82 protein-coding genes and 1 pseudogene (1 of these 83 running past the window's edge) are annotated in these 115,343 nt (G+C 62.5%); 37 read left to right on the top strand and 46 right to left on the bottom strand.

Annotated elements, in window-relative coordinates; translation table 11 throughout:
- On the top strand, positions 1-182 hold a 182-nt coding region (locus KY459_03630), incomplete at its 5' end, for a hypothetical protein (protein MBW3563796.1).
- 246 nt (positions 183-428) lie between these two features.
- On the opposite strand, the gene KY459_03635 is transcribed toward KY459_03630, so the two are convergent.
- Positions 429-1,982, bottom strand: a complete 1,554-nt coding sequence (locus KY459_03635; GenBank protein MBW3563797.1) for a GAF domain-containing protein — start codon at positions 1,980-1,982, stop codon at positions 429-431.
- Between the two features lie 153 nt (positions 1,983-2,135).
- Positions 2,136-3,161, bottom strand: coding sequence for a cysteine hydrolase (locus tag KY459_03640; GenBank protein ID MBW3563798.1), 1,026 nt, complete (start codon positions 3,159-3,161; stop codon positions 2,136-2,138).
- 498 nt (positions 3,162-3,659) lie between these two features.
- Here KY459_03640 and KY459_03645 point away from each other — a divergent pair, with 498 nt between their 5' ends.
- Entirely contained in the window at positions 3,660-5,192 is a 1,533-nt protein-coding gene (locus KY459_03645) for an amidohydrolase family protein (protein ID MBW3563799.1), read from the top strand.
- 646 nt (positions 5,193-5,838) lie between these two features.
- Here the strand turns inward: KY459_03645 and KY459_03650 are convergent.
- The 8 genes from KY459_03650 to KY459_03685 all read right to left on the bottom strand — a co-directional run bounded on the left by KY459_03650 (position 5,839) and on the right by KY459_03685 (position 20,662).
- Entirely contained in the window at positions 5,839-6,708 is an 870-nt protein-coding gene (locus KY459_03650; protein ID MBW3563800.1) for an acyltransferase, read from the bottom strand.
- Positions 6,709-8,232 carry an NCS1 family nucleobase:cation symporter-1 gene (locus KY459_03655; protein ID MBW3563801.1) on the bottom strand — a complete coding sequence of 508 codons (1,524 nt, stop codon included), beginning with the start codon at positions 8,230-8,232 and terminating at the stop codon, positions 6,709-6,711. It lies immediately after the preceding gene.
- A gap of 37 nt (positions 8,233-8,269) precedes the next feature.
- Positions 8,270-9,655, bottom strand: coding sequence for a dihydropyrimidinase (gene hydA / locus KY459_03660; GenBank protein MBW3563802.1), 1,386 nt, complete (start codon positions 9,653-9,655; stop codon positions 8,270-8,272).
- An 87-nt stretch (positions 9,656-9,742) separates the two neighbouring features.
- Positions 9,743-11,077 (bottom strand): aspartate aminotransferase family protein, encoded by a 1,335-nt coding sequence (locus KY459_03665; GenBank protein MBW3563803.1) that lies wholly within the window; start codon positions 11,075-11,077, stop codon positions 9,743-9,745.
- Between the two features lie 3 nt (positions 11,078-11,080).
- Positions 11,081-12,223 (bottom strand): NAD-dependent dihydropyrimidine dehydrogenase subunit PreA, encoded by a 1,143-nt coding sequence (locus tag KY459_03670; GenBank protein MBW3563804.1) that lies wholly within the window; start codon positions 12,221-12,223, stop codon positions 11,081-11,083.
- 52 nt (positions 12,224-12,275) lie between these two features.
- Positions 12,276-13,760 (bottom strand): CoA-acylating methylmalonate-semialdehyde dehydrogenase, encoded by a 1,485-nt coding sequence (locus tag KY459_03675; GenBank protein MBW3563805.1) that lies wholly within the window; start codon positions 13,758-13,760, stop codon positions 12,276-12,278.
- 231 nt (positions 13,761-13,991) lie between these two features.
- Positions 13,992-17,114: a carboxypeptidase regulatory-like domain-containing protein gene (locus tag KY459_03680; GenBank protein ID MBW3563806.1), complete on the bottom strand. Its 3,123-nt coding sequence runs from the start codon at positions 17,112-17,114 to the stop codon at positions 13,992-13,994.
- 230 nt (positions 17,115-17,344) lie between these two features.
- Positions 17,345-20,662 carry a S8 family serine peptidase gene (locus KY459_03685; protein ID MBW3563807.1) on the bottom strand — a complete coding sequence of 1,106 codons (3,318 nt, stop codon included), beginning with the start codon at positions 20,660-20,662 and terminating at the stop codon, positions 17,345-17,347.
- A 451-nt stretch (positions 20,663-21,113) separates the two neighbouring features.
- Between KY459_03685 and KY459_03690 the strand changes: the two genes are divergently transcribed.
- The gene (locus tag KY459_03690; GenBank protein ID MBW3563808.1) at positions 21,114-22,970 is read left to right on the top strand and encodes a response regulator; all 1,857 of its coding nucleotides are present in this window, start codon (positions 21,114-21,116) and stop codon (positions 22,968-22,970) included.
- Positions 22,971-23,045: 75 nt separating this feature from the next.
- Positions 23,046-23,413 (top strand): annotated as a pseudogene (locus tag KY459_03695) (hypothetical protein).
- Positions 23,414-23,668: 255 nt separating this feature from the next.
- Here the strand turns inward: KY459_03695 and KY459_03700 are convergent.
- Positions 23,669-24,637 (bottom strand): GntR family transcriptional regulator, encoded by a 969-nt coding sequence (locus KY459_03700; protein MBW3563809.1) that lies wholly within the window; start codon positions 24,635-24,637, stop codon positions 23,669-23,671.
- 133 nt (positions 24,638-24,770) lie between these two features.
- Between KY459_03700 and KY459_03705 the strand changes: the two genes are divergently transcribed.
- The gene (locus KY459_03705; protein ID MBW3563810.1) at positions 24,771-25,406 is read left to right on the top strand and encodes a hypothetical protein; all 636 of its coding nucleotides are present in this window, start codon (positions 24,771-24,773) and stop codon (positions 25,404-25,406) included.
- Positions 25,407-25,554: 148 nt separating this feature from the next.
- Here KY459_03705 and KY459_03710 read toward each other — a convergent pair whose 3' ends face one another.
- The 10 genes from KY459_03710 to KY459_03755 all read right to left on the bottom strand — a co-directional run bounded on the left by KY459_03710 (position 25,555) and on the right by KY459_03755 (position 42,997).
- Positions 25,555-25,959, bottom strand: coding sequence for a hypothetical protein (locus KY459_03710; GenBank protein MBW3563811.1), 405 nt, complete (start codon positions 25,957-25,959; stop codon positions 25,555-25,557).
- Between the two features lie 103 nt (positions 25,960-26,062).
- The gene (locus KY459_03715; protein MBW3563812.1) at positions 26,063-26,428 is read right to left on the bottom strand and encodes a transposase; all 366 of its coding nucleotides are present in this window, start codon (positions 26,426-26,428) and stop codon (positions 26,063-26,065) included.
- A gap of 124 nt (positions 26,429-26,552) precedes the next feature.
- Positions 26,553-26,771, bottom strand: coding sequence for a hypothetical protein (locus KY459_03720; GenBank protein MBW3563813.1), 219 nt, complete (start codon positions 26,769-26,771; stop codon positions 26,553-26,555).
- Between the two features lie 152 nt (positions 26,772-26,923).
- On the bottom strand, positions 26,924-29,590 hold the full coding sequence (locus KY459_03725) for a serine/threonine-protein kinase (protein ID MBW3563814.1): 2,667 nt from the start codon (positions 29,588-29,590) through the stop codon (positions 26,924-26,926).
- 37 nt (positions 29,591-29,627) lie between these two features.
- Positions 29,628-32,345 (bottom strand): serine/threonine-protein kinase, encoded by a 2,718-nt coding sequence (locus KY459_03730; protein ID MBW3563815.1) that lies wholly within the window; start codon positions 32,343-32,345, stop codon positions 29,628-29,630.
- A gap of 219 nt (positions 32,346-32,564) precedes the next feature.
- The gene (locus KY459_03735; GenBank protein MBW3563816.1) at positions 32,565-35,267 is read right to left on the bottom strand and encodes a protein kinase; all 2,703 of its coding nucleotides are present in this window, start codon (positions 35,265-35,267) and stop codon (positions 32,565-32,567) included.
- An 8-nt stretch (positions 35,268-35,275) separates the two neighbouring features.
- Positions 35,276-38,002: a protein kinase gene (locus KY459_03740; protein MBW3563817.1), complete on the bottom strand. Its 2,727-nt coding sequence runs from the start codon at positions 38,000-38,002 to the stop codon at positions 35,276-35,278.
- A complete protein-coding gene (locus KY459_03745; GenBank protein ID MBW3563818.1) occupies positions 37,999-40,758 on the bottom strand; it encodes a protein kinase in 2,760 nt (919 codons plus the stop codon). The genes KY459_03740 and KY459_03745 overlap by 4 nt, the downstream gene beginning before the upstream one ends.
- A gap of 49 nt (positions 40,759-40,807) precedes the next feature.
- Positions 40,808-42,397: an amidase gene (locus tag KY459_03750; protein MBW3563819.1), complete on the bottom strand. Its 1,590-nt coding sequence runs from the start codon at positions 42,395-42,397 to the stop codon at positions 40,808-40,810.
- 99 nt (positions 42,398-42,496) lie between these two features.
- Positions 42,497-42,997: a protein kinase gene (locus tag KY459_03755; protein ID MBW3563820.1), complete on the bottom strand. Its 501-nt coding sequence runs from the start codon at positions 42,995-42,997 to the stop codon at positions 42,497-42,499.
- Between the two features lie 192 nt (positions 42,998-43,189).
- Here KY459_03755 and KY459_03760 point away from each other — a divergent pair, with 192 nt between their 5' ends.
- Entirely contained in the window at positions 43,190-45,142 is a 1,953-nt protein-coding gene (locus KY459_03760; GenBank protein MBW3563821.1) for a prolyl oligopeptidase family serine peptidase, read from the top strand.
- A gap of 834 nt (positions 45,143-45,976) precedes the next feature.
- Here the strand turns inward: KY459_03760 and KY459_03765 are convergent.
- From KY459_03765 to KY459_03785, 5 genes are all read right to left on the bottom strand, one after another.
- Positions 45,977-46,441, bottom strand: a complete 465-nt coding sequence (locus KY459_03765) for a cupin domain-containing protein (GenBank protein MBW3563822.1) — start codon at positions 46,439-46,441, stop codon at positions 45,977-45,979.
- Positions 46,442-46,678: 237 nt separating this feature from the next.
- On the bottom strand, positions 46,679-47,098 hold the full coding sequence (locus KY459_03770; protein MBW3563823.1) for a PIN domain-containing protein: 420 nt from the start codon (positions 47,096-47,098) through the stop codon (positions 46,679-46,681).
- The gene (locus tag KY459_03775) at positions 47,095-47,352 is read right to left on the bottom strand and encodes a type II toxin-antitoxin system Phd/YefM family antitoxin (GenBank protein ID MBW3563824.1); all 258 of its coding nucleotides are present in this window, start codon (positions 47,350-47,352) and stop codon (positions 47,095-47,097) included. Before KY459_03775 ends, KY459_03770 begins: the two co-directional genes overlap by 4 nt.
- 384 nt (positions 47,353-47,736) lie before the next feature.
- On the bottom strand, positions 47,737-48,033 hold the full coding sequence (locus tag KY459_03780) for a HigA family addiction module antidote protein (protein MBW3563825.1): 297 nt from the start codon (positions 48,031-48,033) through the stop codon (positions 47,737-47,739).
- A gap of 9 nt (positions 48,034-48,042) precedes the next feature.
- On the bottom strand, positions 48,043-48,327 hold the full coding sequence (locus tag KY459_03785) for a type II toxin-antitoxin system RelE/ParE family toxin (GenBank protein MBW3563826.1): 285 nt from the start codon (positions 48,325-48,327) through the stop codon (positions 48,043-48,045).
- A 162-nt stretch (positions 48,328-48,489) separates the two neighbouring features.
- Between KY459_03785 and KY459_03790 the strand changes: the two genes are divergently transcribed.
- The 3 genes from KY459_03790 (at position 48,490) to KY459_03800 (ending at position 53,102) form a co-directional block, all read left to right on the top strand.
- Positions 48,490-50,634, top strand: a complete 2,145-nt coding sequence (locus KY459_03790; GenBank protein ID MBW3563827.1) for a diguanylate cyclase — start codon at positions 48,490-48,492, stop codon at positions 50,632-50,634.
- Positions 50,635-50,737: 103 nt separating this feature from the next.
- A complete protein-coding gene (locus tag KY459_03795) occupies positions 50,738-51,553 on the top strand; it encodes a DUF2306 domain-containing protein (GenBank protein ID MBW3563828.1) in 816 nt (271 codons plus the stop codon).
- Between the two features lie 214 nt (positions 51,554-51,767).
- On the top strand, positions 51,768-53,102 hold the full coding sequence (locus KY459_03800; protein MBW3563829.1) for a hypothetical protein: 1,335 nt from the start codon (positions 51,768-51,770) through the stop codon (positions 53,100-53,102).
- A gap of 463 nt (positions 53,103-53,565) precedes the next feature.
- Here KY459_03800 and KY459_03805 read toward each other — a convergent pair whose 3' ends face one another.
- Positions 53,566-55,083, bottom strand: a complete 1,518-nt coding sequence (locus KY459_03805; GenBank protein ID MBW3563830.1) for a beta-lactamase family protein — start codon at positions 55,081-55,083, stop codon at positions 53,566-53,568.
- A 90-nt stretch (positions 55,084-55,173) separates the two neighbouring features.
- Positions 55,174-55,968 (bottom strand): AraC family transcriptional regulator, encoded by a 795-nt coding sequence (locus KY459_03810; GenBank protein MBW3563831.1) that lies wholly within the window; start codon positions 55,966-55,968, stop codon positions 55,174-55,176.
- A gap of 195 nt (positions 55,969-56,163) precedes the next feature.
- On the opposite strand from KY459_03810, the gene KY459_03815 reads away from it, so the two are divergent.
- The 3 genes from KY459_03815 to KY459_03825 all read left to right on the top strand — a co-directional run bounded on the left by KY459_03815 (position 56,164) and on the right by KY459_03825 (position 59,277).
- Positions 56,164-56,712: a DUF1440 domain-containing protein gene (locus KY459_03815; GenBank protein MBW3563832.1), complete on the top strand. Its 549-nt coding sequence runs from the start codon at positions 56,164-56,166 to the stop codon at positions 56,710-56,712.
- Positions 56,713-56,755: 43 nt separating this feature from the next.
- Positions 56,756-57,916 carry a hypothetical protein gene (locus KY459_03820; GenBank protein MBW3563833.1) on the top strand — a complete coding sequence of 387 codons (1,161 nt, stop codon included), beginning with the start codon at positions 56,756-56,758 and terminating at the stop codon, positions 57,914-57,916.
- 62 nt (positions 57,917-57,978) lie between these two features.
- The gene (locus KY459_03825; GenBank protein MBW3563834.1) at positions 57,979-59,277 is read left to right on the top strand and encodes an amidohydrolase; all 1,299 of its coding nucleotides are present in this window, start codon (positions 57,979-57,981) and stop codon (positions 59,275-59,277) included.
- A gap of 18 nt (positions 59,278-59,295) precedes the next feature.
- On the opposite strand, the gene KY459_03830 is transcribed toward KY459_03825, so the two are convergent.
- Positions 59,296-59,637, bottom strand: a complete 342-nt coding sequence (locus tag KY459_03830) for a type II toxin-antitoxin system PemK/MazF family toxin (GenBank protein MBW3563835.1) — start codon at positions 59,635-59,637, stop codon at positions 59,296-59,298.
- Positions 59,634-59,870, bottom strand: coding sequence for a hypothetical protein (locus tag KY459_03835; GenBank protein MBW3563836.1), 237 nt, complete (start codon positions 59,868-59,870; stop codon positions 59,634-59,636). The genes KY459_03830 and KY459_03835 overlap by 4 nt, the downstream gene beginning before the upstream one ends.
- Before the next feature lie 143 nt (positions 59,871-60,013).
- Here KY459_03835 and KY459_03840 point away from each other — a divergent pair, with 143 nt between their 5' ends.
- From KY459_03840 to KY459_03895, 12 genes are all read left to right on the top strand, one after another.
- Complete coding sequence (locus KY459_03840; GenBank protein ID MBW3563837.1) at positions 60,014-61,081, top strand: metal-dependent hydrolase; 1,068 nt, start codon at positions 60,014-60,016, stop codon at positions 61,079-61,081.
- Between the two features lie 70 nt (positions 61,082-61,151).
- The gene (locus KY459_03845; protein MBW3563838.1) at positions 61,152-62,666 is read left to right on the top strand and encodes a potassium/proton antiporter; all 1,515 of its coding nucleotides are present in this window, start codon (positions 61,152-61,154) and stop codon (positions 62,664-62,666) included.
- Between the two features lie 69 nt (positions 62,667-62,735).
- Positions 62,736-63,653, top strand: a complete 918-nt coding sequence (locus KY459_03850; GenBank protein ID MBW3563839.1) for a hypothetical protein — start codon at positions 62,736-62,738, stop codon at positions 63,651-63,653.
- Between the two features lie 88 nt (positions 63,654-63,741).
- Positions 63,742-66,144 (top strand): TonB-dependent receptor, encoded by a 2,403-nt coding sequence (locus KY459_03855; GenBank protein MBW3563840.1) that lies wholly within the window; start codon positions 63,742-63,744, stop codon positions 66,142-66,144.
- 230 nt (positions 66,145-66,374) lie between these two features.
- Positions 66,375-67,649, top strand: coding sequence for a class I SAM-dependent methyltransferase (locus KY459_03860; protein MBW3563841.1), 1,275 nt, complete (start codon positions 66,375-66,377; stop codon positions 67,647-67,649).
- Positions 67,650-67,697: 48 nt separating this feature from the next.
- On the top strand, positions 67,698-67,946 hold the full coding sequence (locus KY459_03865; GenBank protein ID MBW3563842.1) for an antitoxin VapB family protein: 249 nt from the start codon (positions 67,698-67,700) through the stop codon (positions 67,944-67,946).
- On the top strand, positions 67,931-68,332 hold the full coding sequence (locus tag KY459_03870; protein MBW3563843.1) for a type II toxin-antitoxin system VapC family toxin: 402 nt from the start codon (positions 67,931-67,933) through the stop codon (positions 68,330-68,332). The genes KY459_03865 and KY459_03870 overlap by 16 nt, the downstream gene beginning before the upstream one ends.
- Before the next feature lie 248 nt (positions 68,333-68,580).
- Positions 68,581-70,893, top strand: a complete 2,313-nt coding sequence (locus KY459_03875; protein MBW3563844.1) for a TonB-dependent receptor — start codon at positions 68,581-68,583, stop codon at positions 70,891-70,893.
- 82 nt (positions 70,894-70,975) lie between these two features.
- Positions 70,976-72,004, top strand: coding sequence for an iron ABC transporter substrate-binding protein (locus KY459_03880; GenBank protein ID MBW3563845.1), 1,029 nt, complete (start codon positions 70,976-70,978; stop codon positions 72,002-72,004).
- Complete coding sequence (locus tag KY459_03885; protein MBW3563846.1) at positions 72,004-73,677, top strand: iron ABC transporter permease; 1,674 nt, start codon at positions 72,004-72,006, stop codon at positions 73,675-73,677. The genes KY459_03880 and KY459_03885 overlap by 1 nt, the downstream gene beginning before the upstream one ends.
- A complete protein-coding gene (locus KY459_03890) occupies positions 73,674-74,723 on the top strand; it encodes an ABC transporter ATP-binding protein (protein MBW3563847.1) in 1,050 nt (349 codons plus the stop codon). Before KY459_03885 ends, KY459_03890 begins: the two co-directional genes overlap by 4 nt.
- Before the next feature lie 169 nt (positions 74,724-74,892).
- Positions 74,893-76,635 carry a hypothetical protein gene (locus tag KY459_03895; protein ID MBW3563848.1) on the top strand — a complete coding sequence of 581 codons (1,743 nt, stop codon included), beginning with the start codon at positions 74,893-74,895 and terminating at the stop codon, positions 76,633-76,635.
- Between the two features lie 98 nt (positions 76,636-76,733).
- On the opposite strand, the gene KY459_03900 is transcribed toward KY459_03895, so the two are convergent.
- Positions 76,734-76,913 carry a hypothetical protein gene (locus tag KY459_03900; GenBank protein MBW3563849.1) on the bottom strand — a complete coding sequence of 60 codons (180 nt, stop codon included), beginning with the start codon at positions 76,911-76,913 and terminating at the stop codon, positions 76,734-76,736.
- A gap of 161 nt (positions 76,914-77,074) precedes the next feature.
- Here KY459_03900 and KY459_03905 point away from each other — a divergent pair, with 161 nt between their 5' ends.
- A complete protein-coding gene (locus tag KY459_03905; protein MBW3563850.1) occupies positions 77,075-77,401 on the top strand; it encodes an antibiotic biosynthesis monooxygenase in 327 nt (108 codons plus the stop codon).
- A 33-nt stretch (positions 77,402-77,434) separates the two neighbouring features.
- On the opposite strand, the gene KY459_03910 is transcribed toward KY459_03905, so the two are convergent.
- Positions 77,435-78,829 (bottom strand): hypothetical protein, encoded by a 1,395-nt coding sequence (locus tag KY459_03910; protein MBW3563851.1) that lies wholly within the window; start codon positions 78,827-78,829, stop codon positions 77,435-77,437.
- A gap of 65 nt (positions 78,830-78,894) precedes the next feature.
- Entirely contained in the window at positions 78,895-80,118 is a 1,224-nt protein-coding gene (locus tag KY459_03915) for an RtcB family protein (protein MBW3563852.1), read from the bottom strand.
- A 92-nt stretch (positions 80,119-80,210) separates the two neighbouring features.
- Between KY459_03915 and KY459_03920 the strand changes: the two genes are divergently transcribed.
- From KY459_03920 to KY459_03930, 3 genes are all read left to right on the top strand, one after another.
- The gene (locus KY459_03920; GenBank protein ID MBW3563853.1) at positions 80,211-80,972 is read left to right on the top strand and encodes a glycosyltransferase; all 762 of its coding nucleotides are present in this window, start codon (positions 80,211-80,213) and stop codon (positions 80,970-80,972) included.
- A gap of 130 nt (positions 80,973-81,102) precedes the next feature.
- On the top strand, positions 81,103-82,452 hold the full coding sequence (locus tag KY459_03925; protein MBW3563854.1) for a radical SAM protein: 1,350 nt from the start codon (positions 81,103-81,105) through the stop codon (positions 82,450-82,452).
- A gap of 37 nt (positions 82,453-82,489) precedes the next feature.
- A complete protein-coding gene (locus KY459_03930) occupies positions 82,490-83,104 on the top strand; it encodes a hypothetical protein (GenBank protein MBW3563855.1) in 615 nt (204 codons plus the stop codon).
- A gap of 118 nt (positions 83,105-83,222) precedes the next feature.
- Here KY459_03930 and hslU read toward each other — a convergent pair whose 3' ends face one another.
- The 3 genes from hslU to KY459_03945 form a co-directional block, all read right to left on the bottom strand.
- Positions 83,223-84,617, bottom strand: coding sequence for an ATP-dependent protease ATPase subunit HslU (hslU, locus tag KY459_03935; protein MBW3563856.1), 1,395 nt, complete (start codon positions 84,615-84,617; stop codon positions 83,223-83,225).
- Positions 84,618-85,160 (bottom strand): ATP-dependent protease subunit HslV, encoded by a 543-nt coding sequence (hslV, locus tag KY459_03940; GenBank protein MBW3563857.1) that lies wholly within the window; start codon positions 85,158-85,160, stop codon positions 84,618-84,620.
- Positions 85,161-85,284: 124 nt separating this feature from the next.
- Entirely contained in the window at positions 85,285-87,276 is a 1,992-nt protein-coding gene (locus KY459_03945) for an oligopeptide transporter, OPT family (protein MBW3563858.1), read from the bottom strand.
- A gap of 212 nt (positions 87,277-87,488) precedes the next feature.
- On the opposite strand from KY459_03945, the gene KY459_03950 reads away from it, so the two are divergent.
- Both KY459_03950 and KY459_03955 read left to right on the top strand, forming a co-directional pair.
- Positions 87,489-88,418, top strand: a complete 930-nt coding sequence (locus KY459_03950; protein MBW3563859.1) for an ABC transporter ATP-binding protein — start codon at positions 87,489-87,491, stop codon at positions 88,416-88,418.
- Between the two features lie 253 nt (positions 88,419-88,671).
- Positions 88,672-91,317 (top strand): serine/threonine-protein kinase, encoded by a 2,646-nt coding sequence (locus tag KY459_03955; GenBank protein MBW3563860.1) that lies wholly within the window; start codon positions 88,672-88,674, stop codon positions 91,315-91,317.
- A 49-nt stretch (positions 91,318-91,366) separates the two neighbouring features.
- Here the strand turns inward: KY459_03955 and KY459_03960 are convergent, their stop codons facing one another.
- Both KY459_03960 and KY459_03965 read right to left on the bottom strand, forming a co-directional pair.
- The gene (locus KY459_03960) at positions 91,367-92,230 is read right to left on the bottom strand and encodes an NAD(+)/NADH kinase (GenBank protein MBW3563861.1); all 864 of its coding nucleotides are present in this window, start codon (positions 92,228-92,230) and stop codon (positions 91,367-91,369) included.
- Positions 92,227-92,859 (bottom strand): UbiX family flavin prenyltransferase, encoded by a 633-nt coding sequence (locus KY459_03965; protein ID MBW3563862.1) that lies wholly within the window; start codon positions 92,857-92,859, stop codon positions 92,227-92,229. Before KY459_03965 ends, KY459_03960 begins: the two co-directional genes overlap by 4 nt.
- A 352-nt stretch (positions 92,860-93,211) precedes the next feature.
- Between KY459_03965 and KY459_03970 the strand changes: the two genes are divergently transcribed.
- Positions 93,212-93,556, top strand: a complete 345-nt coding sequence (locus tag KY459_03970; GenBank protein MBW3563863.1) for a helix-hairpin-helix domain-containing protein — start codon at positions 93,212-93,214, stop codon at positions 93,554-93,556.
- A gap of 79 nt (positions 93,557-93,635) precedes the next feature.
- On the top strand, positions 93,636-94,217 hold the full coding sequence (locus KY459_03975; protein ID MBW3563864.1) for a prepilin-type N-terminal cleavage/methylation domain-containing protein: 582 nt from the start codon (positions 93,636-93,638) through the stop codon (positions 94,215-94,217).
- 14 nt (positions 94,218-94,231) lie between these two features.
- Here KY459_03975 and KY459_03980 read toward each other — a convergent pair whose 3' ends face one another.
- The gene (locus tag KY459_03980; protein MBW3563865.1) at positions 94,232-95,824 is read right to left on the bottom strand and encodes a hypothetical protein; all 1,593 of its coding nucleotides are present in this window, start codon (positions 95,822-95,824) and stop codon (positions 94,232-94,234) included.
- A 50-nt stretch (positions 95,825-95,874) separates the two neighbouring features.
- On the opposite strand from KY459_03980, the gene KY459_03985 reads away from it, so the two are divergent.
- Complete coding sequence (locus tag KY459_03985) at positions 95,875-98,889, top strand: N-6 DNA methylase (protein ID MBW3563866.1); 3,015 nt, start codon at positions 95,875-95,877, stop codon at positions 98,887-98,889.
- Entirely contained in the window at positions 98,855-100,720 is a 1,866-nt protein-coding gene (locus KY459_03990; protein ID MBW3563867.1) for a DEAD/DEAH box helicase, read from the top strand. Before KY459_03985 ends, KY459_03990 begins: the two co-directional genes overlap by 35 nt.
- Here the strand turns inward: KY459_03990 and KY459_03995 are convergent.
- Positions 100,679-101,365 (bottom strand): M23 family metallopeptidase, encoded by a 687-nt coding sequence (locus KY459_03995; GenBank protein ID MBW3563868.1) that lies wholly within the window; start codon positions 101,363-101,365, stop codon positions 100,679-100,681. The two genes, KY459_03990 and KY459_03995, sit on opposite strands and share 42 nt — an antisense overlap.
- A gap of 119 nt (positions 101,366-101,484) precedes the next feature.
- Positions 101,485-102,711: a DEAD/DEAH box helicase gene (locus KY459_04000; protein ID MBW3563869.1), complete on the bottom strand. Its 1,227-nt coding sequence runs from the start codon at positions 102,709-102,711 to the stop codon at positions 101,485-101,487.
- A gap of 292 nt (positions 102,712-103,003) precedes the next feature.
- On the opposite strand from KY459_04000, the gene KY459_04005 reads away from it, so the two are divergent.
- Positions 103,004-105,916, top strand: coding sequence for a carboxypeptidase regulatory-like domain-containing protein (locus KY459_04005; protein ID MBW3563870.1), 2,913 nt, complete (start codon positions 103,004-103,006; stop codon positions 105,914-105,916).
- A gap of 203 nt (positions 105,917-106,119) precedes the next feature.
- The gene (locus tag KY459_04010; GenBank protein MBW3563871.1) at positions 106,120-110,124 is read left to right on the top strand and encodes a sigma 54-interacting transcriptional regulator; all 4,005 of its coding nucleotides are present in this window, start codon (positions 106,120-106,122) and stop codon (positions 110,122-110,124) included.
- A gap of 30 nt (positions 110,125-110,154) precedes the next feature.
- On the opposite strand, the gene KY459_04015 is transcribed toward KY459_04010, so the two are convergent.
- Genes KY459_04015 through KY459_04035 form a run of 5 tightly spaced genes read right to left on the bottom strand, consistent with a single transcriptional unit; the run spans position 110,155 to position 114,821 of the window.
- The gene (locus KY459_04015) at positions 110,155-110,550 is read right to left on the bottom strand and encodes a nucleotidyltransferase domain-containing protein (GenBank protein MBW3563872.1); all 396 of its coding nucleotides are present in this window, start codon (positions 110,548-110,550) and stop codon (positions 110,155-110,157) included.
- Positions 110,480-110,872, bottom strand: coding sequence for a HEPN domain-containing protein (locus tag KY459_04020; protein MBW3563873.1), 393 nt, complete (start codon positions 110,870-110,872; stop codon positions 110,480-110,482). The genes KY459_04015 and KY459_04020 overlap by 71 nt, the downstream gene beginning before the upstream one ends.
- A gap of 50 nt (positions 110,873-110,922) precedes the next feature.
- Positions 110,923-112,077, bottom strand: coding sequence for a hypothetical protein (locus tag KY459_04025; GenBank protein ID MBW3563874.1), 1,155 nt, complete (start codon positions 112,075-112,077; stop codon positions 110,923-110,925).
- Complete coding sequence (locus tag KY459_04030; protein MBW3563875.1) at positions 112,074-113,741, bottom strand: protein kinase; 1,668 nt, start codon at positions 113,739-113,741, stop codon at positions 112,074-112,076. The genes KY459_04025 and KY459_04030 overlap by 4 nt, the downstream gene beginning before the upstream one ends.
- Positions 113,742-114,821 carry an FHA domain-containing protein gene (locus KY459_04035; protein ID MBW3563876.1) on the bottom strand — a complete coding sequence of 360 codons (1,080 nt, stop codon included), beginning with the start codon at positions 114,819-114,821 and terminating at the stop codon, positions 113,742-113,744.
- Positions 114,822-114,904: 83 nt separating this feature from the next.
- Between KY459_04035 and KY459_04040 the strand changes: the two genes are divergently transcribed.
- Positions 114,905-115,343, top strand: partial view of a hypothetical protein gene (locus KY459_04040; protein MBW3563877.1) — the 5' portion only. 707 nt of this gene lie beyond the right edge of the window; only the first 439 of its 1,146 coding nucleotides appear in the window; it begins with the start codon at positions 114,905-114,907; the stop codon falls past the right edge of the window.

A 115,343-nucleotide genomic window follows, 5' to 3' on the forward strand; every position in this document is an offset into this window, starting at 1 on the left:
AGATCGCCGCGATTCTCGGGCTGCGAAGCTACGGTCATGTCTCGACGCTCGTAAAGCGGGTGGAAACGGACAGAAATCGGATACCGGGCCTCGCGCATCTGATCGATTCATGCATCACGACCCTCCGCGCGCACGCGCCACCCCTTCCGCCACCCGAGGTTCTCATCCGACAGCTGTTCTGAATCGCCTCGCCACGGTCGAGGTGTGCCTAGTCAGGGCATTCGCGACGCAGTATTTAGTCGCCCAGCTGTCTCAACGCCACTTGTCGATCGCTCTCACGAGCAACAAGCGACGCTCCTGCATCTGGATCGGCTCCTCGTGGAAGACATCGACGGTCAGATTTGCGCGACTGAACCGAATAACGAAGGTGTGACCCTCTGTGCCGCTCTGTGCTCTCTGTGCGCCCTCTGTGCGCCTTGCGCAGGCTGTCAACCGGCTGCAATGTCCGAAATCAGCGGCAGTCGCAGATGAAACGTGGCGCCTTTTCCCAACTCGCTTGCCACTTCGAGACTACCTCCGTGGGACTCGATCATCTGACGGGCCACTGCGAGACCGAGGCCGGTACCGAGCCTTTTCGTGGTGAACAGTGGTTCGAAAATCTTCTGAACGTGTTCCGGCGGAATTCCGGCGCCGGAGTCGCTCACACTAAGTCGAGCCGCGGTCTGTTCGTCGTTCAGCCTCAGAACGACCTGGCCCGATCCGCCCATTGCATCGCGAGAGTTCGAGACCAGATTTGCGAGTATCTGATGGAGCTGATCATGATCGACCCTGACCATCATCTCTCGTTCCGGGACTTCGAGCTGGATATCGATCGTTGGTCCGGCCAGCGACTGCAGCAGGGGGACAGACTCAATGAGCCATTGACGCAGATCGATCTCGTGTAGCAAGGGTTCAGCGGGTCTTCCATAGCGCAGAATCTGCTGGATCAGTCCCTTTGTCTGCTTGACCGACGCAAGGATCGCAGTCGCCGCTTTTTTCTGCTTCGATCCTTCCTCTGCCATACGATGAAGCAGTTCCGCGTTTGGCGCGATACCCATCAAGGCATTATTGAACTCATGAGCTACCGTCGACGCAACCATCCCGATCGATTGGACCCGCGCGGCGTGCTCGAGGCGGCGCTCGGCTTCGCCAAGCCGTTCTTCCGCCCTGATCGTCTCTGTTACATCGACTCCCACGATTCCAATCCCCGGCTGACCCGACAGCATCGCGACAGGAAATCGGTTGACGATCCACTTGCGATTCTGCAGGCCGAATGCGTCTGACACGGTAGAGAGCTCCGCCCGCCCATTCCTCAACGTCTCCAGATCGATTCGATCGGCCTCCGCCGCAGATGGATCGTCGGAAACCCACTCGGCTGAAGTTTTTCCAATCGGATCTCCATGCGCCTCCAGAGCATTCCGCCAGGCGGCGTTCACGAACTCGTACCTGCCGGAGGATTCCTTCAGCGCGACGAACAGTGGTGAGTAGGCCAGGAACGTCTCCGCGACATAACTGAACTGTCGGTACTCCAGGACGCGGCGGACCTGCCGCCCAAGTGCTTCCAGCGCCAGTCGCTGCGAAGAGGAGAGATCCCGGGGCCGTGAATCGAGAACGCAGAGGGTACCGATATTCAAGCCGCTGCGAACGCTCAGTGGTACGCCCGCGTAGAACCGGACGTATGGGTCTCCCATGACCAGCGGGTTATCTCTGAAACGCGGATCCTCGTGAGTGTCGCTGACGACCATCATCGAGGAGTCATGGATCGCGTAAGCGCAGAATGCCTGGTCACGCGGCGTCTCGGTCAACTCTAATCCAACTCTGGATTTGAACCATTGTCGCTCCTCATCGACGAGAGATACCAACGCCACCGGAGTCTGGCAAATCTGAGAAGCCAGAAACGTCAGATCGTCAAACGCTTTCTCTGGCGTCGTGTCGAGGATCCCGAGACGGCGCAACTCTGCCAGACGTTCGTTTTCGTTTGGAGGTAGCTTCGCCTCGGACACGTAGCTGGTAAGAATGCCAGCCGAGTGCCAGTTCCGAATTCAACCGGTTGAAGAACTTCTGCTTCAGGAGGCATTGAGTGGTCCGTCACTAATACGACGACGGCGCATGCTCGGACCCCGACTTCCTGGACGTGAACCCCGATGGCGCTTCAGCTAAGGCCGGTCCTCACGTTGCGTGGAGGGGTCGGTCGATTTGTACAGGCGATCGACCGACGCTCTGCGGGGACCCAGCTTCTTCTTTTCTTCCGCGGAACGGGGCTCTTCGTCCCATCCCATCTTTCCGACTACCAGCTTCGGTACGTTGATGAAGATCCAGTCCTCGGTCCGCCGTACGATCGCATCGATCGGAATGTAGAGGTCTCGATCGCGAATGATGCCTCGCGGCACGACGATGTGATCGGCGAGCTCACCTTGCCCGCGCACGACCTTACCGACCTTGCCGATCTCCCCATGATCCGATCCGTAGACGGTGTCGCCCTCAGCGATGGCCCGCTCCCGATTCTGCCCATTGATGGCGGCCAGAATCTCGTCCACTTTCATTACCGCATTCGAGATCAGCGGGTAATTGATGCGGACCGAAGCCTCGTACGCCGGCATGTTCTCCGCGCCGATCGCATCGGTGACGAACGTGACGTCGTAGCCGTGCTCGACCGAATGACGTCCGGTGGATTCGCAGCAGAGATTCGCCGTCATCCCGGCGATGATCAGGTGCTCGATTCCGAGGCGGTCGAGATGTTGTGGCAGGTCGGTCTCGAAGACGTCGCTTCCCTTGTGGGGTTGCAGAATGACGTCGTCGTTCTGCGGCCGCAGCTCCGGATGGAAGTCGGCTCCCCATGACCCGGCGAGAAACATCTTCCGCTCGAACATGATGCGGTTGATGCCACTGCGGCGCTGCCACTTCGAGTCGAGGTAGTCCTCCTCAGTGTAGGCCATCGGGCCGAACAGGACGGGAATCCCTCGCTCCCTGGCCCCTGCGATCAGTCGCTTCAGATTCGGGACCACTTCATTCATCTCTACCGTTCCCTTCGTCAGCTCCCAGGCGGCTCCCCCGGGTGAAAGAAAGTCATTGACCGGGTCGATGACGAGCAGTGCGGTCATGCCGGAACGTTCCGGTAAGTCTCGTGCCTCGGTCGCGAAGATGGCACTCGTAGCGGCGTCGTTTCTGTCTGCTTGATTCATCGTGTCCTCCCATGTGGAGGACGTGCATCACCGATGCCGTTGAGCTCGTGTGTTGCGGGTGCGACAGCGGACCCCCGCCTGAAGACGGAGGCTACAGATCCTCCGACCGCTTCGCGGGCGGACCGCGCTGGGACTGCTTCTCTGTGCGCAGCTGTGCCGACTGGGAGGGTGGGGGAAGTTGGGGTCACAGCCAGAAACGCAACTTAACGAGTGGCGAGTGGCAGTCCGCCGGGTAAGATGATCTCCGGTTTCCACCGCCTGGGTCCCGCAGACAGAAGGTTCTTCGGCCGGCCGTTCGCGTGTCCCCTTCGGGATCCCGCCGCCCTCACCCCTCATGGCCGGCAGACAACTCCGCATCGATCCCTGGTGGGATCCACGTCACCCCATGGGCGATTTCCGACGTGCCGTGGCGGCGAGGTGTGACCCCAACTTTATTTTATCTTCACTCCAGCGCTGTATACTCCGCTGCTCTTTCGGTCTGACCGGGTCAGGATTCTGATGCTCAAACGCCGTTTGCTGCTCATCGCTTTCGCTCTGGTCGCGCTCCTGGGATCGGTGGTCGTGCTCTTTTTCGTGGGAGTTGTCTGGCCGCTCCGGACTCTGGAGCCGATCCGCACGAGCACCCCGCTGGCGATTGTCGATGTCACGGTGATCGATGTCCCGTCCGGCACGACCAGGCCTTCGCAGACCGTTGTGATCGACCGCGGCCGCATCGTCGAGACGGGCGGCCGCGATGACGTCGTTGTTCCTTCTGATGTAACGGTCATCGACGGAGCCGGCCTCTATCTCCTGCCCGCGCTATGGGACATGCATACCCACGTCTATGCGGTGAGCCCGATGCTTGACCTTCCACTGTACATCGCCTACGGCGTGACCAGCGTGCGCGACATGCAAGGGTGTCCCCAGCCGGATGATCCGTTCATAGCCTGCGCCTCCGACAAGCGCCGCTGGAGCAGTGAAGCGATTGCCGGTGAGCGCGTCGGGCCTCGCATCGTCTCCACGGCCAGCTGGATGGCCAATGGCCCCGGAATGGTCGACCGGCTCGGAGATGTCCCGCTGTACTTCGATACCGCGACCCCGAAGCAGGCGCGGCAATTCGTTCGCCACCATGCGGGGAGCGTCGACGCCATCAAGGTCTACGACCGGCTCCCACGCGACGCCTACCTCGCTCTGGTCGCCGAGGCGAAGAAGCTCGATCTCGAAGTGGTCGGGCATCGGCCGCACGCGGTCAGCGCGGTTGAGGCCGCGGCGCATCAGAAGAGCCTCGAGCACGCGCGTTTTCTCCTGCACGAGTCCTTTCCCGGAAGCGAAGAGCTCCGCTCCCGCGCCGGAACCTCCGGGTGGCGCGAGGATCGCCGCCGAATGCTCGACGAGCACGACCCCGTGATGGCGGCAGCGATATTCGAGGCGATGCGCGAGCATGGAACCTGGTATGTCCCGACTCATCTGACGCGATGGTCGGACGCCTGGGCCGATCATCCTTCCGTCCGTCGGGACCCGCTCCTCCGTTATCTCCATCCCCTGATGAAGCGTCAATGGCTGGAGGACGTCGACGAAGTTCTGGCCCGGGATCCGTCACCCGAGGCGAGAGAAACGTACCGTGAATTTCACCGAAAGGGGCTCGAGCTGACCGGCGCGGCTCACCGCGCGGGGGTCCGCATTCTGGCAGGGACCGACTACATCGTTGCCGGCGCGGATCTTCATCGCGAGCTCGAGCAGCTCGTCGCCGCCGGGCTCACTCCGCGGGACGCACTCTACGCGGCCACCGTTGCCCCGGCCGAATACTTCGGTGCCGAAATGAACTACGGGGCGGTCGCCCCGGGAAAGGTGGCCGATCTCCTCCTGCTGGACGCCAACCCGCTCGAGGACATCCGCAATACCCAACGCATTGCGGCGGTGGTGTTCCAGGGCAACCTGTACGATCGCGAAGCGCTGCAGACGATCTCGGATCACGTCGAGCGCCAGGCGCAGAGCTGGACGGTCGGATGCAAGATGATCTGGCGGTTCGTCCGCAATCCCGGTGGATATTGAGGAAGTCAGGGTCGCCAGAGTTCTAACTTAACGCCCCACGGATCCGCTCCATCGATCGGCGAAGACTGCGGTCACACTGGAGAAGAAAGTTGGGGTCACAGCCAGAAACGCAACTCGACGAACTGGTTCGCGCACCATCGTTCTGAATCCGGTTCGGTGTGGTGCGGTGACCTACGCCGGAGACTGGAAATGAGCATATACCGCGCAGCCTCGTCCTCGCGGAGTCAAGAAGCTCGAGGGAAGGCCGGTGCGGTGGAGGCTACGGACCGGCGACTTCCGGAGGCCCTCTTCACCTGCTGAAGCGGCTTCCTTCAAAGCGAAGATCTGAACGCGGCAGGCTTCTCGATGAAGAACTTCATGCGCATCTGCAGAGTCTCTCCGAATCCGACCGCTGCCTCGACCTCTTTCGGAGGGCTTCGAACCAAGAGCCATCGGACGGGACGGAAGGTCTTCGCAATGCTCGCCTATCGGGAGTGCGGCTTGACGATGCAGATGATCGCCGAGTATCTGGACGTCTCGGGTCAGGGAGTCTCTGAAATGATCCGCGCCGCAGAAGAGCTGGAACGCGGCAACGGCATGTGGAAGTCATGGTTTTACCGTACATTCGTGAGGTCGCGCAGCCACGTCTCTCGCCTGGCGCCTTCGCTTATAACTCACCGAGTGACTTGTAAGTCTCCGGCCTGCGGTCACGGTAGAACTGCCACACGTTCCGCACCTCGCGAATCTTGTCGAAGTCCAGGTCAGCAACCACGAGCTCGTCCTTGTCGCGTGATCCCTCCGCGAGGAACTGGCCGCGCGGATCGCAGAAGTAGCTCTGGCCATAGAACTCGCCGATGTTCCAGGGAGCCTCGATCCCGACCCGGTTGATCGCACCGATGAAATACGCATTCGCAACCGCGTGCGCCGGCTGCTCGAGCTTCCAGAGATACTCGGAGAGTCCGGCCACCGTAGCCGAGGGGTTGAACACGATCTCCGCTCCATTGAGCCCGAGCTCCCGCGCCCCCTCCGGAAAGTGTCGGTCGTAACAGATGTACACGCCGACTTTCGCGTACCGCGTATCGAAGACCGGGTACCCGAGGTTCCCGGGACGGAAGTAGAACTTCTCCCAGAAGCCGGGCGCGCAATGCGGGATGTGGTTTTTCCGGTACTTCCCCAGATACGTTCCATCCGCATCGATCACTGCCGCCGTGTTGTAATAAATGCCGGTCCCTTCTTCCTCGTAGATCGGGACGACGATGACCATCTGATGCTTCTTCGCGTACTCCTGCATCAGCTTCACGGTGGGACCGTCCGGGATTTTCTCGACCGCCTCGTACCACCGCGGGTTCTGCTCGGCGCAGAAATATGGTCCGGTGAAGATCTCCTGCATACAGAGGATCTGGACGCCTTGTTTCCCGGCCTCGTCGATGAGCTCGAGGTGCTTTTCGATATTCGCTTCCCGGATCGTCTCGATCGGGTCATCGACGCTTCCGGCGACCTTCGCCTGAATCAGTCCACATTTCACGATTCTGCTCATTCATGCCTCCTCAGAGAGAGTAGGGGTCGAGGGAGTCTCGCCGGTCCGGCCTTTCATCAGCACAGCATAGAGTATGAAGCTGATCGAAAAAGTCACGAACCATGCGTAGGTGTAGAGTGCATCGAAGAGATTCGGGTCGGCAACCTGCCCTCCCGCAGTCGTTGCCGCCCGCAGGAAACCGGGAACGACCGGTGCGATCGCAATCACCAGCGCGATCACGGCGCGCCCGTTGATCCCGTTCCCGTAGGAGTACCGGCCCCGCGGATCGAACAGGTCGCGCAACCCGAGGTTCCGCCGGCGCAAAAGCCAGTAGTCGGCGATGAGGATTCCACCGATCGCTCCCATCATCCCGGAATAGCCGATCAGCCAGGTGAAGATGTACGCCGCCGCGTCGGCATAGAGTTTCCACGGCATCATCAGAACGCCGATCACTGCGGTGATCAGCCCGCCCATGACGTAGCTGATCTTCTTCGGATTGAGATTCGAGAAATCGTTCGACGGCGACACGACGTTCGCGGCCATGTTCGTCGAGATCTGTGCGAGCAGAATGACGAAGGCCGCGGTGATGATCAGTCCCGGCCCGCCGATCCTCGAGATCAGAACCACGGGATCCCAGATGGCTTCGCCAAAGATCACGAGCGTCGCACTCGTGACCGCCACACCGATGAACGCGAACGCGGTCATCGTCGTTGGCAGCCCGAGCGCCTGTCCCAGCATCTGCGAGCGCTGGCTCTTCGCATAGCGCGTGAAGTCGGGAATGTTCAGGCTGAGGGTGGCCCAGTAGCCCACGCTCGCGGTCAGTGCCGCCGGGAAAAGCGTCCAGAACGGTGCCCCACCCCTCTGCAGCCGCTGCGACTCGCTCAGCACGTGTCCCAGACCGCCGCCATTCACGATCGCCCAGACCAGCAGAGCGATGCCTCCGACGAGAAGCAGTGGAGCGGCAAAGCTCTCGAGATGCCTGATCGCCTCGATTCCGCGGACGATGATCGCAACCTGAATGGCCCAGAAAACAAAAAACGCGATCGCTTTCGATCCGGGAAGCGTCGCCCATCCGCTCCACGCCGCTCCCATCAGCGCGTCGAGCGCGAGTCCGCCGATCCAGGTCTGGATCCCGAACCACCCGCAGGCGACGATCGCGCGCAGAATCGCCGGAATGTTCGCTCCCCTGACGCCGAAACTTGCGCGGCAGAGCACCGGAAACGAGATGCCGTACTTGGTTCCGGCGTGCGCATTGAGCACCATCGGGATCAGCACGATCGTGTTTCCGAGCAGGATCGTCACCATCGCCTGCCACCAGGCCATCCCCGCTCCGATGAGCCCCGATGCGAGCGTGTAGGTCGTGATCACGACGCTCATGCCGATCCAGAGCGCCGCGATGTTGTAGGTCGACCAGGTTCGCCGCGACGGCGGGGTCGGCGCGAGATCGGGGTTCCAGAGCGGACTGCCGGTGAGGTCCTCGCTCTCGTCGAGAAACTGCAGTTGTTCTCCGACGGGAAGGTCGTCAACGGTTCCGGCGATCGACATCGTTCGTTCTCTCCCTCTTCGTTTTCTTCAGCGGCAGTCAGCGCGGCGAGTTGAACAACCCTCGTTTCAGAAACGTGCCGTCTCCCTCCCTGCCGACGAATTTCCCATTCTCGACGACCACACGACCGCGCGAGAGCACGGTCCTGCTCACGCCCCGCACCTTCATTCCCTCGTAGGCCGAGTAGTCGACGTTCATGTGATGCGTCTCGGCGCTGATGGTCATCTCCTCATCGGGGTCGAAGATCACGATGTCCGCGTCCGACCCAACGGCGATCGTTCCCTTCTTCGGAAACAGCCCGAAAATCTTCGCCGGCGCGGTGGAGACGATCTCGACGAATCTGTTGAGACTGATCCGTCCCCCCAGGACACCACCGTTGTAGACGAGGCTGAGCCGGTGCTCGACACCCGGTCCCCCGTTCGGGATCTTCGAGAAGTCACCCCGGCCGAGGTCCTTCTGCTCCTTCATGCAGAAAGGACAATGGTCGGTCGAGATCACCTGCAGATCGTTGTACTGCAAGCCCCGCCATAACTCCTTCTGATTCTCCCTGCCGCGGAGAGGCGGAGTCATGACCCATTTCGCTCCCTCGAATCCTTCTTTCTCGTACAGCGAATCATCGAGGAACAGATACTGCGGGCACGTCTCGGCGTACGCTGGGATTCCGGCGTCGCGCGCCTCTACGACCTTCTGCAAGGCGTCATGGCAGCTGAGATGGACGATGTAGACTGGCGATCCCGCCATTTCGGCGATCGCGATCGCCCGGCCAGTCCCTTCCGCCTCCGCCTTGGTCGGCCGGGTCAGCGCGTGGTACTTCGGTGCCGTCCTCCCTTCCGCCAGCGCGCGTTGCACCATGACGTCGATGATCACGCCGTTCTCCGCGTGCATGCAGATCAATCCGCCCGCGTCTCCCGCCGTGGTCATCGCCTTGAAGATCGTCGCGTCGTCGACCAGGAAGACACCGGGGTAGGCCATGAAGAGCTTGAAGCTCGTCACCCCCTGATCGATCATCGATTTCATCTCACCGAGCCGCTTGTCCGGTAGATCGGTGCAGATCAGATGGAATCCGTAGTCGATCGATGCTTTCCCCTCGGCCTTTTCGAACCATACGTCGATCGCCTCGCTCAGGCCCTGTCCGTGGTACTGAACCGCGAAGTCGATGATCGTCGTCGTTCCACCGTGCGCCGCGGCGATCGTCCCTGTGCGGAAGTCATCCGACGACGAGGTCCCGCCGAACGGGAGATCCATGTGCGTGTGCGGATCGATGCCGCCGGGGATGACGTAGCAGCCACTCGCGTCGATCAGCTTGTCCGCTTCCACATCGATCGATCTGCCGATCATCTCGACCGTCTCACCATCGATCAGCACGTCGGCGAGGTAGTCGTCGACGGCAGTGATCACCCGCCCGTTTCGAATCAGCGTCTTCATACGCTCATCTCCTCCTCACTCATGGATGAACCGATCGGAGCGTGACCCTTCATAGAGCCCACGGCCACGCGTCGAGCTGCGCCCGCCTCACACCAACGACGAGAATGCGCCATCCAGCGCGTCGACGAGCTCATCGATGTCAGCCCGCGTCGCAATCAACGGCGGTCCGAGCCGGATGACGTTTCCGTAGAGCCCGCCTTTTCCGATCAGCACACCGCCCCGCCGCGTCTCTTCGAATACCTTCAGCACCGCTTCCGGAGCGGGCTCCTTCGTCGTTCGATCCTTCACACATTCGATCGCCTGCATCAATCCCATCCCGCGGACGTCACCGATCACGGGGTACTTCTCCTTCAATTCCTCGAGTCGCTGGCGGAGGTACCCACCGACGACCGCGGCGTTTCGCGGAAGCTCGTTCTCCTCAATGACACGGATCGTCGCCAGGGCCGCCGCCGAGCTCACCGGATTTCCGCCGAAAGTCGAGAACGTCAGCGACGGGTAGGCGTCGGCAATCTCCCCGGTTGCCACCGTCAGCCCGATGGGTGCTCCGTTCGCCATCCCCTTCGCGGAGGTGATCACGTCGGGCTCGACGTCCCAGTGCTCGATGCCGAACCACTTGTCACCCGTGCGCCCCCATCCGGTCTGGACCTCGTCGGCGATGAAGATGCCGCCGTATCGTCTGATGATCGAGGTGACCTCGGAAAAGTACTCCTTCGGCGGGGTGATGAAGCCGCCGACACCGAGAATCGGCTCGGCAATGAAGGCGGCGATCTGGCCGTCGGTCGTGGTCTGGATCAGCTCTTCCGCGTCTTTGGCACAGCGGATGTCGCATGAGGGGTAGCTCAGGCCAAACGGGCAACGGTAGCAGTACGGCGCCGCGAGATGCTTGATTCCCGCCACGTGCGTGCCGCCGTGCCGCCAGCTCGCATGACCCGCCGCGCTCATCGCGAGCATCGATCGGCCGCTGTAGGAGTGGCGGAGTGCGATGATCTCCTGGCGGCCGGTGTAGAGCCGGGCGAGCACGATCGCGGTCTCGTCCGCCTCGGTTCCGCTGTTGGTGAAGAAGCTCTTTTCGAGGCGGCCCGGCGTAATCTCCGCGATCTTCTCTGCGAGATCCGCCTGCGGCCGGTTCACGTAGAGGGTGGAGGTGTGTGCGATCTTCCGGGCCTGATCGATGATCGCTTCGGTCACGACGGGATTCGCGTGTCCCACCGAGACCGTCAGCACGCCCCCGAAACAATCGAGATAACGATTGCCGTCCTCGTCCCAGACGTGCATTCCCTCGCCTCGATCGAGAACGAGCGGCTCTTCGTAATAGGTCGTCGCACAGCGCCAGATATGCTCCCGATGCTTGCGAAGCGTCTCTGACGAGCGTGACGGCGAGGCCGTCTCGCGTCCAGCCGCGGCGGTTCCCGGCTCAGCCATCCATCACCCCTTGATCACCGCTTCGGCGGTCTCCTCGCTCGGTGCATACCCTTCCTCGTCGTAGCCGCCGTGATAGTCGCGGCCATCGGGTCTGCGAATCTTCGAATGCGTCACGATCCGGTCGCGGAGCAGACCGCGGAAGTCATCCAGCCTGCTCCAGCCGCGATCGCTGTTGCGCTCGATGAACGCCTCCATCCCGCCGGTCAACGTGCGGATCACGTTCGGCCCGATCGCGTGATCGAGCATCGCCGCGGTGCAGACCTGGACCGTTCCGCATCCGAGCAGAAAGTAGTTCAGTGCGTGGTCGAAATTCGAGACTCCGCCGATGCCGGAAAACTCCGCCTCCGGAAATCGCTTCGTCATCTGCGCCATCTTCGCCAGCGACAGCGGGAGGATCGCCGGTCCCCCGAGACCACCCGTCGAGACCAGGCCATCCACATTCATTTCGAATTCCAGCGTCTCCGGGTCGACCAGAGGGAGCGAAGTGAACGTGTTGGTCGATGCGATGGCATCCGCACCGCCCTTGAAGGCTGCCTCCGCTTCGATCGTGATGTCGGTCGTCGTGGGTGTCAGTTTGCACCACACCGGAACCGTCGCGACCTCCTTCACGACCTTGTTCACCAGCTCGCACAGTCGTGCGTTCCGTCCCACGTTGGAGCCCATGTCGTCGCGGTCCATGTGCGGACAGGAGAAGTTCAGCTCGATTCCGTCGACTCCTTCGTCCTGTACTGCTCTGGTCAGGGTCTGCCAGTGCTCGAGCTCACGATCATTCTCCGACCCTGCCATGATCGAGGCGATGAGCATGTGATCCGGATAGCTCTTCTTGATGTTGCTCAGCCGGCCGATCCACCATTCGAGCGGCTTGTCCGAGATCAATTCCCAATTCCAGGAGGAGTGAAGTACGGATCCGGGCCGCTTCTTCATCGACAGCCCCGGACTGGCTGCATCGGCGCGGAGAAACTTCGTCTTCGGACCGGCGACATTGACCACGGGATGCATTCCGATGGTCTTGGTGACCACTCCCCCCCAGCCCGCTTCGAAGGCGCGCATGATGTTGTTCTCCGACTCGGTTGGAGGCGCCGATGACAGAAGGAACGGATTTCTGAATCGAAGCCCGGTGAAAGTTACTGAAAGATCTGCTGCCATGATTGCCCCCTCATCATTACACCCGATCGCTGTACGCTGAGCGCGATCCGGGTTACGACATCCAGTTCACGCCCGCTTCCCGGTTCCACTTGGTCGTGAACTTCTTCGTCTGCGTCCAGAGCTCGATCGATCCTTTCCCGGTGATGTCGCCGACGCCGAATTTCGATTCGTTCCACCCGCCGAACGGAAACGGCTCGCGCGGAACCGGTACGCCGACGTTGATGCCGATCATGCCGGCGCTCGCACGCTCCATCACTGTCCGCGCGGTCCCGCCGCTCTCGGTGTAGACGGCCGCCGCGTTGCCATAGGTCGAGCGGTTCTCGATCGACAGCGCCTCGTCGAGGTCGGAGCTCCGGATGATCGCCAGAACCGGCCCGAAGACCTCCTCCTGTGCGATCGCCATTTCCGGGGTCACGTGATCGAGAATCGTAGGACCGACCCAGAAACCGTCCTCGCGGCCCACGGGGCTGTAGCCGCGACCGTCGACCAGTACTTTCGCTCCCGCCGCCTCCGCTTCGGTGATGTAACGCTCGATCCGCTCCTTCGCTTCGCGCGAGATCACCGGGCCCATCGTCTCACCCGGCACCACGCCGGTGACGACCGCCTTCATCCGTTCGATCACCGCATCCGTTTCGCCCACCGCGACCATCACCGAGGCTGCCATGCAACGCTGCCCGGCACACCCGGACATCGAGGCGATGACGTTCGACGCGGTCATCTCCACATCCGCGTCCGGCATGACAAGAAGATGATTCTTCGCTCCACCCAGCGCCAGCACGCGCTTCAGATTCGAAGTGCCCCGCTGGTAGACGATCTTCGCGACGCGCGTCGAGCCGACGAAACTGATCGCGCGGATCCCGGGATGGTCGCAGATTGCCTCGACGATCTCTCGATCCCCGTGGACGACGTTCAACACGCCTTTCGGCAAACCCGCCTCCGCGAGAAGCTCAGCGATCCGGCGCGCGCTCAGCGGAACGAGCTCCGACGGCTTCAGCACCATCGTGTTGCCGAGAACGAGCGCGTTCGGGATCGACCAGTTCGGAACCATGTTCGGGAAGTTGAACGGAGTGATCGACGCGACGACGCCGAGCGGAAACCGTTCGGTACGGCACTCCACGCCCCGGCTCACCTCGAGAACCTCGCCCGGCACCAGTTGCGGAAGCGAACAGGCGAACTCGCAAAGCTCGGCCGACTTCAGAACCTCCGCCCGCGCCTCGTCCGGCACTTTCCCGTTCTCCTCGTGGATGAGCGCAGCCAGCTCTTCGAGATTCGCCTCGAGCAGAGCTTTGTAGCGATAGAAGATCGCGGCGCGCTCCTTGATCGGCGTTGTGGACCACCCCGGGAAGGCTGCCTCCGCCGCGTCGACCGCTCGAGCCAGGTCCGCGGCGCTCGACCGCGGCACGCGAGAGATCACCCTTCCGGAGGTCGGATTCGTCACCTCGAGATGATCACGGTCGACGCGCTCGAACTCCCCGCCGACGTAGTTCTCGACGTCCGGGTACTTCGGCGACACTTTCGATTCGGCTGCGACACTCATCACGCCCTCCGATCTGGAGCCGGGCCTCAACGGCGAAAACAACGATTATACCCCTCGAATGTCCGGGTCGGGCCGCCGTTGGATGTCGCAGCGCTCGTTACGGCGAGATCGGATCTGGTGGATCGCGCAGAACGGCCGAGCCTCGCCCGCGCAAGTCGACGCGGCACCACCTCAAAAAGCTCCGGGAGGCCGATTTCGGCCTCCCGGAGCGTGATGCGTCGATGAAGTGAATCAGAATGAGACGCGAAGGCCCAGGCGGAGCTGCCACCGGGAGCGCGTGTCCTGGGTGGAAAACTGGCGGCCAGGGTTCAGCGCGCCGTTGAAGCTTTCCCGGTAGATCGACTTGCCGGTCGTGGGGTCTTCCCCGCGATAGGTGACGGGTGTGTACGTCTGGAAGCGGACGAACTCCATCACGCCCCAGTCGCTGTCGAGGAGGTTGGCGAAGTTCATGACGTCCAGGTAGATGTTGGTCAGGGTGCCTGCGAGCGGAACACCGAACTCGTAGTGGAGGTCGATCTGCTGGTTCCACGGTCCGGTCGACTCGTTGGCCGAAAGGATTCTGCCGGCGGTCGGGTCGATTCCCGCGCTCTCGAGAAAAGCGGCGAGCACGCTGTAGTCGACCACCTGTCCGGAGGAATTCTGGATGATGACCTCATCCGCGGAGCCCGGAACAAAGAGAAGATCGTTCGAGAACAGACGGTCCCTGTTCGGATCGCCGCCCATCAGAAGCGAATAAGGCTGCCCCGACGAAGCGTCGAAATAGAGACCGATCGTCTGGTTGAAGATTCCCGTCGTGAACGTGTAGCTCCCACTCGCCACGACGCGCTCACTGACCTCGAAGCTCGAACGATAGGTGTCCTGCTCGAAAAGGTCGCCTCGGGTCGGGTGGAACTGGAAATTCGAGATTGCGCGGCTCGACGTCGCTTCGAACGCCGTGGTGGCGTCCTGATTGGCGTAAGAGGCCGACAGAGTCACGCCATTGGTGAACGGACGCACGAATTGCACCGTGTACATCGTCGCGTCGCCCTCGTTCGTATTCGTCAGAAGAATCGCATCGCGAATGGCGGGGCTGACGTTCGAATAGGTCGGACGCCCGTCGAGAGGACTCGTGCCGGTCTGAACGCGATTCACGTTCTCGTAGAACACGTCCTTCTGCGTTTCCTCCAGGATCACCTCGGCCGAGCCGCGAATACCCCACGGGAGCTCGCGATCGTAGCCGAGGGTCGCGCGAAGAACGCGCGGCATCTCGAAGTCGGGATCGATCAGGTCGACCGAGAAGGCGCCCCCGGCGGCGGGAAGATCCTTGGGCTGGCTGTTCGGATCAGGATTGAACAGCGGCATGCACGAAGCGCTGAAGCAGCTCAGCGCCGTCTGCTCGACCCCTGTGTTCCCGTAGGCGTTCGAGATCCAGACGTACGGCGTGCGGCCGGCGAAGACGCCGACGCCGCCACGAAGCTGATGTTGAACGAACCCGGGGAGGGCCCAGTTGAATCCGACCCTCGGCGAGATGACGACGTCTTCACTCGGCGCAACGGCGGTCGAGAAACCGATCGCCGGTGGGACATCGGGATTGAACGATGGGGTGTCCGGAAAGTTCGGCTTGTCCGCGCGAAGCCCGAGATTCACGGTGAGGTTGTCACTCATCCGCCAGATGTCGTTCACATAGACGCCGAGCCGGGAGGCCTCGAACTGCGTCGGGCGCCGGGGATCGGCGCCGTTGGCGAATGTGATGCGATACTCATCGGCGATGCCCGACCGGAACGCGTCGAGGTCCGGGAAGTAGTAGTACCCCAGCGCCTCGGCCATGAAGAGATTCTTGAACTCGAAGAACTCGTTGTTGGTTCCAATCACGAGGGTGTGATCGCCTCGGACCCAGGTCAGGTCGTTGGTGAGCTCGAGGATGTCCTGATCGAGCGCGTTTGCGCCCGAGAAACGTTCGGTTCCGACCCGCGCTGCTCCTCTTCGAGGCCCGGTGCCGCCGATCTCGACGGACGGGAACTGAATGGGTACCGCACGCTGGTCGCGGATGGTCTGCAGACCGATTCGTGCTTCGTTGAACACTGAGGCGCCGAACACGCTGTTCAGCTGGGCCACGGTCGAATTCGTCTCCGATGTGAACGTATAGATCGCGGTGGGGAATGTGAAAACGCTCGTCCCACGCGAGCCCGTGTTGTCCCGTCCGCCTTTTACGTAGTTGTGCCGGAGGGTGAAGTTGTGGTTGTCGCCTGCGTTCCAGTCGAGACGACCGAAAAAGAGGTCGTTCTCGGTGATGCTGGCAATGTCCCCGAGCCCTCCCGGATCGTAGCCGTATGTATCGATCAGGAAATCCCGCAGAGCGACGAGGTCGACGTTGCCCTGATACTGGTTGCCGGTCGTTCCGTCGGCCGACACGCCGGTGGGTGCCTCGCGCTCGTTGATCTCGGCATTGAGAAAGAAAAAGGCGGTGTCGCTGACGATCGGTCCGCCCAGGCGGCCGCCGTACTGATCCGAGCTGAAGTTCGCAATCGGTCTGTCGAAGGGACCGTCTCCGACGAAGGACTCGTCCCTCTGGTTCCAGAACAGCGATCCCTCCAGCGAGTTCGAACCGGAGCGGGTAACCGCGTTGATGCCGCCGCCGGTGAAGCCGCTCTGTCGAACGTCATAAGGTGAGACCACGAGCTGCAGTTCCTGAATCGCGTCGAGGGAGATCGGCTGCGTGTCCGCCTGGCCTCCGGGCGTACCGGTGGCGGCGAGGCCGAAGAGGTCATTGTTGACCGAACCGTCGATCTGAATCGTGTTGTAGCGGTTGTTGCGTCCCGCAACGCTCATGCTCGTCGCGCTCGAATCGAACGGTGCGACGTTGAACAGCGGGTTGGTTCGCGCGAAGTCCTGAAGACTCCGGTTCACCGTCGGCAGTGACATGATCTCCTCGGTGGAGACCGACGAGGTCGAGCCGGTCTGGGCCGGATCGATCAGCTCCGCGGTCGCCGTGACCGACACAATCTCGGTGACGACCGCCAGCTGCAGCGCCATCGAAACCTCCGTGGCGGTACCCAGATTGACCATTACGCCCGTCAGCTCCGAAGTCTGGAAGCCACTCAGGCTCGCGCTGATCGTGTAGGGGCCACCGACGCGGACGTTCGGAATGAGATAGCGGCCATTCCCCCCGGTGACCGCCGAGTAACGGCTCGAGGTCGGGGTGTGAATCGCCTCGATCGTGACGCCCGGCAGCGCCGTACCGTCGGCAGCCGCCGTCACGGATCCCGTCAGCGTACCCGTTGTCGCCTGCGCGAACGCGGCTGACGGGACGAGAAGAATCAGAATCGCGAGAGCGGAAAAAAGTGTGAATCGTGAATGTGTTTTTCTAACCGACATCGAGTTGTCCTCCTGCTGAATTGAACTGTATCGAGCGTCACATCTTCGATTTGGGTTCGTGCGAATGGTCCGGCTCGTGGCCATTCTATCCTGCATGGACAAAATGGCCACGAAACTTTCCGCTCCGTTCTGCGGCCAAGGTGACCCTCGATGCGGGGACATGCGCGCGCCACGGCAAAACGGGCTGGCCCGAAGCCCAGCCCGTTTGATCATTGCCGCTGTCGTCCCGACTACCTGACCCTCACCGTGCGGGCGATGCTGATGTCGATCGCTCCCGTTCCGCCGAGTGCATCGATGATCTGGACCGTGTAGGTCCCGGGCTCGGAGACTGAGGTCACGACACCGGAGACACCTTCGAGAAGGCTCTCACCGGAGGCGAGGAGATCTCCGAGGGGTCCGAGGACGTTGACGGTGAGCGGATGGGACGCGCCCTCGACGATGACCGAGAGCGCCGTGTCGTACTCGCTCACCTCCACGGTACGGACGACGCTGCTGTTGAGCAGTCCGCCCATGTCGGCGGTGCTGTTCGACGTGGCGCTCCGCGACTCGACCGCCGAAGCGTCCGCGCCGCCACCCTCACAGCCGGCGATCCGGAAGCCGTCGACGAAGGCCGCGGCGTTCGTCGGGACGAGGACGACTTCGTGCACCCCCTCGCCGAGATCCGCGTATGTCCTGGAGGCGCCAAACAGCGGCTGCGTCCCCGTTCCAGCGTAGGAGATCTGATCGCGCAGGACTCCGTCGATGTAGAGATCGGCGCTGCCGCCATGCTTCGAGGTGGCGTAGAAGTACGTCACCTGGTCTCCCTCGAAGACGACTCGGACGCGCGAGCTCTGCCCGTCGCTCTGCCGCGCCATCAGCCGGTGGTAGCCGCCACTCGACGCGCCGCCGTCCTCCTTGAAGTGCCACCCGCGGCCGTACTCGACCGCCGGGTCGGAATCGTCAATATCTTCGGTGAACGTCGTGCATTCCGCCTCGCCGACCACGCTGAACGCTGCACTTCGGGTCCCGGAGATGCCGTCCATGTTCGTGACCGTCACGTCACGTGGTCCCGCCGCGGCGCCGTGGGAGACCGAGATTGTGGCGACGAGCCACGACCCGCTTCTGTACTCCACTCCGTTGACCTCGATTCCCTCGCCGAACGACGCTGTGGCACCGGGCGAGAAATCGGCGCCGAAGATGCTCACCTCGAGCTCCTGCCCCCGCTCGGCGGAGGAAGGATCGGTCTCGATGACCGTCGGTGTGTCGCCGGTGACCCAGAGGTCCGGGTTGTCCGGAATCCACAGTTTCGTCGTCGTCCCCTCGACCGTCTCCTGAGGTGTCGGATCGGCCGTCTCGTACGTGGCGGTCGGGTTGCCGTCCGCATCGAATGTAGTGAGCGAGAACGAGTTCACGCGTCCCGAGCGGTTGATGTACCCACCCTCCTTCACGGAGAGGAACCACGGGTTCGTCTTCGACGGCGGGAGATACGACTCGACCTCATGAGTCGTCGTGAGGTCGATCGTGAAGTCGTGCTGGCGATTGCCCGTGGTCGACTCGCCCGGAACGACCGTGACGGTATCCGCCTGAAGTGCGGACTTTCCGTCGATCACGAACCGCGCGCGCTCCACCTGCGGGCCGGTGCCGAGCAGCACGAGAAGATCGTTGTCAATCGCGTTGTGGGTGATGCTGTACGACAGACGCGCGACGGGGCGCGGTTGACCGAGCGTGACGGCGAGCGCGGGCTCTTCGATCGTTCCGACCGTCGAGTCGGTCGAGGTGTGCGCGATGCGATACCAGTACGTCTTCCCCGCCTCGACATCGGTATCACGGAAGCTGTAACCGTTCCGGTTGTGCGTCTGCTCGATGATCGCGCTGCCGATGCCCGGAATCGACGCTGCCGTCACTCTCTCGAAGACTCCCGGCGCACCGTTCACATCCTCGGCGCGATCGATGTCGTATCCCGCCAGATTGATCTCGCGCTGCGAGGCCCACGTCACGTCGATCGCCGCGGAACCGTCCGAGGCCGGCTCGGCATGGATGTAAACGACCTGCGTCTGCGAGGCAGGGTCGCCAGCGAGCCGGAGCGCTTCCTTCACCGCGGCATACGCGTCGATCTGGCCCCACCCCCCCGACGGATGGTAGTTCGGATCCCCCTGCGGGAAGGGATCCGCGCCGGCTGGTGTCTTGCCCCAGTCTCTCCGGTGCTCGCTCGTGTGTTTGAGGATCTCCCACACCTCTCGCGGTGCGAGTGACGGGTTCGCCTCGAGAATCAGCGCGACGATTCCTGCCGCATGCGGCGTGGCCATCGACGTGCCGCTGAGCGGCTTGTACTGCCTTCCGTCGGTGGTGAGCATGCCGTCCGCGGACACGATGCCCGATCCGGGCGCGGCGACGAGCGGCTTCATCTCGTCCTCGAAGTCCGCGTCTCCGTCGCTCATCCGCGGCCCCTCGTTCGAGTAGGAGGCGATGAGATCGTCCTGGCGCGTCAGCGAGTTCTGGTCCGCGATCGCGCCGATCGTGAACGCCTTGTCGGCGGCGGCAGGCGACGGCATGTAATTGGTCGCGCGGTCATTGCCTGCCGCGACGATCGGGAACAGGCCCGCGTCGAACGCGGCGTTGATCGCACGAGAGCTGGCATCGGTGCCGTCCGACTCAGTCAGAGTCCCGAGGCTGAGATTGAGGATCCGGATGCCGTACTTCTCCTTGTTGAGGATCGCCCATTCGACCCCGTCCGCCGAACCGAACCCGGCACCGGCGTCGGAGAGAACCTTCTGATCGACGAGCAGCGAGCCGGGCGCATTTCCGCCGAACACTGCCGTGGGACCGCCGGTCCCGATCGCCGTTCCTGCCACGTGCGTCCCGTGCTGGCTCCGGGGCCCGCGGTCGATCGGGTTGATACTCTGGTCGGGCGGTGTGTTCACTGCGGGCTGGCCCGCGTAGAAGTCGCCGCCGGCGATGAACTTGCCGGTAAACGCTTCGTGCCCGGGGAATCCCGTAAGAGAATCGGGCTGATCGTTGACGCCGGTATCGAGGATGCTGACGACGACGCCGCTTCCGGTAAACCCGAGGTTGCCCTGTACGGTCGGGAACCGCTGGAACCGGCTGTCGACCACGCCCGAGGTCTTCCCGGCGACGTTGTTGACCGGATACATCATCTCGATCGCTTCGACCCGCTCGACATTCGGCAGCGATGCGACGGTCTCGATCTCTCCGAACGTCAGATTCATCCGGACGTAGGGGATCGTCTGATATGGCCTGAAGACTGCGGTACTGACACCGCTCGAGCTGAGATTCTGGAGGTCGCTGTCGGTCGGCTGATGCTCATAGCCGACGTAGACGCCATACCGCAGCACCCCGTCGGCATCCCCCACGGCGATGATGAGGCGCCCGAGCTCCGTATCACCATTCTCGTAGGCGGCGGCGAGGCCGGAGGCATTCACCTCTTCGATCCGGTCGTCGATCCGATTTTCGTTCTTGTCCCAGACCCAGCCGAAGGCCGGGGTGGCGGCCATGATCGTGATGCAGATCGCCATGATGAGCCGCAGCGGTATCGTTGAATTTACTGTCACGGGATCCCCCTTCGTGAGCTCTCGATACGGAGAGAGCGGAGTATTTTGTGGTTCCGATTACCGTAATGGTAGTGATACTACCTCGGTCGAATGGTGGCGATGCTACCATACCTCGGTAGCCGCGAGAGCACCGGCGATGCCCCGAGTCGCTTCCGGTTTGACTCGTGCGATTTGGTTACGCGCTCCGAACGATTCAACAAAATAGAATCCTCGGGATCCGGCACCTTATGAATCGTACTGTGGAGCTATTGAAATGCGCATCGGAGACCTCCAGATGTTCCTTTTATGGAACTGATCGCTAAGAGGCTCCTGGGTGCGCCGGTTTCTCAACCGGCCCCGGCTCCGAAGGCGGCCCGGACCCTCTTTCCTCGTTTCCAGGATCGTCACCGCCCCTCCGGTGATAATCTCCCAGGCCCTGCCCCCTTCCAGGTTTCCACTATCATCCCGACAGATGAATTCTCCTCCCGCGGCCACTGACGATTCACCAGCCGGGCTTCCGTCAGAGTTCCAGCTCGAGCTCGATCCCGAAAAGCGAGAGCGGCAGCGGGACCTCCGGGGACGGGCGCTCCACGCGGTGTATGTTCCGCGACTCCGGCTGATCGGGAGCGTGATCATCTGCGCATGGCTCTACCTCCACATGCGCTTCATCTCCGGAGGGTCGTTCGGTGAGTGGGCTTTCGCCTCGGCGCTCCTCTTTGCCTGGGGTGCCGCCGCCTGGATCATCCTCTACCGGTTCTATCGACGTCGCGCCCGCTTCGATCTCGCTCATTTTTTTCTTGCCGGCGATCTCTTCCTCTGGACCTATCTGATCTACATCACCGGGGCCGAGCGAAGCTGGCTGTTCATCCTGCTTTCCGTCCGGGCCGCGGATCAGTCCCCGACCACCTTCCCCAAAACGCTTTACTACGCACACCTCGGCTTTTTTCTGTACCTCGCACTGCTCGGATTCATGTATCTGCGGGGAGAGCCGGTGGACTGGGGACTCGGCTGGACCAAGGCCGGGATCATCTACGGCTTCAACCTGTATCTCGCGCTGGCTGCTCGTACCATGGAGAGAATGAGAGGGAGGATGTCATCGGCCATACGATTTGCGATCGAGCTGATCGGCGACCTGAAACGAAGCGAGAATGAGCTTCAGGTGGCGCTCTCGAGGAGTGCAGAACTGGAGCGATCTCTCGCTCAGGCGCAGAAACTCGAGTCGCTCGGTCAGATGGCGGCAGGAATCGCACATGACTTCAACAACACGATGATGTCGGTCCTCCCGTGGGCGAATCTGATTTCGAAGAAATATCCGGACGATCCTGAGCTGAGCCGCGCGTCCTCCCAGATCAGCAACGCCGTCACGCGCGCACGCGAGGTGACATCCCACCTGCTTGGCTTCGCTCAGCCGAGGCCTCCCCAGATCGAACTGGTGGATCTCGAAGCGCTTCTCGAGCAGCAGCTCGACACATTGCGTCTCTCCGTACCGGAGAACGTACGGATCGAGATCGAGCGGACCGCCAGCCCGTGCATGGTCGCGGTCGATACTGCTCAGTTCGCGCATGCGATCACGAATCTCGTCCTGAACGCTCGCGACGCTCTTCCGGAAGGGGGCGTGATCACGTTCCGCATCAGGGATGCCGAGCCTCATGAGCAGGGAAGAGCGGAGATCCACCCAGGCTCCCACATCGCCCTGGACGTTGCCGATACCGGAACGGGAATGGACGAAGAAACGATGACGAAGGTCTTCGATCCGTTCTTCACGACGAAACCGTTTGGGCAGGGTTCCGGGCTCGGACTGGCGGTGGCACACCAGATGGTCACTCAGGCGGGAGGGATCCTGTCGGTTCGATCCGAGCCGGGCCGCGGATCTGCCTTTACGATCCTGCTTCCCTGTGCAGAACGTGCGCTGCCGCCCTCCGAGACCCGTCCGGTACAGGAAGAAGCTCCGCAAAACTATCGCGGTGTCGACGTCATGATCGTCGATGACGACCCGGCCGTCGGGGAAGGTATTCGAATCATGCTCGAGATGACGGAAGCGAATGTGACCCTGCGCAGCTCCGGACGCGAGGCGCTCGAGTTGCTCGACCGTGGCTTCCATCCCGAGCTGATCATTCTCGACATGGGAATGCCGGAGATGAGCGGTGCAGAGGTTCATGCCGCCATCCGAGCTCGCAATCTCCGCATTCCGATCCTGATTTCTTCGGGTTACGGGGACCCGAAGCGCCTCGATCAGATCCTCGGCGACGACGCGACCTTTTATCTGCAGAAGCCGTACGAGCTCAACGACCTCCTCGCCATGATGCAGCGCGCCCTCGGCTCGCGATAGGCGGCGCGCCTCCCCGATCCATCGAAGACCGGAATCCGGATCCCCGCACCGTCGCCCTGAAGTCTCGCGGAACACATCGACCCTGAGACCGCTCCCGAGGACTACCAGCACCGTTCGATCGGCCCGTTCCGCGGAACGCCGGAAGATGCCGTCGCGAAGATGGAGGAAGCTCTCGGGCGCATGCACGACCGAGATCGCCGCGTTCGACCCGCTTTGCGGCTCTCATTGGAGGAGGTGGCGAAGGAGACGGGCTCGATCACGTCATCTTCGACACGGCCCCGACCGGACACGCGCTCCGCCTCCTGAACCTCCCGGCGGCATGGGACGGCAGAGCGATTCCGAATTCTCGCCACGGTCGCTCGAACCGTCCCTCCGGCACGTCAGGCCACAGTCCCGGCAGAAGAGCGGTCGCCACCAGCCATCCGCCCGGCGAGATGAGATAGCGACGACCAGAGGTGCAAAGTGTTCGGTAAACATCTCACACGGTTTTCGTCAATCGATCCCAGAACGGCGATTCACATTCGCCGCGGTGTGGTTCGATGGAGATGAATCGGCCCGTCTGGCGAGAGTGCAGCCGACAATGGCCAGCACACACGCTGCTGAAGCGTAGCGAACCATCTCCCCGGGGTTCTCGGATCTGAGTGTTCCGAACGCGGACGATGCGCCGCGAATGCCTGAGAGCGGGACCGTATCCCGGTTCAGGATCGCTTCGGTAACGACCGCCGAAGTTTCTCCGTGGAAGGGCGCGATCTCCGCGACTCGCCCGCGAGAAACTCGAGATTCTTGTTCACGACGAATGAGAGAATTTCTCGGCTCGAGTGTTCGGAGAATACCCGCGGAGCCGGAACCAGACTCGTCTGCCGAGGAAGGTCCTTCAATGCTTTGCGCGCTTCCAGAGTGATGTAGGTAGGCTCTCCAGGCACGATCTGATCGAGATCATCACGACCGGCGATCAGAACGCGCGGTCGTGAAGTGGCCCGGATCGCGGAGAACATCGAATTGAACTTCGGCTCGAACCTCGGATCTCGTGCGATGAACCATACCGGACCTTTTTCCGTCAGCCGTCCCATCTCCCCGAGGAACTCCGGTCGGAGCGATACGACGATCTCAGGTCTCTTCAGCTCCTTCGCCGTTTCAGAAATCTGGGACGAGTGGAACGACGTCGTCACGAGCAGGTCGGCTGTTCGCAGATGCCGAAGTGACGCCGGCTTGTTCAGATCCTCGATGTTCAGAGGCCTGGTCTCGATGCCGTAATCTCTACGGAGCTCCTCGCAAAGACCGGTGAGTTGATCGTCATTGCACTCGATGCAGCAGGCCCGGATTCGAACTGTCTGTAGGCACCGTGCCAGTCGCTCGGGAAATTCCGTCGCCGGGATGCCACGCTCGAGCACCTCCGTGAGCAGATCGACCATCCAATTCGCGGGCTGCAGACTCGCGAGAGCTGCTCCGACAGCCGCGACGTACACGCCTGATCGAGGTCGCATCTCGACGAGCCCTTCGGAGGCAAGCTGCTGATAGCCGGCAAGCACCAGGCGTGGGTCGGTCCCGAGCTCGGCCGCCGTGCTTCGTACACCGGGTAAGCGGGTCCCAATCTCGAGAACTCCAAGGTGAAGTCCTGAAACAACCCGCTGCCGGAGAGCTCTCGTGATTTCGTGTTGTCGGGGCATTTTGTGGCGTGATCTGCATCAGCGGGAGTCCAATACAACAAAGTTCGCCTCTGCCTCGATTCTGTAGCACCAATAATACAACAGTTGGTGCCCTGATTGCACGCCACAGAAAAGGATTGGAAAGGAGATCTACATGAACAGACTTATCAGCACGGCGGCGTTTGTTGCCGCGTCAGTCGGCATGGCATCGTGTGCCACCGATACCACCATGGACAGACCTCGACCGACCACGGTCCAGGCGACTCACGAGCAGTCGGTCCGAGCGATGGTCAACACGTGGCCCGAAACGGCGAGAAAGGCAGCCTGGGAGGCGATGGGCAAATACGGCTCACCGGATGGCGTGACCGACACGATGCTGATCTGGCACGACAACGGTCCGTGGAAGCGAACCATCGTCTACAGGGAGGAAGTCGACCATCGGTTCCCGATGCCGCACAAGGACGTTTGGGAGCAGTTCGTCAACTACGACGTTCCGCCGGAAAAATTCGATGAGATTGCGGCATATGACGGTAGCGTGATGATCGAAAGGACAAAGGGCGAGATCTCCGCTCGGTGTGACAAGGAGGCAGCAAACTTTCTCGCACTGAATCTCGCCGACGACATCATCAACAACCGGCGCACGGTGGATGACGCAAGAAACTTTTACGCTCAGACGATCAAGACGATGAAGGAGGGCGGTTCTTCGCCGTATCTCGAGGGACTGCGGTTCACTCCGCCGGCACGTTCCGGATTCGCGGATCGGCCGTCTCCGATTCTTGCCAGTCGGTGATCTGGTGGAGCCGGAGCCCGCGCTCCGGCTCTGCAGTATGGAGCCTACGGTTAGGGGAGTTGGGGTCACGGCTATAAAATCAACTTAACGTCCGATCGAATACCCCTCAGAGATTCCCGCCATGTGCGGTCGTCTTCTGCGGCGCGGATCATTTTGAGACTCCCTGACCCGAGACTCCGAGATACTCCGCGATCATCTGCATCGTCAAGCCGCACTCCCGATAGCCGAGCATTGCGAAGGCCTTACGTCCCGGCCGATGGCTCTTGGTTCGAAGTGTCTCCGGCGTCTCATTGAATTCACTGAGAACCAGCTCGATGACGTGGTCCAGCGTCGGTCGCACGATCTCGAGCTGGGCGCGCGGGTGCGCACGGCTTCGCGGCTGCGACGAGATCATCGGCTGAATCATGTCGCAGAACGCCTCCCCGCCGAGGTAGATCTGACCGATCAGCGATTCCAACGGGTTGTACGAAGCTCCGCGGGCATCCGCAACGAACCCACGATAGCTTCCCGTGCCCGTCCCTTGTCCCGCAGATCGAACTTCGCCAGAGTCCACTCCGTCTCGAGCCAGTTCGGCGCGGGTGCCAGACCGGCGGTCGCGCGGTAGTTGCTCCATTTCCAGTCTCCGGCGTAGGTAACCGCACCACAATGAACCGGATTCAGAACGATGGTGCGCGTGAGCTCGAGCAGGTGCGACACGCGTTCGACCAGGATGTTCTTGAACCGGCCCTGGACAGGTGTCCCACCCTCCGGTGGCGTTCATTGAACCAGCGCGCGTAGGACTCGTTCAACTTCTTCATTCCGCGAGACAGCCCCACCTCCGGGGTCTCGATCAGCAGGTGGTAGTGATTCGACATCAGAACCCACGCGTGCAGGATCCAGCGGCGGAGAATCACCACCTCCTCGAGGATCTCGAGAAACCTCAACCGATCGCGATCATCGCGATAGATGATCCGCCTTTCGTTGCCGCGGGAGGTGATGTGATGGATCGCATCAGGGAAATCGATGCGGAGTTGTCTGGACACGCGAACGCCGGCCGAAGAACCTTCTGTCTGCGGGACCCAGGCGGTGGAAACCGGAGGTCATTCTACCTCGGCGGACTGGCACTCGCCACTCGTTAAGTTGCGTTTCTGGCTGTGACCCCAACTTCTACGAGTTGACGGATGCCGAGAGTGAGGCCGATCCTTCGTTGCACACGACACCTGCCCACGTGCACTCGGTGCCGGCTGGGCCTCTCCAGTTCGTGTCATCGATCCAGATCTCACCGTCGGTGGAATCGTAAAGGGCGAGGAGCGCCTGCCGCTCCGAGCTCGGAATCGCGGCGACCGCCGGGGACGCGATCGCGCACGAGAGCGAAATGACCGCCACGATGGTAGAAAGCCTGATGACACGCCTCCAGCCGCTTTGCGTATTCTGATGCTCCGGAGACTCGATTGTATCGCGTTCAGACCGTGTGGGCGATCTTGGGAACCGCTACCTCTGCTTTGTCGGACCTGTCAATGCCTGAGAGCCGAGCTGGATCAGTCTGCTGAGCCGAGCAGTGTCTGCCAGTTCCGAATCACCCGGATCGGCTCTTCGCTGTCTCGACCGTCCGTCGCGAGCGTGATGAAGCTGTCTCCGAGAGCTTTGAACTCCCCGATTATCGGAAGTGTCCCGAGCTCGATCAGTTCGGGTGTGCCTGGCTCGAGCCGGTCCCCATCCCGGGTGAGCCGCACTCTCACGAAGCCAGACCGAGAGCGATAGTAGAGCGCATCCCCCTCGAGGTTCCATCCTGCACTTCCGGTCGAATCGCCCTTACTGATCTGCCACTTCCGCTTCCCGTCGGGAAAGTCACTGAGATAAATTTCGTAACTGCCTGACTCGGCCGAACCGTAGGCGATCCAGCTCCCATCGGGAGACAGCCAGACTCCGTATTCATCGTAGGGGGAAGCGACGAATTTGAACAACTTCTCCGGCTCGTCAATGAGGAGATAGCCGATGTCGTGGCCGGTCTCGGTCTCCTGAATCCCTCCGACGAGATAACGTCCGTCTCCCGACCATTGACGTACGAAAAATCTCGCCGAGTCGAGCAGACGATTCTCTTCCCCACTTCCGGACGCGGACTGGATCCAGAGCGAGGAACCGGCCCAACCACGACTGCCGCCGGAGCTCGAGATCGCGATACGCTCGCCGTCTGGCGAAAATGATCCGGTGACCAGACGCCGGCTGGAAGTGAAGGTCGCTCGGGTCATCTGCTGTCGGTCGAGGTCCATGACCCATAGATCAGTTCCGCCTCGCGAGCCGTCCTCTCTCGAGAGAAGCACCTTTCGACCGTCTCGACTGAAGTCCCGGATCGACAGGAAGCCAGGCTCGCCGAAGGTCTCGACTTCACGACCATTCCAGTCGTATCGCGCAAGTCGAGCCGTCGTCCGATTCTCCCGCCTCCAGGCGATCAGACCGGCTCCTGATACCCCGTAATTGGCCATGTCTCGAGAGTTGTAGTACTCGATCCCTTCCGCGATCGGCTTTGGTGAGGCCGACAGTTCCAGTGAATCGGGATCGAAGGGCTGTGCAAGCAGATTCCCCTCCCGGACCCAGAAGAGAAAGCCGCTTGCATACTGAGGGTTCGATGCCCGCTCGACCAGAATCCGCGGCTGGGAGAGGTTGCCTGTAGACGCTACTGCGATGGAACCGTACTGGTCAGCCAGGTTGTCCCTGAGAATGAACAGGACGTTCCGCCCCCCGGGGAGGATGTGAGGATTGCGGTGGGTGACGCGCTCGCCGTCGATCCGGGTCACCGCTCGTGCCGTCCCCCCCGAGTCCGGCACTGCGTGCAGTGGACCGGCGATGTCGGGCGCAAAGATGATCGTTCCGTCACTGCTCCAGGTGCCGCCGCGGCCCTGCGGAGCGTCTGCGAGCGACTGGACTGCGCCGCCGCTGCTACCGACTTTTTTCAACCGGCCATCGGAGAAGAATCCGATCCATTGCCCGTCTGGAGACCAGAAGGGGAAAATCGCGCCGTTCGTCCCCTCGAGCGTCCTGACGGCACCTGACTCCAGATCTCTGACCGCCACCATGAAATCATCCCCGGCGTCCACGAGCATCAGAATGAGAGAGCCATCGTGTGAGATCGAAATGTTTCCAACGGCGACCGGGGCCACCCCCGCTTCGGGCGGCGCGACCAGTTCGGCCCGAAAAGGTCGGGAGGTCATTTCGACCTTCGACCGCTCCACGAGCGCCCATGAAATCGCAGCGATTGCGATGAGCCACCCGATCAGACCGGCAGCGCCGAGCAGTCTCCGCTTCGACTTCCGTGATTCCTGGATCGCCTTGCCGACACCCGCCTGTGATCCCGCTTCGCTGATCCACTGCAGCTCGCTCGCGATGTCGTGCGCCGACTGCCAGCGATCGTCCGGATCTTTTTCGAGGCATCTCCGAACGACGTGATCGAGTGCCGGTGGTGTCATCGGTGTTACGTCGGAGATCGGCTCCGGCTGCTGCGAGACGATCGCCGCGATCAGACTCGTCTTCGTCCCACCCTGAAACGCGCGACGGCCCGTCGCCATCTCGTACAGGACCGCACCGAGCGCGAAGATGTCGGTTCGCGCATCCGCCTCGGTTCCCTCGAGCTGCTCCGGCGCCATGTACTGGAACGTCCCGAGGATCGTGCCCTCCTGCGTCAGCGGTTTGTACTCCGTCGGAAGACTCGTCAGACCTTCGATGACGCCCTGCCCTCCGGACGATTTGGCGAGACCGAAATCGAGAAGCTTGGCACCCGACTTGGTCAGCATGATGTTGCCCGGCTTCAGATCGCGATGGATCACACCTCGCCGGTGGGCAGCGTCGAGCGCCGATGCGATCTGCCGGCCGTACCTGAGCACCTCGTGAAGCGGAAGCGGTCCCCTCTTCAGCCGGTCCGCGAGCGACTCCCCCTCCATCAGCTCCATCACGAGATAGTGCGTCCCGTCGGCCTGTCCGACGTCATGGAGCGTGCAAATGTGCGGATGGTTCAGCGAAGAAATGGCCTTCGCCTCCCGCTCGAAACGCTGGAGGAATGCAGTGTTCTCAGCAAAACCGGACGGCAGCACCTTGACCGCAACTTCGCGATCGAGTCGCGTATCCTTCGCACGCCACACCTCACCCATCCCACCCGCACCGAGCGAGTCGACGATCTCGTAAGGACCGAGCAGCTTACCGGAGGAAATCATCGTCACGTCCCAATATTGGCGGTGGTCTCATCCTGAATCATCGAGCCTGATCCTCGTAACGGACGTGCCAGTTTTCGACGAGCGTCAGCGGACTCGACGTCGCCGTACTACCGAAAGTACCGGCCAGGATCCGTCCACCGTCCGACGAGACCGTGTACGGACGCAACCTTCCATGCATGAAAGGGAGCTCCAGCAGCTTCGCTGGCGTACCAACCACCAGCCCGGCATTGGTGGAGACAGGAACCACCCACAATTCCGTCCTCGGAGGATTCATGAAGAAAATCTCGTCTCCGATCCAGAGAGGCCATACCCCCCCAATCGTTGAAAGCTGCCACTTCCCTCCCTTCTCCAGAGATTGCACGTAAACCTCCGGTACACCAGACTCCATCGATGTGTAGACGAGATATCTAGCATCGGGAGAGAGCCTCGCCTGAGACTCCTCGAACGGCGTTGCGATCAGAGGCTCCGTCTTCCCCGTTTCGATCGAAGCAATGGCGATATCCTCGGCTCCATTCTCCCGATCGAGCACCGTGATCAGGAGCTTATCCCCGTCCGGAAATATGTCCTGGGGCCAGGCCTCGGTGAGCAGCATCTCGTGGGAGCCGAGGCCGTTCGACCGTTTGCGATAGATATTATCGTGTCCCCCCTCGGAGCCACCGTAATAGATCCACTCATCATCTGTGCTCCAGAACGGCCGAAACTCGTCGCCCGCCTGAAACGTCAGACGGCTCTGCGTCTTCCTTTCCAGATCCCGGATCCAGAGATCGGCACCCGCGGAGCGGTCATTCACGATCATGAAGACGATCCTGCGGTCGTCACTCGAGAGCGCGAATCCAAAATCCGTTCCCTCCCGGAGCACGGTCTCGATGGGAGTCCCGCCCCGGTCGTACCACACCAGTTCCGATTGGCCGGCTCCGCTGGCGGTGTGGTACACGAGCGTTCCCGTGTCGGAGACGGCGGCAACTGGATACTCCCAATTCGTGTAATCGACACCCTCCGCAACCGGGAATGGCTGCCCCCGCAGCTCCAGCCGCTCGACGTCGAGCCTCTGCGCCAGAAGGTATCCTTCCTTCCAGAACAGAAGGTATCCGGCAGAGGACCATATGGGTGCGCTGTTGACCTCGATCAGCCGTTTCTCCTTACCCGACTCGACGTCCAGCACGTATATCGCGCTCTGGTCATTGGCTGCCCCTCGATCCGCAGCCTGCGCAAGGTAAAGCAGATGCCTTCCGTCCGACAGGAACACCGGCCACCGATGATTCGTCTCCCCCTCACGAAGCTTCGTCAGCGGTTTTGCTCCTCCACCTGACAGAGAAAGGGTATGGAGCTCGGCATAGGCAGGGCAGAAGACGATGGTGCCATCAGGCCCCCAGGTTCCACCCCGCGGCTGGAGGGCGTCCGCCAGAACCTGCGCAGGCCCTCCGTCGGCGTCGATCCGCTTGAGCTTTCCATCCGCAAAGAACGCGACGGAACGACTGTCGGGGGACCAGAATGGGGCCACAGCCCCCTCGGTTCCCTGCAGCCGACGGGGCTCCAGAGCATCGGATCTCCGAATCCAGATACGGGTGTTTGCGTCTTCAGAACGGCCGAGGAATGCGATGCGCTTTCCATCCGGAGATATCGTCAAGCCACCGAAGCCGTAGTCGTAGCGCAGCTCAGCAGGTGCAATGATCGACCAGACTGAAGTCTCCAACGGCTCCGGCTCTCTCCTGCCCCCGATCCAAAGTGCCACAAACACCAGCGCCACCACGGTTGTCAATCCGGCCAGAATCCAGGCGAGACGTTCCCGCGTCTTTCTCCGAATCGCCACGGAGCTGGCCACACCCGCTTGGGATCCCGCTTCGCTGATCCACTGCAGCTCGCTCGCGATGTCGTGCGCCGACTGCCAGCGATCGTCCGGATCTTTTTCGAGGCATCTCCGAACGACGTGATCGAGTGCCGGTGGTGTCATCGGTGTTACGTCGGAGATCGGCTCCGGCTGCTGCGAGACGATCGCCGCGATCAGACTCGTCTTCGTCCCACCCTGAAACGCGCGACGGCCCGTCGCCATCTCGTACAGGACCGCACCGAGCGCGAAGATGTCGGTTCGCGCATCCGCCTCGGTTCCCTCGAGCTGCTCCGGCGCCATGTACTGGAACGTCCCGAGGATCGTGCCCTCCTGCGTCAACGGCTTGTGCTCGGTCGGAAGACTCGTCAGACCTTCGATGACGCCCTGACCTCCCGCGGAAGACTTGGCGAGACCGAAATCGAGAAGCTTCGCACCCGACCTGGTCAGCATGATGTTGCCCGGCTTCAGATCGCGATGGATCACACCCCGCCGGTGGGCAGCATCGAGCGCCGACGCGATCTGCCGCCCGTACCTGAGCACCTCGTGAAGCGGAAGCGCTCCCTTCTTCAGCCGGTCCGCGAGCGACTCACCCTCGATCAGCTCCATCACGAGATAGTGGAGGCTCGGGGGTCGAGGCTCGAGGCTCGAATCTTCCGCGAGTCCCGATTCTCGAGTCTCGAGCCTCGCCTCACCTGCGTCATGCAACGTGCAGATGTGCGGATGATTCAGCGAAGAGATCGCCTTCGCTTCCCGCTCGAATCGCTGCAGGAATTCGGCGTTCTCAGCAAAACCGGACGGCAGCACCTTAATCGCGACCTGGCGGTCGAGGCGCGTATCCCGCGCACGCCACACCTGCCCCATCCCACCCGCGCCGAGCGAGTCGATGATCTCGTAAGGACCGAGGCGAGCACCAGTCGTGATGGACATTGGAAGAGAACTCAATGATAGAGGCAGAGAAGCGGTTCGTCATCCTAAATCTGGATGTAGACGAAAAGGTCAGCACGAATCGTCGTGACTACGTCGACTCTGGCCCCGTCTTGCTCCGGCTGACCTCGCGTCTCGCGAGCGCCACACTTCTCCCATGCCGCCAGGCCTATGCGGGAGAGGAGCTCGTAAGGTCCCAAGGGGGTCCGGTTTCCATCTGCTTCACTGTTTTACCCGCTGTTTCAGTTCGTCGAACCAATTCACGACGACGTGGAGATAATCCTGCGTCGGCCCGCTTTCGGCCCTTTCCACGAGAATGATTCTTTGGCCGTCAGGACTGATGTCAAACTCGGAAAAGGGTGCCTCGAGGACGACTGTCGCCGCACTTGCGCGGAACTCGGGTTCCATTTCCACGTCCACCTTCAGAAGTCTTCTGCCGCTCTTGAAAAAGATTTCGTTCGCATATGTCCAGACTGGTTGCCCGCCCCCACTAGTCGAAATCTGCCATCTGCCGCCATGGTGCAGATTTCGGATGTACACTTCCCACTGCCCGGACTCGTCGGAGCAGTAGGCAATCCACTCACCATCCGGAGAAAAGACGGCCTGAATTTCAGAGCTTTCGGTCTGGACGACCCAGCTCATCTGTCCGCTTTCGAGATCGACGATTCCTACGTCGTCCGAGGTTGCGGCACTGCTCACCATCACCAGCAGTTTGCTTCCATCAGGCGACCAGTCGGAGGGGACTGTCGGTGATCCCGAATCGAACAGAGGCGCGGGCAGGTCGCTTCCATCCGTTGCACGGGAGTAGACGGCCCATGGGCCATCCTTCTCATAGCCGAAAGCGATACGCCGTCCGTCCGGGCTCCACGTCGGGCCGTAGGCGCGAAACTCGGAAGTGATGCGTGAGGCCGAACCACGCTTCAGATCCCAGCTCCAGATTTCGTATCCGGGCGCTCCCGCGATTGCATCCCCCGACGGCGAGAAGCGCACCCAGACCTGCCGGTCGGGGAGTGGGACGTCCAGCCGATTCCCGCCGCGGTCGAACATCGCCAGTTTTCCTCCTTCGTCGAACGTGGCGCCGGCGGGAAGATAGGCAATAATGCCGCTGGTCGAGACGGAGTACTCTCCGTTCCCCGCCAGATTGTTGGCGATGCCGTCGAGAACGGGGATCGAGTCGCCGCGAACCTCGAGACTCTCCGGATCGAACTCCACGGCGTAAAGCGAGTTCTTTCGCATGTAGACCAGGTGACCACTCGACAGGTAACGCGCTCCGAATCCGCCGCGGACGAGAACGTGTCGCTCGTCGCTTCCGAAGGTTTGCGCCACGATCACGCCTTCGTCAAAGCTTTCGCCAAATCCGATGGTGTAGATGAAGCTGCGGCTTCCGGGAAGCATCTGCGGCCATCGATGATTCCGCTCTCCCTCCGCCTCTCGGAGCTCGGTGACCGGCTCCGGCGTTCCGTGGTCCGCGGAAATGCGCATCAGTGCTGAATAGTAAAACGGCGCGTAGACGATCGAACCGTCATCTCCCCACGATCCTCCCCTGGCATAGGCAACTTTTGCGACAGGGACGGGGACACCACCGGCTACCGCCAATTTCCACATCTGATGCCGGGTGAAGTAGCCGATCCAGTTTCCGTCGGGAGAGAAGAATGGTTGCGAGGCGCCCTGGCTGCCGGCGAGTCGTATCGAGTCGAGCTCTCCGATTTTGCGGATCCAGAGATTCGATGCCTCTCCGTCCCGGCCGACATAGACGATCCTCGTTCCGTCTGGTGAGATCACAACGTTTCCGTACGCCTCCGCGACCCGCGGATCTGCGGCGAGGGGGACTGCGAACCGCATCACCGGAAGTGTTGGCTCGGATTTCATCGCACTGTAGAAGAGGGAGATGCCGCCGCCGATCATCGCGACTGCGGCAAGCATCCACGCTGTGAGTTCCCGTCGAGCCCGACGCCTGACAATCGGCACCGCAGCACCCGCCTGCGATCCTGCTTCGCTGATCCACTTCAGCTCGCTCGCGACGTCGTGTGCCGACTGCCACCGGTCGTCGGGATCTTTCTCGAGACATCTGGCGATCACGTGCTCGAGCGCCGGTGGAGTGAGCGGCTGCATGTTGCGAATCGGGCGTGGCTCGCCGCTCACGATCTGAGCGATGAGCGACGTCTTCGTCTTTCCGTCGAATGCCCGCTTTCCGGTCGCCATCTCATAGAGCACGCACCCGAGCGCAAAGATGTCCGTACGCGAGTCTGCCTCGATCCCCTCGAGCTGCTCGGGCGCCATGTACTGGAACGTTCCGAGAATCGTTCCCTCGGCGGTGAGCGGCTCCTGCGGCCGGAATGCCGTGGGTTCGTCCACAGCTACAGGTGGCTGAGATGACCCGGGGAGGCTTAAGCGGATATCACTTTTTGCCAGTCCGAAGTCGAGGAGTTTCGCACCCGACTTCGTGATCATGACATTCCCCGGCTTGAGATCGCGGTGGACCACTCCCGCGCGATGCGCCCGGTCGAGCGCCTCGGCGATCTGCGCGCCGTACTTCAGAACGTCTGGCAGGGGGAGCGGCCCCTTCGCGATTCGCGCGGCGAGCGATTCGCCATCGATCAGCTCCATGACGAGGTAGGAGAGGCTCGGAGCTCGGGGCTCGAGGCTCGGATCCCCCGCGAGTGCCGAATCTCGAGTCTCGAGACTCGCTTCGCCGACATCATGCAGCACGCAGATATGCGGGTGATTGAGCTGCGAGATCGTCTTCGCCTCGCGCTCGAATCGCAGCTTCAGTTGCGCGTTCGACGCGAATTCAGTGGGGAGGATCTTCAATGCGACCTCACGCTCCAGGCGCTTGTCCCGCGCCCGCCACACTTCTCCCATGCCGCCAGCACCAATGGGCGAGATCAGTTCATAAGGGCCGAGCTGGGTACCGACGGAAAGCATCTGCGCTCTCACTGCCTGTTCTCGAGGAGGCGCGGCCAGTTCACCATCACACGGGTCGGTGGCGAGGCATCGAAGTCACGCTTCATGAGGACCAGAAGCCTGCGGCCATCCGGAGCGACCTCGAATCCGGAGAGGTCGGGATTGTCGAAGATGGTTTGCGGATCCTCACCAGGATCGCTCACACTCGAAGACAGCAGCCTGGTGCCGGCCAGATAGAAGAGCGTCTCTCCGTTCTGACTCCAGGCCGGAGAGGTCCCGCCGCTGAGGGAGATCTGTCGCGCTGGTCCGGGGCCGGGGAATGGTTTGATGTAGACCTGCGACTGCCCCGATTCGTCCGATGTGTAGCTCACCCATTTACCGTCGGGAGAGAACCGCGCATGGTTCTCCGCGAACGGAGAGCGAACGAACGGAAACGGCTCGGCGTCACCCTCGAGCGGCGCGACCCATAGATCTCTCTTCATCGCCGGCTCTTTATCGGTGGCGTAGAGGAGATAGCGTCCGTCGGGCGAGATGTCCCTCGGGATCTGCACACCCGGCTCGGCAAGCACGAGTGCATCATCGCGCTGACTGTCGAGCTCTTTCACATAGATGTCGGGCACACCCGACCTGTCCGAGGCGTAATAGATCCGCCCGCCGTCCGGGCTCAGGAGAGGCGAAGCCTCCCATCCCGGCTCGTAGGTGAGGCGGGTCGAGGTCTCACGCTCGACGCCGAAGAACCACAAATCGAAGGTTCCGATGGAGGGATCAGCAACGGCAGCCAGAAGTCTCGTGCCGTCGGCCGTGAATCGCGGAGCACTCGAGTACTCGCGCGGCTGTGCCGGAAAGGCGCCGAGATTCAGCCCCGAATGGTCGATCCATCGCAGGGTCGAGCCGGTACGCGGCTCCTGGACGGTCAGAATCCCGTTGTTCGACACAGAGAAACTCGCGGCGCCCGTCGGGAGAAAGTAGTAGACGTGCTCGCTCACGACAATCGGATCTCCAGTAAAGGAGAGATCCTCTTCATCGAACGGCGCGGCGAGAAGAATGCCGTTCCGGACGAAGAGCAGGTATCCGGGGGCCACATACTGAACTCTCGATGGAACGTCGCCAATGTACCTGATCTCCGGAGAGTCGATGGACGCTGCCATCAGTCTGTGTGGCTGCACGTCCCGGTTCGGTTCCCGGGTGAACGTGATGAAAAGAAACCGCCGGCCATCCGGAAGGAACGTAGGGAAAGCGTGTCCGAGGTCGTGTTGCGCAGCGTCAGGTTTGGTGATCCCGACCGGGGCTCCTCCGTTCGCGGGGACCATCCGGATTCCTTGTCGCGTCGAGCCGACCAGGATACGCCCTTCCGGTCCCCATTCGATTCCGACGGCGGTTGGAACGTCCGCAAGTACCTGCACCGGGCCACCATCCGCGTCCACCCGATGAAGCCGCCCCGCGGCGAGAAAGGCAATCGATCTGCTGTCGGGGGACCAGGATACGACGCCCGCTCCCTCAGAACCCTCAACTGGCCGGACTTCAAAGGAATCGAGCGATCGGACCCATAGGCTTTGGGGGTGGTCGACCCCGGCGGCGTTGAAGACCACCTTCGAACCGTCCGGCGAGATGCGTGCGAGAGAGGCAGCGCGATAGGTGCGGTCGATCCCGGGAATCGTGAACTGGTAGTGCGGTTTCGGCGCGCTCTTCCTCGCAAGGAAATAGCCGAGGACTCCGGCAGCCGCGAGGCCAGTGATCAGGCAGAGCGCGAGAAAAAGCTGGTCGCGTCGGCGCTTTCTGATTCGAAGCGGGGTGATCACACCCGCCTGCGATCCGGCCTCGCTGATCCACTTCAGCTCGCTCGCCACGTCGTGTGCCGACTGCCACCGGTCATCGGGATCTTTCTCGAGACATCTGGCGATCACGTGCTCGAGCGCCGGCGGAGTGAGCGGCTGCATGTCGCGAATCGGGCGTGGCTCGCCGCTCACGATCTGCGCGATGAGCGACGTTTTCGATTTTCCGTCGAATGCCCGCTTTCCGGTCGCCATCTCATAGAGCACGCACCCGAGTGCAAAGATGTCCGTACGCGGGTCTGCCTCGATCCCCTCGAGCTGCTCGGGCGCCATGTACTGGAACGTTCCGAGAATCGTTCCCTCGGCGGTGAGCGGCTCCTGCGGCCGGAATGCCGTGGGTTCGTCCACAGCTACAGGTGGCTGAGATGACCCGGGGAGGCTTAAGCGGATATCACTTTTTGCCAGGCCGAAGTCGAGGAGTTTCGTACCCGACTTCGTGATCATGACATTGCCCGGCTTGAGATCGCGGTGGACCACTCCCGCGCGATGCGCCCGGTCGAGCGCCTCGGCGATCTGCGCGCCGTACTTCAGGACGTCTGTCAGGGGGAGCGGCCCCTTCGCGATTCGCTCGGCAAGCGATTCGCCATCGATCAGTTCCATGACGAGGTAGGAGAGGCTCGGGGCTCGGGGCTCGAGGCTCGGATCCCCCGCGAGTCCCGAGCCTCGAGTCTCGAGACTCGCTTCGCCGACGTCGTGCAGCACGCAGATATGCGGGTGATTGAGCTGTGAGATCGTCTTCGCCTCGCGCTCGAATCGCAGCTTGAGCTGCGCGTTCGACGCGAACTCGGCCGGGAGGATTTTCACGGCGACGTCGCGCTCCAGGCGCGTGTCGCGCGCACGCCACACCTCCCCCATGCCGCCAGCGCCAATGCGGGAGATCACCTCGTAAGGACCCAGCCGGTTGCCACTGTGAATGTTCGTCATTTGGCCTTTTCCCTGATATCGGAATCGAAGCCGGCGGAAAGGTGAATGCGATCCTGCATCTGTTCTTCCTCGTACAGCAGAAGAAGGAAGCGCTCCCCGTCGGGAGCCACGTCGAAATATCGCCCCCATCTCGACTCGCCGAGTCCGTGAATGTGCTCGAAGAGACGCCGCGGCCGCTCGCTCCGGCCTTCCGGACCGGATGGCATTCTGACGCCGAACATCTGCTCTCCGCTGCGGTAGAAGAGCTCGTCTCCGCGTGGAGACCAGACCGGGTCGTCGCCGCCATCGATGGAGATCAGAATTTTGGCGTCTCCTTCCAGTGGGCGCAGGTAGATTTCACGCCTTCCTGACTCGTCGGAGGAGTACGCGAGCCACTTTCCGCCCGGTGAGAAACTGGCGGACCGCTCTTCGAAGGGAGTGGCGACCAGCGGTGCCGGCTTCCTGTCCCGATCCTCGAGAGAAAGCGTCCAGAGATCGCTCCCACCAGAGTCGGCGAACTCAGTAAAGACGACAGTTCCATCCGTCGAGACTGATGTTGGCACCTGCTCTCGCGTGCTCTCGGTCAGCCGCTCGACGATTCCGGAACCGTCCGTCCTCATCCGATACAGGTTGAACTGACCCGCGCGATCGGACGCAAAGATGATCCACTTCCCGTCCGGAGTCCAGACCGGGTTGTAATTTTCTCCCTCAAAAGTCAGCCTGACCTGCGTTCCCCGCTCCAGGTCGAGCAGCCACAGATCGTCGTTTGAGGAGACGACCTGCACCGCCACCTTCTGCCCGTCGGGCGAAATCCGGAAAAGATTGTAAGAGCCGGGCTGCTCGACCGAAGATGTCACATTCCCGTTCAGGTCTGTCCAGAGAAGGCGGTTTCTGCGAACGACCTCACCACCGGGGACGAACGCCAGCAGGCCACTGCGTGAGATGGAATAGTGGGACGTTCCGCGTCCCTGGTTCATCAGAACCCCATTCACGAGCTCGACAGGCGTACCGGTCACCTTCTTCCGCTTGGGATCGAAGGCAACCCCGAACAGCGAGCTCGATCGGGCGAAGAGCAGATAGCCGCCGGCGACATACGAGGCACGTGACCCGCCCTCCAGAATGGTCGATCTTGTGCCGTCGCGAAGGGAGACAGCGCCGATCACGGCGCGGTCGAAAAGCTGTCCCGATCTCTCGATGGTGAAGATGATCGTCTCGCCGTCCGGAAGTACGTCCGGCCATCCATGACTCGACTCTTTCGCAGACAGATCGAGCGTTGTAAGCGTTTCGATTCTGCCCCCCGATGCACTGACTCGTGAGAGGCCGCTGTTGTAGTGAGGAGCGAAGACGATCGTATCGTCCTCGAGCCAGACGGCACCCGTGGGCGAACCGCGGACAGTCGCGATCCTCGCCACCGCTCCTCCGTCGACAGCCACCTTGCGCAATTCACCTCCGGCGACGAAACCTACCCACTTCCCATCAGGAGAGAAGAAAGGAGTGTCGGCGTGCTCGGATCCCGGTACGACTCTGCCTTCGAACTGGTCGAGCGCGCGAAGGTGCATCATCGCGGGACCGCCGCCCGTGCTGGCCGTGTAGGCGAGGATGCCGCCGTCGGGAGAGACCGCAATGTTCGGCAGCATGCTCTGTCCCAGCACTGTTCCTTCGGCCAATGGAATCCCGAGCCGGAGCGACGGCATCCGAGAGTCTCGCAGCTTCCACAGTGCCGCGCCGAGGGCAGCACTGAGCAGCACGATCACGACCGCTGCCACGACCGCCAGCCGCACTGGAGAGCGTCTTCCACTCTGCGGCTGTACTTCCGACGAACTCCCGATCCATCGCAGCTGTTCGGCGATGTCACGGGCTGACTGCCAGCGATCGTCGCGATCTTTCCGGAGACACCGTTCGATCAGGTGCTCCAGAGCGGAAGGCGTCAGCGGCTGCAGAGTTCTCGCCGGCCTCGGCTCGGAGCCGACGATCGCGGCAATCAGACTCGTCTTCGTCTTCCCCTCGAACGCGCGAGTCCCGGTGAGCATCTCGTACAGAACCGCGCCGAGGGCGAAGATGTCCGTGCGGGGATCCGATTCCTCCCCTTCGAGCTGCTCGGGAGCCATGTATTGAAACGTCCCGAGGATGGTGCCCTCCTGCGTCAGGGGCTGTGCAGGCCTGAAGGCCGTCGATTGATCCTGGACATCTCGCTGCGGTTCGGCTGAGCTCTTTCGTTGCAGTCCGCCGGCAGAGAATATGGTAGCTGTCTTGGCCAGACCGAAATCGAGGAGCTTCGCCCCTGAGCGCGTCAGCATGACGTTACCGGGTTTCAGATCCCGGTGAACCACGCCATGGCGGTGCGCCCGGTCGAGAGCGTCGGCGATCTGGGCACCGTACTTCAGGACCTCGGCGAGAGGGAGGGGCCCCCTGCCGAGCCGATCGGCGAGCGATTCGCCATCGATCAGCTCCATGACGAGGTAGGAGACGAGAGGCGAGAGGTGAGAGGCGAGTTGTTGTTCTCCCTCGCCTCGCGCCTCTCCCCTCTCGACTCTCGTCTCTCCCACATCATGCAGCACACAGATATGCGGGTGATTGAGCTGCGAGATCGTCTTCGCCTCGCGCTCGAAGCGAAGCTTCAGTTGCGCGTTCGCCGCAAACTCCGTCGGGAGGATCTTCACCGCGACGTCGCGCTCCAGTCGCGTGTCGCGCGCACGCCACACCTCTCCCATGCCGCCAGCGCCGATGCGGGAGACGATTTCGTAGGGTCCGAGACGGCTGCCGGAACTGACGTTCATTGAGGGTGGACTCATTATAGGCCGCCGAGGCGGCTATTCATTGGACGATTCAGTGCGAGCTCTCCACCGCCGCAGCCCCGCCACTTCCACGGGGCAGCGGAGGCGTGGACACAGGCGCTCTCCGGTGGCGGGTCGCCTGCTCATACCCGTAGGCAATCTCAATGAGGATCGGCTCCGACCAGGCATCACCGACAATCTCGAGTCCCACCGGCAGACGCTCCTGCTGCACCCAGCCCATCGGAACAGTAATCGCCGGAAAACCGATGGGCGGAGCCAGCAGACCGCTGTTGTTCCCGTGGGGCGTGTTCAGGTCTCCGATCAGTCGCGGCGGATTGTTCCAGGAGGGATAAACGAGCGCGTCGAGCCGCTGCTCACTCAGGACCCGCCGGACGGCGGCACGAAGCTGGTCGGCGTCCGCGGCTATCCCCACACAAGCCTGGTCCTCCTCAGGTGAAAGTTCGGCGGCTGCGAAGTACCGCAGCCGAGGCTCGGACGATGGGTGGAACCGACGCGAATCAAGGACCTCCTCGAGCGTGCGTACCGGCGCGCGGTCTCCGAGGCTGGCGAGGTAGGATTTGAGATCATGCCTGAACCGGCGGCAGACCAGGGTCGTCTCCCGAAGCCGTTCGTGACCAGGAATGGAGATCGGATCGACGACCACGGCCCCGGCTGAGCGGAGTGCCGCAAGGGCTTCTTCAAACCGGGTTCGCACCTCGGCATCGGCCGTCTTCGTATCGGAAATCTGACGGAGGACTCCGATCCGTTTGCCACGCAAACCACCGGCCTTCAGGTGTGCTCTGTAGCCGCCGGGAGGGCTCTTCTCGAGGCTGGAGACCGTGACAGGGTCAGCGGGATCATGGCCGGCGATCACGTCGAGGACGGCGACTGCGTCGCTGACTGTCCGGGCCATCGGACCGCCGATATCGCGGTCCAGGTTGAGCGGAACGATTCCATCGCGGCTCGTCAGACCGAGCGTCGAGCGGATGCCCACGAGCGCGGTATGCGACGCCGGTCCGCGAATGGAATTCCCGGTATCGGTGCCGAGGCCGACAGCGCCAAGGTTGGCGGCCACTGCCGCCGCCGTCCCGCCGCTCGAGCCGGCAGTCGAGCGGTCGAGCGCGTAGGGGTTCTTCGTGTATCCCGGAAGCCTGGAGCTCACCGTGACGAAGGCAGAAAATGCGAATTCCGAGAGATTGGATTTGGCGAGCACGATCGCGCCGGCCTCACGGAGCCGGCGCACCTGGAACGAATGGTCCGGAGGCAGCGATTCCTCGAGCACCAGCGAGCCGGCGGTCGTCGGCAGCCCCTCGACGTCATAGTTATCCTTCACGATCACAGGAATACCGTGAAGAGGTCCGACGAGAGCGCCACTCGATCGGAGCGCCGCGTCAAGCGAGTCGGCATTTTCCAGGGCATCGGGATTCAGCGCGATCAGCGAGTTGATCGCGGGACCGCTCTTGTCGTAGGCGTCAATCCGCTCGAGGTACGTCTCCACGAGCTGGCGCGCCGTCAGCCGTCCCGCCAGCATCGCCGCATGAATCTCTGCGATGGTCGCCTCCTCGACTTGGAAAGAGGGCGCCGCATCCTGAGCGTAAAGCGGCTTCGGAATCAGCAGCGCGAACAGCGCTGCAACGGCCATGATGCCTGAACACAACAGCGCCGCTTCGAAGAGCCGGTCGTCCTCGCGCGTGCGCTCGGCTGTCTTACCGTAACACATGTTTTACCGTCAGGCCGGCATTCACCGATCGATCCATGACGAGGTAGGAGAGGCTCGGGGCTCGAGGCTCGAGGCTCGGATCCCCCGCAGTCCCGAGTCTCGAGTCTCGAGCCTCGCTTCGCCGACGTCATGCAGCACGCAGATATGCGGGTGATTGAGCTGTGAGATCGTCTTCGCCTCGCGCTCGAACCGCAGCTTCAGCTGCGCGTTCGACGCGAACTCGGCCGGGAGGATCTTCACCGCGACGTCGCGCTCCAGGCGCGTGTCGCGCGCACGCCACACCTCTCCCATGCCGCCAGCGCCAATGCGGGAGATCACTTCGTATGGGCCGAGCCGGGTACCGACGAGGAGCATGTTCAGAAAGTCTGCCGAAGCGACATTATCAACCGACTGCGCCGGAAAAGCGAGACCCAGGCGTTTCTTCGCAGCGGGGTAATTGAATTCGGCGCGGGAGTCCCGAACCCGCGGCGCTCTGCCCGCCCGGGTGTTCCATCCGCGAGGGCCTTCGGGTAAACGCCGCATTACACGCGATCTTCGCAGGCTTCATGACGACTCAGCCGAAGCCCGACTGAGCGTCCCCCCCTCGTCTGCACCAGTTCGAGGAGCTCGTCGGCGACGTCTGTACGTGTTTTGTCGAGTGTGCGTTCATGTTCATGTACTAACTTCATACGAAACCGGTTCTATGACACGCCGTCAAAGTTGTAAGTCATGAAGATGAGAACGGTACCTGCCACCATCCTGCTGTCGATCGCGCTTCTCCAGACGAGCGCGTTTGGGTCCGATGTTCAGTTGCGCTCGTTGCTGGAAGCGTCGGACATGCGCACCGAATCGCTCCATCCCGCACCTGATGGCGGTTCCGTGATTGCGGTCGTCCGGACGGGCAACGCGCCTTATCGCGATGATTTCGTCGGCCTCGGTGTGCGGGTACTCTTCCTGATCGATCTGCGCGCCGGCTCGATTCGGCCGCTCACCGCCGCTTCGGAAGACGCACACTCTCCCGCCTGGTCTCCGGATGGTACGCGAGTCGCGTTTTTCAATCGCGCATTTCACTTGAGCACGCTCGATCTAGCCACGGGGAATCGCCTGGTCATCACTTCCGTTGAGGGAGCGGCGCGAAATCCTGTCGGTGAAGCGGCCGAGATCGCGTGGTCCACCGACGGCAGGTCAGTTGCCTTCGCCGTCCAGCCGGACGTGTCATGGCAGGAACGTTTCATCGACAGAACTGTAAGCGCACCGGGCAGTATGAAAGGACCGATTGTCGTCGACGGGACCTCGGACGATGCGCCGCTGCTTCGCGCCCAGGGCATGCGCGGGCCTCTCTTCACCGGGACGGAGAAGGTATTACGCACTGCCTCTGGAGTGCTGGCGAGTCTTGCCGCGACTGAGCGGCTCCTTTCGTTTTCCGGCGAGGAGGCGATCGTCCGGAACGGCAGCGCGATCGAGATGGTCCCTTCGCGGCGCCGCCTCGGAACGATCGAAGGAAATGTGGTCCACGCGCACCGTACGTCCGGCGGTGCCTGGCTCTTCGTATCGCGAGAAGGGGAGGAGTGGCTGCTCACATCTCTTCGGGAGGAATCCCTGGAGATCCTCGGCCGCACACCGGCTCGCAACGATGTGCGCGTGATCGGCATCACCACAAACGCCCTGATCGCGATCGAAAAGACCGGGACGACTGACCGTCTCGTGGAAATCCACCTCCGCACTGGCGAAGCGCGCACGATTCTCGAAGATGCGGTAGTGCATCGTGTCACGGTCGTTGGTGATCGCGTACTCGCAGCCACGGCTACGGCTACGGAGCCCGAGTCGCTCCAACTCCTCGGCGCGCGCGAACACGTCCGCATCGGGTCGTGGCCCGGGGTGAACCCGAAGATATTTGACGGGATCACCACACGCGTAGTCCGCTGGACCAGCGGCGAAGCCATCATCGAAGGTCTCTATGTGACTCCGCAGGAGGAGAAGCCGCGTGCAACCCTACTCTTTCTACACGGCGGCCCCGAGAGCCGCGCCACCGCCGATGCTCACTTTCTGCATGGCCCTCTCGGAGGCTACGCTGGACTTCTCGCGCGGGCCGGCTACGCCGTTCTGCTCCCGAACTTCCGCCACGGAAAGGAGCTCGGGAATGGGCGCCTCTTTCAGACCCCGGCAGCCGATGCACTGGCCGGAGTCGAGAAACTCGTGTCCGATGGCATTGCTGATCCGAACCGCCTCGGGATTTACGGCTTCAGCTATGGCGCAATGCTCACGGGCTGGATCGTCGCCCGTGATCACCGTTTTCGCGCTGCCGTCCTCAGCGCCGGAACGCTGGACATGCTCGCCGACGATCGCGCCCGGCTTCACGGCGACCGCGCATATCACGCCTACGCGCCCGGCCGCGCCGGCCCCAAGGATCACCTCCTCGATCACTGGATCGCTCCGGAGAAGTATCGCGAGCTGTCCCCGCTCGAGCGCGCCTCCGACGTCCGTACTCCCGTGCTCCTCATTTCCACCGCCGCTGAACATCTCAGCGGTTACGACTATCCTGCGTACTTCAATGCACTCCGCCTCAACAAAGTCGCAGTGCAATGGGCGTATTACCCCGCTGCGTGGCACGGTGGGTCGTGGTCGGTCGACGACCGCGTGGACAGCATGCAACGGATACGGGAGTGGTTCGATGAATCGATCCAGTGAGCACCGCCCAGCGAAGGCTCGCCTGCTGTTGCGCATCGATTTGGGGGTCAGACTTTCGTTCTTCGCCCGGGAGCCGCGGACTGGTCGGCCTCGCGACCGTGATCGATGTCCTGGTGCAGTAGGTACTGTCGGTGCACCGTATGAAGCGGTCACTTTACGGCATGGACTGTCTTAGGCTTCGAGTGTAACCGCGACCGCCAGGCATCTCTCGATCGCCTCACGGAGATTGGATTCGAGCTCTTCGAGCGTTTCGCCCTGCGAGGCGCAACCGGGAATCGCCGGAATCTCGCCCCAGAAACCGCCCTCTTTACTTGTGCCGGGATCCTGACCTTCGTTTTCGGTTCGCGACGTCGGCGTGAGCCTACGGGGCCTTGGACTCTCCCACTGCTGCAGTGAGCCACAGATCTGTGATCCTCCTATTGGACACGCCCTCGCACCGACCGCGTTTCTGGTGCACGGCTTCGTGCATGGGCTCGCCTCGGCGATCTAGAACCCGATGGATGACTGATGCGGACCGGCGGTCCGACATCGACCGAAAGAAACGCCAGGGATAGCGTGCTGGAGCGAAGATCAAGACCACGGCGAGGTCGGGACCGAGGCCTGGAATCCATGGAAAACGCCACCGCCGACCCACCATCCGGCGTTTCCCACAGCTACCAAAGGCCCGACCGCCGCGACAGAATCCTTGGAGAATCAAAAAGACGAGGCGACCTATCCGGCCGCAAGGAAGACCTGCGCTCACGCTTGACAACTGCGCCCAATGGACGACCCCAACTCATGATGTGTTCGGCCATTGACCTTCACTCCAACAACAGCGGCTCTCTCCGGTCCGTCTCAGCGATTCAGGAGATCCATTGCCCACGGACCGATGCCGTTGAGCTGGATCTCGACCGGCTCACTGCCGGTGTAGCCCCACATCTTCATGCGCGGGGGCATCACGGTGACACTGCCGGCCGGCAGTGTCACGGCGGCATCGCGGCTGAGGTTGTTCCCTGTCGCCAGATAGAGAGTCCCCGACAGAACCGTCACGCGCTCGGTGGTCGGATGGGTATGCGCCGGGATCTCGTAGTTCGCCGGGAACCTCAGTCGCAGAGTGAACGGCTCGCGCGCCGAAAGATCGCCCTCGATCACGGCCGACGTGGCTCCAGGCGGCAGTGAACCGACCCGGTTCCATTCGAGCTCGTCGGGCAGAACGGTGATGTGTCCCACGGCTTCCGTCCGTACCGCAGATTGCTCGGCAATGGTCGGTGTTCCGGCTGCAGCGCATCCGATCAGGAACATCAGTGGCAAAGTCCTCATCAATAGCTTCATACACTCCTCCTTTCGAAGGATGTCTGTGCATGCAGAGACCACACCGGATCCGAAGCCGGAGGCGCCTCCACAGCCTTCTCACTTACCAGGATGACCAGCTGGCGCCATAATGTCGGCACTTTACTGCGCCGACATCGGGCGCGACTGAGCTCCTCCACGACTCGATAGCGTCGTTCTGAACTTCCATGTTCTGCTTCATCAGAAGATCCCGGCCGAGGATCTCGATCACTCCGTGCCGATGACCTCGAAACCGAACGCTTCAGCAGCCCGACCGAGCGCACCGTCGTGCGTAGCAACGACCAGCCTTTCGGCCGACTGCTCGGACCAGAGCACTGCAGTCGCGAGATGAATCGCATCGAGAGTTCCAACCACCGTCGGCATGGGCTGAGACGCGCGGGAAAGAACGGGACGGGTAATCTCGACGATGTCGATCTCGTCGATGATCGCGTAGACGGCGGAGCGGCGGCGCGCATGATCTTTGTCCGACAATCCGAACTTCATCCGAAATCGGTCGATCGTCCGCAGGCATTCCACTTCGATGAGCGAGCTGGAGACTCCTCGTCGGATCTCCTTCCACTGGCTGAGACCACCCGGTTGTCCCAGGACCAGCCGGAGTACGACCGAGGAATCGACATATGCGATCATCTTCGCGCGCGATCCTCGAGAAGCAGATCGACGACGTCCTGCTTTTTGCGAATTGACGGCGGGAGAGGAATGCTGGCGAGGCGCCTTTTCCCGGCAGCCTGGCGTACCCGAAGCGGCTCCGATCCGCCCCGGTAAGGAACGATCAGCGCGACGGGCGATCTCCGATCGAGGACGGTGATCGTCTCACCTCGCCGCACCTTTCCGAGGTTCTCGCTCAACTTCGCTTTGAGCTCCGCAATCCCGACGCTCTTCATGACCCTATAGTAGTCATATCTGGTCATTACCGCAAGTGCGGCTTCTACTGAAACCTTTACCGTCCCTCCGGCCACCAATCTGCAGACCCCTCTGATTTCTTCGAGGTTCCTTTCGATTCCTCCGGCACCGGCCCGGCAGGTCGTGTTCGCCGCCTGGGGAGCCGCACGCGACGACGGGGACCTTGGGGTCACATCTGTAGTTTAGCGTGGCACCCGGCCCTGTTAGCGGGCAACCGGCCCTGTTGTAGACAGCCGATGCCTGCCCAGGGCGTCCCGGCGGCGTCGAGCGATGCATCGGAACATTCGTCGCCGGGGGCTTCGTACGGAAACGTTCGCGATGGCTGGATATTCGACGATGGTGGCGTCGTGCAGAATGTCCGTGGCTCAGATTCGGATCGGTTGCGGGAGCTTCTTCATTTTCGAGCTCGCGCGATGCAGATCCACCGCCTTCTGAGCATTGAGCCAGAAGCCGGGAGTCGTGCCGAAGGTTGCGCCGAGCTTCAACGCCATTTCTGCGGTGACGGAAGTGCGGTCGTTGACGAGCCGGTTGATCACCTTTACATCGCATCCGATGTGATCGGCGAGCTGCTTCTGCGTCATCTCCAGCGGAACGAGGAACTCTTCCCTCAGTATCTCGCCCGGAGTCGTGGGTGGGCGGTCAATGCCTGCACGTTTTTCCATCATCTCTCCTCAATGGTAGTCCGTGATCTCGACATCGATCACGCCGAGGTCGGTCCAGCGGAAGATAATCCGCCATTGATCGTTGATCCGGATACTGTGGAACCCCTCCAGTGAACCCTTCAACGCCTCGAGCCGGTTCCCGGGCGGAGATCGAAGATCACTCAAAATCTCTGCGTAGTCGATCATGTCCAGCTTCCTCAGGGCGATCTTCGCGACGCTTCGCCAGCCCGCACGTCTGGGAATCGGTCCGCCGCGAAAGAATTTTTCAAGCGCGGGGTCTGAGAAACTCCTGATCGCCACGTGAACAGCATACCTTAGAACGGTATACCATGTAGCGGTATTGCACGACGAGGGCGCTCGATCGTCCCGTCATGCTCCACCGTTGGGTGGGGAAGATGTGACGTGGAACCTGATCTCCGTCCGAGATCACGCGATCGGTTAGACTTTGCGACGACGATGCTCGATTTCAAGCACCTCTTCGAATCGGCACCCGGTCTGTACCTCGTACTCGATACCGATCTCCGCATCGTCGCCGCAAGCAAGGCCTACCTGGCCGCCACGATGACCAAGCTCGACGAGATCGCCGGGCGGAACATCTTCGACGTCTTCCCGGACAATCCGGACGATCCGACCGCCGACGGGACCCGGAATCTTCGCGCGTCACTCGAGGCGGTCCTCGAAACCAGAGAACCGAACGCGATGGCGGTTCAGAAATACGACATCCCGCGGCCCGCCGAGGCGGGAGGGGGGTTCGAGGAACGCTACTGGAGCCCGATCAACTCGCCGGTGTCGGTCGACGGCCAGCTCACTCACATCATCCACCGGGTCGAGGACGTCACCGAGTTCGTCAAACTCCAGCAGCTCCAGAGCGAGAAGGAAGCGGCCTACGAGCGCACCAGGGCCGAGCTCTACGCTCAGGCCCAGCTCACCGAGGTTCTGAATCTGAAGGAGAGCATCTTTCCCGACGTCGGAACGCTCGGGCTCATCCCCCGCTCGAATCTCTACGTGATCCTGATGAATGCGCCGGCGGCCGTCTGTATCGTTCGAGGCGCGGATTACGTCATCGAGCTCGCCAACCCCGCGTTTCGCCGGCTGTGCGGGCACCGCGAAATCCTCGGCCGGCCGCTGCGAGAAGCTTTCCCGGAGAAGATGTCGCCTCAGTTTCTCGAACCCCTCGGCGAGCTGCCTCGAACGAGGCACGCCGTCATCACCAGAGAGGTCCGTCTGATGATCGACGCCGGGGATGGAACCGAAGAGAAGGAAATCTACTCCTTCGTTTACCAGCCGATGCACGGAGTCAGCGGCGAGAGCGAAGGTGTCGTGATGTTCGGGTTCGACGTCACCGAGCTTCAGACGACCAACGCCGCGCTCGAGCGACTGACCCTGCTCGACCCGCTGACCGAGACCCTCAACCGTCGCGGGCTGCAGGAAAAGCTCGACAGGCAGATCGAAAGCCTGCGGGAGAAGGAGGAAGCGACTCTCGTCGTCCTGATGGACCTCGACAATTTCAAGCAGATCAACGATTCGCTCGGGCATGCGGTCGGCGACATCGCTCTCAAGGAGGTCGCGCTGCGCCTCAAAGCGTGCATCAGGCCGATCGATGATCTGGCACGACTCGGTGGCGACGAGTTCATGGTGCTGATGCCGCGGGTGCCCATCGACGAAGTCCAGCGAATCGCGGAAAGATTGCGGCTGGCAATCAGCAGTACGACCATCCAGGTGAGCACGGGATCGGTCATGTTCACCGCGAGCCTCGCAGCGATGATGCTCACCGAGGAGCTCTCCTCGATCGACGAGCTGCTCACGAAATCTCATCAGGTTCTCTACCGCAGCAAAAAAGGCGGTGGAAACCGCGTGTCGTATTCGGGGTCGCACTTCGATGACACCCTCCGGCGGCTGGCCGAGGCAAGAGACCGGCGCGAAATCCTGATGAAGGGAAAGAAATTCTTTTCCGTCCGGCATCCGATCGTCCGCCTGGAAGACGAATCAACCGTCGGTTACGAATTCCTGACCCGTCTGACCGGCAAGAATGCCGTGGAGATGCCGGACCATTTCTTCCGCTTCTCGGCGGAAGAAAACATTCTCACGGTCGTGGATCGTCAGTGCCTTCGAATCGCTCTCCGGGCAGCCGGGGCGGTCGCGTCAGGGCGGTGTCACGTGAATCTCTATCCTTCGACGATCGTCGGAGTACCAGTGGAACAGCTCATCGACGAGTTCCCGGATGATCGGCCGGACGGGTCGTTCTGCATCGAGATCAGCGAGCAGCAGATTCTGGGCGATCCCTCCTATCTGCTCGAGCCCGTGCGGCAATTGCGACAGGCCGGTATCGCGATCGCCGTGGACGACGTCGGCTTCGGCAACAGTTGCCTGGAAAGTCTGGTTGTCCTCGAGCCCGAAGTGATCAAGATCGACAAGCGCTGCGTCAGGGATCTCGACAGCGACGCCGCCGTCCGCGGGCGACTCGAGCGGTACCGGGACCTCGCCACATCGCTGGGAGCGATGATCGTGGTCGAGGGGATCGAAACGCGCGAGAATCTGGACATCCTCCGTTCGATGGGTTTCGAGCTCGGTCAGGGCTTTTACTGGGGCCGGCCGGAGTGATTGAAGGATACGAGGATATGAGGGTTCCTCGGCAGGCAATGGCCTCGGAGGCCCGTAGTTCGAGCTCGGCGCGGTTGGGCGCAAGTGATTGTAGAATCAGAGCGTGAGTCGTCGACGACTGTCGATATCGACACTTTGGTCCTTCATCGTTCTGCTGGCGGCGCTCGGCGTCACCGCCTCGGTGCTGCGGGCGTGGGGGGTGTTCGACAGTGTGTTCCTCAGCGAAGGCGAGGTGCCGGAGATGTCGAGGATTGATCGCGCCAACCTCCGCGCTCTCAATGAACTGCTCGCGATCGAGCCTGGAACGGCGCTGTACGAGGATGGAGAGGAGCAGAACCGCCGGTTTCTCGGAAAATTCAACAGCAATCCGGGCGCGACGCTCCTTCACGTGATGCCTGCTGCCCTGTTCATGATCCTTGCGCCGATACAGTTCGTGGCTCGACTCCGTTCCCGGCATCCGGCGTGGCATCGCTGGAGCGGCCGATTCCTGGTCGCCCTGGCTGTTCCGATTGCGATTTCAGGATTCTACTTCGGTATCCTGATGCCCTTCTCGGGACTTCTGGAATCGTCGGGGATCGCCCTGTTCGGCACGCTCTTCCTCGTTGCTGCGATCCGCGGCTTCGGCGCCATCCGCGCCGGAGACGTGGTACGCCACCGAGCATGGATGATTCGGATGGTCGCGGTCGCCCTCGGCGTGTCGAGCGTTCGAATCATCGGAATGCTGCTTGCGGTGCTCCTTCGGGAAGGCCCCGACATCTGGTTCGGCCCATCCGTATGGCTCGGATTCGGCCTCACGGTCGTCGCAGCAGAGCTCTGGATCCGCCGTACGAGCCCGAGGAAAAAGCGAGCAACTCCACTAGGCCCCACGCTCCCCCCTCCGGCTTCCCTGCCCGCGCCGGAACCGTCCATTGGCGGGTGAGATCGCGCACCGTCACCGCGGCAACCTGATACCGAAACCATGTTGCGCTCAGCATGTATATACTTTACGATACAAAGTCCTTCGTAGTCGAGGACATCATGAAGAAATGGATCGGATTTCCCCCACCGCTATCAGTACCGTTCTCATCTGGGGGTTCGGATGGCATCCCGCGGGTGCGGGGGGTTGACGCCGACGCTCCATCAGGACTGAAAGCATGACGAAAACCACCATTGCCGGCGTATCCGCCGTCGCGCTCGCCGTCATCCTCGCCATCATCCTCGGTTACCGCACGCTCCAGCATAGTTTCGAGCGATCCGCGGCGACACCCGACGGGACGACGACCGCCGTCACCGCGGCCCATCCGAGCTTCATCCATGGGCGCATCACCACGGTCAGCGGGGCGATCTACGAGGGGCGGCTCCGCTGGGGCATCGACCAGGAGGCGTTCTGGAGCGACCATTTCAACGGTGTCAGAACCGACAACCGATGGGTCGACCATGTACCGCCCGAGCAACTCCCCACCGAGCCCCGCCGCATCGAGATCTTCGGAGTCAGCGTCGGCCGACAGCAGCGCCCTCTCGACCTCGGGCGTCCCTTCATGGTGCGATTCGGCGATATTGCACGCATCGAGACGCTCGGCGTCAACGAGGTGCGGGTGAGTCTGAAAAACGGGACGGTCGTGGACCTCAATCGTCTCGATGCCAGCGACTTCGACGACTCCATGCGCGTGTGGGACGCGACGCGCGGCGTCATGGATGTCGACAGGCGGCTTCTCCGCACCATCGAGCTCTTCCCCCCGCCGGTAACGGGCACCCCGCCCGACCGGCTGCACGGAACGGTGCGCACGCGCGACGGAGACTTCACCGGTTTCGTCCAGTGGCATCGTGAGATGAGTCTCGGGACCGACGAGTTGGAGGGGCGGGCTGACGACGGCACTCACAGCATTCCGTTCGGCACGATCCGCTCCATCGCAAAAAACTCCCCCGACAGCTCTCTCGTGACGCTCGCCGACGGCAGCGAGGTGGTTCTCTCGGGAACACGTGAGGCCGGCCGAGGCAACGGCGGGATCTATGTCGACGATTCGCGTTACGGGCGGGTGCTCGTGTCGTGGGACGCCTTCGAGCGCATCGATTTCAGCGCGCCCGAAGCGGCCGGGAGTGGACCTGCGTACGACGACTTTCCCCCGGGCGCTCCGATCACCGGCGGGGTCACGACGCGCGATGGCCGCCGCCTCGAGGGACGGCTCGTTTTCGATCTCGACGAGACTGAGACCATCGAGACGCTCGATGCCCCGCGGCATGGGGTCGACTACACGATCCCCTTCGGTCTGATCGCTTCGATCGCCCCCCTCGGTCCCGAAGAGGGAGCGCGAGTGACCTTCCACAGCGGTGAGGAGCTCGTGCTCGAGCATGAGGGGGATCTCGGCAGCCAGAACGCCGGCCTGCTGATCTTCGCCGAGGGAGTCGAGCGCGGCGAGTACTTGCGGTGGGCCGACGTCGCGCGGATCGACCTCGACCGTCCCGGGGCGATGTACCCGCCGATCGAGTAGCGCCGAGCGAGCGACTGGGAGGGCGACCCTCCGGCGAGCGAAAATGACCGCAATCTCACCACTCGCCGTAATCAAACTCATGCGCCGCCCTTCCGTTCATCCCGAGCGTGCGGTCGGGCGGGGGGCGAGGGATCTCTCATGAAAGTACTAGCAAACCAAGCGAAGCACCGAGTTTGCGGGATTAACAAACTGAAAATCGATGCGCCCCGGAAGGGGCGCTCAGAAAGGAGCGCGGGGTTAAGGGAGGTGCCGCCAGGCGCCGACCGCAACCCCGGGTTCACATCGCCCACACATTTGGAGCCCCGGAGGGGCGACAGATTCAGAAGCCTTCAGTCTCGGGGACGGCTCATCTGTCGCCCCTCCGGGACTCGAGATTTTGATGCCCTCGTGACCCGGGGTTCCGCGGCCTTCGGCCGCTCCACCCCGCGCTACTTTATGCCGCGCCTCCGGCGCTGCGCTCGGATCACTGCACGCGCTCGAATCGCTCGCCACGCATCACCACCGCCGTCGCGGGGCTGCCATCATCGGGAAACTCGAAGCTGAAGACGACGCCGCCACCGATGTCGACCCGCAGCTGATTGTTCGCCGCATCGTAGATCTCCGCACGGCTTCCGGCGACTCCCATTCTCGCCTCGAGCCCTCCGGCAACGACGTGCCAGTCGATCCTCCCGAACTTCGGGTTCTCATACGTACCCGCGAAGTGCTCGAGAGAATGACTTAGGGGCGCGAGACGGTCTTGGCGCTCGGCGAGATGCTCACTCATTTCGTTCTTCCAGCTGTCCCGCTCTCCCTGCAGAGCTGCAAATTGTCGTTCGTACTCCTCTTCCAGATCCCCGCGTCCGGCAAGCCTGTCGTAAATCCAGGTCGCCACGAGATCGGCCGCGTCCGACGCGATACCGCCTCCATTGGTCAGCACCACGACGCCGAGACCGGTTTCCGGCTCGAACGACATGTGCGAGCGATAGCCGGAGAAGGCCCCGAAGCGCTGGACGATCGTCCTTCCCTGCCACTCGGAGACGTCCCATCCGTAACCCCACGCCTTCCGCTCGAATGGACCGAATCTCCTGGCCTGGGGGACAATCCGCTCGTGCATCGAAGCGATCGGTTCTGCGGGGAAAACGCGCCTGCCTTCGAGCCGCCCGTGGCTCGCATGCGCCGCAACGAACCGGATGAGATCGCTGGCGGTCGTGAAGTGGCCTCCTGCCGCGTGGAGGTTCGCGTCGGCCTTCGGCAGTCGAATTCTTCCCCACCCCTCGCCGGCGACGAGTGGGGCGAGCGCGTGGGGCCAGGCCACTCGCTCCGGGTCGATGGCCGAGACGCGAGCCGTCGTCGACTCCATCCCGAGCGGTTCGAGCACCTCACGCTCGACTACGTCCTTCCAGCCGTGGCCATCTCGCGGATCGAGCGCCAGACCGAGGATGTTGTACGGGAGGTTGCGATATGCGAATGCGTTTCCCCTCTCGGATGGACCATAGTCAGCGAGAAGCTCGATCAGAAGCTCGGGGGTGAACTCGCCGCTATACGCAGTACGGACGACGACCGGGCCCTCCTGATCGATGCCATCGGTCATGGTCAGCAACTGGTGCACGGTGATCTCGTCCGCATCGAGAGGGGCGGCAAGCTCGAGGGTCGGCAGGTAACGCGTGATCGGCGCGTCGAGCGCGATCTTTCCTTCGGCAGCCATGAGAACGAACGCAGTTGCGGTGAGCGCCTTGGTGCTCGAAGCGATGTAGAACGCGCTGTCGGCTGTGGCGGGCCGGCCCGAGGCGGCGTCGGCGACACCGAATCCGCCCTCGTAGAGCACCCACTCCCCTTTCGACACCGCGATCGCCATCCCCGGGGCCAGACCCGCGTCTACGACCCGGGCCGCGAACCTCTCGACGTCCTCCCGCCATTCTCCGCCGATCGTGGCCTGGGAGTGAGCAGGTGCAGCGACGGTAAGAGCCGCGCACAGGATGGTTGCAGCGATTCGAGCGTTCATGTTCCCTCCTCGTTGCCGCCGATGATATGCGGCCACCGAAGCGCCGCGTTGAATGAATCAAACCGCGGATGAATCAAATCGGTGAACGAATCAGCCTCTGGCCAGTTTGCGGAGAATCGCGGGAGTCAGTCCGGTGGCCGAGCGCATCTCCCGGCACATGTGCGGCTGATCGGCATACCCGGCAAGCTGGGCAATCGCGGAGAGACTTTGCCTGGTGCCGGCCACCTTCTCGGCCGCTCTGCGGAGCCGGACCTGGCGGCGATAGCGGCTGACCGGGATTCCGTACGCGCGCCGGAACGCCCGCGTGAGCGACACCGGATGTACGCACAGGCTTTCGGCGAGCTCGCGGACCTCGATTCCCGCCGGTGCGAGATCGTCGAGTGCTTCACGCGCGCGCCGAATCCAGCCCGGAGCATCGCCCGGCCGCGGTGCCGGAGCATCGATGAACTCCGCAAGCAGCTCGAAAACGATGTTCTCTGCGTCGCGTCCGGAAGACGGCTCGAGCAGCGCACGACCGAGGGAGAGGAGGGGTTGGATGCCTTTGTCGGCGTGACTCCATCGCCAGACTTCCGGACGGCGATCGTCCTCGAGAAGATCGGGATCGGTGATCTCGACGGCGATCGTTCGCGCGCCGCGAGGACCCACGTCGTTCTCGTGGACGGTGCCGGCCGGCTTGAAGACGACACTGAGGGCCGACGCATCTTCTTCAATCCCGTTGGCACGCTCGCGAAGGGCCCCGTCGATCACCAGGGTGATTCCCATCCAGTCGTGCGCATGCGCCTCTCGCCGATATCCCGGGTGATAGCGGACACGCTCCACCCGGAAACCGCGGCCGCTGAGGGACGCGCCCTTCTCGAACAGATCTTTCGCGGCTCGCGCAGCCATACTCTCGAGTATACGTGTCGGGGGGAGCGCCGTTAACAGCGATGACGCGTCGGATCGGACGGACGAGAGGAAAAGCGGGATCGCCTGCTGACGCAGCGCATAGAGCGCGCCGCGAACGACCCGGCAGAGCCCGGCGGTCCAATGAATACCCCGGGCCGGTAGGCTCCTTGCTCTCCATTTCTGCCGGAGGGTTCGATGAGGTTCGGACGAAGAAGAAAGAAGCGGCCATCCATCCTGAAGGGCATGCTCGCGGGTGCCATCGGCGGCGCCGCCGGCACCGTCGCGATGAACTATGCGCACATCGCCTGGAACAAAGCCGAGGCGAAGCTCCGTGAGGCCGACGGATCGGGATCCGCTGAGCAATCCGGCGAGCCCGCAACCGCCAGGACCGCCGGCAGAATCACCGAGTCGTTCCTCGACCGCCCCCTCACCAGCCGGGAAAAGGCGATCGCCGCGCAGATCGTCCACTGGTCGATGGGCTCCGGGTCCGGCGCGGTCTACGGCGGCCTCGCTTCCCGTTACCCCGGCGTCGCTTCCGGCGCCGGGCTCCCGTTCGGCCTCACCCTCTGGGCCGTCGCCGACGAGATCGCCGTCCCTGCCGCCGGCCTCTCCCCGCCACCCGGCGAGGTCTCCGCGACGATGCACACCAAAGCGCTCGCCGCCCATCTCGTCTACGGACTCGTCACCGAGCTCGTTCGCCGCGGCGTCGTCCGCCTCCTCGGTGACCCGGTCAGGAGTCGATGACATCGGACCGCAGATGCGACCCCCAGCCGATACGATGACGATGATGCGTGAGAACTGCCTGCAGCGAAAACGCGAAACGGCCGGACGACTGACCGCGGCGCTCCTCTTCGGCCTGATCGCTACGACAGCCTTCGCGCAGGACGCGCAGCAGCAACAGCCTTACACCGAGACGATCGACGTCATCCGGCACCTCATCATCGTCCGCGTCAGCGATTCGGCCGGAAATGCGATCACCGATGTCGAGCCGGAGGAGTTCCAGGTCACGATCGGCGGTGAGCCCGCCGAGGTGGAGTCGGCGAGCTGGATCGCGGCCGGCGCGAGCGATCCTCTCCCCGCTGCGGAGGCAGCGACGCCGGAAGCCGTCCCGGAGGCACAGCCGTCGAGCCGGCTCATCGTCATCTTCGTCCAGACCGATTTCGCGCGCGCGACCCAGCGGCTTGCCGGCCAGATGAAGTTCAACGCCGGCTTCGTCCGGGATCTCGTCGACTCGTTGCAGCCGGACGACCTCGTCGCGGTCGTCTCGCACGATTCGCACATGAAGCTGCAGCTCGACTTCACGATCGATCACGACGCGGTCGCGGAGGCCGTCCGGGAGTCGATCCGGATCCGTCAGGTGCCGCTGCCCGAGCCGCTCACTCTCGGGCCGACGCTCGCCGGCGAGCTCGACGAGTCGGAGATGCGCGATGCCGCGACGGGAGAGGAGGCGCTGCTCGTACTCGCGCGCGCGCTGCTGTCGCTGCGCGGCGAGCGGATCGTCATCATCGCCGGCTGGGGGCTCGGCGAGCTCCGCGACGGTTCGGTCGCGATGTCGGAGGAGTGGTCGCGGGCGATGGCGCTGTTCCAGTCGGCCAGCATTCCGGTCATCACGCTCCACACCGGACTCGAAGGAGGCCAGCTTGCCGGGGGAATGAAGTCGACCTCCAAAGCGACGGGCGGCTTCTTTGCCGGAACCCAGCAGTTTTCGGGACAGGCTCTCCGGCGCGTGCGCGGCGCGCTCGCCGGCTACTGGGAGCTGGTCGTGCGGCGGGACGAGACTCTCGGACCCGGCGCGCACGAGGTCGAGGTGGTGGTCGCCCGGCCGGGGGCCGTCCTCATGGTCGCTCCGGCGATCCGCGTGCGGCGAACCTCCGCGCCCGCTCCCCTGAACTCGAAAAGATCCCGATCCCGTAGGAAGAGACGAGAGGCGAGAGACGAGACGGTGTGACCTCGAAGGTCGCGGAGTATGATTCCTCGAAACGACCCGTCCCGAACAGGAGCCTACCGACGATGCGATCTGCAATTCTTTCCCTCTTCTCCCTTCTCTTCATCCTGCCTGCTGCCGCACAGCCGACCGACCGGCTCATGCAGGAAGCGGAGCGCGTCGAAGAGCAGGTGATCGAGTGGCGGCGCGACATCCATGAGCACCCCGAGCTCGGCAACCGCGAGTTTCGCACCGCGAAGATCGTCGCGGATCATCTTCGCTCGCTCGGCATCGAGGTAGAGACCGAGATCGCGCACACCGGAGTCGTCGGGACGCTGCGCGGCAATCGCCCAGGGCCGGTGGTCGCGCTTCGCGCCGACATGGACGCCCTGCCGGTCCTGGAGCAGACCGGACTTCCGTTCGCTTCGCGCGTCACCGCGGAGTACAACGGGCAGGAAGTCCCGGTCATGCACGCGTGCGGTCACGACAATCACGTCGCGATTCTGATGGGTGTCGCCGAGGTGCTCGCCTCGATGCGCGAGGACCTTCCGGGGACGGTGAAGTTTTTCTTTCAGCCCGCCGAGGAAGGGCCGCCGGAGGGGGAGCGGGGAGGCGCAGCGCTGATGATGGAAGAGGGTGTGCTCGCGGGTCCGCGCGCCCCGGAGGCGATCTTCGCGCTCCATGTCGGTCCGTATCCTCCGGGAATCTATTACAAGGCGGAAGGGATCATGGCGGCCGCGGATACTCTCCGGATCCGGGTCGACGGGCGGCAGACGCACGGCTCGATGCCCTGGCTCGGAGTCGATCCGATCACAGCCTCGGCGCAGATCATCGCCGCGCTCCAGACAATACCCAGCCGGCAGCTCGACGTCTCCGCGGCTCCGGCGGTCGTCTCGATCGGCTCGATTCAGGGAGGTGTTCGCGGCAACATCATTCCGGACTTCGTCGAGATGGTCGGAACGATCCGAACGCTGGATGAGGCGATGCAGAAGGACTTTCATGAGCGGATTCGCCGCACGACCGAGCACGTGGCGATGAGCGCGGGCGCGACCGCATCGGTCGAGATCGAATCGTACGCGCCGGTGACCTGGAACGATCCGGAGCTCGTGAGCCGGATGCTGCCGACGCTGGTGCGAGCCGCAGGCGAGAAGCGCGTGCACGCATTCGCACGGCCAATCATGGGCGCCGAGGACTTCGCGCATTTCCAGCAGCAGATTCCCGGCTTCTACTTCTTTCTCGGTGTGAACGATCCGGGAGTCGGAGCCGGCGAGGCACCGCCGAACCACTCCCCTTTCTTCGACGCGAACGAAGATGCGCTGATCATCGGGGTGCGCGCGCTCGCCGGGCTCGCGTGGGATTACCTCCACGGCGCGGCGGCACAATAGATGTGAACAGCCCGCGTTTCAGGAAAGGTCGAGCACCAGCCGCAGACCAGCGTCGAGTCGCGCAAGCGAAGCACCTTCGAGTCGCCCCATCCGCTCGGTCAGCAATGATTTAGTCAAGGTCAGGATCTGAGAGACGTTGACGACCGACTTCTTCGGCAATCCCGTCCCGCGCCGTGACACGACGAAGTTCCCAGGCGCTTCGCCGAGAGCGAGATTCGACGTGAGCGTCGCTATGATTACGGTCTGAATGCGACTCTCGTTGAAGTCGTTGGCTTGGATCACGACCACCGGTCGCCGGTAACCGGGAGACGAGCCATGGGGATCCGGCAGAGAAGCCCACCAGATCTCCCCGCGCCTCACCACTCCTCCCGCGGAATCGAGAGTCCCTGCATGATCGACAGCGCCTCATCCACCTCGGCGGATTGCTCGCTATAAATATCATCGAGCTTTTCTCTCACTGCCTTCGAGCGATGCCTGACCGTATAGTCGGCCACGGCTAGCGCATAAAGGCGGCTGCGCGTTATCTGGAGTCTCTCCGCAAGCTCCTCGGCCTGCTCGAACAGTTCGTCTGGTATCGAGATCGCTGTTTTCATACCACAGTATAACTCAAGTGGCTGGTCGCTATTCCTGCGACGTACCGCTGTAAGACCTTCTCCCGCGGTCGATCGAGGTGTGATGCCGACTCCCCCAACCTCCAACCTCCAACTGTGATGCTGGTACCATTCGGCGCCGCTGAATGGACCCGCTCGCTCACACGCTCACAGGGGCGAATCTCGCCGCCACCCGGCTCGGTGGCAAGTCCCGTCTCGCCGCCGCCGCGCTCGTGATCGGGGCCAACGCGCCGGACATCGACGCGATCCTCTACTTCACCGGCCACCGCGATCTCGCGCTCGGCTTCCGGCGCGGCTGGACCCACGGCGTGCTGGCGCTGGTCGTTCTCCCCTTGATCCTGACCGGGCTCCTCCTTCTGTACGACCGGCTCCGGCCCGATCCGGAGCGGCGCGCCGATCCGAAATGGCTCCTTCTTCTCTCCGCGATCGCGACGCTCACGCATCCGACGCTCGACTGGCTCAACACCTACGGGATGCGCTGGTTGATGCCGTTCCGGCCGACGTGGTTTTACGGCGACTCGGTGAACATCATGGATCCGTGGATCTGGCTGATCCTCGGAATCGGCTGGCTCGTCGGACGGCGGCCGACGATCGCGATGGTCGCTCTCTGGGCAATCTTCACGTTCCTGATCCTCCGAATCGTCGGCGGGCGCGCGCCGGAGTACCTCGTTCTCGTCGCAATGATCGCCGTGATTCTTCTGCTGGCGCTGCTGTGGCGCGGTCCCGCGCGCAATGCGCGGCTGGGCGCGCGCTTCGCAACGACGGCGCTCATCGTCACGACGCTCTACATTTGCTCGCGGCTGCTGATCAACGCCGCGGCGGGCGCGGAGGTAGAGCGTCAGCTCGAAGCGCGCGGCATCGTTCCCGTACGCGTGCTGATGCTCTCCCCTCATCCGATCGATCCTCGGGCGTGGTCGTTCGTCGCGCGCAACGACGACCTCTACCGCGTCGGGACGATCGAGTGGCCGGGAGGGGAGGTCGAGCTCTCCGAAGAAACGCTTCCGGTCGCGAAGGAGAGCCCGGAATGGAGAGCGGCGCGGCGCGATCCCTCGATCCGCGGCTTCATGACGTGGGTGCGTTTCCCCTCGTACGTGATCGAGAGAACCGGTGGTGAGACGCGAGTCCTGATCTACGACGCCAGGCGAGCGACCGGCAGCTGGCCCTCACCAAGGATCGTGACGCTGAAACCGTGACACTGGGCTTTTCCGCGGGTATCGGAGTTAAGTTCCGGGTTCGGACCCGACCCCGCATATATTGAGCTCGATGCCAGAGATCCTGCTCGAGAAAGCTGTTCCGATCGAGATGCTTCTCGTCGCCGTCGGCATTCTGCTCGTCGTCAGCATCCTCGCGAGCAAGGCTTCGGGGCGGCTCGGTGTCCCGGCACTGGTGCTCTTTCTGACGATCGGAATGCTGGCCGGTTCGGAGGGAATCGGCGGGATCTACTTCGACGACGCCGAGACGGCGCAGTGGATCGGAGTCGTCGCGCTCGCTTTCATTCTCTTTGCGGGAGGTCTGGAAACGAACTGGGACTTCGTCCGTCCGAGCATCCGGGGCGCGCTGTCGCTCTCGACGCTCGGAGTGCTTCTGACTTCCGCATCCGTCGCGCTGGCCGTTTTCTATTTTCTGGGGCTCCCACTCCCTCAGGCTTTTCTTCTGGGAGCGATCGTTTCGTCGACGGACGCGGCGGCGGTTTTTTCGGTATTGCGCTCGAAAGGCGTGGATCTGAACGAACAGCTCGCCGCGACACTCGAACTGGAGTCGGGAAGCAACGATCCGATGGCTATCTTTCTCACCACGGCGTCGATCCAGTTTCTGCTGCAGCCGTCCACGACCGTCGGCACGCTCGCTCTGGACTTCGTTCTGCAGATGAGTCTCGGTGCTCTCTTCGGCTACCTGATGGGGGTCGTGGCGACCCTGATCGTGAATCATCTCCATCTCGAGTACGGTGGCCTTTACCCCGTTCTGACGATCGCGGTCGTCATGCTCACGTATGGAGGGGCGGCTGCGCTCGGCGGAAACGGATTTCTGGCGGTCTACATCGCAGGGATCGTCATGGCCAATCGAAATTTCGTTCACAGGCGCCGGCTGACAGCATTTCACGACGGCCTCGCCTGGCTGATGCAGATCGCCATGTTCCTCGTGCTCGGGCTTCTCGTGTTCCCGTCGCAGCTCATCGAGGTGGCGTGGGTCGGCATCGCCGTGGCCCTCGTGCTGATCTTCATCGCGCGCCCGGTCGCCGTGTTCGTGTCTCTCGCTTTCACTTCGCTCGGTTTACGGGAGAAGACACTGATCTCCTGGGTCGGGCTTCGTGGGGCCGTGCCGATCATTCTCGCAACGTTCCCTCTGCTCGCGGGAGCGCCGGGAGCGGCGCTCATTTTCAATGTCGTCTTCTTCATCGTCCTGACGTCGGTCATTCTGCAGGGAACGACGATTCCTCTGGTGGCGCGCTGGCTGAGGGTCGACGTAGCGACCGTTCCGGATCTCCCGCCAGGCGAGCCGGCCTTTTCATCGCGGAAGGAAAGCGCGCTTCTCACCATCGAAGTCGCCGAGGGCTCGCAGGCCGCCGACAAAAAGATCGTTCAGCTTCCGCAATGGCCGCGCGAAGCGCTGATCCTCGTCGTCTATCGCGATGACGAGTTCTTTCTCCCGGTGGGCGGGACCGAGCTGAAGCCGGGCGATCGGCTGATCGTCCTCACGAGCAAGAAGGTCGCTGACCGGGTTCGCGCAATTGGAGCAGCACCTCCCCGGGACGGGGTCGGGTCTGAACTTGGAACTTAACTCCGAAATCATCAGGCCTTTTCCGCTGGTATCGGTGTTAAGTTCCAAGTTCGGACCCGACCCCGTCTAATGCTCTTTCACATTCACAGCGGCGACATCTTTTTCAGCGCGGCGGGCATTCTGACGCTGGCGGTGATTGCCGGATTCCTCCTTCCGGAGGGGAAGTACGACCTGGCGCGGCGCGTGATCCGGACGTTCTTTCTCCTCTCGGTTCCGCTCGGCGCACTCGGCACGGTGCCGGTTCCTCCGGGGCTCGCGTTTGCGCTCGTCGGAGTGTGGGTCGTTCACGCCGCGCTCGGATTCGGGCGTCGCTCGAGGCGCGGCGCGGTGCTCAGCGGTTCGGTCCTGCTGCTTCTGGTCGTCGCGTCGGCCGCTCCGGAGATTGCATGGAGGCTTCGCCAGCCGCCTGAGCTCGCTCCGCCTCCGACAGTTTTCGTCTTCGGCGATTCCCTCAGTTCGGGAGGCTTCGGCGAGAGCCGAACCTGGGTCGACCATCTCGATGGCAGCGGAGGGACGAAGTTCATCAATCTCTCGATGCCGTCCGACACGACCGGTTTCGTGCTTCGGTCGCGAATCGGCGAGCTCGAGGACGGCTGCCGGGCATGCGGAGTGGTGATCGAGCTCGGTGGAAACGAAATGGTCGGAAACGGATCGGCGCGCGAGTACGAGCACAACCTCCGAAAACTGATTGCCCAATCTCGCGAGCATGGTGCGGAAAGAGTCTGGCTCGTCGAGCTGCCGCCGCTTCCCGGCCGATGGTCGTGGCCAGCCGCACAGCGTCGCGTCGCCCGCGACACAGGATGTATTGCGGTTCCCCGTCGCGTCCTCGCCTCGGTTCTCGTCGATGAAGCGAATACCTTCGACGGGCTTCATCTCACCGATCGGGGACATCAAAGGCTCGCCGGGCTGATGCACGTCTGGCTCGGGCTCGCGGCGTCGGAGGCGACACCGGTACATCGTGAGGGCCCGGTACGCCGAAATCATTAAGTTGACCCGACCTTCTCCGTCATTAAACAATACGACCTGGTTGGCGGCGCGTTCGTCAGATTGCGCCGCACGACACCGGAGGGCAATCATGAAAGACGTTTCGATGAAGGCATTATTGGCGTTGGCGGCTCTGGTCATTGCCGTGATCATCCCGGCAGGTCCCGTCCTTGCGCAGGACGAGGACGACGAACGGGAGGAGACCGAACAGACCGCGCGAAGAGTGACCGAAGAGATGACGGTCACGGCGCGAAAACAGGAAGAGTCGATTCAGGAGGTTCCGTTGTCGGTCGCGGCCCCGACCGAGGAGGAGCTGCGGGACCGTGGCGCCGAGACTCTCGAGGACGTCTCGGTCAACGTCGCGGGATTCACGGTGCAGAATGCAGGTCCGGGGCAAAGCCAGGTCGGAATGCGCGGCGTCTCGGCCGGGCGGATCATCCGCGACCAGCCGGGCGTGAAGGAACAGGTCGGCATGTACCTCGACGAGTCGGTCATTTCACTCTCGCTCTTCACTCCCGACATCGATCTGTTCGACCTCTCCCGCGTGGAAGTGCTTCGCGGCCCGCAGGGGACGCTCTTCGGCTCCGGATCCCTCTCCGGAACGGTTCGCTACATCACCAACCAGCCGCGGATCGGCGTATCGGAAACGATCGCCGAGCTGAACGCCAACACCATTTCGGACGGCGACTTCGGCGGAAGCGCGAAGGTGGCGGCGAACGTGCCGATGGGCGACACCGCGGCAATGCGCGCAGTCGCCTACTTCACGGAGTACGGCGGCTTCATGGATGCCGTGCAGCCGGATCTCCGGGTGAATGAAGACGTGAACGACGGGAACCGTTTCGGCGGACGTCTTGCGTTTCTCTTCGAGCCGAACGAGCGGCTTTCGATCACCCCGCGCATCGTCTACCAGGAGGTGGAGACCGACGGATGGAACCGGATCGACGTCTTCAACATCCTTGCAAATCCCTTCACGACGACGCGGCCGCAGGTCACTCTCGGTGACCGGAGGCAGTTCACCCAGTTCGAGGAGCCATTCACCGACGAATTCTTCCTCGGTGACCTCAACGTCGAGTACGACCTGGGTGGGCGAACTCTGACTTCGATTACCTCGTTCACGAATCGCGACATCCTGGTCATTCGCGACGCGACGGCGCTCACCGCGAGCATCACCGGTGGCACGATCGCTCTGCCGGAGAACATTTACACGATCGACGCGCCGCTGTTCGACGAGACCGGGGCGGAGTCGTTCACTCAGGAGGTGCGGTTGTCGTCAGAGATGGCCCGGTGGCAGTGGGTCGCAGGGGCGTTCTACAGCGACAGTACGCGCGACTACGCACAGAATCTTCCGGTGATCGGATTCACCGCGCTGAGCGGTATTCCGACGGCGGGAACGAAGCTGGCCGAGACGGATGAGCTCTATAAGTCCGACCTCCACTACGACTTTACGCAACTGGCGGCTTTCGGTGAGGTGACGTACGCCGTGAACGAGCGGCTCGATCTGACCGGCGGACTGCGCTGGTACGACTTCGAAGAGGATCGAGTACAGATCTTCGATGGTATCTTCGCCGACCCGATCGACAGCGTCGGCAGCGTGAGTGCGGACGGCTTCGCACCCCGCGTGATTCTCAGCTACGAGCTCTCCGAGGCGACCCGGCTCAATGCGCAGGTATCGAAGGGATTCCGGCTCGGCGGGATCAACGATCCACTCAATACTCCCCTCTGCCGCGGAAACGACGAGCAGATCTACGGCGGACGGCCAACATGGGATGACGAGACGCTCTGGAACTACGAGGTTGGTGCCAAGTCGAACATCATGAACGGCCGCGGCACGTTCAATGTGGCGGCGTATCACATGGACATCAAGGACCTGCAGGCGAGCGTCACGGCCGGATCGTGCTCCTCGCGCATCGTGATCAACGTACCGGATGCGAGAGCAACGGGAATCGAGGCGGAGTTCGAGCTCGCCCCGACGGACAGCTTCGACTTCGCGATCTCCGGCAACTTCAATGACTCCGAGCTCGGATCGAGCTTCATCGTGAATGGCGTCCCGCAGGCGGGAATCGTCGAAGGCAACCGGCTTCCGAGCGTGCCGGAGTTTCAGATGGCCGCCGCTGCGACGTACCGATGGACCATGAATCGCGGGATGGCCGGTTACGCAACCGGGGTCTACCAGCACGTCGGCGATCGCTTCACCCAGGTGAGTGATCAGCAGGAGGGTTTCGGAACGATTCCACTCGACTCCTTCGCGGGAGACATCGGCGGTCCCTTTACTCAGAACACCTTCACCTTCGATCCGAAGCTTCCGGCTTACGACGTCATCAACCTTCGCGTCGGGATTCTGCGAGGGATGTGGGACACGGCGTTGTACGTCAATAACGTGACCGATGAGCGGGCGTTGCTCGCCATCGACATCGAACGAGGGGCCCTTGCCCGCGTGTCGTACATGACGAACCAGCCGCGGACATTCGGTGTGAGCGCCCGCGTCAACTTCTGAGCCCGCGAGTCTGCGGGGTCGCGGCCTGACGGCACACGGCCCCGCAGACCGGCGACGATGCCGGAGTGTTTGCCGGCGGACGCCGTATTCTTGTCAACCGGCGGGAGGGGTGATCCAATTGGCGTTCGTTTCGGCTCGCCGAACGCGCCCATGACCCGCCGCCGAACAACATCAGACGAGACCGGAAGTGTGACCTCGCCGCCCCCGTCGATCGAGGGAGCATCATCGTAATGCGCTTCGGGTCGATCAGACGGCGTCTCGCGGGTTACCTCCTCGGGCTGGGCGGCCGGCCGGAGGAACATCCGATTCCTCCGGACTATCTCTCGCCCGCAGAGCTCAAGGGCACTCTCGACGACAAGCAGATGCGGCAGAAGGCGGAGGATTACTTTTCGTCGATCGCGGACTGGAACGATCTGCTCCGGAAGCCGTTCAGCCGGATCGAGGACACGCCGCCTCTTCTCATCAACCTCGCCGTCCTGATTCGAGGGATGAATCTCGTTCCCGGCATGAAAGTCCTCGATTTCGCGGCAGGCAGCTGCTGGGCAACCGACGTCTTTCTTCGGCTCGGGTGTCACGTCGTCAGCATCGATGTCTCGATGACCGGCCTGAGAATCGGCCGGAGCCTGATCGAGCGGGACTCGTTCCGGCGCGCGGCGCAAATCCCTGCAGTGTTCGACGGCGAGCGGCTTCCGCTCGCGGATTCTTCGATCGACCGCATCTTCTGTTTCGACGCCTTTCATCACGTGCTGCGGCAGCGGGAGGTCCTGGGCGAGATGCATCGGGTACTCGTCGGTGGGGGGATTGCCGCCTTCGGCGAGCCGGGTCCTCATCATTCGAGATCGGCGCAGTCGCAATCCGAGATGAAGACCTATCGAGTTCTCGAGGACGACCTCGATCTAAGAAAGCTGAGCGAGATGGCGTCGGACGCAGGCTTCGTCACGATGAACGTTTCGCTTTTCAACGCGGATCCCTCTTCGGTGCCGCTCGATCAGTTCGAGGAGTTTCTCGAGGGAGGGCCCGCGTGTGTCGACTACGTCGATCAGTCGCGCCAGTTCCTCAGCAACGCCCGCGACTTCTTTCTGCAGAAGGCCGGGCGAGAACGCGCCGACAGCCGGAGACCCGCGGGTCTGCGGGCGGAGATCGAAGTCGCTCTCGACGAGGTTCGATCCGACGGTTCGATTCCATTCTCGTTCAGGGTGAAGAATTCCGGGGAGGCTCACTGGCTTCCCTCGAGCGAGCCCGTCGGGGGGGTCTCGCTCGGATGTCATCTCTACGATGCGGAGCGGAAGCTGATCAGCTGGGACTTCCATTGGGAATCGCTGGAGGCGGATGGAGACAGATCGGGCGTCGCTCCCGGAGCCGTCGTCGAGGGGAGGGGAATCGTGCCGCGTCTCGCGCCGGGCGACTACATCCTCGAGCTCGATCTGGTGAGCAACGGTGTGATCTGGTTCACACAGAAGGGCTCACCGACGGTGAGCCTCCCCGTCTCGATTCCGGGTTCGTGATGCGATCCCTTGCGCTTTCCGCATGGCTCATGCATGATCTGTGTAGAGATGCCGACCAAGACAATCAGCCTGAAGATCGAGGCGTACGAAAAGCTGAAGCGTGCCCGGCGCTCCCCTGAAGAGTCGTTCAGCAGCGTCGTTCTGCGGGCCAGCTGGCCGGAGGAGACCGTTACCGGAGCTGCACTCCTTGCTCATTACCGCAGACGCGGTTCGTCTTTCAGTGAAGACGAGCTTTCCCGAATCGAAGAAATGAAGATCGCCGACGGACCGCCGGAGGATAAGTGGCGAGGGACCTGATACTCGAGACCACATTTCTCATCGATCTCGAGCGAGAAGCGCAACGGGGAGATGAGGGCCCCGCGATGACGCTGCTCGAGCGCGAATCCCTCTCCAACCTTTTCATCACCTTCACAGTGGCGGGCGAACTGGCTGCCGGCACGAGTCTTCAGGAACGCCACGCGTGGAATGAGTTCATTGCACCGTTTCGGGTGTTGCCGTCCAACGCTGAGGTCTGCTGGCAGTATGGAAAGATGTTCCGCTATCTCCAGGGGGTCGGTCTCCTCATCGGATCCAACGATCTCTGGATCGCGGCGACTGCGATCGCGAACCGGATGCCTCTGGTGATGCGCAACGCAAAACACTTCCGGCGAGTCCCGGATCTCGTTTTGGTTTCCTACCGGTGATCGACGCTTTGCCTCATTGAAGTTTCCGCGACGCGATCGTGCGTGTGCCGGGCAATTACCAGGTCCATCATTGTCGAGCTGCCGGAGGTCTGTGAAGTCGACGCTCTCACGCGGGATCTGTGATGTGTCTTCAAGTCCAATCTCCGGGGGTTGACATCCCGAGAAAGCGGTGGGAGAATGGCCGCCTTATTGAGACTGAGTCTCAGTATGAATAAGGGACCTATCCCGACGCCAAGGAGTTTTCTTCCATGTCTTCGCTTCACTCTCTCACCATCTTCGCTCTGCTCCTCGCGCTTCCGGCACAAGCCGCACCTCCCGAACAGGCTCCTCAATCGGATGCCGTCGCGGTGGCCGACGCCAGCGAGCCCGCTCCCGCCCCGGCTCCCGATCTCAGCGAGGGCCAGCCCGTTCTGATCGCCGCGAAACAACCGGTCCTCTTCGAGAACCTGACCATCGTCGGCGGCTCTGATCGCGTCGAGGAGATCCCCGGCTCGGCTCACTACCTCTCGGAAGAGGAGCTCGAGGTCCAGGACTACACCGACATCCATCGCATCCTTCGCCAGATTCCCGGCATCAATGTCCAGGAGGAAGAAGGATTCGGTCTTCGCCCGAACATCGGGATGCGAGGGACCGGGCTCGAGCGGAGCCAGAAGATCACTCTCCTGGAAGACGGGGTGCTGATCGCCCCGGCACCCTACTCCGCCCCGGCCGCGTATTACTTCCCCACTGCGGGAAGGATGGAAGCAGTCGAAGTCCGGAAGGGCTCGACTTCCATCATTCAGGGTCCGTACACGACGGGCGGCGCGATCAATCTGATCTCCACGAGCATCCCGTACGGCTTCGCCGGAGCCATCGAGGCCTCCGCGGGAGAGTTCGGCACCGGCAAGGCTCACGCCTCGTTCGGCGGATCTTCGGAACGATTCGGATGGCTCCTCGAGACTTTCCAGCTGCGGTCCGACGGATTCAAGGACCTCGATGGTGGCGGCGATACCGGCTTCGACCTTCAGGATTACATCGGAAAAATCCGCGTCAACAGCGACGCCTCGTCCCGCGTGCAGCAGGCGCTCGAGCTGAAGCTCGGCTACGTCACACAGGACGGAGACGAGACCTATCTGGGATTGACCGATGCCGACTTCCTCGCGGCTCCCTTCCGGAGATATGCGGCTTCTCAGGCGGACGTCATCGACACCGAGCATGAGCAGATCCAGCTTCGGCACCTCGTCGCACCTTCCTCGAAATGGGACGTGACGACGACCGCGTATCGAAACGACTTCTTTCGCAACTGGCACAAGCTCGGATCGATCGGAGGAGTCGGCATCGCGTCGATTCTCGAGAATCCGGAGCTCCATGCCGATCTGATGGCAATCGCTCGCGGCGAGCTCGACGACGAGAGCGGCTCGCTCTCCGTCAGAAACAACCGTCGCGATTACTACTCGATGGGTATCCAGTCGGTCGCGGCGATTCGCGTCGATGGCGGAAGCGACCGTCGCCACGAGATCGAGATCGGCCTTCGCTATCACGAAGACGAAGAGGACCGGTTCCAGGAGGATGAGAAGTGGGGCATGAGGAATGGCCGCATGTTTTTCGTCAGCCAGAAAGATCCGGGGACCAATGCGAACCGGGTCGGTTCCGCTGAGGCAATTGCCTTTTTCGTTCAGGACCGAATCTCGATGGGACGGCTGACCCTGACCCCGGGTGTCCGCTACGAAACGATCGATTTCACCCGGGAGGATTTCGGACGGAACGATCCCGGCCGAACCGGTGACCCCAGCGTTCGCACGAACAGCGTCGACGCGTGGATTCCGGGCATCGGCCTCGTTTACGAGCTTTCTCCGCAGTGGGGCCTCTTCGGAGGGGTTCATCGCGGCTTCGCGCCTCCGGGACCCGGAGCGGATCAGCGGACCCGCCCCGAGCAGAGCATCAACTACGAGACCGGGGTTCGCTACGTCGCAAGCCCGTTCACCTCCCAGCTCGTCGCATTCTTCAACGACTATTCGAATCTCCTCGGACGCGACACGCTCTCGTCCGGAGGAGGAGGCTCCGGCGATCTCTTCAACGGTGGAAAAGTCGAGGTGAAGGGGTTGGAAGCAAGTGTCGACTCCGATCTGATCCGGATGTTCGGCGGAACTGCGAGCACTCTCTCTGCGCCGCTGCGGCTTGCGTTCACCTGGACCGAGGCCACCTTCCAGTCGAGCTTTGCGACCGGCTTCGCAGACTGGAAGCCGGAAGTGAGCGCCGGCGACCGGCTCCCCTACATCCCGGAGAATCAATGGACGCTCGGAGCCGGCCTCACCGGGGAGCGGTGGATGGGTTACGCCACGCTCAACTACAGCGACGAGATGCTGACCCGGCCCGCCCAGGGCGATATTCCTGACCGATTCAAGACCGACGATCATCTGATCCTCGATCTCTCCGCGGAAGTTCAGCTCATCGGAAATCTGCGCGGCACGGCGCAACTGAGAAACGTCACCGACGAGACTTACATCGTCGCACGCCGCCCCGCGGGAGCTCGTCCCGGCATGCCGCGAACTCTGTTTCTCGGCGTCCGTCTCGATTTCTGAACTTTCACACCAAGGCAGTCGAGGACGGCCGCCGCCCTGCTGATGGGCTGCGGCCGTTTGCCTTATGGAGGACATCCGAAAAATGAAACGAGCTCTTGCAACTCTTCTCGTCCTTCTGACCGTCGCTGCGTGCGGCGGCGAACGACCGGCAGGAACGGCGGTGGATTCGGGCGAGCCGGCGCAGTCCGAGCAGTCCATCACCGTCTACTCCGGGCGAAACGAAAAGCTCATCGCGCCACTGATTGAACGCTTTGAGCAGGAAAGCGGTCTGGACGTGCAGGTTCGATACGGCGACACCGCGGAACTGGCGGCGACTCTGATGGAAGAAGGAGACCGCACGCCGGCGAGTCTCTTCATTTCGCAGGACGCAGCGGCGCTCGGCGCTCTCTCGGATGCGGGGCTGCTTCTTCCGGTCCCCGCGGACCTTCTGGAGAGGGTCCCGAGTCGCTTTCGCTCTCCCGATGGTGACTGGATCGGACTTTCGGGTCGAGCGAGAAGCGTCGTTTACGACCCCGCGCGAATCAGCGTAGAGGATCTGCCGAAGAGCCTCGATGATCTGCGGGATCCACGATACCGGGGCCGTTTCGGTGTCGCTCCGAGCAACGGCTCGTTCCAGGCCCACATGGCGGTCTACGACGTGCTTCACGGACAGGAGCGCCTCGAAGAGCTTCTGGCCGGTATGGTCGCCAACGAGCCGCACCGCTATCCGAAGAACAGCACGATCGTCGAAGCGGTGATGCGCGGAGAGATCGACTTCGGCCTCGTCAACCACTATTACCTCTGGCAGGCGAAGAGCGAGGATCCCGCCGCTTCGGTCGAGAATTTCTTCATGCCCGAAGGAGAAGGCTCGAGCTTCGTGAACCTCGCGGGTGCGGGCATGCTGAAGAGAAGCGACGCAGCCGAGCGTCTGCTCCGGCATCTCCTCTCCGACGGGTCCCAGGAGTATTTTGCGACCGAGACGTTCGAGTACCCGCTGGTTGCGGGAGTCGAGCCGTCGGTCGAGCTTCTGCCGCTGGCGGAGATCCGCACACCCGATGTACCGATGGCCGAGGTCTCGAATCGGCTCGGTGAGACGCTGACTCTGATTCAGCGAAGCGGTCTGCTTCAATGATGGCGGCGGGCCGCAGCGAGACGGATGATCGCGCGGCCCGCCCGACTCTCGCGCGGAAGATCGCTTCGCCGTTCCGGGGGAGGCGGTATCCGCCCCTCGTCATCGTGGTGCCATCGATCGCCGCGGCCACGCTCGTCTCGGTTCCCCTGGTCTACGTCTTCGTCCGCGCGATCGCGCGCGGCTGGGGTGTCTACACTCGTGCCCTCTCCTCATACGACGGCGCCGGACTGCTTCTCCGGACGCTCCTTCTGGTGTTCGGGGTCGCAATTCTCTCGATCGCGATCTCGGTGCCGATGGCGTGGCTCGTGACGCGAACCGATCTTCCCGGCCGCCGGCTGTGGGCGTTGCTGGGGGCGGTTCCTCTCGTCTTCCCCTCCTACATCGCCGCGTTCACCCTGGTCGCAGTCCTCGGGCCGCGCGGATATCTGCAGGAGGCCGTCGCGCGATTCGGCGTCGAAGTTCTTCCCGAGCTCGCTTACGGCTACAGCGGAGCGCTGCTCGCGCTCGCACTCTTCAGCTATCCCTATCTCTACCTGCTGCTGATCGCTTCGTTCCGGGAGAGCGATGCCAGTCTCGAAGAAGCTTCGCGCATGCTCGGGTACGGCGCCTGGCCGACCTTCTTCCGGGTCGTGCTGCCGCAGGCGCGGCCTGCGCTGTATGGGGGGACGCTACTGATCATTCTCTATACGCTCTCCGACTTCGGGGCCGTTTCGATCGTTCGCTACAACACCTACACGCTGGCGATCTACAACGCCTACCGCGCGCTGTTCGATCGTTCGATTGCCGCCTCGCTCGCCACCGTACTAATCCTGCTGACGGTGATTTTCATCGTGATCGAGGTCGCTCTTCTTCGGAGGGTGAGGCCAGGCCCTGCGCGTCCCCGCCCCTCGCTTCGAACCGTGAGGCTCGGGAGGTGGAAAGCACCGTCACTCGTTTTTCTCGCAATCCTCTCGATTCTGACGGTCGGGATTCCGATCGGGACGATCCTCCACTGGGGATGGAGGGCAATCGCGTATGACCGCGGCGCGGGAGATGTGGTGCAACCGGCTCTGAACTCGGTCGGATCGGCTGGCATCGCCGCGATCGCTGCGGTTCTGCTCGCGATCGCTCCTGCGGTCTGGAGCAGCCGCTATCGCGGAAAGATCGGCGTCGCGATGGAGAAGCTCGCTGCAGCCGGCTTCGCGCTGCCCGGAATCGTGATCGCGCTGGCGCTGGTCGTTTTTTCGCTCAGCTTCATTCCGTGGATGTATCAGACGCTCACGCTTCTGATCGCCGCGTACGTCATCCGCTTTCTGCCGGAAGCGATCGCGGCCGCGCGTGCGGCGATCACGGCGATTCCACGAGAGCTCGAAGAGGTCGCGCGCATGCTCGGGCGGGGGACGCTTGGGACGATCTTCACGGTGACGATTCCGCTGATGCGCCGGGGAATTCTCGCCGGAGCGTCGCTGGTCTTTCTCACTGCGATGAAGGAGCTACCCGCCACGCTGATTCTCCGTCCGATCGGCTTCGAGACGCTGGCCACCCGGATCTGGACGACGGCGTCAGAAGGTTTCTACTCCGAGACCGCCGCTCCCGCTCTCGTCCTCGTCCTCGCGTCCGCTCTGCCGGTGTACTGGTTCGTGATCCGGCCGGTCCTCTCGGACGGTGTGGAGCGCGCGGGGAGCCGGCGATGAGCGTGACCGTCACCGACCTCGTCGTGAACTACGGCGACTTCACCGCTCTCGACCACGTATCGCTCGAGATCGAACCGAGAAAGCTGACGGCACTCCTCGGGCCGAGCGGATGCGGCAAGACGACGCTGCTGCGCGCCATCTCGGGACTCGAGCCGATCGCCGGCGGTTCAATCCGGATCGGGGATCGTCTCGTGTCGGGGGACGGTGTCGCAGTTCCCCCCGAGAAGCGAAACCTCGGTCTCGTGTTTCAGCAGGGGGCGCTCTTTCCCCACATGACCGTTTCGAAGAACGTCCTTTTCGGACTGCGCGGAATCGCTGACCGGGAGGCTCGTGCGGAAGAAGCGTTGCGGCTCGTTGAGATGTGGCATCTGCGCGACCGCCACCCGGATGAGCTTTCAGGCGGCGAGCAGCAGCGGGTTGCGCTCGCCCGGGCTCTCGCTCCTTCTCCCGAGGTGGTTCTCCTCGACGAGCCGTTTGCGAACCTCGATGCCGCCCTTCGAGGGAGTATCCGCGAGGAAGTGCGGTCGATCCTGACGAATGCTGGAGTCACCGCGGTCCTCGTCACGCACGATCAGGAGGAGGCGCTTTCGATCGCCGACCTCGTTGCCGTGATGAACCGCGGTCGAATTCTCCAGGTGGGACCGCCGTCACAGATCTACCGCGAACCCGCATCGAGGGAGGTCGCCGATTTCGTCGGAGACAATCAGACGGTCGCATGCAGCGTCGAGTCCGGCCGGGTGGAGTCTCCTCTCGGAAGGCTTCGCAGCGAGGCACCCACGGGGCGGGCGGTGCTTCTGGTTCGCCCCGAGGAGATCGAAGTGATGCCGAAGGAGAGCCGCGAAGGTGCGGTGGCGACGTTGATCGAGCGGCGATTCTTCGGTCACGACGTTCTCGACCGCGTCGAGCTCGAGGACGGAACCGTGCTCCAGGTTCGCCGGCATCCCGAGGATGCATGCACTCCCGGAGGCATGGTGAGGATCCGGCTGCGCGCCGGCGAGCTCACGCTCTTCGCGGCCGACGGTGCGATCTTCCGCGCGCACGTTTAGCCGAATCAGAGCGCTCCGCCGGTTCATCTGTTCACGCCGTTTCTTTTCCCCCTTTTCACGTCGGCTTCACCCGCGATCGATGCGCCTCACGGAATTCGAAGCTACAATTGAAGATGTGCTCCCCGACCATTAGAAGATCAACCGCAGAAGCGACTGGAGGCCTGGTTTCATGAAGAGATCAATGAGATTCGGACTGCTTGCCGTCATCACGATCGCATTCGCAGGAACTGCACTAGCCGGAGACGTGGGAGGGGAGGTCTTTTCCAGCCCGGGAACGATTACGCTCCGACTCGAGTGGGGATCGAACTTCGAGAACTCGAAGGAGATCGAGGAGACCGGAGACGGCCCCTACTCCTTCGGCGTGAACATCCGAAACAACACGAAATATCGAGTCATCGGAAAGTCGGCGCCCGCGGGATGGGCCTGCCGGGGGAAGCAGACGGATCAGTATCTGAGCAGCTCAGCGGCAACCAACACGCACGTCTACTGCGGATCGTCGGCATCGGAAGGTGTGCGTGTGGCGTCATGGAACCTCGAGTGGTACGACTCGAGCGATCCGGTGGAAAAGAAGCAGGCGCTCGCCGATCTCATCAATCAGTACAACTTCGACGTTCTGATTGCGAACGAAGTGCTCGACGAGGCATCGTGGGATGACTTCATTCAGAATCATCTGGGCAATTCCACGCAGTGGGACTACCGCATTTCACAGGCGGGCTGCTCGCTGCGACAGGTCACAATGTGGAACAAGAACAAGGTCACGTTCGAATCGGGCTACGACCTGAATTGTGCGACCTCCAACTGCATCATCGACGAGAACAGCGCTACATGGGACGACTGTGGAGGCCGCCGCCCCTACGTTGCGACGTTCTCGATCAACAGTACAGGCGTCACTTTCACGACCGCGACGATTCACTTCAAAGCGTTGACGACCACGAGCGACTGCCAGCTCCGGAAGGATCAGGTCGATTCTTTCGTCACATGGGCCGACTGGGCCGGACTCGGATCCCAGAACTTCGTCGCGCTCGGGGATTTCAACGACACACTGCCGGGCAACGGGAACTGCAGCTCGATCGATACGCTCACCTCCATGGAAGCTCACTCGAAGTTCACGTTCGTGACCGCCCAGCCCGATTACTTCTACTCGTACATGATGGGCAACGGACTCGTCACCTACGACACGAAGAGCTTTCAGGAAACGATCGACCATCTCTGGGTTTCCACCGGTCTGTTCGATCTGCTCGAGACGAGCGTCGATACCTATGGCAACCGGGCGAATGCCGTTCAGGCCAACATGTACTTTTCCGCCTGGGATGAGCCCGACCACAATCCCCCGTACATGGTGATCTCAACGGGTTCGGGCGGCGGTGGCGGGGATTCCGACACGACGGCGCCAACGACGGCGATCACCTCGCCCGCCGACGGCTCCACGGTGTCCGGTACGACTCTGGTCGCGGCCGACGCTACGGACGATGTCGGTGTGACGAAGGTCGAGTTCTATCTTGATGGAGCGCTCGCAGCCTCCGACACGAGTGCGCCTTACGAGTGGAGCTGGGACACGACCAGCGCCGCAAACGGATCCCATTCATTGAGCTCGAAGGCTTACGACTCGGCTGGGAACGTCGGTTCGTCAGCGACCGTGAACGTCACCGTGGACAACTCCACCAGCTCCGAGGGGATCACCTTGTCGGTCACGGGTTACAAGGTCAGAGGCCTTCAGAAGGCGGATCTGACGTGGGATGGCGCGACTTCCACCAGCGTCGACGTTCTTCGCAACGGTTCCCTGCTGACCACTACGGAAAACGATGGCTTCTTCACCGACCACATCGATCAGAACGGTAGCGGCACGTACACGTACCAGGTTTGCGAGGCTGGGACATCGACCTGCTCACCGGAGGCGACGGTCGTTTTCTGACCTCCAGACGCACTGAAACAATGGAACGGGGGCTCCCGGCGATCGGGGGCTCCCGACTCCGGCATCGCTGATCGCCTGAGACGTCCGGGGCTCGGGTTTCAGAGCCCTCGCATCCTGACCGCCAGAAGGAGCAACCCGAATCCGATGATCCAGGACCATTGAACGATCTCTCCATCGATTCCCACGAGACCGAATGTGCCGAGAAGCGCGACGATATAGAGCACCAGGCAAATGACCCAGGTGATGTGCTTCGGAGCCTTGCCGCTCAATCGTGCCATGACGACCTCCTCGCGGTTTGATTCACTCGAGATTTCGCAGTGATTCTCGCAGCGACCAGATTCCGCTCGCTCACCCGAAGTGCACCCGTCGTGCCCGGCGAGGCGAGCGAGGCTTCCAAATCGGCTGCTATGCTTGCTGCGACGCAACGGAGGGTGACGCAATGAAGTATCTGTTCGAGGTTCGCATGCGCCCCGGATTCGCCGCGGAACAATACGCGGAGGCATGGGTACGCGCGAGCGAGATCATTCAACGAGCCCCCGGAGCGCGCGGTACCCGGTTACATCGGAAAATCGGAGAGCCAGGTGTCCTGATCGCAATCGCGGAGTGGGACTCGAAACGCGACCGCGATGCCGCGGTCGGTCTTGATCCGCGGGCCGATGAGATCATCGCATCTGCCGCGAAATACTGTGACGTCACGATCATCGGCGAATTCGACGAGCCGGAGTGGGTGGTACTTCCTCCTGAACGTCAAGATGCTGATGTCTGAGGTTCCCCGATAACTCGGCAAATCTCTCTGTCTTCATTCGGCATTGCGGACCCGGAAAAATAAGAGGTAGCTCATCGGACTGCTTCCATAGAAATGCTCGAGCTCGCTGGGGAACGCATAGGCAGTCGCGTTGAAGCCGGCTCCGTACACGACGGCCGGCGACGAATACACGTCACGAACATAACCGAGAGTCAGCGCAGTAATCCGGAACAGATCCTCTTCCAGATCCGCGTGATGACCTCCTTCTTCCGCTTCCAGAAGATCGTGGCTCGCGCGATCGACGATCTCGAGCCTGCCGGTGAGATGGTTCCGCGGCCCGACGCGAACGAGCGATTCGAGCGTAAACGCATCGAGGGTGCTTCCCTCCTCGGGATCGTTCCGACCCCAGATGAATCCGTGTGCCATCTCGCCGAACGAAGTAGGCCGGTGGTAGAGAACGGACGCAGTCGTTCGCTGCAGGTCTCCGGGGGCGTGAGCTTCGGGGTCTTCGAGGTGACCGGTGGAGATCTGCGCGCTCCAGTGAGGCGAAGGGGTAAAACCGATCCTGACGGACCACGAGTCGATCCGGCCCGTGTCGAGATCCCACCGTTCTTCGTCCGGCTCTTCCCCGTGGAAGCCGCTCATCTCGAGCCGCGCGATTCCGGAAGAAATGCCGAGCGTCAGAACGGATCCGGCAATGTGGGTCGAGTCCTGAAGGTGGTGCGCGAGCGTCGCCTGCGGAATTTCCATGGCGGAAACGCGATGGGGGAACGCAACCGGGCCGAGAGCGGGATCGCCGTGCACCGCCGCGTAGACGTTGCCGATCACGCCGGGCCACAACTCCTGCGCGTACTCAGCTGCGAGCTCCATGAAGAAGTCATGCGGATGCTGTCCGTCCACGATCGGCTCTCCATCCGCGAGCTCTCCCGTCTGAAACAGCTCCGGATAATACTCGTCGGAAATGGTCGCAGGCTCGAGGCTGAGCATCCCGCGAATGGCGAAGTGGCCTCCACCGAGCGGACGATCGGCCATCACCATGAGCCAGTTCGTAGAAAAGATTTCGTCTTCTCCCCGGGGACCGGTCTGCACGACACCGTTCACAAATACCTGCCCGTGATGCATCAGGTTCCATCCGCCGATCTGCCCGTGGTCGCCGTGCATCCCGGACGAAGCCGGGTTTACGCTGGTGCCGGAAGCCTGCTGCATCAGGAGCTTCCGGATGGGATCTGTCGGGCCATGATCATGCACACCGTGCTCTTGCGCAGGAGGGGAGAGGTGCTGGATGACATCTTCCGCTTCCCCGGGCTCCGCCTGCTTCCCGGTTGGGCCCTCCTTTTCCTCGGGAGGAGCATGGTGCTGGTGCAGCGGCGCGACGGTCTCTCCGGTCGCTCGCTGGGCCAATATCGAAACCGCCACCAGCAGAGCGAAAAAGAAAAGACGATTCATCATGATGGGCGATCCAGCAAGAGCCAGGCCCTCCGCAACATCTCTAAAAGGAAGCACTCAAATCGCTCCTATCCTTTGACGCAGACGACCTGACGGAGAGTGTGCGCCACCTCGACGAGGTCCTTCTGCGCGGCCATCACGGCATCGATCGACTTGTAGGCCATCGGAGTCTCATCGATGACTCCGATGTCCTTGCGGCATTCGACTCCTGCCGTTGCACGCGCGTGATCCTCCACCGAGAACCTCTTTCGCGCCTCGGTTCGCGACATCGCGCGACCGGCGCCGTGCGAGCAGCTCCGGAAACTCTCCGGATTTCCTTTGCCACGAACAATGTAGGAGCGTGCTCCCATGCTTCCCGGGATGATCCCGAGCTCCCCTTCGCCGGCGCGCACCGCTCCCTTGCGCGTGACGAGCACATCTTCACCGTAATGGTTCTCGATCGCGACGTAGTTATGGTGGCAGTTCACCGCCTCGAGGTCGATCTCGAACGGCGGGAGCTCTCCGGTGCCGCGGATCGCCTCGATCGTCGCAGCCATCATCAGACGCCGGTTGGTCGCCGCGAAATCCTGCGCCCAATGGACCGCCTCCACGTAATCGTCGAAATGCTCGCTTCCCTCGGACAGATACGCGAGGTCCCGGTCGGGAAGATTCTGCTGCTGCCGTTCCGCTTCCTTCTTAGCGAGGCTGATGAAGTAACTGCCGATCCGGTTCCCGACGCCGCGCGAGCCGCTGTGAAGCATGATCCAGACGTAATCGCTTTCGTCGAGACAGACCTCGATGAAGTGGTTGCCGGAGCCGAGCGTCCCGAGCTGATTGAAGTCGTTCCCTCTCCCGACCTTCGGATGCTTCTCGCTGATCGCACGGTAGCGCGGCTCGAGGTTTGCCCACGACTCCACTGCCGGCGCCGGCGGCCTGTGCCAGGCGCCGCGATCGTTCTTCCCACCGCGGTGGGTGCGGCCGTGGGGAACGGCCCGCTCGATCGCCGAGCGGATCGAACGGAGGTTGTCCGGTAGATCGGAGGCGGTGAGCGACGTGCGCATCGCCATCATTCCGCATCCGATGTCGACGCCGACTGCGGCCGGGATGATCGCCTTCTTCGTCGCGATCACGCTTCCGACGGTCGCTCCGATCCCGAAGTGGACGTCGGGCATCGCCGCGATCCAGCGGTAGATGAACGGCATCCGGGAGAGATTCAGAAGCTGTTGCTTCGCTTCGTCCTCGACCGGCACGCCCCTCGTCCATGCCTTGACCGGGACACCACCACCCTCCTGCAGAATCTCGTAGCTCGGCATTCGTTCTCCTCCCCGTCGGGATATGCAACCCACGGCCCGATCCGGACGAAACGGCCTCGACTCGCCGGGTCGAAACACGAATAATTGCGCGCGTGACTCATCCAGGGAAAGCGCGGTTCGACGTGATCATCTCCGCCCGGAACGAGGCGCCGACCATCGCGGGACCGGTCCAGGCGGCGCTTTCGACCCCTGGCGTCGGGCGTGTCATCGTCGTCGACGACGGCTCCACGGATGGAACCGGCGAGATCGCCCGCCTTGCGGGAGCCGAAGTCATTCGTCGCGACGGCGCCGGGAGCAAGGCGCTCGCGATGCGCGAGGGGGTCGGGGCATCGAGCGCCGACGTGATCCTCTTCTTCGACGGCGACATCATTGCGACCGCTCCCGAACATCTCGAGGGGATCGCGGCACCGGTCCTCGACGGAACCGCCCCGCTGTCGATCGGAGTGGTCAGCTACGGAGGGATTCTCGACCCACTCCTTCTCCGCCTTCCGCCGATCTCAGGGCTGCGCGCGATGAAGCGCTGGGTCTTCGAGGACGTACCTCCGGAGAAGCTCCGCGGCTTTCAGATCGAGATCATGATCAACGAGGTGATCGCGCGGAGGCGGCTTCCCTTCGCGGTCCGTACGCTGCGCGGCTGCTGCCATCGAACCAAACGCGACAAGCTCGGCCTCGTTCGCGGCTGGTCTTCGCAGCTCGCCATGGTCGGCGAGCTTCTCGGCTGTCTGAAAGTGGTCCCCCTCTGGACATACGGCTCGTTCCTCGGAAACCTCCATGTCCTGTCTCCCGTCGTCACCGCAGCTTCCGCGGCTTCTGATGTGGGGGTCCCGGCGCCGACCGGGGAGCAGCCGGGTTGAACGGGGGCCGCTTCAACCGCGGCTCAGCGAGACCGTCTGCCCTTTCAACCCTCCAGACCTTCACGGCGAGCCAAAGGTAGTCTAGGATGACTCACTCCGGCAGCCGAGTCGTCCGGAAGAGGAGAACGCAATGAGCTTCGCCACGGCATGGTCGCTGTTCGTCGATCCGGTAACCGCTGAAAAGAGAAGATTGCTCGACGAGCGCTGGCAGAACCTTCCGCCCGCCGTGAAGGTCGCGACGCAGGGACTCGGCCAGAAGGCAACCGGCTGCGGCGCGACAATCGGCACTCAGCCAAAGTGTGACTTTGCATGCACCGGCTGTTACCTCGGTACCGAAGCCAACAGGATTCCCGCGCTGCCGGTCGAAGAAGTCCTCGCTCAGATAGACCGGATTCGCGCGTGGCTCGGACCGAAAAGCAACCTTCAGCTTACCGACGGGGAGATCACGTTGCGGCCTGCGGACGAGCTCGTCCGTATCCTTTCGCACGCGCGTAAGGTGGGCGCCATCCCGATGGTCATGACGCACGGCGACAACTTCCGCCGCAATCCCGGGCTTCTGGAGCGGCTGATGACGGAGGGGGGGCTGACCGAGGTCTCGATTCACGTCGACATCACACAGCGTGGGCGCGATGGCTATCGCTCCCCCAAATCCGAGGTCGAGCTGATGCCGCTGCGCGACGAGCTCGCCGATCTCGTGCGGAACGCCCGGAAGACCACGGGGCTCCGCTTGCGCGCGGCGACGACGATGACGATCACTTCGCAGAATGTCGGCCAGGTCTCCGACGTCTGCCGCTGGCTGATCCGGAACCGGGACGCGTTCAGCCTGATCAGCTTTCAGCCGCTCGCGCAGGTGGGGCGCACCCGTTCCCATCTCGAAGGAGTCTCTTCTGATCAACTCTGGGCGGAAGTGGGGAAGGCAACCGCGGAGTTTGGAACGCCGATCGGAAACGCGCCGCTCCACTTCGGTCACCCCGACTGCACGCGCTTCATTCCGATGATCGCCCTCGAGGATTCGAAGGGATTGAAGCTGGTCGAGCTGATCCGCGATCACGAGAAGGATCTCGAGATCATGAAGGAGTACACGGACACCGGGCTGCTCGGCGTGGCGTTCCGGGACGACCGCCCCGAGGAGATGGTCGGTCGTGCGCTCGGCATGATGCGACAGGCGGGACGATTCATCTTCGGACGTGGCCGTCGCTGGGTGAACGAGAAACTGAAGGAATCGATGGGGACGTCGTTTGCGCCGGTCCTCGCCCGCGGCCTTCTGCGCCAGCTCCGCGTCGACTCGGTCACCTTCACGAGCCACCACTTCATGGACGCTTCGCAGCTCGAGACCGAGCGTGGAAAGGAACGGCTGGAGGCGTGCGTCTTTCGCGTTCCGATCGACGACGAGATGGTTCCGATGTGCCGGGTCAACGCGGGCGGCGTGCGGGAGAAGTTCTACGAAGAGATCACGGCGAAAGCTCACGTCCACGCGTAGGCAAAGGCTCGCGGTCGTCGGGCTGCTGACGGGCGCCGTGGCGCTCGCTTTCTGCATCTCCTGCAGCTCGGCCGAAGATTCGAAGATTGCCGTCGATCGCTCGCGTCGCGAGATTCGATTTCCGGCGATCGTTCAGATCGATGCGTTCAGCCGGTCGATGTTCCAGCCGGGCCATCATTCGGTCGTCTCGAAGTACGGCGTCTCTCGCTTCGGCGCGCTGTTGCTGGCCGAGGTGAGCGACCTCGAGGTTCGACGCGCGCTCGAGTCGCTCGGGGCGGAACCCGGTGACAATCTCGTTCCGGAGAGTTGGACCAAGCGGAACGACCCGGCCGCCACCGCGCCGGACATTCGGGTCGAGGGATCTCGCGTCGAGGTTTTCGTCGAGGCCGGCGGGAAGCGGTACCGGCTCGACGAGTTGATCCGCTCGACGCCCGAGTCCGATCTCGACCTTCGGTACGGCGGCAACGAGGCCTGGCGCTCACGATTCCGGAGCGGCTGCATCGTCTGCAACTACTCCTGTCCCGGCGGCGCGGTCGGGAATCACACGCTGACGATTCGCGACGAGGCGACCGAGCGCGTGGTTTTCAGGCTCGCGAACGATTTTCCACTCGCGGATGGCGACCGGGTCCGGGTCGTTCTGCGTCTCGAGTAGTCGCTCGGTGCGCATCGCATAAAAGCGCTGGGGCGCGTCCCTCGCCCCGCCTTTCCTGATCCCTGATCCCTGATCCCTGATCCCTGATCCCTAATCCCTAATCACTAATCCCTAATCCCTACAAAATATAGCGACTCAGATCGTCGTCGCGGACGATGTCGCCGACGTGATCGCGGACGTAGTCAGCGTCGATCGCCACCGTCTCGCCGGGACGTTCGCTCGCTTCGAAGCTCAGCGTATCAAGCACCCGCTCCATCACGGTCTGCAGCCGCCGCGCTCCGATGTTCTCGGTTCTATCGTTGACGGTGACGGCGATCTTCGCGATCTCCGCAACGGCGTCGTCCGTGAACACGACCGTGAGCCCCTCCGTGGAAAGCAATGCTTCGTACTGCCGTGTCAGCGCCGCGCGGGGCTCGCGGAGAATGCGGACGAAATCAGCCTCCGTCAGCGCATCGAGCTCGACGCGAATCGGAAAGCGACCCTGGAGCTCCGGGATCAGATCCGAGGGTTTCGAAACGTGGAATGCACCGGCGGCAATGAAGAGAACGTGGTCGGTACGGACGATCCCGTACTTCGTGTTGACCGCCGTCCCCTCGACGATCGGGAGAAGGTCCCGCTGCACTCCTTCTCTCGAGACGTCCGGCCCCTGCTTCGATTCTCTCCCCGCGACCTTGTCGATCTCGTCGAGGAAGACGATGCCGCTCTGTTCGACGCGGTTGACGGCTTCCCTGGCGAGCGAAGACTGGTCGATCAGCTTCGCCGCCTCCTCCTCGATCAGGATCTCCCGCGCATCGCCGACGCGCATCTTTTGCTTCTTTGTCTTGCCGCCGAAGAGGCCGGGAAGCATGTCCTTCATGTTGACGCCCATCTCCTCGACGCCCTGATTCGTGAAGATCTCGAACGAGGGAAAGCCCTGATCCCGGACATCCACCTCGATCTCACGGTCTTCGAGACGTCCCTGGTCGAGCCAGATTCCCATCTTTTCGCGGGTCTCGGTGCGGTCGGTCTCTTCGTTCTGCGGCTGAAAGGCGGGAGCGGGCCGCGAGCGGCCCGGAAGCAGAAGATCGAGCAGACGCTCTCTGGCCGCCTTCTCCGCCTGGGCGCGCACCTGTTTCGCGCGTTCCTCGCGGACCATCGCGACGCCCAGCTCGGTGAGGTCGCGGACGATCGACTCGACATCCCGCCCGACGTAACCGACCTCGGTGAACTTGGAGGCTTCGACTTTCAGGAACGGCGAGCTCGTCAGCCGTGCGAGCCGTCTCGCGATCTCGGTCTTTCCGACGCCGGTCGGTCCGATCATGATGATGTTCTTCGGCGAGATCTCTTCACGGAGCTCCGCGCCGAGCTGCTGGCGCCGCCAGCGGTTGCGGAGCGCAATCGCGACCGCGCGCTTCGCGGCGTTCTGCCCGACGATGTAACGGTCGAGCTCCGCGACGACCCGCTTCGGTGTCAGATCGTGCTCGACCTCCGACTTCTCGCCCGCTCCGACCGACCCAGGAAGAATGATCGCCATTCAGAGCACCTCGACCGTGATGTTGTCGTTCGTGTAGATACAGATCGTCGAGGCGATCTCGAGCGCTTTTCGGACGATCTCCTCGGCGCTCATCTCCGTGTGCGCGAGCAGAGCCATCGCCGCGGAATGCGCATACGGGCCTCCCGAACCGATCGAGAGAATGCCATTCTCGTCCGGCTGGATGAGATCACCGGTCCCGGAGACGAGATACGACCGCTCGGCATTCGCGACGATCAGATAGGCCTGAAGCTGGCGGAGGTACTTGTCGAGCCTCCAGTCCTTCGCAAGCTCGACGACCGAACGCTCGATGTTCCCTCCGTACTCTTCGAGCTTCGCCTCGAAGCGTGAAAACAGGGCGAATGCGTCGGCGGCGGAGCCAGCGAAACCGGCGAGGACTTCTCCGCGGTAGAGCCTCCGCACTTTGGAGGCCCCTCGCTTCATGACGGTGTTGCCGACGGTCACCTGGCCATCGCCGGCCATCGCGATTTTTCCATCGCGACGCACGCTGACGACGGTCGTCGCGTGAATGATCTGCTCAGACATCAATTGCCCGTTCCGAAATCTGTTCTCGAGTCACCAGTGGGCCTAACCGATCGGCCGGGCAAGCTAATCCTGAGCGCAGAAGTCGCTCATCGCTCGTCACTCACCTCTCGCCCCTCGTCTTCGTCTATCTCAAATCACGTCCAGGTTTCGACGCCACCCTGTAGAGACCGAACATCACGATTGCGAGAAGAATCAGACCGATCGTTCTTACCGGAGTTTCGACCAGCCGCAGAACGTCCGGATTCTCCGTCGCCGCAATCGGGATCGCGAGCGCGATTCCCAGAAGCGCCTCACCGGTGATGAGCCCGGCCGCGAAGAGAAGTCCGTTCCGTTCGCCAGTCGTTCTCGCATCGGTCAGCGGGGCCTCCAGCTCGCCATCCGCCTGATCCTGCACTTTTCCATAAGCGCGGCCGGCGATCCATGCAATCAGACCTCCCAGCAGGATCGGCGTCATCAGCTCGAGCGGCAGATAGATCCCGACGGCGAACGCGAGCACCGGGAACTTCCAGGCGCTTCCACGCTTCTCCAGGATCACGTCGATGATGATCACGACCACGGCGATTACCATTCCGGCGATCACCATGTCCCACGGAAGGCCTCCGAAGAAAACACCCTGCGCCACCGACGCCATCAGGGTCGCCTGCGGCGCCTGGAGGGCGTTGGGGCGATCTGCGGTTTGTGGACCGAAGCCGTACCCGTCGAGGAGGAGGTTGAGGATGGGCGCCATCGCGAGCGCAGCAGCAACCACGCCGATCATCTGCATGATCTGCTGCTTGTAGGGCGTGGCACCGAGAAGGTAGCCCGCCTTCAGATCCTGCATGTTGTCTCCGCCGATCGCTGCCGCGCAGCAGACGACCGCACCGATGAAGATGGCCGCCGCAGCGCCCTGCGCATTGCCACTCCCCATCATCAGGAGAAGAAGGAGCGAGGAGACGAGAATCGTCGAGATTGTGATTCCAGAGATCGGATTGTTCGATGATCCGACGAGTCCGGCCATGTACGCCGCGACGGCCGAGAAGAGGAAGCCGGCGACGAGCATCAGGCCGGCCATCACCGCCGCGATCGCGGCGTTATCGATGAAATGATGGAAGACGTAGAAAAGCGGGATCGCGCTGACGATGAGCCCGATGCCGACCCACTGAATCGGCGTGTCGCGATCGGTGCGATCGACCGCATCTCCGCCGCGCGCACTCCGGTAGGCACGGACGCTCGACCTGATGCCTTCGACCAGGCTCTTCGAGAGCCGGATCAGAGCCCACAAACCGCCGACGAGCATCGCGCCGACACCGAGGTAGCGCGTCTGCGTGGACCAGAGCGTCCCCGCGACCTCGACCGCGGATCCCGCAACCGGCCCCGCTCCCGTCGCCACGAGATACGGAATGACGATGAACCAGTTGATTGCGCTCCCGAGAAAGAGAACGACCGCAATGTTCAGACCGACGATGTAACCGACGCCCACGAGAGCGGGCGAGACATTGGTTCCGATGTACGCGATCGTGTTTCCCACGTATCGCGCGTACTCGACCGAGCCGGTCCAGAGACGGAAGCCGGTGTCGCCCAGCTTGAAGATTGCGCCGATGATGCCACCGCTGATGATCTGGCCGATGCCCGAGCCACCACCCTGGCCCACCTTGAGAACTTCGGCGGTGGCCACACCTTCGGGAAACTGAAGCGGGTTCTCGACGATCATCGCCCGCCGCAGCGGGATCGTGAACATCACGCCGATCACCCCGCCGAGCCCGGTGACGATCGCAGTCTCGACATAGTCGAACCGCCCCCAGATCTGCATCATGATCAGCGCGGGCATCGTGAAGATCGCGCCGGCTGCCAGACTCTCACCCGCCGATGCGGACGTCTGTACGATGTTGTTCTCGAGAATGTTCGACTGCCGGAAGAGCCGCAGGACCGCCATCGAGATGACCGCCGCCGGAATCGACGCGGAGACCGTCATTCCGACGAGCAACCCGAGATACGCGTTCGCCGCCGAGAGGATGACCGACAGAACGACCCCGAGCACGATCGCCTTGACCGTGATCTCCGGAAGGATCGTCGAGGCCGGTATGTAGGGCCCGGATCCTCTCGGAGTCGGGGTCACGCTGGACGAAGGGTTTTCCATCGGCACACCTCCCGTAAAATCGCGCAATCATACCCCACCCGCGGGCGCCGGCCAGGCAGGACCGGCCGAGTAGGAAGAGAGTTGGAGGTTGGAGGTTGGCGGTTGGAGGTTGGAGGCGTGCAAACAGGTTGATGGTTGCCACTCTCATCCAGGTTGCTGGGCACCACCCTGCGGCCCGGTCATTCCCCTTCGCCGACGGAATCGCGTCTACAATGCGCACCGTGAATTCGGCAATTGAATGTCACGGACTCCGAAAACGCTTCGACACCGTCGTGGCGGTCGACGGGCTCGATCTCGATGTTCGTGAAGGTGAATGCTTCGGGCTGCTCGGACCAAACGGAGCTGGCAAGACGACGACCATTGAAATGCTCGAGGGGCTCACCCGCCCCGACGAAGGCTCGATCCGGATCCTCGGGCTCGACTGGAACGGCGACGCCACCAGGATCCGTCAGAAGATCGGCGTATCGCTCCAGGAGACCAAACTCAACGAGAAGCTGACCGTCGCCGAAACGCTAAGGCTTTTCCGATCCTTCTATCCGGAGGGCCGCGATCCCGACGCGCTGATCGACGAGCTCTCGCTGAACGAGAAGCGCGACGCGAGAGTGGGGAAGCTGTCGGGCGGGCAGCGTCAGCGACTCGCCGTAGCCGTCGCCCTCTCGGGAGATCCATCGATCCTCTTCCTCGACGAGCCGACCACCGGTCTCGATCCGCAGAGCCGTCTCCAGCTTTGGGAGCAGGTGAACCGGTTCCGCGTCGAGGGACGAACGGTGCTCCTCACCACCCACTACATGGACGAAGCCGAAAGGCTCTGCGACCGCGTTGCCATCGTCGACCACGGCCGCGTGATCGCGCTGGGGACGCCCGCCGAGCTGATCTCCTCTCTGGAAGGTTCGAAGGTCATCGAGATCGAGACCCAGCCATTGCTGTCCGACGACGTTCTGGCAGCGATCGACGGTGTCGCAAGCGTCGTTCACCGCGGAAATGCCAGGGCGCTCAACTGCGATGCCCTCGCCGATACCGTTCCCCGGGTTCTCCGCACGATCGAGGAGAACGGGGCGAAGCTCGTCAATCTCTCCACACACAACGCGACGCTGGAGGACCTTTTTGTATCGCTCACCGGACGCGAGCTGCGGGAAGATTGAAGCCCGTGCCCCAGTGTTGACATTTTTTGTTCTTCAGGCGCATACCGCCCGAATGATCTTGATCTCTCAATCAGATCGAACATCAAAGACCTGAACCCGCTGTCTGCTGGGTTCGAGCCGTTTTACGCCCCGCGAGCGGAGCGACTCGATCAGCTGTCCGTTAGAATCTCCGCATGAATTCGCTTGATGTCCGGGCCGGGTTGCTCGTCGCGCGTGCGACGGAGCGTTTTCGTTCGTCGCGACGGGAGCAGCAGTGTCGTTAGAGCGGGGCCGTCGCCTCGGACCGTACGAGATCGTCTCCTCGATCGGGGCCGGAGGAATGGGCGAGGTGTACGAGGCGCGTGACACGCGTCTGGGACGGACCGTCGCCATCAAGATCCTACCCGAGGGACTCGCCGCGCACGCGGACCGCCGCGCGCGCTTCGAGCGCGAGGCGCGTGCCGTATCGCAGCTGTCGCACCCGCACGTCTGCACGCTCCACGATATCGGCGAAGAGCAAGGCCTCCACTTCCTCGTGATGGAGCATTGCCAGGGAGAGACGCTGGCGGAGCGGCTGCGACGTGGCGCGATGGATCTCCCCGAGGTGCTTCGAGTGGGCGCCCAGATCGCCGAGGCTCTTCACGCAGCCCATCGGCAGGGGATCGTGCACCGCGATCTGAAACCGGGCAACATCATGATCACGGGCGCCGGCGCGAAGCTCCTCGACTTCGGCCTCGCGCGGGTGGCGGCGGGAGATGGCGGCACCGAGTCGAGCATGGGATCGATGGCGACATTGGCGCGTGACCCGGACCAGCCGCTGACCGCCGAGGGGACGATTCTGGGGACGTATCCGTACATGGCGCCCGAGCAGATCGAGGGGGCCCAGACCGACGGGCGCTCGGACATTTTCGCCCTCGGTGCGGTCCTCTACGAAATGGCTACGGGAAAGCGGGCCTTCGAGGGGAAGAGTGCGGCGAGCGTGATGGCAGCGGTGCTCAGAGAGCATCCCGACCCGATCTCGAAGGTGCAGCCGATCTCGCCCCCTGCGCTCGATCACGTCGTCTCGCGCTGTCTGGCGAAGGATCCCGAAGAGCGGTGGCAGAGTGCGCGGGACCTCGCGGCCGAATTGCGATGGATCTCCGAAGCCGGATCGGGCGCGGGCGTGGCAGCGCCAGTGGCACGGCGACGAAGAAGTCGCGAGCGTCAGGCGTGGTGGGCGGCAGGACTACTGGGGCTGTTGCTGCTGATTACGGTTGCCGCGTGGCTGTGGAGCCATGAGGCGATCGAGCGGCCGGTGGTGCGGATTCCGATCGACATTCCGCAGGATGCGAACGTATCTGGTCCGGCGATCTCTCCGGACGGGACGACCGTTGCCTATTCGCTTTGGCGCGAAGGAAAGGGGCAGCTGTACCTGCATCCCCTCTCACAGCTCGAGCCGGCGCCGGTACTCGGTGCCACGAATGCCAGACGCCCCTTCTTCTCACCCGATGGTCGCTGGATCGGGTACTTCGCCGACCGGGAACTGCGCAAGATCCCGGTCTCGGGTGGCTCGCCCATCACTCTGTGCGCGATCGACTCCTTCACAGGAGGTTCATGGGGAGACGACGGAACGATCGTCTTCAGCAAGAGCGCTCCCTCAGGGCTCTGGGAAGTTTCCGAGTCGGGAGGAGATCCCGTCGAGCTGACGCACCCGAGAGTCGGGGCCAAAGAAGATCGCGTCGACGCCCACTTCAGACCCGCGTTGTTGCCGGATGGTCGAGGCATTCTGTTCACGTCGTGGGCGCCAGGTACGAGAGTGGAGACGACAGTCGCGATGCTGGTCCCCGGATCGGAGGGAACTCGCAGAGTGATTGCGGGCGCGGACCCATCGTACGATCCCGCCGGTTACCTCCTGTACAGGGACGCCGAGAGGGATGTGCTGAACGCGGTGGCGTTCGATCTCGATTCGCTGGAGGTGCGAGGGGAGCCGCGGGTGATTGCACGCGACGTGGGCAACGGCGCGACCTCGAACGGGAGAACTCTCGTCTATCAGACCCTCAGAGAGACGCCGCAGCGCCTCGTGAGAGTGAGCCGCGACGGGGCACGCGAGGTCCTGCCTCTGACCCAACAGGAGTACGAGCCGCTGGCGATCTCCCCGGACGGCAGGCGGGTGGCGGTGGTAATCGAGGAAACGACGAGCGAGATATGGGTGATCGATCTGGAACGCGGGAGTTTCACGCGACTGACGAACTACCCGGGATTTGACAATGCCCCGATCTGGTCGCCCGATGGTGAGGGGATCATCTTCTCCTCGGACAGAGACGGTCCTCCGAACCTTTACCGGGTTCGCGCCGGCGGTGGCGCGGTGGAGCGAATCACGAACGCATTCGCAGTGCAGAAGGCCGAAGCGTTCACGCCGGACGGAAGGCACCTGATCATCTCGTACCGTGATCTGGCCGCGGAGAAGGATGGCGCTCCCACGAACTACGACATCGGCATGATCGATCTCGAAACCAGCGAGATGACTCCGCTCATCGCTTCCCCCTCTGAGGAAAGGGGAGCCTCTCTTTCTCCCGATGGTCGCTGGCTCGCCTACGGATCCGACGAGACGGGCCGGTTTGAGATCTATGTGAGGCCGCTGGGTGATGCCGGGAGAAAGACTCGCGTCAGCCTGCAGGGGATGGACACGCGTGGCCTCTGGGCTCCCGACGGCGGGACGATCTACTACGCGAAGGGCGGGAAAATGGTGGCGGTGCCAGTCTCCACGGAGCCGGAGCTGAGGCTGGGCGAGCCGGTCGAGCTGTTCGACGTCCCGGAGCTCGTCAGCTTCGACGTCGGCCCCGACGGGCGGTTCCTGATCAGCGAACGGACCGGCTCTCGCCACCGCGGCATCGTGGCAGTGCTGAACTGGGCGCAGGAGCTCGTGGCGCAGGGTCGCTGACCTCTTCACGAAAGAAAACGGCCGAACACCGGAAAGAACGCTCGCTCAATCACCGGCCGCCGACAGGACCCTCGCCCCACTTCAGCTTCCCCCGCAGGACATCGAAGTAATCCTTGGTCGGGGACTGCACGAGAGCAACGGTCCGCTCCGACTTTTTCACCACCACCGTGTCATCGTGGTCGACCGGCACGGCTTCCTGGCCGTCGAGCGTCAGGTAAATCTCCTCCCGCGTCTTTTCGAAGCGGAGCGTAATCTCACATCCGTCGGGGAGCACGATCGGGCGATTCGTGAGGGTATGCGGGCAGATGGGTGTGATGACGATTGCGGCGAGCGTCGGATAGATGATCGGACCCCCGGCCGAGAGGTTGTAAGCGGTCGACCCGGTCGGCGTGGAGATGATCAGGCCATCTGCACGAAATACGGTCACGAAGGTGGAATCGACTTCGACGTGGATATCGATGATGCGGGCCAACGCTCCCTTGTTGACCACCGCGTCGTTGAGCACACGGTAGCGATCCTCCGTGCGATCGCCCCTGATCGTTGCCTCGAGTGTGCTTCGCGGTTCGATCGGCGCCTTCCCGTCGAGAGCCAGATCGAGAACCTCGTCCAGCTCATCGGCGCGGATCTCGGTCAGAAAGCCGAGCGTCCCCATATTCACACCGATGATCGGGGTCTCTTCCGGGGCATGACGCGCGACCGAGAGCAGTGTTCCGTCTCCGCCGAAAGTCACAACGAGATCCGCTTTCGATCCGATCTCTCGCTTGTCGAACGCTTCTCCGCCTCGTCGCTCGAGCGACGACGCGGTTGCACGATCCATCACGATCGAATGGCCGGCCGATTCGAGGCGGTCGATGATCACGGAGGCGAGCTCGAGCGCCGTACGGGTCGGCTTCGAAATGATCGCGACCTTCAAGACACCTCCTCCGATTCGGAGCCACCACCGCCACCCCATCTCAGGTCGTCGAGACCGCTCTCGACTCCGAACAGATCGAGTGTCCGCATCGAGAAGTGATCCACGAAGGAGTCCCACGACTGGCCGGCGTAAAAGGCCGGGATCGGAGGCATCACGATCGCTCCCGCCTGCGTTGCCTTCAGGATGTTCTCCGCATGGATCAACGAGAAGGGCGTCTCCCGCAGAACGAGAATCAGACGCCGGCGCTCCTTCAGCGTCAGGTCGGCCGCCCGCTGAATCAATCCTCGCGAGATACCGGTCGCGATCGACGCGAGCGTTCCCGAAGAGCACGGAATCACGATCATTCCGTCCGTTCGGTAGGAACCGGATGCGATGGAAGCACCGATGTCGGCATCGGGATGGTGCTCGACCTTCTGCCGCTGTTCATCGGTGAGGCCCGCGCTTCCAACGACTTCCTCCACCGTTCTCGGTGCCGGCTCGATCTCGTGCCCTCCCACCCGCATCGCGTGGGGGCTCACGATCAGATGCAGCCGCTCGACCTCCGGGCTCTGCGCCGCGAACCTCAGAAATCGCAGCGCCAGCGAAATTCCGGACGCTCCCGATATACCGACGACGATCCGTTTACCCATCTGCCATCACACTCCGCCGGCGAGCCCGCGCCGAGGCGAAAGTATACGTTGCGACTTCAAGCCGGAAGCCGCCGACTCCCGTAAAGCTTCCTTTCAGAGGCGCCCTCCCCGCAAAAAAATTTGACGACCGCCGAAGCCTGCCGCCAGCACAAGTAGCTCCAGAACCGTCATTTAACCCGTAATGCCAGGTGGCCGCGCTTTTGACTTCATTGCCCCCTCGAAAGGAGGTGATGCCGGGCAGAGCCAAAAAAGAAGCGGGTGACAAAACGAGTGGACAACTCAAATCGAACCAAGCGTAAGAAACCAGCAGTTCCATCACAACCATTTTCGAAACTAAAGGAGGAAAGACCAGATGCGCAAATCTCTGAACATCGCATTGCTCGTCGCCATGACGATTCTCATGGCAATCCCCGCCGTCGCCGCGGACAAGGCCGCCGGCAAGATCAACATCAACACCGCCACCGTCGAGCAGCTCCAGCTGCTTCCTCGGGTCGGTCCGAAAGTCGCCGAGCGGATCGTTCAGTGGCGTGAGGACAACGGCCCGTTCGTGCGAGCCACCGACCTGATGCAGGTACGAGGCATCGGTGACAGCACCTTCAGCCTTCTCGAGCCTCACATCAGCGTCGAAGGCGAATCGACTCTCTCCGAGAAGGTTCCGTCGCCGCGCAAAGCAAAACCTGCCAACTCGGCTGACTAGGCCGTCCCACCTCACTCCCGCAGTACCGGGCCGCCCGACCCAGATCGGGCGGCCCACCTCCCCAGGAAAAGGAGAACTCATGTCGAGAGAACCTGCCGGCTACACCCTCCTCGAGATCATCACGGTCATCGCGATCATCGGGGCCTTCGTCCTCGCCGCGGTGCCCGCGCTGAGCTCAATCAACAAGCGGAGAGCCGTTCGCGTCGCATCCCAGGAGCTGCGAGGTGTCTTTCACGAAGCGAGGTCGCGCGCGATCAGCAAGGCCCGTCACGTAGGACTTCGCTTCATCGAGACCGGCGACCAATGGAGCTATGAGATTTATGAGGACGGCGACTGGGACGGTCTCTCCAACGCCGACATCAAGAAAGGCATCGACAAGAAGGTTTCCGGACCCCGTCGTCTGCTCGAGCACACGGACGATGTTCGGATCGCCCTGCCGACGTTCACTCTGAGCGATCCGGAGGGGAAGGTGATTCCTGAAGGCAAAGCGGTCCGCTTCGGAAAGTCCCTCCTCTGCTCATTCTCACCGAGAGGATCTTCGAGCAGCGGATCGATCTTCCTCACCGACGGCGACGAGCTCGTAGCCATGGTCCGCGTCTATGGCCCGACCGCAAAGATCCGCTCGATGATCTATCACCCAAGACAGGGAATCTGGAAGTGACGAGCTTCGAACGTTCAGCGGGGAGGCCCGCGCCTGAAATCCCAGCTCGGTACCAGCTCGAGCGGGTGGTCGCGAAGGAACTCTTCACGAAACATCTCGAAGATCACCCGCCCGTCGAGATCCCGCGCAACCGGCCAGCCCGAGGCGAAAAAGAGCGTTGGAACGACATCGGTGACGCCGACCGGCAGCGGGCCCATGGCGCCGCTCCGGATGCCCGGCCCTTCGATCATCAACAGCCCGTCCGCATCCCCGGTCTCCGCTCGAACCCGCGACCGGAAGTAGCTCGCGAGATCATCGGGCGTGAAGTGAGGCTGGAAAGCCGAGGGGGAGACGACGACGAAGGTCGCCTCGGGAACGGCCGTTCGGAGCTCGAGCAGCGCCTCACCGAGAAGGTGAACGCTGTCCCTGAAGATCTCCCCGCGCTCGGTTCCCTCTGCCTCGAGCAGATTTCCGCCACCGAGAGTCTCTCGGATCCGTCCGAGCGCATCTGCTTCGACCACGCGGACGAATGCTCCCGACTCCCGGACTGCACGGAGACGAGCGAGATCGCCCTCGAGGTGACGCAGGGCGACACGCCCTTCCTCTCCGCGGGACCGCAGCCGTTCCCTCGCGTCTTCGACACCCGGCCAGCTTTCCTCGGAACGGGCCAGACCGCGAAGCGTGCCCGCATGAAGCACCTTCACCCCGCTCGCCTCGAGCACCGACCAGAAGGGACGCGAGCGCCCGAAGGGAGAACCGAGCGAGGTTCGTCTGCCCGGAGCGAGTCCCCACGTCCGAAATCCGAGACCGCTGGGAATGATCCGGAAGGGCTCGCTTTCCCACGGGACTCGATACGCCCATACGCCCGTCACACCATGCTGATAGGGGAGTTTTCCCGTCAGCAGGGAAGCCCAGATCGCCCTCCGGCTCGTCGTCGGAAAGGGCTCGATCCGCGCTCTGAATCCTCGGGTGCCCGCCTCCGTAAAATACGGAATCTCTCCCTCCCCCTCGAGCTGGATGATCCAGTCATACGGGAGATACCGGACCGCGACGACCACCAGCGGCCGGTCGAATGCAGCCGGGATGGTCGCGGAGGAAGGTCCCGGACTCTCCCCCGGGTCCAGCAAAGTCCGCTTCCAGCTGAGGGCCACGAAACAGATCGCGATCAGTGCCAGCGCCGTCCCGAACACGATCTGCTTCCGCCATCCGACCGCATTCCTCTCCACAAGCCACAGAATGAACAGCGCAATCGTCAGCAGGCCGACGAACCCGGCCGACCGCGAAAGCTGGGTCACCGCGTCCTTCGGCAGATAGATCTGCAACGTGAGGCGGTGCATGAAGAAGATGACCGTGCAATAGGCGGCGGCAACGACGATGAATCCGAACCCGTGCGGGCGCAACTCGCCGGGTGGAAGAACTCTCATCCGCACCAGCCGAACGAGCCACAGCGCGAATCCGATCACAAGGCCACCGGCTGCACCATAGGCCGCGCTCACCAGCATCAGTTTGAGGAAACTGATTTCGATCTGTGGATTCAACGAATAGAGGAGCTGGACCGACAGAGCGGAGAAAGTAGCTCCGGCCACCAGCCGTCGGAGCAATCCCTTCGGAACCCGGCGAGTCAGCATTCGCCGCTCGATACTACCCGATCGCGATTGGAGCCCGGAGCCGGCAAATCTTGATCAGCCGGTCTTCCCTCACCAGGCTCGGTCATTCGCCCACCGCGCTCTTCGAGATGCTCGAACTTCCGGTGACCCCGGTCGAGATCGATGTCGATGACTGGCGGCGCTGCGGATTCGACCCATCGATTCGACCTCCAGTGCGCCTGATTCACGCCGGAAGCCTCGGAAGGGTCGACCTGATCGCTCTCGAGGGTCCCGGCGCTTCTCTTCAGGCAAAAGCCCTGATCGAATCCTATTTCCGCTGGAGTCGCGATCTTACCCCCCTCGTTTCGGTTGCCGACGGTTCGCACCTTTCCGCGTGGAGCATTTCGAACAGCTCGGTTCGCCGGCTCGACATCGACACCCGCTCTCCGGGCTCCGATCTGATCGCCCGGCTCAATGCGCTTCGGGCACACCAGAGGTCGGGCGACCGGCTCGCCGGCCAGCTCCGCTCCGCCTTCGCCCGGGAAGACGTGTCGATGGTTTTTCTCCGAAGCTTTCGCGGCGGCGTGGCGAACATCGAGGAGATCACCTCGAGTCGCCTCGGCGTCTCCCGAACGGAAGCCGCCCGATTCGCGCTTCGACTCGCTTCACGGCTTCTGTTTCTGCAATTCATTCAGGCCGAAGGATGGCTCGATCACGACACGTCGTTTCTTCGAAACCGGATCGGGGCGGCGATAGCAAAAGGAAGGAATGCCTACCGCGCCGTTCTGATCCCTCTTTTCTTCGGCGCTCTCGATCGCCCGGCTGCCAGACGCTCGGCACGTGCGGCCGGTCTCGGATCGATCCCATTTCTCAACGGCGGGCTCTTCCGCAGGACTCTACTCGAGCGACGCAACACCGCGCTGACCCTTCCGAACGAGATCCTCTCGTCTTTGTTGGAGAAAGTGTTCGACCCGTTCACCTACACCATCCGCGAGGATGATTCCGAGGGGCTTTCGATCGACCCCGAAATGCTCGGGCATGTTTTCGAATCGCTCATGTCGTCGAACGAACGTGCGGAAAGCGGCAGCTTCTACACCCCCCGACCCGTGGTCGATCGCCTCACCAGGAGCGCGCTCGTTCAATGGCTTGCGAACGGCGACACCGAACAACGCCAGCGGATCGAAGCAAATGAAACCGAAGCGTTCGAGAGCCGCCAGATGTATCGGAGACTTCAGAGAGCTCGAGTCGTCGATCCCGCCTGCGGCTCGGGCGCATTCCTCCTATCCGTAATGCAGACAATCGAGCGATTGAGCCGCGAGCTCGCCGGCGCGGCCGGTTTCTCTCCGCCGCGCAGGCTCAGGAGGAGGATCGTCGCACGCTCACTCCATGGGGTCGATCTCAAGCCCGAGGCCGTCGAGCTCTGCGAGCTGAGGCTCTGGCTGGCCGTCGCGGGCTCCGAGCGGAACGTGCCGACTCACCGAATCCAGCCGCTCCCCAATCTCGACAGGAACATCCGCCAGGGAAACTCGCTCCTTTCTCCGCTCGACTTGATCGGCGCCAGCCGGCACCGAGCATCGTCCCGCTGGGTAAAGGAAGTCCGTCGAAGGCGCCATCTGCTCGATCGCTACCGCGCCGGCGGCAGTGGATCTCGTCTTATTTCAGAGAAACTCCACCAGTTCGACAGAAATATCACGGTGGCGATCCTTCGAGATCTCATCGCTGAAGATCGTGAGCTCCTTCGCCTGTTGCGAGCTCAATCGACACTCGTGGGCCAACCCAATGAAACGGCACATATTGCCGAAGCCGAACGGCGAATACGCGAACGGACCCGACAGCTGCGAAGCACGGAGCGAGGGAGCGTCGATGCCTTTTCGTGGGAAGTGCACTTTGGCGAAGCGATGCAGAACGGTTTCGATCTCGTCGTCGGTAACCCGCCGTGGGTCCGCTCTTCCCGCGTTCCCCCCGCTACCAGAGCACGACTGGCCGAAGTCTACGACGGCGCAAGAGGCGGAACAGGCGGGGTGAGACAGTTCGATCTGGCATCGTTGTTCGTCGAAGCTGCAATCGACCGCCTCGCGCCGGACGGCGTTGCCGCGATGCTCGTTCCATCGAAGATTCTGAAGTCGAACTACGGCCTGCCGATCCGGCAGCGAATCGAAAAGAACCATTCCCTGCTCGCCGTTCATGACTGGTCTCGCGACTCGTCGATCTTCGACGCCGATGTGTTCCCGGTCGGGCTCACGGTCGGGAAGCGCGCCTCCGTTGCGGGACCGGTCCGCATCCTTCGCGACTCGTCCACACTCGAGGTTTCACGCGAACGGATGAGTCATCGCGGCCGATGGCTTCTTCTTCCGCCGGAGCTCCTCGAGCTGATCGACTCGCTCGGAAAGCGGCATCGAACCCTCGAGGAAGTGCTACGGCGGAAGCCGTTCATGGGAATCAGGACTGGAGGAAATGCCGAGCACTTTCTGCGGGTGAGCCGGATCGGAGATCGGTTTCTCGAGCTCGAAGACGGTGGCCAGATTCCGCTGGACCAGGCCGCGCTCTGTGCTCGCGGAAGAGACGTCCGTCGATGGAATTGCGAGCCGGCGACCTTCCTCAGAATGACACTCGATTCGAGGCCTCGCTTCGTCTCCCCCGCACACCTCGGAATGAAAGTCGTCTGGAAAGACGTCGCAACGCGCCTGGAGTGCGTTGCGCTTGCGCCGCGGCGACGGATTCACGGCTGCTCCATTCCGCTCGTTCCCAACCAGACGCTCTACGGACTGCAGACGTTCAGCCGCGAAGAGTCGCATTACCTCTCGGCGATGCTGAACTCCGCCGTCTGCACGTTTCTCGCGATCGCGCTCGCCGATCAGGCCAAAGATGGTCACTATCGATTCTACGGAGCCACGGTCGGCCAGATTCCGTTTCCGCGACTCGACCCGTCCTCGCCCCTTCGAAAGAGGCTCGCACGACTCGGCGCAGCGGCTCACGCCGGCGGAAATCACGGAAAGCGAATCGACGAGATCGCTGCGACCGCCTACGGCATCCGTCTCGTAGAACTTTCACTGATCGGAGAAGCACTCGAGGATGGTCGGCATCCGGGACAATCCGCCCAACCGTGAATCGCAGGGATTCGCCTCGGTTCTCGAGTTTCTCGGCTCGGCTGTGGAGTCGAACGTCGGCGAGCTCTCGCCACACCAGCGGATTGGGGCGGGATGGCTCGTCGACCGCATCAGGCGATACGGTGGCGCGGTTCTCGCGGATGACGTCGGAACCGGAAAGACCCGAACGGCGCTGGCTGCCTCAAATCTGCTACGCCGTGATCGTCTTGCATTCGGCGTCATCTGTTCCCCTTCGCTCGTTCCGCACTGGCGACAGGAAGCTTCGAAGCAGAATCTCGCAGTCGAGATCGTTTCCACCGGCCTGCTCGGGCGCCGCGATCTTCCTCCCCTCGACGGATGGATCATCGATGAAGCTCACGCTTTCAGGAATCCGTCGACACGAGGCTGGAAGACACTCCACACTCTCGCTCGCAATCACTCGCTGATTCTCGTCACGGCCACGCCGCTCTGGAACGGGCTCGACGATCTCGAGGCTCTGATTCGAATCTTTGCGAGCGACTCCGCGCTTCGCTGCGAAGGCGTGGCATCGATCGCCCGAGCCTTCGCAGATCGCGATCGCCGGGCGATCTCCATCGTCTTCGAGGCACTCGTTCTCCGACGCGATCGGTCATGGTTCGATCCCGTCGCGTCGAGCAGTCTCGTCTGGAGATCCATCGGCAGACCCGGGGCGGCCGAGGTGACCGCGCTGGCCCGCGAGCTCCAGACACTGACGTTCCCGCTGAGCCTGAGCGATTCGGCCCATCTTCAGCGCGCATTCCTTCTCGCAAGGCTGGAGTCGGGTTACGGCGCACTTCGTTCGTCCCTGATCCGACAAAGACGCTTCTGCTCCCGGGCTCTTTCAATGGCCCGGCGCGGCCGTCGCCTCGGCAGACGATCGGATTTGAGTGATCTCGCGATCGACTCGGACTTGTGGCAACTGCCGCTCTTTCCGTCTCTCCTCGGAATTCCTCTCAAAGATCCTGATGATCTGGAAGAGCTCGAGCGGGAAATAGACACGATCGATCGCATCGCCCGGATCATCCCGCCCGATGACCCGAAGCTCGACGCGCTGACGGAACTGTTCGTCGATGGACCGACCATCATTTTCTCGAGCTGGTCAGAGTCCGCGCTCGAGATCTACCGGAGACTGATCGAAGCAGGAGTGCGAGCCGTCGTCGTCACGGCGGGACGGACCGAGCGATCCGGCGTTGCCTGTTCCCACTTCGAGGCGATCGAGCTCTTCCGCACCGGCGGGGCCGACACGCTCGTCGCGACCGATCTCGCAGGCGAAGGACTCAATCTTCAGCGCGCCCGCCGGATCGTTCACTGGGATGTGCCCTGGTCGCCCGTCAGACTCGATCAACGAAACGTACGCGCCTGGCGGATGGGCCAGATCCACGACGTCGAGGTCGTCCTGTTCCGGCCGGTCGTCTCCTTCCGGCAGCACGCGCTCTTCCACAAGGAGGCGCAGAAGCAGAGCTGGCTCGATGCCTGTTCGATTCCAGGACCGGAGGCGGCGCCACGTCAGCCGGTCGTACCATCCGAACGCGGAGTCCTGCTCCTGATGGAGCACCGTTCCACACCGCGAGCAATCCTGTTCGATGCTCACTTCCGGATCCTCCCGACCTGCGGCCTCGGGACCAAACTCCTGAACCGAGGAGTCCATCCCGGAACGCTCGAATCCGTGAGAATCGTGCTCGAAGGCCGGCACCGATTGCCCGCTTCGGAGCGCGCTACTCGCGACTGTTCGCTTCTCGACGGTCAGATCCTCGATGCATTCGTCGTGAATGATCCGGCTGAAGCGGGCGGCTCAGCGACCGAAGATCAGACTCCAGATCGAGCGACGCGGTGATCGAGATCGCGGCTCCTTCGCACTCGCCATGCGGACATCCTCATCGTAGATCGTTCGAGATTGAGCCAGAACCGGATACGGATTCATGACTCTGCTCCGCTCACGCACTTCGAAGTGGAGGTGTGTAGGCGTATGGATCGCGTTCCCGCTGTTTCCGACATAGCCAAGAAGATCGCCGGCGCGCACCGCGAGTCCCTCGCGCAATCCATCAGCCCAGTCTTCCAGGTGGGCATAGAAATACGAGCGGCCGTCTCTGCCACTGACCCGGAGTGCCTTTCCGGAGCGTGCACCCGTCTGGATCGATGCGACCCGACCGTCGACGACGGCAACTGCCGGCGTCCATCGCGGAGCGAAAATGTCGATCCCCTGGTGGCTTCGTCCGCCGGAGCGCGGATCACCGAAGCTGTCGCGCAGCTCGTGATTGGTCACACCCGCGACGGGCATTACGATCGTCCCGTAGGGCCGCTGCCGCTGAGGCGTGCGGGAGCTCCTCGTCACACCCGACAAAACGCCGCGAAGGCCCTTGACCGAGACACGGGCAGAGTGGTTTTCTGTCCTCTCGGGGGGTCGCGGTTCACCAGAAACGGACAGTGCAGCAGCCCCGACCAACGCCGCCATTGCCGTCGCAAGGTACTTTGTTCTCATCATTTACTCCCTTCGAACCGAAATCTGGACGAAGGGGATAGCGCAACCTGCGGACCACTTGGTTGCAGTGGGCGCCCGAGACGCCCGGGCGCGGGCGAATCAACCGAGCGAGACGGATCTCAGGGCCGGCTTCTGCTGCGGCCCGATCGGAATCCGCGGGAACGGCCCGTCGGACGGCGGTTGGAGAACGACGCCGATTTGCGGCTTCGTTCCTTCACCGGAGGAATTGTCAGTCCCTCGATGTGGAGTTGCTTGATCTCGACACCCGTGACCTTCTCGACCCTTCGGACGACCGATTCGTCCTCGAACGTGACGAAACTGATCGCGATCCCCGAGACCTCGGCCCGTCCGGTCCGGCCGATTCGATGAACGTAGTCATCCGGCTGGGGCGGAAAGTCGAAGTTGATCACGTGAGAGATGCCGTCGACATCGATTCCGCGAGCGGCGACGTCGGTTCCGATGAGAACTCTGACGCGTTCCTGTTTGAATTTGTCGAGAACGGAGGTTCTCTGCGCCTGCGTGCGGTTCGAATGAATCCGCTCGCAAGAGATGCCTGCAGCGCTGAGCTTGCGATGAATCTTGTCCGCGCCGTGCTTGGTGCGGGAAAAGACGAGAACCTTGGACAGACTCTCGTCCTGGAGAATGTGGAGGAGAACGTCGATCTTGCTCTCTCGCACGACTCCGTATCGAAACTGCTCGACGAGATCCGAGGTGCGTGAGCGCGCTCCGATCTCGATATTCACGGGATTGCGGAGCATTTCCTGCGCGATCTTCTCGATTTCCGGCGAAAAAGTTGCCGAGAAGAGCAGCGACTGGCGTCGCGACGGAAGTTTCTGAACGATCCGGCGGATGGCCGGAAGAAAGCCGATGTCGAGCATTCGATCCGCTTCATCGAGCACGAGAAGCTCGATCCCGCCGATGTCGACGAGGTTCCGGCGAAGCAGATCCTCGAGTCGCCCCGGGGTCGCGACGATGATGTCGACACCCTGTCGGACGGCCTGGATCTGTCCCTTCTCGCTCACGCCACCATAGATGGCGGTGAGCCGCAGCGACAGTCCTTTTCCGTACGTGCGAACGCTCTCCTCGACCTGCACGGCAAGCTCTCTGGTCGGAGCGAGCACCAGCGCACGGGGCCGTTTGTTCGACTGACCGCGGCTGAGTGTGTTCAGGATCGGGAGAACGAAAGCCGCGGTTTTCCCGGTTCCCGTCTGCGCGATGCCGACGACATCCCTCCCGGCGAGGATTTCGGGGATGGCCTGCTGCTGAATCGGGGTCGGTTGAAGATACCCCTCGTTACGTATGGCTGTAGTGATTGCCGGCTCGAGGCCGAGCTCATGAAATGGCATGGGTTACACCTGTCTTCCTTCAGAGTATTCTGCGTTCACTCTGAAGCGTTCGGGTAACTCACCGTACTGAATGCCTGCAGATGCGAATGCGGTAATCAGGCGAACAGCCCTTCCGGCAAACTTATTCACCGCTTTTGAAAAAGGGCAGAAACCGAAAGATCCGGGCTGCGCTCGTATCGGATCATTTCCGGTACCCGGTCGCTACGCACGACGGTGTCCGCGTCACGAGGTTGTCAATAAAAGTACATTTTCACTACCATACGGAAAGGAAATGCAAATCCGAGGAGGCAATATGTCGAGGTTACGTGTTCTGCGTTCAGTTCTGTTAGTCGCACTCTTCACCGTTCCGTGCTCCCTGCTCTTCGCGCAACAGACCGGGACGATCATCGGGCAGGTGAGAGCCTCCGACGGCGGAGGATTACCGGGGGTGACCGTCGAGGCCAGCTCGAATGTTCTGCCTCAGACGCGTGTGGTCACGACCAGCCTCAACGGCGACTACCGCATTCCGGCCTTGCCGGTAGGGCAGTACACGGTCCGCTTCAGCCTGGCCGGGATGGCCACTCAGGAACGCAATGTCAACGTTCGTCTCGGTCAGGAGTCGGTCGTCGACGCGATCCTCGGTCTCGCGACGCTGGCCGAGGAGATCGTGGTGACCGCCGACGCTCCGTTCACCGATCCGACCACCACCGCGATCCGAAGCTCCGTCTCCCAGGAGATGCTCGACCAGCTTCCCCTCGGTCAGGAGTATCGGGACCTGCTCAAGCTGGCTCCGGCCATTCAGTACACCGAAACCTCGGTTCGCGGACCGTCCGCGGGCGGGAGTGGACAGGACAACGTCTACGAGTTCGACGGCGTCAACGTCACCCTTCCTCTTTTCGGAACGCTCGCCGCCGAGCCATCGGCACATGACATCGAGCAGCTCGAAGTCGTCAAGGGTGGCGCCAAGGCAGTCGATTTCAATCGAGCCGGGGGATTCACGATCGATTCGGTCAGCAAGTCCGGCACGAACGAATGGTCGGGCGATCTGAAATATGAGATCCAGACGGACAGCATGATCGCGGACCGTGACGGCGTCACGGGGTCGACGTTCGATCAGAATCGCGACTGGCTTTCGCTCGGAGTGGGCGGACCCGTCGTCGAGGACATGCTCTTCGTCTACGGCTCCTACTACCGGCCGACGGTCGACCGCGAGAACCGGGCGAACGCTTACGGCGAGGTTCCGGACTTCGACAGCACCCGCGACGAGTACTTCGGCAAAATGACGTTCACACCGATGAGCAATCTTCTGCTGAACATCAGCTACCGTGATTCCGATCGCGAGGCCAGAAACGCCAGCATCGGCTCCTTCTCCACGCCGTCGACATCGACTGGTGAGTCGAATTCGCAGACCATCGGGATCTTCGAAGGATCATGGATCGTCACCGACCGGAGCTTCGTCACCGCGAAATACAATGATTACGAGCTTCTGACGTCAGAGCGTCCCGACCTGATTCTCGACGTGATCCCCGGCGGAAACCTCAACCTGGACATCCTCGATCAGCTCGGTTTATTCCTAGTTCCGTCTCTGGGCGATGACGAGGCGTTCAACGCGTTTGCTGCACCGTTCGTCGAGCGCTACGGTTTCCTTCGTGACGGGGTGCGGACCGGCGGCGGAGCGGTCGGAGCGGCGTCCACGTTCAACGATCAGGACTTCTACCGGACCAGCTATCAGCTCGGTTACGACATCACCCTCGGCGACATGCTGACTCACGACATTCACATCGGTTATCAGTGGTACCGTGACGAGGAAGATCTCTCCCGTTTCTCCAACGGTTTCGGCGTCATCACCGTGCTTGGCGGGCAGGAAGAGTTCAATGGCCAGCCGGCATTCTTCAAGACGAGATATCAGCGATCCAACTTCTCCGATGATCCGGGGCAGGTCATTCACTCCGAATTCGAGTCGAGCAACATCGAGATCAACGACACGATCCGGATGGACAACTGGTCGTTCAACGTCGGTGTCATGCTCTCCAACGACACCCTCTACGGCCAGGGACTTCGCGAAGATCCCTCGACGATCTCGGGGTTCGTTTCGGCCCCCGGCAACAAGTACGAGATGTACGAGATCGACTTCGAGGACCAGATCCAGCCCCGCCTCGGAGCCACCTGGGCCTACAACGGCTCGGATACGGTTTATGCCAGCTACTCCCGCTACAACCCTGCGGCCAGCTCGCTGCCACGCGCCGCATCCTGGGATCGCAACACCCTCGGTCTCGTGACCGACGCCTACTACGACATGAACGGAGTTCTGATCGGAAGCGAGCAGCTCCGCGGCAGCTCCGGCAAACTCTTCGTCGAGGACATGGATCCACGCTATACCGACGAGTACCTGGTGGGCACGGGACGGCAGGTCACTCCGGGTCTCGCGGGACGAGCCTACGTTCGCTACCGCTATTCGGCCAACTTCTGGGAAGACACAAACAACAACGCGCGGGTCAGGTTCGAGCCTCCGCCCGGAATCCCTCGCGAGCTCTATATTCCCGATCTCAATGAAAAGCGCGACCAGATCGGCAGCGGCTCCTCGTACGTCATCGCCGAGCTCGACGGCGCCTTCACCAAGTACTGGGAAGCGACACTCGAGGCCGATTGGCGCGCGACCGACAACTCTATGCTTCGCGGCACCTATACCTGGAGCCATTACTACGGCAATTTCGACCAGGACGGCACCTCGGCCTTCAGGGGAGGGGACTTCGCGACGTTCATCGGATCATCGTTCCTCGCGGACGGCGCCGGGCGCCAGATCTGGGACAATAAGTACGGAAATCTGCGCGGTGATCGCCGTCATCTCCTCAAGCTCTATGGCTCATACGACCTGCCATGGGCCGCCACCTTCGGCGCCTTCGGCCTTTATCAGTCCGGCCATGCGTGGGAGGCGTGGAACTACGAGCCCTACTCCCATCTGACGGGTTCCACGAGCAGCACCAACCGGTACGCCGAGCCTGCCGGATCACGCACCACGGACGCCCACTACCAGGTCGATCTCAATTACACGCAGAACATCCCGCTCGGAGGGACGAGCCTCCAGCTGATCGCCGAGATTCTCAACCTCTTCGACAACCAGACCGGTTACTCACCGAACCCCGTCGAGCGAAGCTCGCTGTTCGGCGTTCCGTCACTTCAGTACGCACCACGGAGATTCGAGCTGGCGGCGCGCCTCCGCTTCTGATTCTCAGCTTCATCCAACACTCAGGGCCCGGTGGAAATCACCGGGCCCTTTTTGCGGCAATTCCGGACGTTCCGCCAGGAATTGGCCCTCTGTTAACTAGTTTGACTAGCTCATGACCAGAAGAAGCCGTCTCGCCAGGTCATCCCCTTCGGGGTCCCGACCTGAGTGGAGCCCTTCAGCCGTAAATTCGTTAGAATTCCGGCATGTCGAAAAAGGGCTCGGGACCCTCCGCCGAGGCGGAGCTCTCGCTCGCTGCGTTTTCATGGGATCGACATGCTCTCGCGGCTGTCGAGCATGCGACCCTTCCCCACTGGGGGCGCGTCGGGCCGGATCCCGACCTGGAATCCGCTTCGCCACTCGCATCGAGGAAATGGTCCCACCGCGACTCCCTTTCGATTCTCGCGCAGGCCGCGGCTCATCAGGCGATGCTTCTAGCGGTGGGAATCGCCGAGACCGAGCTCGATCCTGATCAATGGGCCGTCCATCGCAAGCGCGGCGAGGATGTCCGACTCGTTCGACGTTTCGCCGCCCCGGACTCCGCAGCGCCTGCAGAGGGCATTGCGCCGTCGGAGTGGATCGAGGCCCTGGCGGACTATCTCGGGATTCGCGATCTTCACGTATTCGACCACGCCTGGTTTCGCGCCGACGAGGTCTATGCACAGAGCGTCATTCAGGATGCAGGACTACCTGAGCACGACCGGCGCTGGCTTCGGCGCGCCGGGTACGGTTCGATCCTCGTCTCCCCGGATGATCTCCAACTGGTCTACGACAGTCCGGGAAGCGTCTTCATCCGACACGGACACTCGAAGCTTCCATTCGAGCGGATCACCCGGCTCGATCCGACCAAAAGATTGCTGACGGCCGGAGGCCGTGGCAGCTCCATTCTCGAACCGGGATCCGCGCTCGGTCCGGAGTGGGGCAGGACCTCAGCCGGATCCGATCCCCACCACCTCGCCGATCGGATACTCGACGATCATCCCCCGGTCGTATGGCTGGAATCGTCGTCGGCGCTCGATCCCTGGAGCCGCTCGGTCCTGGAGGCTCTCCGTTCATCCAACGCCACCATCGTGATCTCGGATGACGACAGGCTTTCGGAAGAAGCGAACGCGAGGCGGCTCGGTCCTCCGATGGTTCGAATCATGGCACCATCGGTTCGATCAGCGCGGCTCATCGAAGAACGGCTCGGTTCACGCGATCATGAGGAGTTGACCAGCTTCGTCACCTCTCCCGCGTATCTCTCTTTTCTGAAAACGGGTCTTGCGCCGATGCTGCTCGGGGGCCGTACCCATGTGACGATCGCGGAGCCAGAGCGCTCTTTTCTCGCTGCGGTCGCCGTCGCGGGGGACCGTGTTCCTCTGACGATCGCGGACGAAATTCTCGATTCGGTCGGAGCGGGAGTCAAAGCCGAGTCACTCGGATCGGACGCCATTCCGCTCGTCGATGGGGAACTGATCTTCGAGGCTGATCTGCGCGAAGGGCTCGTCACGAGCGTTCCAGGTGACGTCCGGAACAGCATCGCGAAGCTCGCTTCGAGATCGTTCGCGAGTCGTGGAGATCCGCTGCGCGCTTCGGAAACGCTCATTCTCAATGCGCTCTACAGGGATGCCGCCACCTCTCTTTCCGAGCGCGATGGCGACCTGCACCCCGAGGATCTCGACCGGGCGCTCCGATCGCTCCCTTCGGTTTTCGCCGCTCCTCATGCAGGCCTGGCTCTCAGGAAAGCGCGTTCACTGATCTCCCAGGGCCTCTATGACGACGCACTCTCGATCCTCGATGAGACAAAGCCGGACCATCGTCATCTCTGTGCCGTGGCGCATCGCCGTCAGGGGAGTTATTCGAAAGCTCTCGATCTCGTCGCAGCACTCGACGACGTCGACAGTCTGATCCTCAAGGCGGAGATTCTCCGGTTGACGGGAGAGCTCGATGACGCCGCTGCGACGCTGGAGTCGCTCGGCAAGCGGAAGCTCGACGCGAGGCGTCGCTCACGGCTCGGCTTCGAAGAGTTCCTTCTCGCTCTCGATCGCGGAACCACTCCCTCCCACGCCTGGATGGCGCTCGACACCGATCGCTATCACGCAGAACGCTCCCTCGCATATTCGCTGATGTCGCGCCGCGAGTTCACAGAAGCAGCGCAGGCCGCCGAGCGAGCTCTGCTTCACGCGCCGGACCTACCCTGCGAGATCGATGCTGCGGTCGATCGCTTCTATGCCGGCTTCCTGTCCGGAAACTGGAGTGCCGCGCGGGAGCACGGCCGGTCGGCGCTCTCCCGGATCGAGCGCGCACAGGGAGATCGCGCGTCCGCCGGTGTCCTGTTCACGCTCGCCTTTCTCCTCGCCGACGATGGCCGCACTTCACAGGCAGAGAGAATCATCGACAAGCTCGACCGCTTCTACGCTTCTCACGGTGACGATCGGCGCCAGCGGGAGATCGACCTCCTGCGCGCCCAGCTCGCTCTGATTCGATTCGATCTCAAAACCTCCGGCGATCTCGCTCATGCTTTGATCAGGGACGGAAGCCTCAGCGGAGATCTGCTCGTAGCGGCGGAGCTCGTTCTTCACGAGGCACGCTGGGCCTGCGGCGGCGATTCGTACGAGATCACAGCCCCGGCGACCTGCGAAGAGCTCGAGCGGCGCCGGCAGTTCGCGCGCGCGCGACTCCGACAGGTGGCCACCCGAACCGACGATTTCAATGGTCGCGTGATCGAGCTCGAGGAAGCGACCCTCGGGGGCGACGAGATCGAGCTTCCCGTTCCATCGAATCGGTCGGAGCAACGCCTTCTCCTTCGCTCGGCACTCGGTCTCAGCCATCGGGGTGCGGGCGGCGATCGCATCCGGTCGGCGATCACTGAGCTCTCCAGAGCGCTGGGCGTCGAGATTCGTCTCGACGCTGACCTTTCCTCCGAAGACGCGCTGTTCACGATTGCTGGTCTCGATCTGGAAGATAAGGACGTTCGCCCGATTTGCGGACGAAACTGGTTTCTCGCGACCCGCAATCGGCTCGCCCGATGGATGATCGTCGGAACCGAAACGCGCGACGACGAAACTCTCGATGAATGGATCGGCACCATTCCGCCCGACGTCGTTCGGATTTCCGACAGTCGCCTGCTCTGGGTCGACGGGGGGAACGAGCTCGGAGAACCGACTCTCGATGCCTGGGGCAGGCTGATCTCTGCTCTCGCCGACCGTGACGGCTACCGGCGCATCGTCGATGCAGAACGGGCTGCGGCATCTCAGCCCGCGCCCTCGGTTCACGACCTGATCATCGGGGCTTCTCCGAAACTACTGCAGTCGCTCGAGACGATCAGAATGATCTCACCTCGCGACATTCCGGTGCTCATCGGAGGTGAATCGGGTACGGGAAAGGAGCTTGCCGCTCTCGCCATTCACCGCGGCTCCCCCCGTCGCTCCCGTCCTTTCATCGAGGTCAACTGCGCTGCGCTCCCGGAATCGCTGGTCGAGAGCGAGCTCTTCGGCCACGTTCGCGGTGCATTCACCGGCGCGGATCGCGATCGCGTCGGTCTCGTCGAACAGGCCGACGGAGGAACGCTTTTTCTCGATGAGCTCGGAGAGATGCCCCTGTCGATTCAAGCGAAAATCCTCCGGCTTCTCCAGGAGGGTCAGTACCGCCGCGTCGGCGATTCCACCACCCGAACCGTGGATGTCCGGATCGTCGCGGCAACCAACCGCGACCTCGCCTCCGAGGTCGACTCCGGGCGATTCCGGGAGGATCTCTACTACCGGGTTCGCGGAGCAGAGATTCAGTTGCCTCCGCTCCGCGAGCGAGGTGACGACATTCGCAACCTCGCCGAGCACTTTCTCCGGAAGGAGCTTCGAGAGTATCCCGATGGTGCGACCAGATTTTCGGACGAAGCCGCCGCTGCTCTCGAGTCGTGGGACTGGCCCGGTAACGTTCGCGAGCTTGCCCAGGTGGTGCGCGCATCCCATGCGCTGGCCGGCCAGACGCGCTCGATCGAGCTCCAGCACATTCCCGAGCGTATTCGCGAGGCCGTCAGTCGCAGACCGAAGGAAGGGCACTACAAGGACGAGCTCGAAAGGTTCCGCCGCGATCTCATTCAGAAGGCACTTCTCGCGACGGGAGGAAGCATGGCCCGCGCAGCCGACAGACTCGGGATCACCCGCCAGGCGCTCTCCTATCAGGCGAGAGAGCTCGGTATCCGAACGACGAGAAAACGGCCACAGAGCGGATGAGCGCTCCCGTACGCGGGGGTTCAGGAGATGTCACTCATTCGCCGCCTCTCTGCGGTACAGCTCACGGCCGGACATGATCGAGGCGTGAAAGGAAGGCCGGTTCTTCTCGAGAAGCTCGATCTCCCGTTCGGTGTACGGAAAGATATCCAGATCCGTGGGAAAGTTGTCCGGCTGATAGCGGGGGATTCGATCGAACCACCGGCCGTCATCCCCGGAGAGTATCAGGCAGAGGTCGACGTCGCTTCCAACGCGAGATCGCCCCTGAACCCTCGAGCCGAACCAGATAATGCGGCGAATTTCCGAATGCGTTTCCGCCAGCTTTGCCGCAAGCCCGAGAACAGCCTGCTCAACCGCCTCAGGATCGTCTCGCTCGATCGTGACACCATTCGAGAATCGCTTCAGAACGCTCGATGGCACTTTTTGCATCCTCCTGTGTGTAGAAATCCACCGGCGCTCCCTCTGGAAAACCGTTCGGATAGCGAGACGGGATGCAATGTCGATCCAGTTCTCGTGCCGCGTCGATCAGGGTTTTCCCTGCTGCCGGATCCCCGATGGCTTCAATCAGTCCCCTGACCGAATGACCCCGCGGGGAAACTGCCTCGAGCTCGTGAATCGCTTTGGCCGCTTTCTCGGCCGCCTGCTGAGCAGCGAAACATGCCCACTCATAGCTTTCACCTTCGAGAGCCGTGCAGGCCAGCCTGCGGTCGGCGTCGGCTTGCTTGAGCCAGTCTCTGCCACGATTCGCCACGAATCATTGTGGCACACAGACGAATTGTCGCGGAAAGCACGTCACCCTGCCTACATCGCGGCGCGGATCTGCTCGAGGAACTCGATGGCGTGGGGCGAAAACCACGCGGGATCGAGACGCGCGCCGGGATCGACGGCCAGAGCTGCCCGGAAGTCCTCTGCCGCGCGATCCCGTAACGCAGCCTCCCCGCTCATCACCGACTCGACGAACAGCGAATATCCGCGGAGCATCAGCGCCTCGAGATTCGACCGGTCGGTCGCGAGAACGCGGTCGAGCATCCGCGTGCTCGATTCCCGGTCCCCGGATGCGATCGCCTGAAACGCTTCGATGACCTCACTCGTGACTCTCGACTCGGAGGGCACCCGTTCGCGTGCCGCGGGCGGAGCGGACTGCACCCTCGAAACCGGCTCTGCGACGAGACTCGTCGGCGGTTCGGGGGGAGGCGACGTCACCCGAGTCGGCGGTGCCGGCTCTCTCTCGGCGAGGACGACAGGCTCTTCCGCCGGAGCCGGTTCTTCCTCTTCCACCGGCGCCCCGGGAACCGGAGTCGGCTGTTCCCGGCCCCTCACGATTCGGGTTCGGGTCGTCGGTCGGGACGCCGCGATTGCGCTGTCGAAAAGCCGGACCGCTTCCTCGAGCGCCGCAACCGACGTCTCGTATCCGGCGGAGGTCCCGAGCCGTCGGGCCTGATTCGCTTCCGAAACCTTCGTCCCCGCACTTCGATAGTCGTTCTCCCGGGTGGCACCTGCCGCGATGGCGCGACCCTGCGCCTCGAGTGCTTTCTTCATCGCCTCGTCGCTGCGCTGTTTCGCAGCCTCGAGTCCGGCGTTGTCCGGTCGTGAGGCTCCGGATTCCAGCGACGCCTTCAACTGCCGGAAGTCCGCAAAGTTCGGGGTTTTCTGAATGACTCGATAGTTGTCGCTCTGCCTCAACGCCGACAGCGCCTCGTCGCGTTGCCCCAGTTCGGCGTGAGCCTTTCCGAGCCAGTACCACGGGATGTAGGTCACCCGCTGGCGCCGGATCACAATCCCCTCGCGGGGAGTCGGGTCGAGCGCGATTGCTTCCTTCATCTTCGCGATCGCCGTGTTCCAGTCGGATTGTTCGATTGCCCGCAGGCCTTCCGCGTAGACATCCTCCAGCTTCGCCGCCCAGGCAGACGAGCAGATGAACGCGACGACGATTGCGATCAGAGTGAAGCGCTTCATCTCGATGCGCTCCTGAACTCGGGAAGCGGGGCTTCGTCGGGAGCGAGATCGAAATGCACCTCTTCTCGGTCACCCGGCTCTACGATGGAGGTCTGCCTGGCAACGTCGTTCGATCGCCCGGACCGCACCGCGATCTCGTATCGACCGGCCGGGATCTCGAGAGTCATGGGTGTCGGAACCGGCGCTTCGAGGACATCCCGTCCGGAATCGAGATCGGTGATCGACTCGACCGTGGCCCATGGAAAGGAATCGACTGCAAGCGTCGAGACCGATGCCGCGACCGGGCTTCGACCCGGCTCGGCGACCTCCGGCTCGCTTCGCGACGCGATGAACCACCCGAGCCCGGCAATCAGAAGAATCACCGCAGCCAGGCCGATCCACTTCCACGGAATCGCAGACTCTCCATCGCCGCGAGTGGCATGGACCGGACGGTCCAGCGTGGCGCTCTCGAAGCCTTCTCCTCGCTGGTCTGCGATGGTCGGCGGCGCAGACGAGCCCTTCGTTTCCTGGGTCACCGTGACGTCGGTAACGTCGGCGACTTCCCGTTGAATCGTCTGATCGCCACCGACCACCTCACCCGGTTCGTCGAACAGATCGGGCACCTCGGTCGCCGCCATCGTCTCGGCCGTCATCGGCTCCTGATCGTCGTCGCGGATGGAAAGCGACCGGATCGTATCGAGCGTCTGCGACAACTCCTCGTCCGCACTCGGAAGATCCGGAAGCACAGACTGAAGCGCCTTGAGGAACTGGCTTGCGGTGGAAAACCGCTTTTCCCGATCCTTCTCGAGTCCCCTGAAGATCACAGCCTCGAGCTCGCCCAGATTCACGAGTTCCGGATTTTTCGATTCCAGCGGGTCCGGATCGGCTGTCGAATGCAGAACGACGAACTGGTGAGGGGTCTGGGCGTCGAACGGCGGAACTCCGGTGAGCATCTGATAGAGCACGATCGCGTAGGAGTAGAGGTCGGCGCGCCCATCGATGACTTCTCCGCTCTTCAGAAGCCCGAGGTGCTCGGGCGAACAATAGCGCCACTTCCCGACGAACATCCCCGTCTTGGTTTTCTCGTCGGTCGTATCGTCCCACTGCTTGGCGATTCCGAGGTCGATGATCTTGACGAGCTCGTCGCCATCCTCGTCGCGTGTGACCATCATATTTTCCGGACTGATGTCGCGGTGGACGACCCCGGCCTTGTGCACCGCGTTGAGCCCGGCCAGTGCCTGAATCGAGAGCCGCACTGCATGCGAGGGAGCGAGAGTCTTGCGCGCGCGGATCAGATCGGAAAACGTAATTCCCTCGATGTACTCCCAGACCATGTAGAACGAGCCGTCACTGAGCTCGGAGAAATCGAACAGCGACGCGACATTCGGGTGGTTGATCTTGGTCGCCAGCCGTGCCTCGCGGACAAAGCGCCACTGGGTCTTTTCGTCGGCCGAAATGCTCGGCCGCATCAGCTTGATCACGCGCGGAGTATTGAGGTGAAGGTGGAGTACCTTGTAGACCTCGCCCATTCCGCCGATTCCAAGCCGGGAGAGGATCTTGTACTTGCCGTCGATCGGCTCTTCGATGTATTTCCGGAGAAAGTCGGTGATCGGCTCTCCGCAGTATGGACATGCCTTGAATTCGGGGTCGGTCGCCGATCGGCAATTGATGCAGAAGAAGGCCACTCAGCGAGCCTCCTCATGGACCGAAGCGTCCGACAGGTGCGGCGCGATCACAGCCCGTCTCGAGGACGCCTGGATCAGGTCGAGGATCCGCTGAGACGCGCTGACCAGCCGGAGTGGAACTCCGCGCATTGAGGCCACTCTGACGGCCTGCGCGAGGCTCTCGAGCCCACCGTCATCGATTCCGACGACATATCCGAGGTCGATCGTCAGCCGGGTCACGCCGGAGTCGAGCTGATCGAGCTCTCGTTCGAAGACCGGGGCGTTCTTGCCGCCGAGAAAGCCGATGATCTCGATCCTCCTCGAGCCACCCGATCCCTGGCTCACCCGGCAGCTCATTCCGAGATTCGAGCCCCCCTCGGGGATGCGATGGCTCGCGGACGAGCTCGCGTCGAAGTCGAGTAGTGTGCCGCAGATGTCGATCACATCTCCGGCGACCAGCCGTCGGTTTTCTCCCTCGCCCAGCTTCTTCCCGTTCACGGCGACGGGATTCACGCGGGAGAGCCGCTTCAGATAGAACGCCCCTGCCCGGCGGAAGACGGTGCAGTGATGGCGCGAGATGTCGGGTGCATCGAGCTCGATGTCGGCGTCGTGACTCCGTCCGATCATTGTGGTCATGCCGAGCGAGAACTCCCGTTCCGAGCCGTCCTCCAGGCGCAGTCGAAGCGATGCCATCGGATTCTCCGCCGTATTTTCCGCCATCGTCGGACGGGCATCCCGTCCTCGGGGAATCTCGGACTGAACGGTCGTATCGTGAGTGGCCTCGATGTTTTCTTCGGTCGTCTCCCCGCTCTGCGGTTGCGGCAGCACCGTCAGCTTGAACGAGGCGATCTCGAGCTCGACCGGCCCTTCGATTCGAGCGGATGTGATCGCCCGACCGTTCATCATCGTTCCTTTCGCACTCTGGTTGATTGCGGTCACCGATCCGTCATCGTTGACCTTGAGCACGACATGGCTCGCCGAAACTGCCGCGTCATCGAGAACGACGTCGTTGGTTTCGCTTCGTCCGATCGAGACGAAGGGGCCGTCGACAATCCGGTCCCCGAGTATGCTCGACCCCCGTTCGATGATGATTCTGAACACGCCGGTTCATTATCCCGCCTCAGGCCGGACACCGCAAAGAGAATCTTGCCATAAACAGTGGAGTTGGATAAATTGTGCTCCGCATGCGCGGCTGGCTGATCGTTTCGCTCGTCCTCATGGCTGCTGGCTCGGCGGCCGACGTGGTTCAGGATGCAGGAGGGAATTCCTGTCTGGCCTACGAGTATCCGATCCAGGTGTGGAGCTCCGAGACACGGCGCTACAACGAGGTCTTCGGCCTCAACCGGTTCGCCCGCCAGGAACAGTGCGAACAGGCCCGGCTCGCCGAACAGGCCGCGAGCGATGCGATCATCGGTTACGTCCTCCGAGCCGCCCCGAAAGCCCGCCTGCAGAAGTGGAACTTTCTCGAGTGCCGATGCGATCGTACACGTGACGCCTCCAGTCCCGTCTTTCTCGATGAGAGACGCCGCGAGGCCTTCGTGAAGATTTACGAAGCGGGCCGTTACGACATCTGGGAGGAAGCGCTCGACAAGAGGTTGAGCGAGCAGAACGAGATCGCCCGCC

This window comes from Acidobacteriota bacterium, assembly GCA_019347945.1.
In the GTDB taxonomy this organism is placed as follows: Bacteria; Acidobacteriota; Thermoanaerobaculia; order Gp7-AA8; family JAHWKK01; genus JAHWKK01.

Excerpts from the sequence above, each read along its gene's own strand:
- KY459_03735 (MBW3563816.1), bottom strand. The coding sequence starts at position 35,267 with ATGCTTTCCGTCGGTACCCAGCTCGGCCCTTATGAACTGATCTCGCCC.
- KY459_03770 (MBW3563823.1), bottom strand. The coding sequence starts at position 47,098 with ATGATCGCATATGTCGATTCCTCGGTCGTACTCCGGCTGGTCCTGGGA.
- KY459_03900 (MBW3563849.1), bottom strand. The coding sequence starts at position 76,913 with ATGGCACGATTGAGCGGCAAGGCTCCGAAGCACATCACCTGGGTCATT.
- KY459_03925 (MBW3563854.1), top strand. The coding sequence starts at position 81,103 with ATGAGCTTCGCCACGGCATGGTCGCTGTTCGTCGATCCGGTAACCGCT.
- KY459_03885 (MBW3563846.1), top strand. The coding sequence starts at position 72,004 with ATGGCGGCGGGCCGCAGCGAGACGGATGATCGCGCGGCCCGCCCGACT.
- KY459_03705 (MBW3563810.1), top strand. The coding sequence starts at position 24,771 with ATGAACAGACTTATCAGCACGGCGGCGTTTGTTGCCGCGTCAGTCGGC.
- KY459_03915 (MBW3563852.1), bottom strand. The coding sequence starts at position 80,118 with ATGCCGAGCTACGAGATTCTGCAGGAGGGTGGTGGTGTCCCGGTCAAG.
- KY459_03820 (MBW3563833.1), top strand. The coding sequence starts at position 56,756 with ATGCGTGAGAACTGCCTGCAGCGAAAACGCGAAACGGCCGGACGACTG.
- KY459_03825 (MBW3563834.1), top strand. The coding sequence starts at position 57,979 with ATGCGATCTGCAATTCTTTCCCTCTTCTCCCTTCTCTTCATCCTGCCT.
- KY459_03675 (MBW3563805.1), bottom strand. The coding sequence starts at position 13,760 with ATGAGTGTCGCAGCCGAATCGAAAGTGTCGCCGAAGTACCCGGACGTC.
- KY459_03880 (MBW3563845.1), top strand. The coding sequence starts at position 70,976 with ATGAAACGAGCTCTTGCAACTCTTCTCGTCCTTCTGACCGTCGCTGCG.
- hslV (MBW3563857.1), bottom strand. The coding sequence starts at position 85,160 with ATGTCTGAGCAGATCATTCACGCGACGACCGTCGTCAGCGTGCGTCGC.
- KY459_03950 (MBW3563859.1), top strand. The coding sequence starts at position 87,489 with ATGCGCACCGTGAATTCGGCAATTGAATGTCACGGACTCCGAAAACGC.
- KY459_03645 (MBW3563799.1), top strand. The coding sequence starts at position 3,660 with ATGCTCAAACGCCGTTTGCTGCTCATCGCTTTCGCTCTGGTCGCGCTC.
- KY459_03875 (MBW3563844.1), top strand. The coding sequence starts at position 68,581 with ATGTCTTCGCTTCACTCTCTCACCATCTTCGCTCTGCTCCTCGCGCTT.
- KY459_03970 (MBW3563863.1), top strand. The coding sequence starts at position 93,212 with ATGCGCAAATCTCTGAACATCGCATTGCTCGTCGCCATGACGATTCTC.
- KY459_03995 (MBW3563868.1), bottom strand. The coding sequence starts at position 101,365 with ATGAGAACAAAGTACCTTGCGACGGCAATGGCGGCGTTGGTCGGGGCT.
- KY459_03890 (MBW3563847.1), top strand. The coding sequence starts at position 73,674 with ATGAGCGTGACCGTCACCGACCTCGTCGTGAACTACGGCGACTTCACC.
- KY459_03725 (MBW3563814.1), bottom strand. The coding sequence starts at position 29,590 with ATGATTTCCTCCGGTAAGCTGCTCGGTCCTTACGAGATCGTCGACTCG.
- KY459_03800 (MBW3563829.1), top strand. The coding sequence starts at position 51,768 with ATGACGAAAACCACCATTGCCGGCGTATCCGCCGTCGCGCTCGCCGTC.
- KY459_03665 (MBW3563803.1), bottom strand. The coding sequence starts at position 11,077 with ATGGCTGAGCCGGGAACCGCCGCGGCTGGACGCGAGACGGCCTCGCCG.
- KY459_03850 (MBW3563839.1), top strand. The coding sequence starts at position 62,736 with ATGCTCTTTCACATTCACAGCGGCGACATCTTTTTCAGCGCGGCGGGC.
- KY459_03780 (MBW3563825.1), bottom strand. The coding sequence starts at position 48,033 with ATGGAAAAACGTGCAGGCATTGACCGCCCACCCACGACTCCGGGCGAG.
- KY459_03775 (MBW3563824.1), bottom strand. The coding sequence starts at position 47,352 with ATGAAGAGCGTCGGGATTGCGGAGCTCAAAGCGAAGTTGAGCGAGAAC.
- KY459_03855 (MBW3563840.1), top strand. The coding sequence starts at position 63,742 with ATGAAAGACGTTTCGATGAAGGCATTATTGGCGTTGGCGGCTCTGGTC.
- KY459_03765 (MBW3563822.1), bottom strand. The coding sequence starts at position 46,441 with ATGAGGACTTTGCCACTGATGTTCCTGATCGGATGCGCTGCAGCCGGA.
- hydA (MBW3563802.1), bottom strand. The coding sequence starts at position 9,655 with ATGAAGACGCTGATTCGAAACGGGCGGGTGATCACTGCCGTCGACGAC.
- KY459_03980 (MBW3563865.1), bottom strand. The coding sequence starts at position 95,824 with ATGCTGACTCGCCGGGTTCCGAAGGGATTGCTCCGACGGCTGGTGGCC.
- KY459_03945 (MBW3563858.1), bottom strand. The coding sequence starts at position 87,276 with ATGGAAAACCCTTCGTCCAGCGTGACCCCGACTCCGAGAGGATCCGGG.
- KY459_03840 (MBW3563837.1), top strand. The coding sequence starts at position 60,014 with ATGGACCCGCTCGCTCACACGCTCACAGGGGCGAATCTCGCCGCCACC.
- KY459_03790 (MBW3563827.1), top strand. The coding sequence starts at position 48,490 with ATGCTCGATTTCAAGCACCTCTTCGAATCGGCACCCGGTCTGTACCTC.
- KY459_03815 (MBW3563832.1), top strand. The coding sequence starts at position 56,164 with ATGAGGTTCGGACGAAGAAGAAAGAAGCGGCCATCCATCCTGAAGGGC.
- KY459_03745 (MBW3563818.1), bottom strand. The coding sequence starts at position 40,758 with ATGAACGTCAGTTCCGGCAGCCGTCTCGGACCCTACGAAATCGTCTCC.
- KY459_03640 (MBW3563798.1), bottom strand. The coding sequence starts at position 3,161 with ATGAATCAAGCAGACAGAAACGACGCCGCTACGAGTGCCATCTTCGCG.
- KY459_03975 (MBW3563864.1), top strand. The coding sequence starts at position 93,636 with ATGTCGAGAGAACCTGCCGGCTACACCCTCCTCGAGATCATCACGGTC.
- KY459_03670 (MBW3563804.1), bottom strand. The coding sequence starts at position 12,223 with ATGGCAGCAGATCTTTCAGTAACTTTCACCGGGCTTCGATTCAGAAAT.
- KY459_03910 (MBW3563851.1), bottom strand. The coding sequence starts at position 78,829 with ATGATGAATCGTCTTTTCTTTTTCGCTCTGCTGGTGGCGGTTTCGATA.
- KY459_04010 (MBW3563871.1), top strand. The coding sequence starts at position 106,120 with ATGTCGAAAAAGGGCTCGGGACCCTCCGCCGAGGCGGAGCTCTCGCTC.
- KY459_03810 (MBW3563831.1), bottom strand. The coding sequence starts at position 55,968 with ATGGCTGCGCGAGCCGCGAAAGATCTGTTCGAGAAGGGCGCGTCCCTC.
- KY459_03895 (MBW3563848.1), top strand. The coding sequence starts at position 74,893 with ATGAAGAGATCAATGAGATTCGGACTGCTTGCCGTCATCACGATCGCA.
- KY459_03860 (MBW3563841.1), top strand. The coding sequence starts at position 66,375 with ATGCGCTTCGGGTCGATCAGACGGCGTCTCGCGGGTTACCTCCTCGGG.
- KY459_03650 (MBW3563800.1), bottom strand. The coding sequence starts at position 6,708 with ATGAGCAGAATCGTGAAATGTGGACTGATTCAGGCGAAGGTCGCCGGA.
- KY459_03655 (MBW3563801.1), bottom strand. The coding sequence starts at position 8,232 with ATGTCGATCGCCGGAACCGTTGACGACCTTCCCGTCGGAGAACAACTG.
- KY459_03755 (MBW3563820.1), bottom strand. The coding sequence starts at position 42,997 with ATGCGGCGTTTACCCGAAGGCCCTCGCGGATGGAACACCCGGGCGGGC.
- KY459_04015 (MBW3563872.1), bottom strand. The coding sequence starts at position 110,550 with ATGCAAAAAGTGCCATCGAGCGTTCTGAAGCGATTCTCGAATGGTGTC.
- KY459_03990 (MBW3563867.1), top strand. The coding sequence starts at position 98,855 with ATGGTCGGCATCCGGGACAATCCGCCCAACCGTGAATCGCAGGGATTC.
- KY459_03805 (MBW3563830.1), bottom strand. The coding sequence starts at position 55,083 with ATGAACGCTCGAATCGCTGCAACCATCCTGTGCGCGGCTCTTACCGTC.
- hslU (MBW3563856.1), bottom strand. The coding sequence starts at position 84,617 with ATGGCGATCATTCTTCCTGGGTCGGTCGGAGCGGGCGAGAAGTCGGAG.
- KY459_03680 (MBW3563806.1), bottom strand. The coding sequence starts at position 17,114 with ATGTCGGTTAGAAAAACACATTCACGATTCACACTTTTTTCCGCTCTC.
- KY459_04000 (MBW3563869.1), bottom strand. The coding sequence starts at position 102,711 with ATGCCATTTCATGAGCTCGGCCTCGAGCCGGCAATCACTACAGCCATA.
- KY459_03965 (MBW3563862.1), bottom strand. The coding sequence starts at position 92,859 with ATGGGTAAACGGATCGTCGTCGGTATATCGGGAGCGTCCGGAATTTCG.
- KY459_03760 (MBW3563821.1), top strand. The coding sequence starts at position 43,190 with ATGAGAACGGTACCTGCCACCATCCTGCTGTCGATCGCGCTTCTCCAG.
- KY459_03865 (MBW3563842.1), top strand. The coding sequence starts at position 67,698 with ATGCCGACCAAGACAATCAGCCTGAAGATCGAGGCGTACGAAAAGCTG.
- KY459_03700 (MBW3563809.1), bottom strand. The coding sequence starts at position 24,637 with ATGCCCCGACAACACGAAATCACGAGAGCTCTCCGGCAGCGGGTTGTT.
- KY459_04005 (MBW3563870.1), top strand. The coding sequence starts at position 103,004 with ATGTCGAGGTTACGTGTTCTGCGTTCAGTTCTGTTAGTCGCACTCTTC.
- KY459_03740 (MBW3563817.1), bottom strand. The coding sequence starts at position 38,002 with ATGACGAACATTCACAGTGGCAACCGGCTGGGTCCTTACGAGGTGATC.
- KY459_04025 (MBW3563874.1), bottom strand. The coding sequence starts at position 112,077 with ATGAAGCGCTTCACTCTGATCGCAATCGTCGTCGCGTTCATCTGCTCG.
- KY459_03905 (MBW3563850.1), top strand. The coding sequence starts at position 77,075 with ATGAAGTATCTGTTCGAGGTTCGCATGCGCCCCGGATTCGCCGCGGAA.
- KY459_03730 (MBW3563815.1), bottom strand. The coding sequence starts at position 32,345 with ATGTCCATCACGACTGGTGCTCGCCTCGGTCCTTACGAGATCATCGAC.
- KY459_03845 (MBW3563838.1), top strand. The coding sequence starts at position 61,152 with ATGCCAGAGATCCTGCTCGAGAAAGCTGTTCCGATCGAGATGCTTCTC.
- KY459_03750 (MBW3563819.1), bottom strand. The coding sequence starts at position 42,397 with ATGGCCGTTGCAGCGCTGTTCGCGCTGCTGATTCCGAAGCCGCTTTAC.
- KY459_03690 (MBW3563808.1), top strand. The coding sequence starts at position 21,114 with ATGAATTCTCCTCCCGCGGCCACTGACGATTCACCAGCCGGGCTTCCG.
- KY459_03835 (MBW3563836.1), bottom strand. The coding sequence starts at position 59,870 with ATGAAAACAGCGATCTCGATACCAGACGAACTGTTCGAGCAGGCCGAG.